This window comes from Rhizobium grahamii CCGE 502 (genome assembly GCF_000298315.2).
In the GTDB taxonomy this organism is placed as follows: Bacteria; Pseudomonadota; Alphaproteobacteria; order Rhizobiales; family Rhizobiaceae; genus Rhizobium; species Rhizobium grahamii.
The window spans coordinates 112,123-224,675 of the sequence record NZ_AEYE02000031.1; the positions used below are offsets into that span (position 1 = coordinate 112,123).

At 61.1% G+C, this 112,553-nt stretch carries 104 protein-coding genes and 1 tRNA gene (2 of these 105 only partly in view); 55 read left to right on the top strand and 50 right to left on the bottom strand.

What is annotated here, in order from left to right; all coding sequences use genetic code 11:
• Together RGCCGE502_RS25085 and RGCCGE502_RS25090 are read right to left on the bottom strand one after the other, a co-directional pair.
• Positions 1–524, bottom strand: partial view of a CHAD domain-containing protein gene (locus tag RGCCGE502_RS25085; RefSeq protein ID WP_016557010.1) — the 5' portion only. It extends 385 nt beyond the left edge of the window; 524 of the gene's 909 nt are visible here — the first part of the coding sequence; the start codon lies at positions 522–524; its stop codon lies beyond the left edge, outside the window.
• Positions 502–990 (bottom strand): CYTH domain-containing protein, encoded by a 489-nt coding sequence (locus RGCCGE502_RS25090; RefSeq protein ID WP_016557011.1) that lies wholly within the window; start codon positions 988–990, stop codon positions 502–504. Before RGCCGE502_RS25090 ends, RGCCGE502_RS25085 begins: the two co-directional genes overlap by 23 nt.
• A gap of 156 nt (positions 991–1,146) precedes the next feature.
• On the opposite strand from RGCCGE502_RS25090, the gene RGCCGE502_RS25095 reads away from it, so the two are divergent.
• From RGCCGE502_RS25095 to RGCCGE502_RS25110, 4 genes are all read left to right on the top strand, one after another.
• Entirely contained in the window at positions 1,147–1,785 is a 639-nt protein-coding gene (locus RGCCGE502_RS25095) for a 2-dehydro-3-deoxy-phosphogluconate aldolase (protein WP_016557012.1), read from the top strand.
• Between the two features lie 108 nt (positions 1,786–1,893).
• The gene (locus RGCCGE502_RS25100) at positions 1,894–2,604 is read left to right on the top strand and encodes a tellurite resistance TerB family protein (protein WP_016557013.1); all 711 of its coding nucleotides are present in this window, start codon (positions 1,894–1,896) and stop codon (positions 2,602–2,604) included.
• 70 nt (positions 2,605–2,674) lie between these two features.
• On the top strand, positions 2,675–3,367 hold the full coding sequence (locus RGCCGE502_RS25105) for a GNAT family N-acetyltransferase (protein ID WP_016557014.1): 693 nt from the start codon (positions 2,675–2,677) through the stop codon (positions 3,365–3,367).
• A complete protein-coding gene (locus RGCCGE502_RS25110; RefSeq protein ID WP_016557015.1) occupies positions 3,364–3,579 on the top strand; it encodes a hypothetical protein in 216 nt (71 codons plus the stop codon). The genes RGCCGE502_RS25105 and RGCCGE502_RS25110 overlap by 4 nt, the downstream gene beginning before the upstream one ends.
• Positions 3,580–3,595: 16 nt before the next feature.
• Here RGCCGE502_RS25110 and RGCCGE502_RS25115 read toward each other — a convergent pair whose 3' ends face one another.
• The 3 genes from RGCCGE502_RS25115 to RGCCGE502_RS25125 all read right to left on the bottom strand — a co-directional run bounded on the left by RGCCGE502_RS25115 (position 3,596) and on the right by RGCCGE502_RS25125 (position 6,291).
• A complete protein-coding gene (locus tag RGCCGE502_RS25115) occupies positions 3,596–4,615 on the bottom strand; it encodes a nickel/cobalt transporter (RefSeq protein WP_244441795.1) in 1,020 nt (339 codons plus the stop codon).
• Between the two features lie 53 nt (positions 4,616–4,668).
• Positions 4,669–5,310, bottom strand: coding sequence for a DUF1007 family protein (locus RGCCGE502_RS25120; protein ID WP_016557017.1), 642 nt, complete (start codon positions 5,308–5,310; stop codon positions 4,669–4,671).
• 87 nt (positions 5,311–5,397) lie between these two features.
• A complete protein-coding gene (locus tag RGCCGE502_RS25125; RefSeq protein ID WP_016557018.1) occupies positions 5,398–6,291 on the bottom strand; it encodes a LysR family transcriptional regulator in 894 nt (297 codons plus the stop codon).
• Positions 6,292–6,859: 568 nt separating this feature from the next.
• Between RGCCGE502_RS25125 and odc2 the strand changes: the two genes are divergently transcribed.
• The 4 genes from odc2 (at position 6,860) to RGCCGE502_RS25145 (ending at position 10,894) form a co-directional block, all read left to right on the top strand.
• On the top strand, positions 6,860–7,993 hold the full coding sequence (gene odc2 / locus RGCCGE502_RS25130; RefSeq protein ID WP_016557019.1) for an ornithine/lysine decarboxylase: 1,134 nt from the start codon (positions 6,860–6,862) through the stop codon (positions 7,991–7,993).
• Between the two features lie 88 nt (positions 7,994–8,081).
• Complete coding sequence (locus tag RGCCGE502_RS25135) at positions 8,082–8,672, top strand: GNAT family N-acetyltransferase (protein WP_016557020.1); 591 nt, start codon at positions 8,082–8,084, stop codon at positions 8,670–8,672.
• A gap of 917 nt (positions 8,673–9,589) precedes the next feature.
• The gene (locus tag RGCCGE502_RS38995) at positions 9,590–9,796 is read left to right on the top strand and encodes a DUF6719 family protein (protein ID WP_016557022.1); all 207 of its coding nucleotides are present in this window, start codon (positions 9,590–9,592) and stop codon (positions 9,794–9,796) included.
• 87 nt (positions 9,797–9,883) lie between these two features.
• Positions 9,884–10,894, top strand: a complete 1,011-nt coding sequence (locus RGCCGE502_RS25145) for a serine hydrolase domain-containing protein (RefSeq protein WP_016557023.1) — start codon at positions 9,884–9,886, stop codon at positions 10,892–10,894.
• A gap of 109 nt (positions 10,895–11,003) precedes the next feature.
• Here RGCCGE502_RS25145 and RGCCGE502_RS25150 read toward each other — a convergent pair whose 3' ends face one another.
• The 4 genes from RGCCGE502_RS25150 to RGCCGE502_RS25165 all read right to left on the bottom strand — a co-directional run bounded on the left by RGCCGE502_RS25150 (position 11,004) and on the right by RGCCGE502_RS25165 (position 14,525).
• On the bottom strand, positions 11,004–11,501 hold the full coding sequence (locus RGCCGE502_RS25150) for a GNAT family N-acetyltransferase (RefSeq protein ID WP_016557024.1): 498 nt from the start codon (positions 11,499–11,501) through the stop codon (positions 11,004–11,006).
• Positions 11,502–11,506: 5 nt separating this feature from the next.
• Positions 11,507–12,496, bottom strand: a complete 990-nt coding sequence (locus tag RGCCGE502_RS25155; protein WP_016557025.1) for a WD40 repeat domain-containing protein — start codon at positions 12,494–12,496, stop codon at positions 11,507–11,509.
• Positions 12,496–13,608, bottom strand: a complete 1,113-nt coding sequence (locus tag RGCCGE502_RS25160) for a CobW family GTP-binding protein (protein WP_016557026.1) — start codon at positions 13,606–13,608, stop codon at positions 12,496–12,498. The genes RGCCGE502_RS25155 and RGCCGE502_RS25160 overlap by 1 nt, the downstream gene beginning before the upstream one ends.
• A gap of 125 nt (positions 13,609–13,733) precedes the next feature.
• Positions 13,734–14,525, bottom strand: a complete 792-nt coding sequence (locus RGCCGE502_RS25165; RefSeq protein ID WP_016557027.1) for a creatininase family protein — start codon at positions 14,523–14,525, stop codon at positions 13,734–13,736.
• 173 nt (positions 14,526–14,698) lie between these two features.
• Between RGCCGE502_RS25165 and RGCCGE502_RS25170 the strand changes: the two genes are divergently transcribed.
• The 3 genes from RGCCGE502_RS25170 (at position 14,699) to RGCCGE502_RS25180 (ending at position 17,322) form a co-directional block, all read left to right on the top strand.
• Positions 14,699–15,211 carry a MarR family winged helix-turn-helix transcriptional regulator gene (locus RGCCGE502_RS25170; RefSeq protein ID WP_040675642.1) on the top strand — a complete coding sequence of 171 codons (513 nt, stop codon included), beginning with the start codon at positions 14,699–14,701 and terminating at the stop codon, positions 15,209–15,211.
• Positions 15,212–15,332: 121 nt separating this feature from the next.
• On the top strand, positions 15,333–16,355 hold the full coding sequence (locus RGCCGE502_RS25175; protein ID WP_016557029.1) for a LacI family DNA-binding transcriptional regulator: 1,023 nt from the start codon (positions 15,333–15,335) through the stop codon (positions 16,353–16,355).
• Positions 16,356–16,374: 19 nt separating this feature from the next.
• Positions 16,375–17,322, top strand: coding sequence for a 2-hydroxyacid dehydrogenase (locus tag RGCCGE502_RS25180; protein ID WP_016557030.1), 948 nt, complete (start codon positions 16,375–16,377; stop codon positions 17,320–17,322).
• Between the two features lie 25 nt (positions 17,323–17,347).
• Here RGCCGE502_RS25180 and RGCCGE502_RS25185 read toward each other — a convergent pair whose 3' ends face one another.
• Positions 17,348–17,719: a COG4315 family predicted lipoprotein gene (locus tag RGCCGE502_RS25185; RefSeq protein WP_016557031.1), complete on the bottom strand. Its 372-nt coding sequence runs from the start codon at positions 17,717–17,719 to the stop codon at positions 17,348–17,350.
• A gap of 243 nt (positions 17,720–17,962) precedes the next feature.
• Here RGCCGE502_RS25185 and RGCCGE502_RS25190 point away from each other — a divergent pair, with 243 nt between their 5' ends.
• Positions 17,963–18,865, top strand: coding sequence for an adenylate/guanylate cyclase domain-containing protein (locus RGCCGE502_RS25190; protein ID WP_016557032.1), 903 nt, complete (start codon positions 17,963–17,965; stop codon positions 18,863–18,865).
• A gap of 21 nt (positions 18,866–18,886) precedes the next feature.
• On the opposite strand, the gene RGCCGE502_RS25195 is transcribed toward RGCCGE502_RS25190, so the two are convergent.
• A complete protein-coding gene (locus RGCCGE502_RS25195) occupies positions 18,887–19,660 on the bottom strand; it encodes a gamma-glutamyl-gamma-aminobutyrate hydrolase family protein (protein ID WP_040675644.1) in 774 nt (257 codons plus the stop codon).
• 294 nt (positions 19,661–19,954) lie between these two features.
• Between RGCCGE502_RS25195 and RGCCGE502_RS25200 the strand changes: the two genes are divergently transcribed.
• Positions 19,955–21,064, top strand: a complete 1,110-nt coding sequence (locus RGCCGE502_RS25200; protein ID WP_016557034.1) for a TRAP transporter substrate-binding protein — start codon at positions 19,955–19,957, stop codon at positions 21,062–21,064.
• 60 nt (positions 21,065–21,124) lie between these two features.
• Here the strand turns inward: RGCCGE502_RS25200 and RGCCGE502_RS25205 are convergent, their stop codons facing one another.
• Together RGCCGE502_RS25205 and RGCCGE502_RS25210 are read right to left on the bottom strand one after the other, a co-directional pair.
• A complete protein-coding gene (locus RGCCGE502_RS25205) occupies positions 21,125–22,663 on the bottom strand; it encodes a TRAP transporter large permease (protein WP_016557035.1) in 1,539 nt (512 codons plus the stop codon).
• Positions 22,664–22,684: 21 nt separating this feature from the next.
• The gene (locus RGCCGE502_RS25210; protein WP_016557036.1) at positions 22,685–23,224 is read right to left on the bottom strand and encodes a TRAP transporter small permease subunit; all 540 of its coding nucleotides are present in this window, start codon (positions 23,222–23,224) and stop codon (positions 22,685–22,687) included.
• Positions 23,225–23,554: 330 nt separating this feature from the next.
• Between RGCCGE502_RS25210 and RGCCGE502_RS25215 the strand changes: the two genes are divergently transcribed.
• From RGCCGE502_RS25215 to RGCCGE502_RS25245, 7 genes are all read left to right on the top strand, one after another.
• A complete protein-coding gene (locus RGCCGE502_RS25215) occupies positions 23,555–25,858 on the top strand; it encodes a putative bifunctional diguanylate cyclase/phosphodiesterase (protein ID WP_016557037.1) in 2,304 nt (767 codons plus the stop codon).
• Between the two features lie 150 nt (positions 25,859–26,008).
• Entirely contained in the window at positions 26,009–26,761 is a 753-nt protein-coding gene (locus RGCCGE502_RS25220) for an N-acyl amino acid synthase FeeM domain-containing protein (protein WP_040675601.1), read from the top strand.
• A 183-nt stretch (positions 26,762–26,944) separates the two neighbouring features.
• The gene (locus tag RGCCGE502_RS25225; protein ID WP_016557039.1) at positions 26,945–27,169 is read left to right on the top strand and encodes an aa3-type cytochrome c oxidase subunit IV; all 225 of its coding nucleotides are present in this window, start codon (positions 26,945–26,947) and stop codon (positions 27,167–27,169) included.
• Positions 27,170–27,270: 101 nt separating this feature from the next.
• Positions 27,271–28,419, top strand: a complete 1,149-nt coding sequence (locus RGCCGE502_RS25230; RefSeq protein ID WP_016557040.1) for a Re/Si-specific NAD(P)(+) transhydrogenase subunit alpha — start codon at positions 27,271–27,273, stop codon at positions 28,417–28,419.
• Complete coding sequence (locus RGCCGE502_RS25235; RefSeq protein ID WP_016557041.1) at positions 28,419–28,817, top strand: proton-translocating transhydrogenase family protein; 399 nt, start codon at positions 28,419–28,421, stop codon at positions 28,815–28,817. Before RGCCGE502_RS25230 ends, RGCCGE502_RS25235 begins: the two co-directional genes overlap by 1 nt.
• A gap of 7 nt (positions 28,818–28,824) precedes the next feature.
• Positions 28,825–30,219, top strand: coding sequence for an NAD(P)(+) transhydrogenase (Re/Si-specific) subunit beta (locus RGCCGE502_RS25240; protein WP_016557042.1), 1,395 nt, complete (start codon positions 28,825–28,827; stop codon positions 30,217–30,219).
• Between the two features lie 81 nt (positions 30,220–30,300).
• Positions 30,301–30,924 (top strand): LysE family translocator, encoded by a 624-nt coding sequence (locus tag RGCCGE502_RS25245; protein ID WP_016557043.1) that lies wholly within the window; start codon positions 30,301–30,303, stop codon positions 30,922–30,924.
• Positions 30,925–30,975: 51 nt separating this feature from the next.
• On the opposite strand, the gene RGCCGE502_RS25250 is transcribed toward RGCCGE502_RS25245, so the two are convergent.
• The 5 genes from RGCCGE502_RS25250 to rpsU (RGCCGE502_RS25270) form a co-directional block, all read right to left on the bottom strand.
• Positions 30,976–31,458, bottom strand: a complete 483-nt coding sequence (locus tag RGCCGE502_RS25250; protein ID WP_016557044.1) for a DUF992 domain-containing protein — start codon at positions 31,456–31,458, stop codon at positions 30,976–30,978.
• Positions 31,459–31,515: 57 nt separating this feature from the next.
• The gene (locus RGCCGE502_RS25255; protein ID WP_016557045.1) at positions 31,516–33,174 is read right to left on the bottom strand and encodes a sensor histidine kinase; all 1,659 of its coding nucleotides are present in this window, start codon (positions 33,172–33,174) and stop codon (positions 31,516–31,518) included.
• 222 nt (positions 33,175–33,396) lie between these two features.
• Positions 33,397–34,461 (bottom strand): NAD(P)/FAD-dependent oxidoreductase, encoded by a 1,065-nt coding sequence (locus tag RGCCGE502_RS25260; protein ID WP_016557046.1) that lies wholly within the window; start codon positions 34,459–34,461, stop codon positions 33,397–33,399.
• Positions 34,462–34,486: 25 nt separating this feature from the next.
• Complete coding sequence (locus RGCCGE502_RS25265; RefSeq protein WP_016557047.1) at positions 34,487–35,350, bottom strand: tetratricopeptide repeat protein; 864 nt, start codon at positions 35,348–35,350, stop codon at positions 34,487–34,489.
• A gap of 135 nt (positions 35,351–35,485) precedes the next feature.
• Positions 35,486–35,698, bottom strand: coding sequence for a 30S ribosomal protein S21 (rpsU, locus tag RGCCGE502_RS25270; RefSeq protein WP_003585885.1), 213 nt, complete (start codon positions 35,696–35,698; stop codon positions 35,486–35,488).
• A 448-nt stretch (positions 35,699–36,146) separates the two neighbouring features.
• On the opposite strand from rpsU (RGCCGE502_RS25270), the gene RGCCGE502_RS25275 reads away from it, so the two are divergent.
• From RGCCGE502_RS25275 to RGCCGE502_RS25290, 3 genes are all read left to right on the top strand, one after another.
• Positions 36,147–36,356 carry a cold-shock protein gene (locus RGCCGE502_RS25275; protein ID WP_016557048.1) on the top strand — a complete coding sequence of 70 codons (210 nt, stop codon included), beginning with the start codon at positions 36,147–36,149 and terminating at the stop codon, positions 36,354–36,356.
• Positions 36,357–36,813: 457 nt separating this feature from the next.
• The gene (gene rpsU, locus RGCCGE502_RS25285) at positions 36,814–37,053 is read left to right on the top strand and encodes a 30S ribosomal protein S21 (RefSeq protein ID WP_007527643.1); all 240 of its coding nucleotides are present in this window, start codon (positions 36,814–36,816) and stop codon (positions 37,051–37,053) included.
• A gap of 34 nt (positions 37,054–37,087) precedes the next feature.
• Positions 37,088–37,306: a hypothetical protein gene (locus RGCCGE502_RS25290; RefSeq protein ID WP_016557050.1), complete on the top strand. Its 219-nt coding sequence runs from the start codon at positions 37,088–37,090 to the stop codon at positions 37,304–37,306.
• A gap of 92 nt (positions 37,307–37,398) precedes the next feature.
• Here the strand turns inward: RGCCGE502_RS25290 and RGCCGE502_RS25295 are convergent, their stop codons facing one another.
• The gene (locus tag RGCCGE502_RS25295; protein WP_016557051.1) at positions 37,399–38,832 is read right to left on the bottom strand and encodes a DUF1254 domain-containing protein; all 1,434 of its coding nucleotides are present in this window, start codon (positions 38,830–38,832) and stop codon (positions 37,399–37,401) included.
• Between the two features lie 422 nt (positions 38,833–39,254).
• Between RGCCGE502_RS25295 and RGCCGE502_RS25300 the strand changes: the two genes are divergently transcribed.
• The 5 genes from RGCCGE502_RS25300 to RGCCGE502_RS25320 all read left to right on the top strand — a co-directional run bounded on the left by RGCCGE502_RS25300 (position 39,255) and on the right by RGCCGE502_RS25320 (position 44,942).
• A complete protein-coding gene (locus RGCCGE502_RS25300) occupies positions 39,255–40,508 on the top strand; it encodes a sarcosine oxidase subunit beta family protein (RefSeq protein ID WP_016557052.1) in 1,254 nt (417 codons plus the stop codon).
• Between the two features lie 12 nt (positions 40,509–40,520).
• The gene (locus RGCCGE502_RS25305) at positions 40,521–40,862 is read left to right on the top strand and encodes a sarcosine oxidase subunit delta (RefSeq protein WP_016557053.1); all 342 of its coding nucleotides are present in this window, start codon (positions 40,521–40,523) and stop codon (positions 40,860–40,862) included.
• Complete coding sequence (locus tag RGCCGE502_RS25310; protein WP_016557054.1) at positions 40,859–43,852, top strand: sarcosine oxidase subunit alpha; 2,994 nt, start codon at positions 40,859–40,861, stop codon at positions 43,850–43,852. The genes RGCCGE502_RS25305 and RGCCGE502_RS25310 overlap by 4 nt, the downstream gene beginning before the upstream one ends.
• Positions 43,845–44,393, top strand: coding sequence for a sarcosine oxidase subunit gamma (locus RGCCGE502_RS25315; protein WP_016557055.1), 549 nt, complete (start codon positions 43,845–43,847; stop codon positions 44,391–44,393). The genes RGCCGE502_RS25310 and RGCCGE502_RS25315 overlap by 8 nt, the downstream gene beginning before the upstream one ends.
• A 153-nt stretch (positions 44,394–44,546) precedes the next feature.
• Positions 44,547–44,942 carry a VOC family protein gene (locus tag RGCCGE502_RS25320; protein ID WP_016557056.1) on the top strand — a complete coding sequence of 132 codons (396 nt, stop codon included), beginning with the start codon at positions 44,547–44,549 and terminating at the stop codon, positions 44,940–44,942.
• Between the two features lie 27 nt (positions 44,943–44,969).
• Here the strand turns inward: RGCCGE502_RS25320 and RGCCGE502_RS25325 are convergent, their stop codons facing one another.
• The 14 genes from RGCCGE502_RS25325 to RGCCGE502_RS25390 all read right to left on the bottom strand — a co-directional run bounded on the left by RGCCGE502_RS25325 (position 44,970) and on the right by RGCCGE502_RS25390 (position 68,917).
• Positions 44,970–45,455: a MaoC family dehydratase gene (locus tag RGCCGE502_RS25325; RefSeq protein WP_016557057.1), complete on the bottom strand. Its 486-nt coding sequence runs from the start codon at positions 45,453–45,455 to the stop codon at positions 44,970–44,972.
• A gap of 87 nt (positions 45,456–45,542) precedes the next feature.
• Entirely contained in the window at positions 45,543–47,510 is a 1,968-nt protein-coding gene (glgX, locus tag RGCCGE502_RS25330; protein WP_016557058.1) for a glycogen debranching protein GlgX, read from the bottom strand.
• Between the two features lie 10 nt (positions 47,511–47,520).
• Positions 47,521–49,152 (bottom strand): alpha-D-glucose phosphate-specific phosphoglucomutase, encoded by a 1,632-nt coding sequence (locus RGCCGE502_RS36810; RefSeq protein WP_016557059.1) that lies wholly within the window; start codon positions 49,150–49,152, stop codon positions 47,521–47,523.
• A 6-nt stretch (positions 49,153–49,158) separates the two neighbouring features.
• Positions 49,159–50,601, bottom strand: a complete 1,443-nt coding sequence (gene glgA, locus RGCCGE502_RS36815; protein WP_016557060.1) for a glycogen synthase GlgA — start codon at positions 50,599–50,601, stop codon at positions 49,159–49,161.
• Positions 50,602–50,604: 3 nt separating this feature from the next.
• Entirely contained in the window at positions 50,605–51,867 is a 1,263-nt protein-coding gene (gene glgC, locus RGCCGE502_RS25345) for a glucose-1-phosphate adenylyltransferase (protein ID WP_016557061.1), read from the bottom strand.
• A 20-nt stretch (positions 51,868–51,887) separates the two neighbouring features.
• Positions 51,888–54,095, bottom strand: coding sequence for a 1,4-alpha-glucan branching protein GlgB (gene glgB / locus RGCCGE502_RS25350; protein ID WP_016557062.1), 2,208 nt, complete (start codon positions 54,093–54,095; stop codon positions 51,888–51,890).
• Entirely contained in the window at positions 54,092–56,554 is a 2,463-nt protein-coding gene (locus RGCCGE502_RS25355) for a glycogen/starch/alpha-glucan phosphorylase (protein WP_016557063.1), read from the bottom strand. The genes glgB and RGCCGE502_RS25355 overlap by 4 nt, the downstream gene beginning before the upstream one ends.
• 276 nt (positions 56,555–56,830) lie before the next feature.
• Positions 56,831–58,018: a vWA domain-containing protein gene (locus RGCCGE502_RS25360; protein WP_019280701.1), complete on the bottom strand. Its 1,188-nt coding sequence runs from the start codon at positions 58,016–58,018 to the stop codon at positions 56,831–56,833.
• Between the two features lie 174 nt (positions 58,019–58,192).
• Entirely contained in the window at positions 58,193–59,080 is an 888-nt protein-coding gene (locus RGCCGE502_RS25365; protein WP_019280702.1) for a transglutaminase family protein, read from the bottom strand.
• The gene (locus RGCCGE502_RS25370; protein ID WP_016557066.1) at positions 59,077–61,494 is read right to left on the bottom strand and encodes a circularly permuted type 2 ATP-grasp protein; all 2,418 of its coding nucleotides are present in this window, start codon (positions 61,492–61,494) and stop codon (positions 59,077–59,079) included. The genes RGCCGE502_RS25365 and RGCCGE502_RS25370 overlap by 4 nt, the downstream gene beginning before the upstream one ends.
• A 13-nt stretch (positions 61,495–61,507) precedes the next feature.
• Positions 61,508–64,828, bottom strand: coding sequence for a transglutaminase family protein (locus tag RGCCGE502_RS25375; protein ID WP_016557067.1), 3,321 nt, complete (start codon positions 64,826–64,828; stop codon positions 61,508–61,510).
• Between the two features lie 110 nt (positions 64,829–64,938).
• Positions 64,939–66,321 (bottom strand): sensor histidine kinase, encoded by a 1,383-nt coding sequence (locus RGCCGE502_RS25380; protein ID WP_016557068.1) that lies wholly within the window; start codon positions 66,319–66,321, stop codon positions 64,939–64,941.
• Positions 66,318–66,995 (bottom strand): response regulator, encoded by a 678-nt coding sequence (locus tag RGCCGE502_RS25385; RefSeq protein WP_016557069.1) that lies wholly within the window; start codon positions 66,993–66,995, stop codon positions 66,318–66,320. The genes RGCCGE502_RS25380 and RGCCGE502_RS25385 overlap by 4 nt, the downstream gene beginning before the upstream one ends.
• A gap of 68 nt (positions 66,996–67,063) precedes the next feature.
• Positions 67,064–68,917: an adenylate/guanylate cyclase domain-containing protein gene (locus RGCCGE502_RS25390; RefSeq protein ID WP_016557070.1), complete on the bottom strand. Its 1,854-nt coding sequence runs from the start codon at positions 68,915–68,917 to the stop codon at positions 67,064–67,066.
• Positions 68,918–69,037: 120 nt separating this feature from the next.
• Here RGCCGE502_RS25390 and RGCCGE502_RS25395 point away from each other — a divergent pair, with 120 nt between their 5' ends.
• A complete protein-coding gene (locus tag RGCCGE502_RS25395) occupies positions 69,038–70,105 on the top strand; it encodes an ABC transporter substrate-binding protein (protein ID WP_051158727.1) in 1,068 nt (355 codons plus the stop codon).
• A 15-nt stretch (positions 70,106–70,120) separates the two neighbouring features.
• Here the strand turns inward: RGCCGE502_RS25395 and RGCCGE502_RS25400 are convergent, their stop codons facing one another.
• Positions 70,121–70,309 (bottom strand): hypothetical protein, encoded by a 189-nt coding sequence (locus tag RGCCGE502_RS25400; protein WP_016557072.1) that lies wholly within the window; start codon positions 70,307–70,309, stop codon positions 70,121–70,123.
• Positions 70,310–70,624: 315 nt separating this feature from the next.
• Between RGCCGE502_RS25400 and RGCCGE502_RS25405 the strand changes: the two genes are divergently transcribed.
• The 3 genes from RGCCGE502_RS25405 to RGCCGE502_RS25415 are packed head-to-tail and all read left to right on the top strand — an operon-like array spanning position 70,625 to position 73,586.
• Positions 70,625–71,569 carry a Bug family tripartite tricarboxylate transporter substrate binding protein gene (locus RGCCGE502_RS25405; protein WP_016557073.1) on the top strand — a complete coding sequence of 315 codons (945 nt, stop codon included), beginning with the start codon at positions 70,625–70,627 and terminating at the stop codon, positions 71,567–71,569.
• Positions 71,566–72,057 (top strand): tripartite tricarboxylate transporter TctB family protein, encoded by a 492-nt coding sequence (locus RGCCGE502_RS25410; RefSeq protein ID WP_016557074.1) that lies wholly within the window; start codon positions 71,566–71,568, stop codon positions 72,055–72,057. Before RGCCGE502_RS25405 ends, RGCCGE502_RS25410 begins: the two co-directional genes overlap by 4 nt.
• Before the next feature lie 11 nt (positions 72,058–72,068).
• A complete protein-coding gene (locus RGCCGE502_RS25415) occupies positions 72,069–73,586 on the top strand; it encodes a tripartite tricarboxylate transporter permease (protein WP_016557075.1) in 1,518 nt (505 codons plus the stop codon).
• A 111-nt stretch (positions 73,587–73,697) separates the two neighbouring features.
• On the opposite strand, the gene RGCCGE502_RS25420 is transcribed toward RGCCGE502_RS25415, so the two are convergent.
• The 3 genes from RGCCGE502_RS25420 to RGCCGE502_RS25430 all read right to left on the bottom strand — a co-directional run bounded on the left by RGCCGE502_RS25420 (position 73,698) and on the right by RGCCGE502_RS25430 (position 77,064).
• Entirely contained in the window at positions 73,698–74,858 is a 1,161-nt protein-coding gene (locus RGCCGE502_RS25420) for a DoxX family membrane protein (protein WP_016557076.1), read from the bottom strand.
• Positions 74,859–75,235: 377 nt separating this feature from the next.
• Positions 75,236–75,817: a dienelactone hydrolase family protein gene (locus tag RGCCGE502_RS25425; RefSeq protein ID WP_016557077.1), complete on the bottom strand. Its 582-nt coding sequence runs from the start codon at positions 75,815–75,817 to the stop codon at positions 75,236–75,238.
• A gap of 185 nt (positions 75,818–76,002) precedes the next feature.
• Complete coding sequence (locus RGCCGE502_RS25430) at positions 76,003–77,064, bottom strand: peroxiredoxin family protein (protein ID WP_016557078.1); 1,062 nt, start codon at positions 77,062–77,064, stop codon at positions 76,003–76,005.
• Positions 77,065–77,262: 198 nt separating this feature from the next.
• On the opposite strand from RGCCGE502_RS25430, the gene RGCCGE502_RS37525 reads away from it, so the two are divergent.
• A complete protein-coding gene (locus tag RGCCGE502_RS37525; RefSeq protein WP_016557079.1) occupies positions 77,263–77,430 on the top strand; it encodes a hypothetical protein in 168 nt (55 codons plus the stop codon).
• Positions 77,431–77,558: 128 nt separating this feature from the next.
• Here RGCCGE502_RS37525 and RGCCGE502_RS25435 read toward each other — a convergent pair whose 3' ends face one another.
• A complete protein-coding gene (locus RGCCGE502_RS25435; RefSeq protein ID WP_016557080.1) occupies positions 77,559–78,650 on the bottom strand; it encodes a DUF475 domain-containing protein in 1,092 nt (363 codons plus the stop codon).
• Between the two features lie 360 nt (positions 78,651–79,010).
• Between RGCCGE502_RS25435 and RGCCGE502_RS25440 the strand changes: the two genes are divergently transcribed.
• The 3 genes from RGCCGE502_RS25440 to RGCCGE502_RS25450 all read left to right on the top strand — a co-directional run bounded on the left by RGCCGE502_RS25440 (position 79,011) and on the right by RGCCGE502_RS25450 (position 80,342).
• The gene (locus RGCCGE502_RS25440) at positions 79,011–79,256 is read left to right on the top strand and encodes a hypothetical protein (RefSeq protein ID WP_016557081.1); all 246 of its coding nucleotides are present in this window, start codon (positions 79,011–79,013) and stop codon (positions 79,254–79,256) included.
• 54 nt (positions 79,257–79,310) lie between these two features.
• Complete coding sequence (locus RGCCGE502_RS25445; RefSeq protein WP_016557082.1) at positions 79,311–79,496, top strand: hypothetical protein; 186 nt, start codon at positions 79,311–79,313, stop codon at positions 79,494–79,496.
• Positions 79,497–79,640: 144 nt separating this feature from the next.
• A complete protein-coding gene (locus RGCCGE502_RS25450; RefSeq protein WP_016557083.1) occupies positions 79,641–80,342 on the top strand; it encodes a hypothetical protein in 702 nt (233 codons plus the stop codon).
• A 28-nt stretch (positions 80,343–80,370) separates the two neighbouring features.
• Here the strand turns inward: RGCCGE502_RS25450 and RGCCGE502_RS25455 are convergent, their stop codons facing one another.
• A complete protein-coding gene (locus RGCCGE502_RS25455) occupies positions 80,371–80,850 on the bottom strand; it encodes a hypothetical protein (protein ID WP_016557084.1) in 480 nt (159 codons plus the stop codon).
• Between the two features lie 211 nt (positions 80,851–81,061).
• On the opposite strand from RGCCGE502_RS25455, the gene RGCCGE502_RS25460 reads away from it, so the two are divergent.
• The 9 genes from RGCCGE502_RS25460 to RGCCGE502_RS25500 all read left to right on the top strand — a co-directional run bounded on the left by RGCCGE502_RS25460 (position 81,062) and on the right by RGCCGE502_RS25500 (position 87,889).
• Positions 81,062–81,283 (top strand): hypothetical protein, encoded by a 222-nt coding sequence (locus RGCCGE502_RS25460; protein WP_016557085.1) that lies wholly within the window; start codon positions 81,062–81,064, stop codon positions 81,281–81,283.
• 190 nt (positions 81,284–81,473) lie between these two features.
• Entirely contained in the window at positions 81,474–81,794 is a 321-nt protein-coding gene (locus RGCCGE502_RS25465) for a hypothetical protein (protein ID WP_016557086.1), read from the top strand.
• 182 nt (positions 81,795–81,976) lie between these two features.
• A complete protein-coding gene (locus RGCCGE502_RS25470; RefSeq protein WP_051158728.1) occupies positions 81,977–82,654 on the top strand; it encodes a c-type cytochrome in 678 nt (225 codons plus the stop codon).
• 59 nt (positions 82,655–82,713) lie between these two features.
• Positions 82,714–83,922 carry a c-type cytochrome gene (locus RGCCGE502_RS25475; RefSeq protein ID WP_141652417.1) on the top strand — a complete coding sequence of 403 codons (1,209 nt, stop codon included), beginning with the start codon at positions 82,714–82,716 and terminating at the stop codon, positions 83,920–83,922.
• 7 nt (positions 83,923–83,929) lie between these two features.
• Positions 83,930–84,097, top strand: coding sequence for a hypothetical protein (locus RGCCGE502_RS37530; protein ID WP_016557089.1), 168 nt, complete (start codon positions 83,930–83,932; stop codon positions 84,095–84,097).
• The gene (locus tag RGCCGE502_RS25485; protein WP_016557090.1) at positions 84,097–84,654 is read left to right on the top strand and encodes a cupredoxin domain-containing protein; all 558 of its coding nucleotides are present in this window, start codon (positions 84,097–84,099) and stop codon (positions 84,652–84,654) included. The genes RGCCGE502_RS37530 and RGCCGE502_RS25485 overlap by 1 nt, the downstream gene beginning before the upstream one ends.
• The gene (locus tag RGCCGE502_RS25490) at positions 84,644–86,266 is read left to right on the top strand and encodes a b(o/a)3-type cytochrome-c oxidase subunit 1 (RefSeq protein ID WP_016557091.1); all 1,623 of its coding nucleotides are present in this window, start codon (positions 84,644–84,646) and stop codon (positions 86,264–86,266) included. Before RGCCGE502_RS25485 ends, RGCCGE502_RS25490 begins: the two co-directional genes overlap by 11 nt.
• On the top strand, positions 86,266–87,078 hold the full coding sequence (locus RGCCGE502_RS25495; RefSeq protein WP_016557092.1) for a c-type cytochrome: 813 nt from the start codon (positions 86,266–86,268) through the stop codon (positions 87,076–87,078). The genes RGCCGE502_RS25490 and RGCCGE502_RS25495 overlap by 1 nt, the downstream gene beginning before the upstream one ends.
• A 511-nt stretch (positions 87,079–87,589) precedes the next feature.
• Positions 87,590–87,889 carry a hypothetical protein gene (locus tag RGCCGE502_RS25500; RefSeq protein ID WP_016557093.1) on the top strand — a complete coding sequence of 100 codons (300 nt, stop codon included), beginning with the start codon at positions 87,590–87,592 and terminating at the stop codon, positions 87,887–87,889.
• Positions 87,890–88,169: 280 nt separating this feature from the next.
• On the opposite strand, the gene RGCCGE502_RS25505 is transcribed toward RGCCGE502_RS25500, so the two are convergent.
• Positions 88,170–88,244 (bottom strand) — tRNA-Val (locus RGCCGE502_RS25505).
• An 83-nt stretch (positions 88,245–88,327) separates the two neighbouring features.
• Complete coding sequence (gene cpdR1 / locus RGCCGE502_RS25510) at positions 88,328–88,690, bottom strand: response regulator CpdR1 (RefSeq protein ID WP_007527565.1); 363 nt, start codon at positions 88,688–88,690, stop codon at positions 88,328–88,330.
• Between the two features lie 187 nt (positions 88,691–88,877).
• Between cpdR1 and RGCCGE502_RS25515 the strand changes: the two genes are divergently transcribed.
• Both RGCCGE502_RS25515 and hisN read left to right on the top strand, forming a co-directional pair.
• The gene (locus RGCCGE502_RS25515) at positions 88,878–89,759 is read left to right on the top strand and encodes an N-formylglutamate amidohydrolase (RefSeq protein ID WP_016557094.1); all 882 of its coding nucleotides are present in this window, start codon (positions 88,878–88,880) and stop codon (positions 89,757–89,759) included.
• A 244-nt stretch (positions 89,760–90,003) separates the two neighbouring features.
• Positions 90,004–90,777: a histidinol-phosphatase gene (hisN, locus tag RGCCGE502_RS25520; protein ID WP_016557095.1), complete on the top strand. Its 774-nt coding sequence runs from the start codon at positions 90,004–90,006 to the stop codon at positions 90,775–90,777.
• Between the two features lie 21 nt (positions 90,778–90,798).
• On the opposite strand, the gene RGCCGE502_RS25525 is transcribed toward hisN, so the two are convergent.
• A complete protein-coding gene (locus tag RGCCGE502_RS25525; RefSeq protein ID WP_016557096.1) occupies positions 90,799–91,773 on the bottom strand; it encodes an alpha/beta fold hydrolase in 975 nt (324 codons plus the stop codon).
• 256 nt (positions 91,774–92,029) lie between these two features.
• On the opposite strand from RGCCGE502_RS25525, the gene RGCCGE502_RS25530 reads away from it, so the two are divergent.
• Together RGCCGE502_RS25530 and RGCCGE502_RS25535 are read left to right on the top strand one after the other, a co-directional pair.
• Positions 92,030–92,905, top strand: a complete 876-nt coding sequence (locus tag RGCCGE502_RS25530; RefSeq protein WP_016557097.1) for a Hint domain-containing protein — start codon at positions 92,030–92,032, stop codon at positions 92,903–92,905.
• A 371-nt stretch (positions 92,906–93,276) separates the two neighbouring features.
• On the top strand, positions 93,277–93,744 hold the full coding sequence (locus RGCCGE502_RS25535) for an Hsp20 family protein (RefSeq protein ID WP_016557098.1): 468 nt from the start codon (positions 93,277–93,279) through the stop codon (positions 93,742–93,744).
• Positions 93,745–93,810: 66 nt separating this feature from the next.
• Here the strand turns inward: RGCCGE502_RS25535 and RGCCGE502_RS25540 are convergent, their stop codons facing one another.
• Entirely contained in the window at positions 93,811–94,815 is a 1,005-nt protein-coding gene (locus tag RGCCGE502_RS25540; protein ID WP_016557099.1) for a bile acid:sodium symporter family protein, read from the bottom strand.
• A 93-nt stretch (positions 94,816–94,908) separates the two neighbouring features.
• Here RGCCGE502_RS25540 and RGCCGE502_RS25545 point away from each other — a divergent pair, with 93 nt between their 5' ends.
• Positions 94,909–95,766 carry a LysR substrate-binding domain-containing protein gene (locus RGCCGE502_RS25545; RefSeq protein WP_016557100.1) on the top strand — a complete coding sequence of 286 codons (858 nt, stop codon included), beginning with the start codon at positions 94,909–94,911 and terminating at the stop codon, positions 95,764–95,766.
• A 78-nt stretch (positions 95,767–95,844) separates the two neighbouring features.
• Here the strand turns inward: RGCCGE502_RS25545 and RGCCGE502_RS25550 are convergent, their stop codons facing one another.
• On the bottom strand, positions 95,845–96,342 hold the full coding sequence (locus tag RGCCGE502_RS25550; protein ID WP_040675653.1) for a GNAT family N-acetyltransferase: 498 nt from the start codon (positions 96,340–96,342) through the stop codon (positions 95,845–95,847).
• Positions 96,343–96,602: 260 nt separating this feature from the next.
• Here RGCCGE502_RS25550 and RGCCGE502_RS38810 point away from each other — a divergent pair, with 260 nt between their 5' ends.
• Entirely contained in the window at positions 96,603–96,731 is a 129-nt protein-coding gene (locus RGCCGE502_RS38810) for a hypothetical protein (protein WP_019280707.1), read from the top strand.
• 10 nt (positions 96,732–96,741) lie between these two features.
• Here RGCCGE502_RS38810 and RGCCGE502_RS25555 read toward each other — a convergent pair whose 3' ends face one another.
• Entirely contained in the window at positions 96,742–97,791 is a 1,050-nt protein-coding gene (locus RGCCGE502_RS25555) for a threonine aldolase family protein (RefSeq protein WP_016557102.1), read from the bottom strand.
• Between the two features lie 544 nt (positions 97,792–98,335).
• On the opposite strand from RGCCGE502_RS25555, the gene gltB reads away from it, so the two are divergent.
• Complete coding sequence (gene gltB, locus RGCCGE502_RS25560; RefSeq protein ID WP_016557103.1) at positions 98,336–103,057, top strand: glutamate synthase large subunit; 4,722 nt, start codon at positions 98,336–98,338, stop codon at positions 103,055–103,057.
• 256 nt (positions 103,058–103,313) lie between these two features.
• Positions 103,314–104,768 carry a glutamate synthase subunit beta gene (locus tag RGCCGE502_RS25565; protein ID WP_016557105.1) on the top strand — a complete coding sequence of 485 codons (1,455 nt, stop codon included), beginning with the start codon at positions 103,314–103,316 and terminating at the stop codon, positions 104,766–104,768.
• A gap of 103 nt (positions 104,769–104,871) precedes the next feature.
• Here the strand turns inward: RGCCGE502_RS25565 and RGCCGE502_RS25570 are convergent, their stop codons facing one another.
• Together RGCCGE502_RS25570 and RGCCGE502_RS25575 are read right to left on the bottom strand one after the other, a co-directional pair.
• Complete coding sequence (locus tag RGCCGE502_RS25570) at positions 104,872–106,080, bottom strand: SGNH/GDSL hydrolase family protein (protein ID WP_016557106.1); 1,209 nt, start codon at positions 106,078–106,080, stop codon at positions 104,872–104,874.
• Positions 106,081–106,167: 87 nt separating this feature from the next.
• Positions 106,168–107,391 carry a lytic murein transglycosylase gene (locus tag RGCCGE502_RS25575; protein ID WP_016557107.1) on the bottom strand — a complete coding sequence of 408 codons (1,224 nt, stop codon included), beginning with the start codon at positions 107,389–107,391 and terminating at the stop codon, positions 106,168–106,170.
• A gap of 200 nt (positions 107,392–107,591) precedes the next feature.
• Between RGCCGE502_RS25575 and galU the strand changes: the two genes are divergently transcribed.
• Positions 107,592–108,479 carry a UTP--glucose-1-phosphate uridylyltransferase GalU gene (gene galU / locus RGCCGE502_RS25580; RefSeq protein ID WP_016557108.1) on the top strand — a complete coding sequence of 296 codons (888 nt, stop codon included), beginning with the start codon at positions 107,592–107,594 and terminating at the stop codon, positions 108,477–108,479.
• Between the two features lie 66 nt (positions 108,480–108,545).
• Here galU and RGCCGE502_RS25585 read toward each other — a convergent pair whose 3' ends face one another.
• A complete protein-coding gene (locus RGCCGE502_RS25585; RefSeq protein WP_016557109.1) occupies positions 108,546–110,069 on the bottom strand; it encodes an outer membrane beta-barrel protein in 1,524 nt (507 codons plus the stop codon).
• Positions 110,070–110,194: 125 nt separating this feature from the next.
• Here RGCCGE502_RS25585 and RGCCGE502_RS25590 point away from each other — a divergent pair, with 125 nt between their 5' ends.
• A complete protein-coding gene (locus RGCCGE502_RS25590; RefSeq protein WP_016557110.1) occupies positions 110,195–111,190 on the top strand; it encodes a KpsF/GutQ family sugar-phosphate isomerase in 996 nt (331 codons plus the stop codon).
• Here RGCCGE502_RS25590 and RGCCGE502_RS25595 read toward each other — a convergent pair whose 3' ends face one another.
• Together RGCCGE502_RS25595 and RGCCGE502_RS25600 are read right to left on the bottom strand one after the other, a co-directional pair.
• Positions 111,191–111,646, bottom strand: coding sequence for an NfeD family protein (locus tag RGCCGE502_RS25595; RefSeq protein ID WP_016557111.1), 456 nt, complete (start codon positions 111,644–111,646; stop codon positions 111,191–111,193). It abuts the gene before it with no gap.
• Between the two features lie 3 nt (positions 111,647–111,649).
• Positions 111,650–112,553, bottom strand: the 3' portion of a protein-coding gene (locus RGCCGE502_RS25600) for an SPFH domain-containing protein (RefSeq protein ID WP_016557112.1). 104 nt of this gene lie beyond the right edge of the window; 904 of the gene's 1,008 nt are visible here — the last part of the coding sequence; its start codon lies beyond the right edge, outside the window; its stop codon occupies positions 111,650–111,652.

Consider the following 112,553-nt stretch of genomic DNA (forward strand, 5'->3'; position numbering starts at 1 on the left):
GCTTTCGATGTTGTATCGCGCCAGCCCTTGGCAACAAGCCGTGCGTTCCTGCGCGGACCGCCGTTGAAGTGGACCGCTTCAACGGCCGCTATCGCGTCCCTCAGGATTCCCGGCGCCTCGGTGAGTTTCCCGTCGATGTCCGCTTCTGCTTCGGCCATGTGGTCGCGCCGGCTTTCCAGGGCCGCGACAATGCGGCCAAGCGCTTTCGCCTCTGCCGCATTGCGGGCGGTTGTTTTCAGGTAGCCGACGGTCTCGATCAGGGCAGTCGCGTCCCGGATAGCGGAAAGTAACATTGCGAGATCACGAAGCCGGGCGTTCTCACGCTCGCGAAACTCCGGCACTTCGCTGGCCACCAAGCGATAAAGGGAGCGCACGCGCTTCAGGTTTTTGCGAAAGGCATGGATCGCCTCGTGCTTGCCCTCCGGTCTTTCTTCAAGTGTACGGATCGCATGAGACATCTGGCCGGCGGCAGCCTTCCTGAACTCTGCCGTGAAACTGTGGTCAGGCCGTATGCGAAAGGGCATGCCGATCGTGCTCGTACTCAGTGGCAAGCGCTTGATTTGAATAACGGAAATCGCCTGTGACCTCGCGGCCGACCCATGAGGGAAGCGAAGGATTGTCACCCTCCGAGCGCATCTCCACTTCGGCGATCACCAAGCCACGGTGCTGCCCGGCGAACACGTCAACCTCCCAAACGAAACCGCCATGGGGAACACGATACCGGGTTTTCTCGATGATGATGCCGATTGCGTCGTCGAGCAGTTGCTCGGCGTCGGAGACGGGGATGTCGTATTCGAATTCGTCGCGAGTCAGCGTACTCCGGCCGATCTTGACGGTCAGTCGTGCCTTCACATTGTCGAGCACGCGCACGCGCACCGAGCGGTCGTCCATCGAGGCGATATAGCCCTGCTTGAAAACGGATTTTGTCTCAGCTCCAGCGCGCCAGGAATCGCCGTGCACCAGAAACTTCCGCTCGATTTCCTTCGCCATTTCCGGTGAACCTTGTGTGACGATTTTATTACGCTAGCCTAATTTTATCGCGATGGGTACCCATAGTATTCCAAAGATGTGTTTCGGCTCGACAAAGCTTACCCTTGAGGTTATTTCGGGTCCGGAATTCAATCGTTTCAAAAGGATCACGCGGCCATGGGCGAAAAGACAGAAAAGCTCCTTTCCATCCTGAAACTCCAGCCTGTTGTTCCGGTCCTGATTGTCGATGACGTCAAGTCCGCCGTTTCTCTGGCGCGCGCTCTTGTCGCAGGCGGTTTGAAGGCAATCGAGATCACCATGCGCACGCCCGCTGCGCTCGATGCCGTTCGTGCCGTTGCCGACGAGGTCGAAGGTGCCGAGGTCGGGGCTGGCACCATCCTCAATGCCGCTCACTGGGATGCTGCGGTTGCCGCCGGCTCCAAGTTCGTCGTCAGCCCGGGTGCAACACAGGAATTGCTCGACGCTGCGCGCAAGTCGTCGGTTCCGCTGCTGCCGGGTGCTGCGACGGCAAGTGAAGTTATGGCGCTGCGCGAGGAAGGCTATCAGGTTCTGAAGTTCTTCCCGGCAGAACAGGCTGGCGGCGCTGCTTATCTCAAGGCGCTGTCCTCGCCGCTATCAGGCACGGTCTTCTGCCCGACGGGCGGCATCTCGTTGAAGAATGCAAGGGATTACCTGTCGCTGCCGAACGTCATCTGCGTCGGCGGCTCCTGGGTTGCGCCGAAGGAACTGGTCGCCGCTGGCGATTGGGACAGCATCACCAAGCTCGCATCGGAAGCAGCTGCCCTGAAGGCCTGATTTCGCGGGAAACTCGCACGCGATGCAGGCGGAGGCTCCGCCTGCATTTGTATTTCCAGCGTCAATACCTATCTCCCCTCTGGCCTCTAGACAGGGAGATGATGAGGAATGTTCGACGCGAAAAAGCTTCTTGAGCAGTTCTTGGGTTCGCAGGTGCCGGGGGTCGGCGGCTCCGTCAAGGACCGTGCCGGCGACGCGATCCAGATGGCCAAGGACAATCCGTGGAAGGCAGGCGCGCTTGCGACCGTGCTCCTTGGAACCAAGACTGGCCGCAGCATCGCTGGCAATGCACTGACGATCGGTGGCCTGGCGGCAATCGCCGGCCTCGGCTATCAGGCCTACAAAAATTACCAGGCAGGGCAGGCGCCAGCAACACCCTCCGATGCGCCGCCGCCAAAGACAGCAGTGCTGCCGCCGCCCGCTGACTCCGGATTCGGGGCGGCTTCACCGGCTCAAAGCAACGAATTCGTCCTCGTTCTCATCCGCGCCATGATCGCAGCGGCAAAGGCTGATGGCCATATCGACGACGGCGAGCGCGCGCTCATTCTCGACAAGATCAAGGCTGCCGATGTCAGTGGCGAAGCCGCCGCCTTCATCGAACGGGAGCTGTCGCAGCCGACGGATATCGATGCGCTGGTTGCAGCCGCTGCGACCGAGGAGCAGCGGGTCGAACTCTATACCGCATCGCGCCTGACCATTGAGCCGGATTCACGCGCCGAGCGTGGCTATCTCGATCTGCTGGCCGGCCGCCTCGGCCTTCCCGATGCGCTTGTCGATCACATCGAGGCAACGGTGTCATCCGCCAAGATCAGCTTGTAAGGGTACCAATCGGCCAGTTGCCTTTCCCGGGCGGCTGGCCTAAGCCATGTCTCCTAATCTGGAGGAGCGCATGCGCGATCTATCGAATTTCAAGGGTTGCCCGGCACCCCAGCCGGTAACCCTCAAGGGCCGGTTCGTCACGGTCGAACCCTATGTTCGCGAGCAGCATCTGCAAGAGCTGTGGGATGGGCTGGGCGGCATGGCGATCAACCCCCTGCTGCGCTACTTCGCGCAGCCCGATTTCACCGGCGTCGAAGATTTCTCCAATTGGCTGCAGTCGGTCGCCAAATCGGGTTGGCTGACGCACATTTTCCGCGACAATGCCTCCGGCAAGATCGTCGGCATGGCGAACTACATGCGGGCCGATCCAGCCAATGGCGTGATCGAAGTGGGCGGTGTTGCGCACGGCGCTGATATGAAGCGCTCGCCGCTCTCCACGGAAGTCCACTATCTGATGGCCAAGCATGTCTTCGAGGAGCTTGGCTACCGGCGCTACGAGTGGAAATGCGACAATCTGAACGAGGCGAGCAAGACGACGGCTGCCCGCTACGGATTCACCTTCGAAGGCGTGTTCCGCCAGCACATGATTTCCAAGGGCCGCAACCGCGATACGGCGTGGTTTTCGATGATTGATTCCGAATGGCCCGCCCTGAACGCGGCATTCGAGGCATGGCTGTCTCCCAACAATTTTGACGCGGACGGCAAGCAGAAGCGCCGGCTGGAAGATCTTCGCGCTGAGATCAGCAAGGAAACAGCCGCATGACGGCTCCGAAATCGGAAGGCCGTTCGCAGGCAATTGCGGCGGCCATCATCCTCGTGGCCGCCGGCATCGTCCTCTATTTCATGCCGACTATCGTGCTCGCACTCGGCAGCTACTCGCCGTATCTTGCGGCCGGTGTCGGCGCCTGCCTGATCCTTGCCTTCTTCGTCGTGTTCTGGCTGAGAGCACGCTATCAGCGCCGGCGCGGCAAGTAGCGCTGCAGCCGTTCGACTAGCCTTGTAGCGAGGCGCCGAGCAGCAGCGCGCCCATGGCAATCACCAGCAGGGCGCCCAGAATTTCGATCGAATTCCCAACCCATACCGAAGCCGCCGAGCCGCGGCCGGCAAGCCGCATCGCCGTGCCCTTGGCGGTGACGGCAAGCGTCGCCAGGATCGCGACCGTTATCGCAGTGCCGAGCGACATGGCGATCACTGACAGCATGCCACCGAGATAGAGGCCATTCAGAAGCGAGAAGGTCATCACAAGCAATGCGCCGGAGCAGGGGCGCAGGCCGACCGCAATGATGGCTGACCAGGCTTCGCGGATATTGAACTTCTCTCCCCCGAGCAGCGATGGATCGGGCATGTGCGATTGCCCACAGGTCTCGCAGGCCATGCCCGCGATGAATTTGTGGCCGGCCCTAAGCGCGTCGGCTTCGCCGAAGGCGTAGCCCGAGCCTTGCGTCTGCGCTTCATTGTCCTTCCAGTCCAGCATCATGCTGACGGGACCGGAAGAGGTTGCCATGGCCTCGCGGTTCGATATGCCGGCGGTAAGCACCCGCAGTTTGCGAAAGAGCAGCCAGCAGCCGAAGAGGATGACCATGACGAAGCTGGCGATCTCCATCGCCTGCGTCGCTGCGGTCAGGGTTATGCCGGTGCCACGAAGCACCAGCCATGCGCCGCCGACCAACGCGATGGCGACCAGTCCCTGCAGGAAGGCCGAGACGAAGGAGATGGTTACGCCGCGCTTCAGCTCGATTTCGTTGGCGATCATGTAGGACGAAATGACAGCCTTGCCGTGTCCCGGACCGGCGGCATGGAAGACGCCGTACGCAAACGAGAGGCCGATCAGTGTCCAGAGATGCCAGGAATCCTCGCGCATGGCGCGCAGGGCGCTCGTGAGAGCACGATAGAAGGCCTGCTGCTGGGCGTTGATGTAGAGGAGGACGGGAGCGAGCGGGCCGCCTGTCGGCTGGAAGCTCGGCTCCGACGTGCCGATGCCGAGTGGCGACTGCGCATGGGCAACGGCCATGCCCGCGACGAGCACCAATGCGGCGCCAAGCGCAACCGGCCGAAGCTCGTGCCTCAGCATGTCAGATCGAGCCGCGTCGCGAAGAGCTTCGACATGTTCGTCCCCGTCGGGTCGTTGAAGAAGGCATCGGTCAAGGATTGCTTGTTTTCGGCGATCACTTGGTCAGCATCGGGGCGGACAACCTGGTGCTTGCAGCTCTTGAAGCTGTCTCCGACCAGGACGAGCTCATTGTCGCTCGGAAAGTCGATCGAGGTGTAGAGCGTCGGATCGTAGACGCCGAAAGTCAGCCGTCCCTTGAGCGGCATCCTTTCCGCCGGCTTGACCGCGAAGAACATCAGGAGCTGGCCCTGCTTGTAGTCCACATGGATCAGGTCGGGCTTCTCGACCTTGATATTCTTACCGTCCATCGTGAGGTTCATGTAGTAGTCGTAATCGACCAGCGAATCCCGTACCGTCTTGCCGACCTCGGCCAGCTCGTTCGGATCGAGCTTCAGGTCGGTGTTCTTGTCGAAATCCATGACGACCGATGACGAGAAGACCTCGTCGAAACGCCAGACGTTCCGCAGTTCGGCAATATTGCCGTCGTCGTTGGCGACGACCTCAAGCCTTGCCTCAACGAATACATGCGGATGCGCAAAGGCGGCGGCTGGCAGAAGCGACAGGAGCGACGCCATCAGGAATGTCGATTTCTTCATGCGTGCTCTTGTTGCGGGATCCCAAACTCTCCTGATTCCTCGCCAGAAAATGGGACGGAATTGGGACCGGCCCCGGCGGGCGGCGGATCAGGAGTGCTTCTTGAACCAATTGTGAAGATAGTCGACGAAGATGCGCACCTTGGCCGGCAGATACCGCCGATGCGGATAGACGGCATAGATTCCGCGATCTGTCGGAATGTAATCGTTGAAGAGCGTTACAAGTTCGCCATTCTCGATCGGCTTGCGGGCGATGAAATCGGGAATCAGCGCAACGCCAATGCCGGCAAGGGCTGCACGCAGCGTTGCATGCGGGCTGTTGACCTCCATCGGGCCGGTGACGGCAACCGCGAAAGAGGTGTTGTCCGGATTGTAGAAGCGGATGCTGCCCTGGCTACGCGAATTCGTGTCGATGATGAAGGGGACGTTCGAGAGGTCCGAGGGATGCGCGAGATCGGGATGACGTTCCACGAAATCGGCCGTCGCGCAGAGATGGACGCGGAAATCCGAGATCTTTCGGGCGATCATGCCGGAGTCCTCGAGCTTGGTCACGCGGATGGCGACGTCGAAGCCTTCCTCGATAAGATCGACGAATCGGTCGTCGGCGGCAATCTCCAGCGCGAGATCGGGATTTTCCCTGGCGAAATCGATCAGCGACTGGCCGACATCGGCATCGACGAAGGTTCGCGGCACGGAAACCTTCAGCCGGCCCTTCAGCTGCGCGTTGTTCTCGCGCACCAGATCGGCGAGATTGTCGATCTCCTTGAGGATGTCGGAAGCGGTGCGATAGTAAGTGTGGCCGGCTTCCGTCATGGAGAACTGGCGGGTCGTGCGATTGAGCAGCAGGGCGCCGAGTTCGTCTTCAAGTTCGCGGACATATTTGGACAGCAGCGCCTTGGACCGGCCAGTGCGCCGCGCCGCGGCCGAAAAGCCTTCCGCTTCAACGACATCGATGAAGGCGCGGATGCGAGTGAGCGTGTCCATGGTGGTCTCCCCAAAAAAGCGCCGAACCGCCATTCAAATCAGTCAGTTGCGGGTCGTTTCGCCACGTTGAACAAATTGCGGTGTATTGTTCAAATATTTTCTGCCGGGAGATGCGAAAAAACCGCTTGATTATGTCCGCGAATATTCCTATTTCGGGATCAGCCCAAAGTCGCACGTGCCCATGGGTGTCCGCCGAACCCTCGAATTGGTGAGGAAATTCGGTAAGGTACCTGGAATTAACCCCTCCAGTCGCTATTCCGGCCAACCGGAAAATGCGAGGACGCCTGAAGCAACGACGGTGCGGGCCTTTTTGTTCTCTCCCTGCTTTCCATCAGCGGGGGTTACTGAAGAGGCACACCTTCATTGCCGGAAGTGCGGTAGGGAATCCCCTCCAATCCATGGCAGACAAAGCCGGATCCATGTCGCTTACGCGGCGTTGATTCATCATTCGCGCATTCGAGCGCTTGCTAAGGTTCCGGGGTCTCCACCGGCTGGTTCCTAGGCGAGTGAGCGGCTGCCCTTTGTCCTCCGGTTTTTCCGGAGCTCTGGAATTGGAAAAGGGATTGATATGACCACTCAGCGCATCCGCGACTTTCTCGCAACCCGACGTCCCGACGGTCCCTGCCTCGTGGTCGACCTCGACGTCGTGCGCGACAATTTCTCCGCTTTCCGTCATGCAATGCCGGACAGCGCGATCTACTACGCCGTCAAGGCAAACCCGGCTCCTGAGGTCCTGAAGCTGCTCGCCGACATGGGCTCCAACTTCGATTGCGCGTCCGTCGCTGAAATCGAAATGGCGCTCAACGCCGGTGCGACCGCTGCCCGTATCTCCTACGGCAACACGATCAAGAAGGAACGCGACGTTGCCCGCGCGCATGCGCTCGGCGTCAGCCTCTTTGCGGTTGATAGCCACGAGGAAGTCGAGAAGATCTCGCGTGCCGCTCCCGGCGCCCGCGTGTTCTGCCGCGTTCTGACCGATGGCGAAGGCGCTGAATGGCCGCTCAGCCGCAAGTTCGGCTGCGTGCCACAGATGGCCGTCGATGTCCTCGTCTACGCGCATCAGCTCGGCCTCGAGTCCTACGGTGTGTCGTTCCACGTCGGTTCGCAGATGACCAAGGTCGATGCCTGGGATGCGGCTCTTGCCGATGCCAAGCGCGTCTTCGTCCAGCTGGCCAAGCAGGGCATCCACCTGCAGATGGTCAACATGGGCGGCGGCTTCCCGACCAAGTATCTGCGCGACGTTCCGTCGGCGGAAGCTTACGGTCGTGCGATCTACCAGAGCCTTCGTGACCACTTCGGCAACAACCTGCCGAAGACGATCATCGAGCCGGGCCGCGGCATGGTCGGCAACGCCGGCGTCATCAAGACGGAAGTCGTGCTGATCTCAAAGAAGTCCGACAACGACGCCGCTCGCTGGGTGTTCCTCGACATCGGCAAGTTCGGCGGTCTGGCCGAAACGATGGACGAAGCCATTCGTTACCCGATCCGCACCGAGCGCGACGGCGACGAAATGGAGCCCTGCGTGATTGCCGGCCCGACCTGCGATTCCGCAGACGTGCTTTACGAGAAGAATCTCTACCCGCTGCCGCTCACTCTCTCGATCGGCGACGAGATCCTGATCGAAGGCACCGGCGCCTATACCACCACCTACTCGGCGGTCGCGTTCAACGGCTTTGAGCCGCTGAAGGCCTATATCATCTGATTAAGCTCGCCCCGTAGCCAGCCGGGGCGGCACCTTCACAATGATCTGACGATACCGTTTGAAACGGTTTTGAGTTCGGGAGGCCACGATGGCCGCTGTTCTTGATTCTGTCCGCGCATATTTTGCGCCTTCTGTCTTCACCATCGACGCCGAAAACCCCGGCGATGTCGTGGCGCGCGAAAACCTGCTTGATCGCGCCATGGGCCCGAACCGCCGCAAGAAGTCGTCGGAAAAGATCCGACGCGGCCGTGTGCCCGCGGAAGGCTTGGCGCTGGTTGCGCGTGACCGCGACGGTCACGTCATCGGCACCGTTCGCCTCTGGAACGTCGAGGCCGGCGTAAACGCGGACGCGACCGCGATCAACGCGCTGCTGCTCGGACCGCTGGCGGTCGATTGCAGCTTCGAAGGCAAGGGCGTTGGTTCGGCGCTGATGCGCGCCGCCATCCTCGAAGCGAAGAACCGTGGGCACGGCGCGATCCTGCTCGTCGGCGATGCCCCTTACTACGAGCGTTTCGGCTTCTTTGCCGAGAAAGCTCAACATCTCGTCATGCCGGGTCCCTTCGAACGCGCGCGCTTTCTGGCGTTGGAGTTGGTCGAAGGCTGGCTTGACGGCGCGGCCGGCATGATCGTCCCCTCGGGACGGATGCTGACAAGCGCCCCGGTCCGCAGGGCGGCGTGATCGGCAGAGCCTCTCCCCTGATGGGGAGGGGCTTTTTGTTTCCTGTTTTTGGGAATTCGAGTTTAGAGACGCCGGAAGAACCGGCGAACGCTTAGCCTAAACTTTTACGACTGCTTGCCCCCTCAGGCTTCAAATCATTTCACGACGCTTGCGTCGATCATTTGAGTTCCGGCAGTCTGAACGACATTTTCAGGTATAGCGGCGATGAAGAACATCGTGAAAGCATAAACCGCGAATATAGTCGCTGCGGCAGTGGCCCTTAGAATCATTCATGCACTCCTATTCTCAGGAGTTCAATGTGGGCTCAAAAAGCGGCTTTCCCAAGAGTTTTCTGAACGCCAGATGAACAAAAAACTGTGAGAGCAAAAATTAATGATATTTTAGCAACACCTGAGTTTCACCCCGAAGGGGATGAAATTCCCGGTTTGTTCTGGCCAATGTGCAATAATGTCAATCATATAGATGAAAGTTTGGGCAGAAGTTTTCCTCGTTGACACCGGGCCGCTCTATGATCTCCTCGTCATCGGGCAGGGAGCCGGGTTCATGAACCGGTCCGCTTTCCGTTCATATTTCGGCGCTCGATGATGGTTGCCAGGGCTGGGTCGGATACCGTCAGGGTTGAAGATTCGCCGGTGAATTGGGATCGGGAGACGCTCCTGCCGATCCCGAGAAGCCGGAAGGCCGCCGCAATCGGGCAGGTGATCCAACCTGACATTCCACTCCATCACTCCAATCGCCTGCCCACCTCCCATCCAGCAAAACCGTCGCGAAGCACTCTCCGCGCGTCGCTTGGGTTGCCTGCGCGAGTGCCGGCTTACGCCTTTCGGCTTCGTTGTGCCGGCCTTCTTTCGGTAAGATAGTAAATTAGCAATGTTGAGCCTGAGGGTGTGCAAATGGGACGTTTAATATTGGTTCTGATGTCCACTTCGTTGCTCCTCGCCGCCGCCAGTTCCGCGCCGGCAAGCGCCGCGATCCGGACCGTCACATCGAAGCCGACCTTGGAGTCGTTGGCGCCGGGCCAATCGGTGCTTTATGACGACAAGAAATGTCCGAGCGGCATGATCGCCAAGTACAGAAAGGCGCCGAAACGGACCTCGATCAGCCGCACTTGCGTGCATCAGTGAACGCCCACCGATCATAAACTTTCACGTCCGCGTGAGCCGCATCGCGCGGGCGATGATTTTGCGGCGCGCCCGCGTTAGCTCAGCGGAATGATTACGCGCCTCGCTCTTGTTGTCGTTGTCCTGCTGTCGCCACTTGCTGCCTTCGCGCAGCAGGAATACGGCCGGACGGTGGCTCTCCTGGAGAGTTTATCGTCACGCGCAGATCTCAAGCCACTGAAGGCCGTGATCGTCGCCAGAGACGGGCGGACCGTGGCGGAGCAAGGATATCGCGGCCACACGACGACCGAGTCCGTCAACATCAAGTCCGCGTCGAAATCGATCATTTCAAGCCTCGTCGGCATTGCGATCGAGAAGAAGCTACTCGAGGGCCCTGATCAGCCGATCGCTCCCATCTTGAAAGCCGACCTGCCTGCCGATCCCGATCCGCGCCTCAACCAGATCACGATTGGCAATTTGCTCTCCATGCAGGCGGGGCTCGGGCGGCTCTCCGGTCCCAACTACGGCCGCTGGGTTGCCTCGCGCAACTGGGTGCGGTTCGCGCTTGCGCAGCCTTTCGACGACGAGCCCGGCGGCCGGATGCTTTACTCGACTGCCTCCACGCACCTCCTCTCAGCGATCCTGACGAAGATCAGCGGCAAGTCGACGCTGGCGCTCGCCCGCGAATGGCTGGCACCCGTCGATGGTTTTCGGATCGGGGCCTGGGAACGGGACCCGCAAGGGATCTATCTCGGGGGCAACCAGATGGCGATGACCGCGCGCTCGCTGCTGGCCTTCGGGGAACTCTACCGCAACGGCGGCAAGACGCCGAGCGGGACGCAGGTCGTTCCGGCGGACTGGATCACGCAGTCCTGGCAGCATCGCACCAATTCGCGCTTCTCTGGCGATGACTACGGCTATGGCTGGTTTTCGCGTCAGATCGGCGGGGAAGAGGTCCATTTCGCCTGGGGCTATGGCGGCCAGATGCTTTATGTCGTCCCTTCGCTCGGAATGACTGTTGTGATGACATCGGAGGAAACCGGCCCATCCGCGCGCACCGGCTATCGCGATGCCCTGCATGGTGTATTGGCCGAGATCATCGCCGCCAGCCGCCCGAGCTGATCAACGATCTAGGCAGACTCGTCTTCGACTCTCCAGCATTCGCGTCGCTCTGGGAGCAACTACGGCTTCAGCGCGAGAAACACCGGCGTAGGCTGGATGCGGCGAGGGACTAAGTGTCTGAAGGATTCCCTTCGTCGCTCAATGACGGCGGGCGGCGCCAGCGATACAGAACATCAGGCTCCCGCTCCTCGTTGCCAGCGCCGTCCGTCTCTTTCATGGCGACAAAACCGTGACGCTCGTAGAACCGTCGCGCGCTCGTGTTTCTTTGAAACGTCCAGAGCTCGATTTCGTCCATCTCCTCTTGAGCCCGACGAAGGAGCATCGTGCCGATGCCGTTGGCCTGGAAGTCGGGAAGGACGTAGAGCTGATCGATTTCATTTTCGCCATAAGCGATAATAGCGACCAGTCTTTGAGCTGAGACGGCCCCGAGTATCGTGCGGTTGGGAAGAAGCTGCGTGCGCCAGTAAGCCTCGTCTTCTTCCGGGGTATGAACATCCGGCAACCAGGGGAGCCGCCCCCAAAGCGCGAGACGACGCAGCATTGCGGCGTCTCGCATATGTTTGGCCTCAAGCCGGATAATGTCGGGCTGTTGCATCCCGCGGCGCATGGCGGCTAGGCCGCGATGTCCACGACGCCGCAATCGCCGGCTTCAGAGGCGAAGGCCAGCAGCTTGCCGTTCTTGCTCCAGCTCATCGAGGTGATCGCGCCCTTGCCAGGGCGGCGCAGCAGCGCTTCCTTGCTGTCGTTGAGACGTACGGCGAGGATCATCCCGTCGATGAAGCCGATCGCAAGGATGTCCTCCACCGGATGGAACTTGACCGACGTTGCCATGATGTTGGCGCGGGTGCCAAGTTCGAGCGGCGCCTTGCCCATCGGGCCATCCTTGCCCTGGAAGGGCCAGACGATGGCTGCCGGTGCGCCCGAGGAGGCGAGCCACTTGCCCTTCGCCGACCAGGACAGCGACTTCACCTTGGCGGGGTAGCCAGTCATGCGCATGTGGCGTGCGTCCGCGCCGACCTTGCTGTCGAGCTTCCAGCCGTGCAGCGCGTTTTCCTGCATCGTGGTGACGAGGAAGTTGCCGTCGGGCGAGAAGGTGACGCCGGTGTGGGCGCCTTTCCATTCGAGATCGGCGGGCTTGGCAGCGGTGCCGACCCAATGCAGCGAAACGCCGTTATAGCGCGCCGCCGCAATGCGCATGCCCTTCGGCGCGAAGGCCAGGCCTTCGACAGTGCGCTCTTCGGTAAATTCCTTGGTCGTACCATCGGCGAGGCGGACGAAGGCGCTCTTGCCGTAGGAGTAGGCGATGGCGCCCTGCGGGCCGGCGGCAAGCTGGGAAATCCACTTGCGCGGCGCATTGGCGAGTTCTGTGACGTTGGCGTCGGCCGTGATGCGCAGCACCTTGCCGTCTTCGCCGCCGGAAATCAGGCTATCGCTATAGGGGTCGCGGATGCAGCTCAGCATGCCGTGATGGGCTTCGGTCACCTTCTCGCCGCCGTCGAGGCGGTGAAAGGTGCCAGCGGCATTGGCGAAGAAAGGGGTGTCACCTAAAAATTCGACGGCCAGGATATGGCCGTCGAGATCAAACGGGGCAACTGTCGGCATCAGGCTGCCGCCTCGCACGCCTTGAAGGAGGCTTCGAGCTTTTCGCGGTCGAGTTCGCGGCCGATGAAGACGAGGCGGGTTTCGTGCTTCTCGCCATCCTTCCACGGACGCTGATGATCACCTTCGACGATCATGTGGACGCCCTGAATGACATAGCGCTCGGGGTCGTCCTTGAAGGCGATGATGCCCTTGAGCCGCAGGATGTTCGGGCCCTGTGTCTGGGTGATCTTCTGGACCCAGGGGAAGAAGCGTTCAGGGTTCATCTCGCCGCCGCGCAGCGAGACCGACTGGACCGTCACGTCATGGATCGGCGACATCGCGCCATGATGATGGTGGTCATGGTCATGATCATGATGGTGATGATGGTCATGATCGTGGTCGTGATCATGCGCATGGTGATGATGGTCGTGGTCGCAATCCGGGCCGCAGACGTGATCGTCGTGGTCATGATCGAGGAAATGCGGATCGTTCTCCAGCGCGCGCTCAAGGTTGAAGGCGCCCTGATCGAGAACGCGCGCCAGATCGACGCCCGAACGGCTTGTCTTGTAGACGCGGGCCGATGGGTTGATGGCGTGGACGACGTCCTCGATCTGCGCCAGTTCTTCCGGCGTCACGAGGTCCGTCTTGTTGATCAGTACGACATCGGCAAAGGCGATCTGGTCTTCGGCTTCGCGGCTGTCCTTCAGGCGTAGCGGCAGGTGCTTGGCGTCGACGAGGGCGACAACCGCATCGAGTTCCGTCTTGGCGCGAACGTCATCATCCATGAAGAAGGTCTGGGCGACCGGTACTGGGTCGGCAAGGCCGGTGGTTTCAACGATGATGCCGTCGAAACGGCCGGGGCGGCGCATCAGGCCTTCGACGACGCGGATCAGGTCGCCGCGCACGGTGCAACAGACGCAGCCGTTGTTCATTTCATAGATTTCTTCGTCGGATTCGACGATCAGGTCGTTGTCGATGCCGATCTCGCCGAACTCGTTGACGATGACCGCATATTTCTTGCCGTGGTTCTCCGACAGGATGCGGTTGAGCAAGGTCGTCTTGCCGGCGCCGAGGTAGCCGGTGAGGACGGTAACGGGGATTGGCTTCTGCTGGGTGGGGATCGCGTCGGTCATAAGAACCTCGAGAGATGGCACGCCCGGGGGCGGGGCTGAAAATTCGTCGGTCTCATATAAGGAGTTGCGCGCGGCAGTTCAAAGGGATTCGTATGTTATAAGATCACATCGCGACGGCAAGGGTTTCAATCGAGCTCCGCCGCGTCAAATGCATCGACATCCTCGAGCAGTTCGACCAGGCCTTTTACGGAATGCGCGATCAGCGCCTCGCCCTTCTCCGCTGTCGCAAGCGATGCGTTGCCCGCGACACCCGATGGGCTGAGATCCTGCATCTTCCACCCAAAAGCATGGGGGCCGTAGGCACGCAGATGCTTGAAGCGGGCGGCAAAATCGGACTGACGGGAGGGAAAATCGCGGGCCTTGCTCATGTCGACCTTGTCGGGATGAAGCGCCAGCATCACCGAGGTCTCGATATCGCCGCCGTGGATGTCGATCGCCTTCGCCTTGGGCGAGATGACACCGGCGGGAACGCCGAAGCGCGTCCAGCTGGTGGCGACGGCCAGCATATCGAACCGGACCCGGGCCTCGGTCGCGACGATCGTCATTAGCGGCGAGTTGCCGCCATGGGCGTTCAGCATCACGAACTTGCGAATACCCGTCTCCGCGAGCCTTTGAGCAATGCCCAGCCAGCGTTCGACGGCCTCGCCATATGTCAGCGTTTGTGTACCCTTCACGTCCATATGCTCGACCGAGTAGCCGACCTCTTCCGTGGGCAGAAACGTCGCCGGCAAGGCGGCGGGAAGTGCGGCTTTGAGCCGGGCAACGATGCCCCTCGCGATCAGGGTGTCGGTATCGAAAGGCAGATGCGGACCATGCTGTTCATGCGCGCCAAGCGGCAGAACGGCGATCCATTGACGGCGGTCTGCGGGCGTCAGGTTCGGATCGTTATCCGCGAAGTCGCGAGAAGGCTCCGTCATCCGGCTAAGACCTCTTGTTTATGACGAAATGATGCGCGATGTCATTGTGCAGCGTTCTCAATGCTTAGCGCATAACCCCTTAAATCGAAATCGATTTGGGGGAGGTGATCATGAAATGTTCCTGCTCCCCACACGGAAGGGGTGCGCAACGCAGCAAAGTCAAAGGGATGGCGATGGGGAAGAAGCACAAGGACGGAAAGAAGCAGAAGTCCAAGAAAAAGGACCAGACCGAATATACCGTCGTCGATCTTTCGCCGGCTTTGACGCAGGCAGCACGCTCGATGCGAACCGTCCTTTCACGCAATCTCCTCGAAAGCGGCCTTTATGCGGGTCAGGACGGCGTGATCCTTTCTCTGGCTGAAAGCGACGGGATGACGGCCGGCGGGCTGGCCCACAAGCTCGGCGTCAAGGCGCCGACCATGACGCGCACGATCGGACGCATGGAGGCGCAAGGCTTCCTCGAGCGCAAGCCGGACGCAGAAGATGCCCGCCTGACCAAGGTCTACCTCACCGAGCTTGGTCGCGGCAGCGTGCAGGCAATCGAAACGGCAGGGTCGGCCTGCGACCACATGGCGACCCAGGAGTTTTCCGAGAAGGAAATCCGCAATCTGGTCCGTCTTTTAAAGGCCATCGATGCCAATCTGCAGTCGGCCGCGATCCCGTTCGACGAGCCTGAGGAAATCTGACAAGTTTGTGAAATTACGAATTGCCTCGCTGCGTTTAATCTTTTAATTAAACATTTTAATAAGGCTCGGCCGCTCCATCGGCTGAGTGCACAGAAATCCGCGCGTTGCCTGGGGAGGACACGTGGCACAAAAGATCAAGCTTTCGACGATCGCCGAAACGCTCGGCATTTCAACAGCAACCGTATCTCTTGCCTTACGTGACAGCCCGCTCGTGGCTGGCGCCACCCGAGACAAAATCAAGGAACAGGCGCGGGCGCTCGGCTATATCTACAACCGCCGCGCCGCCAGCCTGCGCACGTCTCGTTCAGGCATCATCGGTGTCGTTGTGCATGACATCATGAATCCGTTCTACGGCGAAATCCTGAAGGCGATCGAAAGCGAACTCGATCGCAGCCGCCACACCTTCATTCTGTCGAACCACTACGACTCGGTCGAAAAGCAGCGCACCTTCATCGAGACGTTGCTGCAGCTCGGCGGCGACGGCGTCATCATGTCGCCGGCGATCGGTACGCCGCAGGAGGACATGCAGCTTGCCGAAGACAATGGCATGCCGGCGATCCTGGTTGCCCGTTCGCTGGACGGCTTGGACCTTCCGACGTACCGCGGCGACGACAGCTATGGCATTTCGCTCGCCACCAATCACCTGATCGGCCTGGGCCACAGCTCGATCGCGATGATCGGCGGCACCGACCAGACCTCGACGGGGCGCGATCGTTACCAGGGTTACGTCAACGCGCTGCGCAAGGCGGGCATAGACGTCGACCCGGGCTTGCGCATCCCCGGCCCGCGCTCGATGCAGGGCGGCTTCGAAGCGGCGGTGCACTTCCTGTCGCTGCCGCAGAAGCCGACGGCTGCCGTCTGCTGGAACGACCTCGTCGCGATCGGCCTGATGAACGGCATTGCCCGCGCTGGTCTCGTCCCGGGCAAGGATATCTCGGTCACCGGCTACGACGACCTGGAGGAAGCTTCGATCTCGATGCCGGCGCTGACGACGGTATGGAATGGCCAGGCAGAAGTTGGACGCCTTGCGGCTCGCGCGCTTCTTGATCGTCTCGCCGGCAGCCACGAGCCTGACGGGCTCCATCTCATCAAGCCGGAGATGCGCATCCGCCAGTCGACCAGTCCTCATCGCCCGCGCCCATAGCAAGCCAAAAGGAAATGCCATGTCCCGCATCGCTGTTCTCGTTCCAGGGAAGATACACGAGCGCGTCCTGATACGCCTGAAGGAGAGCTTCGATGTTATCGAAGGCAATCCGTCGGCGCTTGGCGCGGAGGCGGTCGGAAAGATTCGCGGTGTCGCCGTCTCCGGCACGTTCGATGCGGCTGCAATCGACAGTCTTCCGAGTGTGGAACTGATCTCCAGCTTCGGCGTCGGTTACGATGGCGTCGACGCCAAGCATGCTGCGAGTAAGGGCATCATCGTCACGAACACGCCCGACGTGCTGAACGACGAGGTCGCCGATACGGCGATCGGGCTCTTACTGAACACGATTCGCGAGTTTCCGCGTGCGGAGAACTGGCTGCGTGCCGGCAACTGGAAGCTGGGGCAAAACTATCCGCTGTCGCGTTTCTCCCTCAAGGGGCGGCATGTCGGAATCTACGGCCTTGGGCGGATCGGCCAGGAAATCGCCAAGCGCCTGGAGCCGTTCAAGGTCAAGATCAGCTATCACACGCGCACGCGCCACCCCGATGCGCCGTATGGCTATTATTCGTCGCTGAAAGATCTCGCCGAGGCCGTCGATACGCTGATCTCCATCGTCCCGAAGACACCACAGACCCATAAGACCATAAATGCGGAAATCCTGTCCGCACTCGGACCTGACGGCGTCTTCATCAACGTGGGGCGCGGCTGGACAGTGGACGAGGATGCACTTGCTCAGGCGCTGAAGTCCGGAACCATCGGTGCCGCCGGGCTCGATGTTTTCTACGACGAGCCGAACGTCCCTACTCGGCTGCTCGATCTGCCGAACGCCGTGCTTCTGCCGCACCTCGCTTCAGGCTCGGTGCCGACACGGAATGCCATGGCGGATCTGGTTGTCGACAACCTCGTTGAGTGGTTCGGGAAGGGCAAGCCGCTGACACCCGTGCCAGAGACTCCGGTGGAGGCGTAACTCGCCCGTCCGAATAGCGACTCAGCTATTTGGCAACATGCCAGACGCCACCCATGCCATCGCCCTTCATGTCGCCTTCCATCTTGTCGTCGACAAACATATAGAGCGGCTTGCCTTCATAGGCCCACATTTCCTTGCCGTCCGCGGCCTTGACCAGCGTCCAGTCGCCTTCCGCCTTGGCCTTGGCCGCGGCATGGAAGGCTGGCCATTTCTTCAGGCAGGCCTTATCGCAATTTGACTTGTCCTTTGCATCCTTGTCGAAGGTATAGAGGGTCATGCCCTTTTCGGTTGCCAGGATCTTGCCCATCTTGGTATCGACCATCTTGGCCGGTTCGGCGGCAAATGCCGAGAGGGCACTCGTGGCCAGAACGGCCATTGAGAGCAACAGCGTTTTCATAATTTCCTCCCACTCGGGAGCGCCGGCGGAATGCCGGTAGTGCCCGATCTAACTGATAGAAACGCTCCATCGGGACACCCTGTTCCGCGATCATGGGTCTGCGGCGGAATGTCGCGGTCAGCGGGGCGTGCACGAGAGGTTTTTCGGCAACGTTCGGTCGCGTCAATTTACATCAATCACAATCGCGCATATTCATTTCGCTTCTCGGACGGCCTTGCGTTGATTGGGTAAAGGCGAGACATCATGAACGAAATGCGGCGCAAGCTGACGACCATCTTCTCTGCGGATGTTCAGGATTACACGCGACTGATGGGTGCCGACGAAGAGGGCACGCTTGCCATGCTGAAGTGGTCGCGCGATGCGATGTCGCGACTGATCGGCGCGCATGGCGGCCGGGTGATAAATACCTGGGGCGACGGGCTGATTGCCGAATTTCCGAGCGTCGTCGAAGCAGTCCGCGCCGCAATCGACGTGCAAAACGAACTCGTCGGCATGAACGCAGCTCGGCCGGCGGACGGGCGGATGCTCTACCGGATCGGCATCAATCTCGGCGATGTCCTCGCTGAGGGCGACGATATCTACGGCGACGGCGTCAATATCGCCGCCAGGCTTCAGGCTTCCGCACCGGCCGGCGGCATCGTGATTTCCAATACCGTCTATGATCAGGTTCGCAACAAGGTCGCCGTCGGCTTCGATTTTCTAGGAGCGCTGACGGTAAAGAACGTCAGCGAGGCGGTGCCAAGCTATGCCGTTCGGATCGGAGTAGAACCATCTGCAGGACCAGCTCCGGCGGCCGGTCCGTCGCCGGCAGTCGCAGCGTCCGAGCCGGTCCGCTTGTCTGACCCCAGGGTGCGGAAGATGGCCGGCGTGTTCGCGGTTGTCGCCATCGCTCTGTTGGTAATCAACCTGCTGTCGTGGCAGGGCGTGTTCTGGGCGGCGTGGCCGCTGCTTGCCCTTGCCTTCGTGGTCGCCATGGGGTGGGTCCGCAGCCAGAACCGTTTTGACCGGCGCATAGCCGGATTCGCGGTTGTCGGCATCGGGATCGTCATGATCAATCTGTTGTCATGGCACGGCGTATTCTGGGCCATATGGCCGCTTCTGGGCCTAGCCGTGACTGCCGGATTGCGATGGGCGATGCGCCGCTAGAAGCGACCGATCGGTCGGCGATCAGGCAGGTGTCTTTTCCCTTAGTAGCTTGCTTGCCGCGTAGTCCCTGACGGCGTCGCCGAAGGCCGTGAAGATCTGGTTCGATGGCTTGTCAGTCTCGGCCCAGTATTCCGGATGCCATTGAACACCGACCGCAAAAGCCGGAGCATCGATCACGGAGACCGCTTCGATCGTCCCGTCTTCGGCCACCGCCTCCGTCTGCAGGCGCGGGGCCGTCTTGGCGATGGCCTGGCGATGCAACGAGTTCACCCTGATTTCGCCCGGACCGACGATGCCCGCGATGCAGGACCCTTCCTTGACGAAGACGCTCTGGCGGATCGCGTACTTGCCGTCACGGTCAACCTCGGCCGGCGTGCGGTGATCCCATATGCCTGGCTGGTCCTGGATTTCGCTGGCAAGCGTGCCGCCCAAGGCGACGTTGAGTTCCTGAATGCCGCGGCAGATCGCGAGCAGCGGAATGGCCCGGTCGATGGCACGACGGATTAGCGGCAGGGTGGTGGCGTCACGGGCGATATCGAAAGGCCCGTCGGCGTCGGTCGCGGTTGCGCCGTAGTAAGACGGGTGGACGTTGCTGGCCGAACCGGAGACAAGGACGCCGTCGACGCGGTCCAGAATCGCGTCCGTTCCGTAGCCTTCCTCGAAAGCTGGAATGATGAAGGCCATGACGCCGGCGGCATTGAGCGCCGCGCGCACATATTGATGCTGGACGGCATGCCACGTCGCACCGTCGAAGGTGCGGATATCGGCAGGAACGGCGACGATCGGCTTCGTCATTTTGACCCCGGTCATAAGATGCGGTTGCTATTGTGAGAGCCGAGAACGGCTTGGAAGTCAACGTCTCGGCGCAATCGCAGGCAGAATTACGGCATTGTCGGCCACCGGCTCCGGCGAAGCCTGCCTAACTCGCTGATTTTGATGGAAATGCTTCTCGCCGCTATATTGCCGTCGTGATGCCAAAGACTAATGGGACAGTGCTTGAAACACGGTCGCCACCGTGCTTAGTTCGCCTATCGCTGCGGGCAAAGATGAGGGTTCACCTCGCAGTACCATCTATACGGGAGGTTTTTGATGGATCGTCGTTCATTCATGAAGAAGGCAGGGACCGCCGGCGCCAGTGCGGTTGCTGCCGCGGGCGCACTCGCAGCGCCTGCGATTGCACAAGAGAACCCCAAGATTTCCTGGCGTATGACGTCGTCGTTCCCGAAGAGCCTGGATACGATCTATGGCGCGGCCGACGATATCTCCAAGCACCTTGCCGCGGCGACCGACGGCAACTTCACCATTCAGCCGTTCGCGGCTGGTGAAATCATTCCGGGCCTGCAGGCCGCTGACGCCGTCAGCGCCGGCACCGTCGAGGCAGCCCACACCTGCTCGTATTACTTCGTCGGCAAGGATCCAACCTATGCGATCGGAACGGCGATCCCGTTCGGTCTCAATGGTCGCCTGACCAATGCCTGGTTCTACGAAGGCAACGGCAACAAGCTGATGAACGAGTTCTTCGCTACGCAGGGCATCTACGGCCTGCCGGCGGGCAACACGGGCGCCCAGATGGGCGGTTGGTTCCGCAAGGAAATCAATACGCTCGACGACCTGAAGGGCGTCAAGATGCGTATCGCCGGTCTGGCCGGCCAGGTCATCAGCAAGGTCGGCGTCATTCCACAGCAGATCGCCGGCGGCGACATCTATCCGGCGCTCGAAAAGGGCACGATCGATGCCTCGGAGTTCGTCGGGCCCTATGACGATCTGAAGCTCGGCCTGCACAAGGTTGCGAAGTACTATTACTATCCGGGCTGGTGGGAAGGTGGACCGACCGTCCATGCCTTCTTCAATCTGGAAAAGTGGAACAGCCTGCCGAAGCACTATCAGGCGGCGCTCACGGATGCCTGCGCCTTTGCCAACACCAACATGATGGCAAAGTACGACATGAAGAACCCGCCGGCGCTGAAGCAGCTGGTATCGGAGGGCGCCACGCTGCGTCCGTTCAGTCAGGAAATCATGGAAGCCTGCTTCCAGGCGGCGCTCGGCATCTACGCCGAGATTTCGGCATCGAACCCGTATTTCAAGAAGATCTACGAGGACCAGACCGCGTTCAAGCGCGATGCCTATCTCTGGGCGCAGCTGTCGGAGTACACCTTCGACACGTTCATGATGATCCAGCAGCGTGCCGGCAAGATCTGACAGGCAGCTCAGTAAGGACAAGGAAAAAGCCCCGGATTTCGATCCGGGGCTTTTTTGTTATCAGTTGATCTTGGGCGGCTGACTGAGATCCGTTGCCGGCGGCGGCGCGGGGGCCGGTGCTGGCGGTTGGCCGGGCAAGCCGTTCATCGGCGGCAAGGTCAAGCCAGGCATTTGTGGCGAGCCACCCGGCGCTCCGAGCGGCGGCAGCCCCAGGCCGTTGTTGCCGAAGCCCGGCACCTCGATCTTGATCGAGTTCGGATCGACCTTCGGCCCCTTGTCCAGCCAGTAGGTCACCGACTGCGGCCAGAAGATCACGATCGCTACGAGGATCAGCTGCATGCAGACCCAGGGCAGGGCGCCCATGTAGATGTCTGAGGTCTTGACGTTGCGATCGGCAATGGAGCGCAGGTAGAAGAGCGCGAAGCCGAAGGGCGGGTGCATGAAGCTCGTCTGCATGTTGACGCAGATCAGCACGCCGAACCAGATCAGGTCGATGCCGAGAGCGGAGGCCACCGGCGCCAGCATCGGAATGACGATGAAGGCGATCTCGAAGAAATCGAGGAAGAAGGCCAGCACGAAGATGAAGATGTTGACGAAGATCAGGAAGCCGACCGGGCCTCCCGGGATGCCCGACAGCATGTGCTCGATCCAGCGCGAGCCGTCCATGCCCTGGAAAACGAGGCTGAAGACGGTCGAGCCGATCAGGATCATCACCACCATCGAGGTGATATGCATGGTCGAGCGCATCGCCTCCTGCATCAGCGGCCAGGTGAGGCGGCGATGCATGGCGGCAAGCACCATGGCGCCGACGACGCCGAGCGCGCCTGCTTCCGTCGGCGTCGCGAGCCCCATGAAAATCGTGCCGAGAACGAGAAAGATCAGCACGATCGACGGCACCATGCCGGAGAGCACCCTGAACAGCAGGGACCAGTTGAAGTCGCCGCGCACTTCCTTCGGCAGCGGCGGCATGGAGGCCGGCTTCAGGATCGACAGGACCAGAATATAGCCCATGAAAATCGCGACCTGGAGGATCGATGGGCCGATGGCGCCGAGATACATGTCGCCGACCGACTTGCCGAGCTGGTCGGCAAGGACGACCAGCACGAGGGACGGCGGGATGACCTGGGTGATGGTGCCGGAGGCGGCGATGACGCCGGTCGCGAGCCTTGGGCTGTAGCCGTAGCGCAGCATGATCGGCAGCGAGATGACGCCCATGGTGATGACGGAGGCTGCGACCGTGCCGGTGATGGCGCCAAGCACGGCGCCGACCAGGATTACCGCGTAGGCGAGGCCGCCCGGAATGCGGCCGAACAGTTTGCCGGTTCCCTCGAGCAGGTCCTCGGCAAGGCCGCAGCGTTCCAGAATGGCGCCCATGAATGTGAAGAACGGGATGGCGAGTAGTAGATCGTTGGAGACGATGCCGAAGAAGCGCAGCGGCAGAGCCTGCAAGAAGGCTTCGCTGAAATGCCCGGTGGCGATGCCGATTATGCCGAAGAACAGGCCGACGGCAGCCAGCGAAAAGGCGACCGGAAAGCCGTAGAGCATGAAAAGGACCATGCCCACGAACATGGCCGGCGGAATGATGCCGAAATCAAACAATGGTATTCCTCCCGGTCCGGCTTACTGCAGCGGCTTTTCGTATGTGGTGTCGATCTGCATGTAGCCGGTGAGGGCCGCGATCCGCTTGATTAACTCGGATATGCCCTGAAGGGTCAGCAGCCCGAAGCCGAGGAACAGAACGAGCTTGACCGGCCAGCGGATCAGGCCGCCGGCATTGGCGGAGATCTCATGCTGCAGATAAGAGGCCAGGAAGAAGGGCCAGCAGAGCCAGGTCAGGAAGATGCAGGCGGGGATCAGGAAGACAATGAGCCCGATGATGTCGATCCAGATCTTGGCCTTGTCGGAGACGGAGCCGTAGATAAGGTCCACGCGCACGTGTTCGTTCATGCGCAGCGTATGGGCTGCGCCTAGCACGACGATGAAGGCGAAGAGATACCATTGGATCTCGAGCCAGCCGTTGGAGCTGTAGTTGAAAGAGTAACGGATCAGCGCGTTGGCTGCGCTGATCAGACAGCAAAGCAGCACCATGTATTCGGACAATTTGCCCATGAATTGGCTGACCGCATCGATCAGCCGGCTGACGGTCAGCAAAGCCGGCATGCCATTCCCCCTGTTATGTCGCGCGGTTTTATGCGCCTTTTATCTTTCCACCGGTTTAGACCACGGTTTTTTAAATTGAAAGGTCAAAGGGGGTATGTTGGAATATAGTAGTATAAGCCTTTCGCAACCCGCTTGGCGTTAGTGCTGAAGCATCTAAACAACCTGAAGCTAGGCGGGAAACGGCGAAAACTTCCCCGCATGGCTGCATAAGTCCTTGCAATCGCTAAAAATCACGCCAGGGTTTTGGAAAATTCGACAAAATGTATGGATTACACGAAATCAATTTTTAAAGGGTTGGGGATAAGGTTTCGCCGCACAGGGAAAGTATGGATGAAGCCACATAACCCGAACAGGGTCCCTACCGACGTTTATCTGTCGTTTGTCAGTTCCCTCTTCGGGAATCGCATGACACTCGTCGCGGGTGTCGTCGTGCATGTGGTTGCCTTCCTCGCTGTTGCCCTGAAAACCAGTTCCCCATTCTACGTCGTTCTTTCGCTCGGTTTTCTTGCGGTTTTCGCCGGCCGCATGGTCACCTTCCGCATGTTCGACAAGGTCGACAAGCCGACGCTGTCGCGCGACGAGATCGAACATTGGGAAACGGTCTACGTTATCGGTGCCGCCTCGACGGCCGCCGTCCTTGGCATCGGCAGCGGTTACGCGATCTTCTTCCTGCAGGATCCGTTTGCCGAACTGGCCTGCATCGCCGTCACCATGGCGTCGATGGTCTCGGTGGTCGGCCGAAACTACGGATCGCAAAAGGCGATCGACCTGCAGACGCTGGCGTGCTGCCTGCCGATGATCATTTGCAGCCTGATGGCGCTCGACTTCTATCGTGCGATCCTGTCGGCCTTCCTCATTCCGTTCGGTCTGACGACGCGAGCAATGGCGAATGGCGTGCGCGAGTTCCTCTATGAGAACGTCATTGCGCGCCGCCAGATCTCGATGATCGCCGATCGCTTCGATACGGCGCTCAACAACATGCCGCACGGCCTGGTGATGGTTGATCCGGAAAACCGCATTCAGGTCATCAACCGCAAGGCCTGCGACCTCCTGAAGATCGGCGATCCGGACCGGCTGAAGGAGCGCGACCTCGGTGCGGTGCTGCGCTACGGCGCCCGCTACAGCTTTATGGATTCCACGCAGCCGGAGCTTATCCTGCGGCAGATGACGCACGTCGCCGAAGGCAAGCTGTCGCGCACGCTGATCCACTTTCCTGAAGACCTGTCGTTGGAGTTTTCCGCCAGCCGCCGTGCCGACGGTGGCGCCGTGTTGATTTTTGAAGACGTGTCGAGCCGCGTGAAGGCCGAGCAGAAGATCCTGCACATGGTTCGCTTCGATGCGCTGACCGGCCTGCCGAACCGCGAGTACTTCAGCCATCTCGTGCAAGACTACCTAGGCAAGCATCCGAAGAAGCGTGGCCCCGTCGGCTTCATGGTTCTGGATATCGACGAGTTCAAGCATGTCAACGACATGCGGGGCCACATCACTGGCGACCGCCTGCTCTGTGCCATCGCAGCCCGCATCGCCAAGCAGGCGGGCAAGGCCATTGTCGGTCGCCTGATGGGCGACCAGTTCATCCTATTCTTCCCGCACGCGAAGGACATGGCCGCGCTTGACGCCGAGATCCACCGTTTCCATGAGAGCATTCAGGGCAACTACGAGGCCGATGACGTCACCTTCCTCGTTTCGCTGAGCGCCGGCTTTGCGATTCTCGAGAGTGATGCCTTCGCAATGGAGGAGTGGAGCATCAAGGCGGATCTCGCGCTCTTCGAGAGCAAGTCGAAACAGCGCGGCGGCATTGCCGGCTTCGAACGCGAGATGGATGGCCGCTATATTGAGCAGCAGAAGCTCAAGGCGGATCTGCGCGAGGCGATCGGCAAGCACGGCCTCAGCATCGCCTACCAGCCGATGTTCAAGGCCGACGGAACACGCATCGAATGCGCCGAGGCGCTGGCGCGCTGGGTCCACCCCGAGAAGGGCGCGATCCCACCTGACGTCTTCATTCGTCTTGCAGAGGAGATGGGCATCATCTCGGAGATTACGCGCTTCATCCTCATGAAGGCGTGCGCCGACTGCATGAGCTGGCCGGATCATATCGCCGTTTCCGTCAACCTGTCGGCGCGCGATCTGCGCGACGCGGATATTCTTGCCGTCGTTTCCGAAGCGCTTGAGGCGTCGGGTCTCGAGCCTGCGCGATTGCATCTCGAAATTACCGAAAGCTGCCTGATCGATGAGCCGGCCGCCGTACGCGCGATCCTCGCCGAACTCAGGGCGCGCGGGATCACGATAGCGATCGACGACTTCGGCACCGGCTTCTCGAGCCTCAGCTATCTCGACACGCTGCCGCTTGACATCGTCAAGATCGACCGCTCGTTCCTGCGCAACATTGTCGAGGACGGCCGCCGCCTCAAGTTGCTGCGCGGCACCGTCAACCTAGCGCGCGAACTCGGCCTCAAGATCGTCACCGAGGGTGTCGAGACCACCGAGCAACTGGCCTTGCTCAACAAATATCGTGCCACCGATCTGGTGCAGGGTTACGTCTTCTCGCCGGCCGTTCCGGCGCAGAACATCGCCATCCTCTCCCAAAGCCTCAGTCGCCGCACGGCCCCACGTCGTCGCCCGAAAGTTGCATGATCCGAGCGGTCGTTTCGGCCGGCGGCTCTGTCGTTCAAAAGCGGACCATTAACCTTAACAATTCAAATATAACGCAAATCCTCGCAGCATTCTTGCCCTTCGCCCGGTTCCGTATGATTAATGCTTCGTTAACAGGCGGACCGGGTAACTATGGCAGACAGCCCTTTAAAGACGAGTGATTTCAGCAGTAAACTTCTTGAGATAATGGACCATGTCGAATACCGCCGCGTCGAAAGCGGCGAGGACATGGAAGAGGTGGAACGCCTGCGCTACAAGGCCTACAAGGCCCGTGAAGTGCTTCCGGTCGCCGCCAAAAGCATGATCGACGAAGCCGATTTCGATAGCCAGGCGTATGTTTTCGGACTGTACTATTATGAACAGCTCGTCAGCACGATTCGCATCCATCACGTGACGCCGGACCATCGTGTCTCACAATCGGGCGGTATCTTTCCGGCCGAAATGGATGCGTTTCTGGACGCGGGGCTGAGCCTGATCGATCCGGCGCGCTTTGCTGCCGACCCCGAACTCAGCACGGAAATGCCGTGGATCCCTTATCTGACGCTGCGTCCGAACATCGTCGCTGCAGCACATTTTCGCGCGGACCGTGTGATGCAGCATGTGCGCCCGGCGCATGCGGCCTTCTACAAGCGCGTCTTCTACGCCGACACCGTCGTCGCAAGCCGGATGACCGAGACCTATGGTTTCGACCTGACGCTGATGGCGACCAACGTCATCGAGGTCGGCCGGAAGCTGCTGACGCGCTATCCGTTCTTCATTTCGAGCGCCAGCGAACAGCGGATGATGTTCTCGCGTACGCCCAATCACACGCTGCCGCCGCTGACCATCATACCGACGGCGCGTTTCATGGCTGAGGGCGATCTCGGGACCGATCTTCCCCTGTGATCCCATCCGCTTGAATTTGGCTGAGAATGTCGCCCGCCTGCGGCATTCTCATGCATTGCGCTTTCTCGAAGCTTTGTGTAATCCCTCTGCAGGGACATTTCCTCGTGGGATCGAGGGAATCATGACAGTCGAACGGTCGTGCTGCTTGCGTGCTGACCGGGAAGTTTGAGGGAGACGATATTCATGGCCGAGCATCACACGGGACCTGCCGAGGTCGGCGCGCCGATGGACTACAACGAACACGAGCAGACTTACAACATGTTCCTTGCCGCGACGAAGTACGGCACGCTGTTTCTTGTGGCTCTCCTGCTTGGCATGACGGCTGGCTTCTTCACCGGTGCTGGCTTCCTCGGTGGCCTTGTTGTCCTGCTGATCGTCTTCATCGCTGGCCTCGTTCTGCTGCGCTAGACGCAGCGCGGGGAGGGGGCGCTTTTCCAAAGCTTTGACTGAATGCTCGGGCTGGGCAGGCGAAGCCTGCGGCAGACTGGCTGACCCGGAGGAGGGGGCGGTTGGGCAACGTTGTTTTTGTGGCGAAGGAAACCACGGGGGATGAGACGCGCGTCGCCGCGTCCGTCGAAACCGTAAAGAAGATGATCGGCCTTGGCCTCGACGTCGTCGTCGAGGCTGGCGCCGGTGCGAAGTCGAAAATTCCGGATGCGGAATTCGAGGCAGTCGGTGCACGGATCGGTTCGGTCGGTGCGGCAGCGACCGCCGATGTGGTGCTGAAGGTCCGGCGCCCGACCGACGAGGAGATCGCCGGTTACAAGAGCGGTTTGATCGTGATCGCGGTCATGGATCCCTACGGCAATGACGAGGCGATCGCAGCCATGGCCAAGGCCGGGCTTTCCAGCTTCGCCATGGAACTGATGCCGCGCATCACCCGCGCGCAGTCTATGGACGTTCTTTCCTCACAGGCTAACCTTGCAGGCTACCAGGCGGTGATCGAAGCGGCGGCGGTCTATGATCGTGCCATGCCGATGATGATGACGGCGGCCGGCACTGTTCCGGCGGCCAAGGTCTTCGTCATGGGCGCCGGTGTTGCCGGCCTGCAGGCGATTGCCACGGCGCGTCGTCTCGGCGCTGCGGTGTCCGCGACCGACGTTCGCCCGGCCGCCAAGGAGCAGGTTGCCTCGCTCGGTGCGAAGTTCATCGCCGTCGAGGACGAGGAATTCAAGGCGGCCGAGACCGCCGGCGGCTACGCCAAGGAAATGTCCAAGGAATACCAGGCGAAGCAGGCGGCACTCGTGGCCGATCACATCGCCAAGCAGGACATCGTCATCACCACAGCCCTGATTCCGGGGCGTCCGGCACCGAAGCTGGTCTCGCGTGAGATGCTGAAGTCGATGAAGCCAGGTGCGGTTGCCGTCGATCTCGCCGTCGAGCGCGGCGGCAACATCGAAGGCGTCAAGCCGGGCAAGGTCGCCGACGTCGATGGCGTGCGCGTCATCGGTTACGCAAACATGGCCGGTCGGATCGCGGCCAGCGCCTCGGCTCTCTACGCCAAGAACCTCGTCACCTTCCTCGAGACCATGGTCAACAAGGAAACAAAGACGATTGCCCTCAATCTCGAGGACGAATTGATCAAGGCGACGATGCTCACGCATGTGGGCAATGTCGTGCACCCGACATTCGGCGGCACGAAGAAGGGGGATAACTGATGGCCAGTGAAGCAATGGACAAGGCGCTGGAGCAATTGAACCAGGCCGTGAATGCCGTGACGTCGGCTGCTGCCCACGCGCCGGAGGCCGCAAGTGCCGCCACAGGCGGCGCGATCGACCCCTTCGTGTTCCAGTTCGCGATCTTCGTACTGGCGATCTTCGTCGGCTATTACGTCGTCTGGTCGGTGACGCCGGCGCTGCACACGCCGCTGATGGCGGTCACCAACGCGATCTCCTCGGTCATCGTTGTCGGTGCGCTCCTGGCGGTCGGCATTTCGACGAGCGGGCTTGCAACCGGCTTCGGCTTCGTCGCGCTCGTTCTCGTCTCGGTGAACATCTTTGGCGGCTTCCTTGTCACCCAGCGCATGCTGGCGATGTACAAGAAGAAGGATAAGTGAGGACCGCATGAGCAGTATCGCAGCCTTCCTTTATCTTGTCTCCGGCGTTCTCTTCATCCTGGCATTGCGCGGGCTTTCCCATCCGGCCAGCAGCCGCAAGGGCAATCTCTACGGCATGGCCGGCATGGCGATCGCCATCCTCACCACGCTGACGCTGGCGACGCCATCCTTCGGTGGCTTCGTGCTGATCGTCCTCGGTCTCGCGATCGGCGGCGGCGCAGGCGCCTATATTGCCCGGGTCATTCCGATGACGTCGATGCCGCAGCTGGTTGCCGGGTTTCACTCGCTGGTAGGCTTCGCGGCCGTTCTGGTCGCGGCTTCGGCGCTCTACACGCCGTCGTCCTTCGGCATTGGCAACATCGGTGAGATCCACACCGAGGCGAGGATCGAAATGGCGCTCGGGGTCGCCATCGGCGCCTTGACCTTCACCGGCTCGATCATCGCCTTCCTGAAGCTTGATGGGCGCATGTCCGGCAAGCCGATCATGCTGCCCTTCCGGCACGTCATCAACATCGCGCTGCTGGTGCTGATCGTCCTCTTCATCGTCGGCCTCGCCGCGACGGAAAGCCATTTCGATTTCTGGGCGGTCGTCGTTCTGTCGCTGGCGCTCGGCGTTCTGCTGATCGTGCCGATCGGCGGCGCCGACATGCCTGTCGTCGTCTCGATGCTGAACTCCTATTCGGGCTGGGCCGCCGCCGGCATCGGCTTCACGCTCGGCAACCTGGCGCTGATCATAACCGGGGCGCTGGTCGGCTCGTCGGGTGCGATCCTGTCCTACATCATGTGCAAGGGCATGAACCGTTCGTTCATCTCGGTCATCCTCGGCGGCTTCGGCGGCGAGACAGTGAGTGGTAGCACTGACAATTCAGACAAGACGGTCAAGCTCGGCTCGGCCGAGGATGCCGCCTATCTGATGGCCAATGCCTCCAAGGTGATCATCGTTCCCGGCTACGGCATGGCGGTGGCGCAGGCGCAGCACGCGCTTCGCGAAATGACCGACAATCTGAAAAAGAACGGCGTCGAGGTGAAGTACGCGATCCATCCGGTCGCGGGCCGCATGCCGGGCCATATGAACGTGCTGCTGGCGGAAGCGAATGTGCCTTATGACGAAGTCTTCGAGCTCGAGGACATCAACTCGGAATTTGCGCAGGCTGACGTTGCCTATGTCATCGGTGCCAACGACGTGACCAATCCGGCTGCTCGCGACGACAAGACCTCGCCGATCTACGGCATGCCGATCCTCGATGTCGACAAGGCCAAGACATGCCTTTTCGTCAAGCGCTCGCTCGGCTCCGGTTACGCCGGCATCGACAACACGCTGTTCTACAAGGACGGCACGATGATGCTGCTCGGCGATGCCAAGAAGGTCACCGAGGAAATCAACAAGGCGATCGGCCACTGAGGCATCGCCAGCGTGCTTGATCTCGATTAAACTAGAAGGGCGCAGGCTTGGTCTGCGCCCTTTGTTTTGCACGGTGATGTCATGTCCCTCGAAACGCTGCTCCTCTACGTTCCCGCCTGTTTTGCGCTGAACATGGCATTTGGTCCGAACAACCTGCTCTCGGTGACGATCGGCGCCCGGGCTGGAATGGGTATGGCGATTGCGGCCTCGACCGGCCGCATCGTTGCCTTCGCCATCATGATCGCGATCACAGCCTTCGGTCTCGGCGCCCTCTTGATGGCATCAGGAGTGGCTTTCTCGATCGTGAAGTGGCTGGGTGTCGCTTATCTGCTCTGGATTGGCTTCAAGCTGTTCCGCGCCAAGGTGGATGTGTCGGAACTGGCGGCTGCCCATCACCCTTCAACGTTCAGGGCCTATCTGCGGCAAGAATTTCTCGTCGCGTCGAGCAATCCCAAAGCGATCCTGATCTTTACGGCGTTCCTGCCGCAGTTCGTCGAACCCAGTGCCTACTGGCAGAGTTTCTTCACGCTTGGGGCAATCTTCCTGGTCTTGGAGGTTGTGGCGATCGCCATCTATGCCTTCGTCGGTTCCCGACTTCGTGGCGTCATGCGCAACGCCTGGGCGGTTCGGTTGGTCGATCGCATCAGCGGTACGATGATGATGCTGTTCGGGGGCGCTCTTGCCCTGACACACCGCTCCGCCTGACAAGGAGGAGAGAGACCGACCGGCCTCTCTCCCTTTCGGCGCGACCTGAAATCAGGTGGCAGCCGGCGCCAGCGTCAGTTTCTCCACGCCGAGCGCGAGGTTAAGACCCTCCTGGGCCTGCACGTTCAACGGCTGCAGCATGAAGGATTGGTTGGTGCCGCCGGCGATGACCTTGGCACCAGCACCGGCGCCGAAACTCGCATCGGCGCCTACGCCGAAGTATTCACCGGCCAGCGCGAAATCGGGAATATTGGTTCCAGTCTTGGCCAGAACCTGCCAGATCATCACGGTTTTGCCCGTCTGGCCGACATCCAGCCCGAATTTCTGGATCGTCCCGGCATAGACGACCTTCGGTCCGCCTTCCGCCGGCGTGTAGGTGCAGAGGAGGTTCTTCTGCGACGTGACGATCATTCCCTGGCCGCCCTGCGATCCGCAGACAAGCCGGCCGAGTGTCACATAGTTTGCTGCACTTGCCGGGTTGGCGATGGCGGCTACTGCGGCAGCCGCCGCGGCAATCATCGTTTCCCTGAACATGGTTTTCTCCTTTCGAGTAGCCTGTCGGAAACGAACGTTTGCATGGTTTGTTCCGCGCTAGGCGCGCTCGAAGGAGCGGCGTGGCGCCGTCAACGTCCAATAGAAGCCCTCAGGCCGGAACTCAATCTCGACCGTTCCGGAAAAGGCTGCGGCAGCGTGGTTCTTGATGATCGTCGTACCGAAACCCGAACCCTCGGGCGCGCGGGTGTGCGGGCCGTCGCGTTCTTCCCACGTAAAGAGAATGAGGGGCTCCTTGCGCGTTTCGTCCTGGGCGTCCCGCCAGCTCAGCCGAACGCGGCCATGGGGGACGGAAAGGGCCCCGTACTTTACCGAATTGGTCGCCAGTTCATGCAGCACGAGGCCGAAATTCTGGACGACATCGGGCTTCAGGGTGAAGTCCTTGCCTAAAACCTCGGCCTGTTCGGTTGCCTGGGGAAAGCTCTTAAAGTGGATGTCGATCACCCGCCGCAGCGATGCACCCGCCCATTGCTCGCTGGTGAGAAGGTCGATCGAGCGCGACAGGCCCTCAAGGCGGTCGGCAACCGCAGCCTGGTACGCCTCAACGCTGTCGGCGCGCTTCGCGACCTGGCGCATCATCGCCTGAACCAGCGTCAGCAGGTTCTTGGTGCGGTGCACGAGTTCGTTCATCACGAAGTGCAGGCGGTCCTCGGTCTGGCTCCGGTCGAAAGAGGCATTGGAGAGCGCGACCGCGACCTGGTTGGCCTCGATCACGCTGGTTTCGATCGGCGCCACGATGTGGCCTTCGCCCATGCGATTGGCCATCTCAGCGATGGAGCGGATCGTCGTGCGGACCTGGCGCGCCACCACATAGGCGGCCAGAATCGCGACGAGCATCAGTGCCAGGCCTCCGATGATCAGAAAACGCCACGTCGTCAGTATCGACGCCTGCGCCGTGGCGACTGGCCCCCATATCACGGCCTTCCAGGACCAACCGGGAATCTGCGCGTAGCCCAGCATCGCCCTCGGCAGGACCTGCTTGTTCTCATAGACGCCGCTGGAACTGACGAGTGAGGGAAGAATGCTCGGATTGAAAGGCTGGCCGAAGCCGATATTCGTAGCGCCGGCGGATGCCACGACATGGCCACTCTGATCGATGACAGCCGCCGACCAATCGTTCGGCAGGCCTTCCGTGGTGACCAGTTTCGCAAGGTCCCTGGCATTTTGCGTGATGATCAACGCCCTGACCCTGCCGGCCTGCATCGGCATCGTGACGTTGTAGACGAATTCGCCGCTCGTTCGTCCCATGAACACATCCGAGGCCTCGATCCGCCCCGATTTGATGGCTGCTTCGATCGAGGGGAGATTGCCCGCCTTGCCGAGCGGCTCGCCGTAGTCCCGACGCGTGTTCAAGAGCTGCTGCCCGTTCTCATCGACGGCGAGGACGTAGAGGTTATCCGCCCGCAAAGATGTTTCGGTGCGGGCGTGGAACGACGCGAAGTCGTTGCTCTCCAATTCCGGTGAGTTCGAAAGCAACCTTAAGGTTGTGGCCATGTCTTGAAGCTGGCGATCGATGGAGCGGGCGAGGGCAGTGGCATCCTGGGCAGTCTCACGCCTCAGAATTGACCGTTGGTTGTCTTCCAGCTGCGCGAGTAAAAGTGCCACAAGGGCGAAAATCGGCAGGGCCGTGGCAACGGCCATCGCAATCAGGTAGGTCCCGATCGATGCTTTCGGAAAGAATCGGAAGCGGCCCTTCATGAGCCGACACTTCGCACACTTGCGCAGCCGGAAACGCCGGTGCGCGCGCCACTTACAGGCATGAAAGCAAAAAACTGGACCACCGCAATTGCCTTCAATGCGCCCCCGGACCCTCCTGATAGCCTGCTATCGAAATCGCTGCATGTTAGGGACAGGTGCTGCCGCTTGCAACACACTAAAACATGTCGTCCGGCAATTCGCAAATTTTTGTTCGACCGCGTCTCAGCCGAATCTCTTGAGACGGAAGGGGGCGAGTGATGGCTCGATGTCGCCGGTAAGAATCTCGTCAGACGCGAGTAGTCCGACGAGGGGTGCTAGCGTCACGCCGGAATGCATCACGGCAAGGTAGAGGCCGTCCTGGCCGCAATCACCGATGATCGGGAAGCCGTCCTTTGGTGTCGGACGGTACCCGACAGTGAAAAACTCCATGCTCAGCCGCTCGCCCTCTTTTAGGCTTTGCTTCAGCGTCGCAAAGAGTGCAGTAGCAGTGGCATGCTGGTCGGCGCCGGGATCGGTGCCGCCAAAATCGGATCCTGCGATGATGCGGCCGTCGGCCGTCTGGCGCATATGGAGCTCGGTTGCCATCACGAGGCCATTCAGCCGCCGCTCGAAGGGACGTGAGTGAACGATCAGGCCGGGCGGCGCCTCCAAGGGAAGCTTGACCCCGACAGAGGCGGCCAGGGGTATGCTGCCAGCGCCGGCCGCCAGCACGACGTGATCGGCGTCGACGATGCCTGCTGAGGACACCACGCCGGTAATCCGTTCTCCGCTGCGGATAAATCCTTCCACGGCGGCGCTGACGAACCTCGCGCCTCTGGCCTCCGCGTCGGCGAGGAGCAGGCGCGCCGCCCCGACCGGCTCGACGGCCCCTTCCTCCGCGACCTGGAGCGCAGTAGAGGGCACCTGTTTCAGGTACGGTTCGCGCGCTGCGATTGCTTTGAAGTCCAGCCGTTCGATGCCGTAACCCCACGAAGAGTGCTCGACAGCAAAGGCTTCAAGTTGGTCAACCGGCAGATCCCAGCAAATGCCGCCACACCAGGACAACGGCAGTCCGGGCAGGTCGCGCGCCAAACGCTTCCATTCAGCCATCGAGCGCCGGCGAAAATGAAAATAGAACTCGGGGTTGCCCCAGCTGGCATTGATCCAGGCAAAGGAATTGGACGTTGCAACGCCGCCGATATCCTCGGCAATGACGGTGACGGCGGCGCCGTCACGCGTCAGGTGCCAGGCGATGGAGGCGCCGACAATGCCGGAGCCGACGACGACCACATGCTGCTTGGCTGCCATCGTCGTTCTCCTGCTTTGCTATGCCTTAGCCGGTGGTCGCTGCGCCTACGCGGGCAAGACCGTCCTTGGCCGGCTGGTACTTCGGATCGAGGCCGATCGCATGGCGGTAGGAGCGGGCGGCCTTGTCCTTTTCGCCGCGGCGCTCGTAGACCAGCGCCTGGTTGGCCCAGGATTCGGCAATGTTGCCGTTGAGTTCGATCGCGTGATTGAAGTCGGCAAACGCGTTGTCGTCGTCGTTCAAGGCGATATAGGATATGCCGCGGCCGTTATAGGGTTCCGGCGCGTTCGGCGAGAGCGAGATCGCCTTCGAGAAGTCGTCGATCGCCTTGTCCTGCTGATTGCGCTTCTGATAGATCAGCCCGCGATTGTGATAGGCGCGGCCGTCCGTCGTGCCGTTCTGGATCGCCTTGTTGAAATCGTTGAAGGCGGCATCGTCCTGACCGGCGGAGCGGTAGACATTGCCGCGGCCGATCAGAGCCACGTCGTAGTTCGGGTTGATCTGCAGCGCGGAATTGTAATCCTGGATCGCCTGCTGCTGCTGGCCCATGTTGCGGTAGACCAAGGCGCGGTTGGCGTAGGCTTGGTAGAAGCGCGGGTTCAGCTGCAGCGCCGTATTGAAGTCGTTCAGTGCCGCGCGGAAATCGCCGCCACGGCCGTAGGCCGAACCGCGGACGTTGTAGCCTTCCGGATCCTTCGGATTGGCGTTGATGACAGAGGTCAGCGAGGCGATGTTTTCCTGCGAACCCTGTGCCTTGTCGATGCGGATGACAGCATCGGTCGTGTTGCTTGTCGTGCAGCCAGCAAGGCCTAGCGCGGTGACGATTGCGAAAACCGGCAGAACAGCGATTTTCGGCGAACGCAGAGAGCGGGTCTTGGTGATGTCAGCCATGCGGGCTCGTTTTCCCCCAGTGCAGCCGGTCCGTTTCAAGGACGGGCAAGCTTCAGCAGCAAATAAAAAAGCGGTGGCGAACAGATCGCCCCCGCCAACATGCATCTGAAAACGTCGAAATAACGACAGCTACGCTTAGCGTGCGACGAGACCTTCGCGCTGTGCCCGCTTGCGAGCCAGCTTGCGAACACGACGAACAGCTTCGGCCTTTTCGCGAGCGCGCTTCTGCGACGGCTTTTCGTAGTAGTCGCGCATCTTCATTTCGCGGAAAATACCTTCGCGCTGCATCTTTTTCTTGAGAGCGCGGAGAGCCTGATCGACATTGTTATCGCGGACAAGTACCTGCACGAGAATCACGTTCCTTTGGTTTGGTTGATGCCGGCGACGGCAAGACGCCAGAGGCAAAAAAATATACGGTTCGCGCGGCCGGAGCCTTGCGATTGAGGATGCGGATAGCAGAATGGCGGGGGGAAGTCCATATGGTCTCACAAGTCTTGCCGCAAAAAACCGCGCGCGGCGCCGCAAAAACCACTTTTTTTGAGCGCCGAAGACGGCGACATCAGCATAGCTGGGGCGTCGCCGATGGGTGGTGCACCGCGGCCTTGTGCACGGGTCGGGATCAAAAGCCCGGTTCCTTGCCTTGTTTATTCCGTAGTTTGCCTTATATGTAAGCCATCGACTGTTGGTTGTGACCTTTGTCAAAGAGCGCGAAGCTCCGTCAGATTTCCTCTCAAAATCGATCTTAAGCCTTGTGAATAAACGCATGGGCAGTAACGACTATTGAAAGGAGATCGTTATGAATTCAGGTACCGTTAAGTGGTTCAACAGCACCAAGGGTTTCGGCTTCATTCAGCCGGACGATGGGAGCACGGACGTTTTCGTTCATATCTCCGCGGTTGAACGTGCTGGTCTAGGAAACCTGTCCGACGGCCAAAAGATCACCTATGATCTCGTTCGAGACAAGAAGTCCGGCAAGAATTCTGCCGACAACCTGCGCTCAGCTTAATTCTCATTCGGCCTGGCTGACCACGGATGTACTGGCAGCCGAGAGCCTGATGGCGAAGGTCGGGATCAAACCCGGCCTTTTATGCTTTTGATGATCAAGACAGTTCGGTGAAACCAAATGGCATCCATGCCAAGATATGCTATCGGCGACAGCATCGTTTTAAAGGGCGGTTTTGTTCGTACCGAACAGGCGAGCAGGACCTGCAGGATCGCGGCGATTCTTCCGTCTGACGGCAGTCGCGCACAATATCGAGTTCGCTTTGAAGGCGAAAACTTTGATCGGCGGATCCTTGAGAGCGATATCGACATGAGTCAGTCGGCATCCCCTACGCCGAGAGACGACGCCATTGCTGATATCCAGGGCGGATCCTGGCTGAAAACGTCAAGCCTCAGGGTAAGGAAGTAGTTCTCCACTCTGACCAATCGGCAAATGAGTTTGCCGCACGAAAGGAAAGAATTTGCAGGTTCTCGTTCGAGACAACAATGTCGACCAGGCGCTCCGTGTCCTGAAGAAGAAGATGCAGCGCGAAGGTCTCTTCCGCGAGTTCAAGGCGCGCAGCGCTTACGAAAAGCCCTCCGAGAAGCGTGTTCGCGAGAAGGCCGAAGCCGTTCGCCGTCAGCGCAAGCTGGCGCGCAAGAAGCTTCAGCGTGAAGGTCTTCTTCCGGCTCCGAAGAAGGCAGTGCGCCCGGCCCGCTGACCTGCCGTCTGGCAGGTGTAGACAGAGGAAGCAGATGACTTCAAAAGACGAACTCTTCAATCCGGCCAAGCTCTCTCCGCGCGACAAGGCAGCTGCCACCGATACGACCGCGAAAGCGATCATCACGGCCGAAGCTGCGGCGCGCGAAAAGAAAACGGAGCGACTGAAGGCCTTGCGCCTGCAGCAGGAGGCCGAAGCGCCGCCGGCCGCCGCCCCGGCCAAGAAGCGTCGGACAGTGCCAAAGTCGGCTTGATCCCCAGGCAGCCTCGCGCTCTTGAGCGCGAGGGCTCTCATTGGTCGAGCCGACCTAGGTTCGGAGCGCGAGATGCCGTAGGTGCGGATGCACTACTGTGCGGTAACCTGTTGGAGCGCAGGCACCATTTCTATCGGAGGCGGATTCCACTTCCCTGTGAGCGCTTCGCTTGCCGGTCCGTAGAGGCGCATGGTCAGGTTGAATGACCCGGCGGGTGCCGGTAGCCAGTTCGCTTCCTTGTCCTCGCCTGGGCTCTTGTTCTGGAAATAGAGATCAAGCGACCCGTCAGCGTTGTAGACGAACGGCATCCAGCTGCTGACGGCAAAGCGGTTGAGGCTGTTGCCGACCTGGAATCCCTCCGGATCGTAAAGCGTGATCGACCAGAACGCCTTGACTGGCGGCAGGTTCGCCTTGTCGAAATGAATCTTGTAGCTGTTCATTCCGTTTAGCGGGTTTCCCTTTTCGTCGCCGAGATTGAGCGGATAGATTGCGTCCTCCGGCAGGTTCGCCCCGAGGCCGAGCTGCGCGACGATCGCCCGCTTCAGATAGTAATTGCCGTAGACGCCCATCGTGTCGGTGTTCATCGACCAGTTGTTGGCCACGCGCGCAAGCGTCGGGATTTTCCACTCCATCAGCTTCTGTGCTTCGGCCGGGACATCCTTCAAGGCGGCGGCGATTTCAGGGCTGACCTTGCTCTTGTCGAAACTCTTGCCGGGTTCCATTCCGATCCGCTTCATCCGGCTTATGATCGGCTGGTCGGTGGCGTGCGGCGGATTGACCTTCAGCAGCTCCGCCGCATAGGCAAAGAAGTCCTCCGCCGCCATCCCGTCCACCGTCTTCTTTGGCGGGGTTTTCATGTCAATGTCAGGATTGATCGTGACCTTGGCGGGTTCGGCCGTCTTGCCCCATTGCGACAGCGGTGTGACCGTGTAGCCGGCCTGGATCTTGTGAACGGCGTCGTAATCGGGCGGCCCATCCGTTTTCGTGCGTCCGATGACCCAGACATAGGGTGTCGGCGCGTCGATCCTTTGGGTTCCGGCGGGCAGGTCCTTGCCCGTCCAGCCCGGGGGCACAACCGCAAAATCGGCCTTCGCGGTTCCCGTCGTGCGCCAGCCCGGCGAGGCGAACACATCGGACCACATGTCCAGCATCGGCAGCAGATAGTAGCGCCCGTTCGTGTCGGGAGCTGAAACGATCATCGGTTCCTTGGTCATATCAAGCCAGGCGACCGAGTAGAGCGTGTCGAAATTCGGCCGAACGACATCCCTGAATTCCGCTGTCGGAAACTCCGGAACGTTGGTGAACGTGTTGGCCGGACCTCGACCCATCGTCTTGCCGGCTTCGACGTTCGTGGCTTGTGCGCGGGTTAGATCCATGGTGACCAGCGGATAGAGATAGAGATAGGCATCGACGCCGATCGCTGATGCTTCCTCTTTTGTCAGGGTGTCCTCTGCGGCGACCTGGTCGCTCAGGCACGCGCCGGATAAAAGCAGGCCAATTGTAAGGGTGATGAAATGCGATCGCATGACTAATCCTCCCAGAGACCGGACAGCGGGCATCGTGCCGTGTCGGCCGGTTTCATTTATGCCAGATCGGACACTAACCCATGCGGCGCCGACGTCTGGCCTATGAATGTTGTCACTGCTGCCGACTCGAAACCCTCAACGCGCAAAAGGAGCGCGTGGCAGCGCGTGAACTATGCGCCTAAAAATTGTAAGTGCAAACAGTCTAAAATAACGGGTATGACAGGGAGAAGACATTGCTGGCGTGTGCAGCATCCCGGCTGGCGTTTGCTTTGACGCGGCAAGACTGCGTGACCCCATTCATTCTTGTCGAGTGTCAAAACAAAAGCCGGTCCGCGTCGCAAAAGAAACGTTGTGCCGCTTTTTGATTTGCGATTTGTATGGCCGACGAGAAGGGAACTTTCCCTTGAAGGAGATGAAGGCGGATGCGCAGATACTCGGTTTTTGCGGTGGCAAGGGAGGCCCTGAGAGGCCACAAGGGCTGGGACAAGCAATGGACTTCGCCGGAGCCGCGCGCCGAATACGACGTCATCATCATCGGTGGCGGCGGACATGGCCTGGGCGCGGCCTATTATCTGGCCAAGGAGCACGGCATCACCAATGTCGCGGTGCTCGAAAAGGGCTGGCTCGGCGGCGGCAATACCGGCCGTAACACGACCATCATCCGCTCGAACTATCTCTATGAAGAAAGCATGCACATCTACGAGCATTCGATGAAGCTCTGGGAGAACCTCTCGCAGGATCTCAACTACAATGTCATGTACTCTCCGCGCGGCGTGATGATGCTGTCGCACAATGTGCACGATCAGCAGTCCTTCAAGCGCCATATCCATGCCAACCGTCTCTATGGCATCGACAATGAATGGCTGACGCCGGAGCAGGCCAAGGCTTATTGTCCGCCGCTCGATATCTCCGCCAGCGCCCGCTATCCGATCAACGGTGCCGCACTCCAGCGTCGCGGCGGCACGGCGCGCCACGATGCGGTTGCCTGGGGCTATGCGCGTGCGGCGTCCGATCGCGGCGTCCACATCATCCAGAACTGCGAAGTGACCGGCATTCGCCGCGGCCCTGACGGTCGCGTCACCGGTGTCGAGACATCGCGCGGTTTCATCGGCGCCAAGAAGGTCGGCGTTTCGGCTGCCGGCCACACCACCACGGTCATGAAGATGGCCGATGTGCGCGTGCCGCTGCAATCGAGCCCGCTGCAGGCGCTGGTCTCCGAACCGCTGAAGCCGATCTTCCCCTGCGTGGTCATGTCCAACACGGTGCATGCCTATATCTCGCAGTCCGACAAGGGCGAGCTCGTCATCGGCGCCGGCACCGACCAGTACAATTCCTACAGCCAGACCGGCGGCCTGCAGATCATCACGCATACGCTCGATGCCATCTGCGAGCTCTTCCCGATGTTCCGCCGCGTCAAGATGATGCGCCAGTGGGGCGGTATCGTCGACAACACGCCGGATCGCTCGGCCATCCAGTCGAAGACGCCGGTTCCGGGGCTCTACGTCAACTGCGGCTGGGGCACCGGCGGCTTCAAGGCGACGCCGGGCTCGGCCAATCTCTTCGCGCACCTCATTGCCCGCGACGAGGCGCACAAGTTCAATGCCGGCCTGACGCTGGACCGCTTCCGCACCGGCCGTCTGATCGACGAAGCCGCCGCCGCAGCCGTCGCGCACTGACACGAGGACATCATGCTTCTTATCTATTGCCCATACTGTCAGGAAGAGCGCTCCGAGCTCGAGTTTCGCGGCGCCGGCGATGCGCATATCGCCCGCCCGACCAATATCGCCGAGATCTCCGACGAACAGTTCGAGGAGTTCTTCTTCCTGCGCGACAACCCGAAGGGGCTGATCTTCGAACGCTGGCGCCACCAGCACGGATGCGGCCGCTTCTTCAACGCGGCGCGCGACACGATCAGCGACAAGTTCATCATGACGTACAAGGCCGGCGAGCCGAAGCCCGATATCGGTGCTGCGGCCGCGCCCCATGCTCCCGTCGAGACCTATGAGCAGCTCGAAGGAGAAGCGAAATGAGCGGCACGAACCGTATCGCAGGCAAGGGTCGCCTGACGCCGGCCAGAACCGCGCGCTTCACCTTCGACGGCAAGAGCTACACGGCGCTCGAGGGCGATACCGTCGCCTCGGCGCTGATCGCGAACAACATCCATCTCGTCGGTCGCTCGTTCAAGTATCACCGCCCGCGCGGCATTCTCTCTGCCGGTGCGGAAGAGCCGAACGCGCTGATCGACGTGTCGCGTGACGCCGCCCGCAAGCAGCCGAACGTGCGCGCCACGGTGCAGGAAGTGTTCGACGGCATGATCGTCGAATCGCAGAACCGTTTCCCCTCGCTCTCCTTCGATATCGGCGGCATCAACAACCTGATGTCCCCCTTCTTCGCCGCCGGCTTCTACTACAAGACCTTCATGTGGCCGAAGGCGGCATGGAAGCATGTCTACGAGCCGATGATCCGCCGTGCGGCCGGTCTCGGCGTCGCGCCCAAGGAAGCCGATCCGGACCACTATGCCAGCCGTTATGCGCATTGTGACGTGCTTGTCGTCGGTGCCGGCGTTGCCGGTCTTTCGGCAGCGCTCGCGGCAGCGCAGTCAGGGGCCAAGGTCATCCTCTGCGACGAGCAGGCCGATGTCGGCGGCGCGTTGCGTTTTGACAGCGGCGCCAAGATCGACGGCCTCGATGGTTATGAATGGGCACAGAAGACGGTTGCCAGCCTGAAGGCGATGAGCAACGTGCAGGTTCTGACCCGCACCACCGCTTTCGGCTATTACAATCATAACTTCATTGGTCTCGCCGAGCGCGTGACCGATCATGTCGCAAACCCGAGCCGCAATCTGCCGCGCGAGCGTCTGTGGCAGCTGCGCGCCAAGCGCGTCATCCTCGCCAACGGTGCCATCGAGCGCCACATGGTTTTCCCGAACAACGACCGTCCGGGCATCATGCTGGCATCGGCCGCGCGCATGTATCTCAATCAGTACGGTGTTGCCGTCGGCCAGAAGGTCGGCGTCTATACAGCGCACGACTCGGCCTACGAGGCGGCCTTCGACCTGAAGCGATCAGGTGTCGAGATTGCGGCGATCGTCGATTGCAGGCAGACGCCAGGCGCGGCCGTGCTCGCGGAAGCCCGTTCGCTCGGCATCGATGTTCTCGCCGGCCAGTCGGTCGTCAACACCTCGGGCAAGCTGCGCATCAATTCGATGACCGTTGCCCGCAACGGCGGCGGCTCGCCGCGCAAGATCGCGGTCGATGCGCTGCTGGTTTCGGCCGGCTGGACGCCTTCGGTGCACCTGTTCTCGCAATCGCGCGGCAAGGTCGCTTTCGAGCCGGAAACACAGCGCTTCCTGCCCGGCACCTATGCGCAGGATTGCCTCTCCGTCGGCGCTTGCAATGGCACCGACGACCTGCAGCAGACGATCGAGGAATCGCTTGCTGCCGGCGAACTGATGGCGCAGGCGGCGGGCAAGAAGGCGGGAGGCAAGATCAGCATCTCGTCCGAGCAGGCGCATCAGTGGACGGGTGGCATGATCGGTGCGGCGGAAGGGGCGGGGCCTGAGACCAGCGCCAAGGCCTTCATCGATTTTCAGCACGACGTCTGCGCCAAGGATATCCGCCTTGCGGTGCGCGAAGGGATGCACTCGATCGAGCACATCAAGCGCTTCACCACCAACGGCATGGCCTCCGACCAGGGCAAGCTCTCCAACATGCACGGCCTGGCGATTGCCGCCGAGATGCTGGGCAAGGAGATCCCGCAGGTCGGTCTCACCACCTTCCGCGCGCCCTACACGCCGGTGACCTACGGGACGCTGATCGCGCATTCTCGTGGCGAGCTGTTCGACCCGACGCGCAAGACGCCGCTGCACCAGTGGGAAGAAGCCCAGGGTGCCGTATTCGAGGATGTCGGCAACTGGAAGCGTGCGTGGTTCTACCCGCGCGCCGGCGAAACCATGCACCAGGCGGTCGCCCGCGAGTGCAGGACGGCGCGCGATGTGGCCGGTGTGTTCGATGCCTCGACACTCGGCAAGATCGAGGTCGTTGGCCCCGACGCCGCCGCGTTCATGAACCTGATGTACACCAACGCCTGGGACACGCTGAAGCCGGGCAAGTGCCGCTACGGCATCATGACCCGCGACGACGGCTTCGTTTACGACGACGGTGTCGTCGGGCGTCTGGCCGACGATCGCTTCCACGTGACGACGACGACGGGCGGCGCGCCGCGCGTGTTGAACCACATGGAAGACTACCTGCAGACCGAATTCCCGCATCTGAAGGTGTGGCTGACGTCTGTGACCGAGCAGTGGGCGGTTATCGCCGTGCAGGGTCCGAAGGCGCGCGAGATCATCGCGCCGCTGGTCGAGGGCGTCGATATCTCCAACGAAGCCTTCCCGCATATGAGCGTTGCCGAGTGCACGGTCATGGGGGTTCCGGCCCGTCTCTTCCGCGTGTCGTTCACCGGCGAAACCGGCTTCGAAATCAACGTGCCGGCCGATTACGGCCAGTCGGTTCTCGAAGCCGTCTGGGCCAATGCCGAGCCGCTCGGCGCCTGCGTCTACGGCACGGAGACGATGCACGTTCTTCGCGCCGAGAAGGGCTACATCATCGTCGGCCAGGACACGGATGGTACCGTGACGCCTGACGATGCCGGCCTCAACTGGGCGGTCTCGAAGAAGAAGACGGATTTCGTCGGCATTCGTGGCCTGAAGCGCCCGGATCTGGTCAAGGAAGGCCGCAAGCAGCTGGTCGGCCTCGTCACCAAGGATCCGAAGATCGTGCTCGAGGAGGGCGCGCAGATCGTCGCCAACCCGAACGAGCCGAAGCCGATGACGATGCTCGGCCACGTCACCTCGTCCTACTGGTCGGAAAACCTCGGGAAGTCGATTGCCTTCGCGCTGGTCGCCGGCGGTCGCAAACGGATGGGCGAAACGCTCTACGTGCCGATGCCCGACAAGACGATCGCCGTCGAGGTGACTGATATGGTGTTCTTTGACAAGGAAGGAGGCCGCATCAATGGCTGATACGGCAGTTCGCAAGTCGGTGCTCTCAGGTCGTCATGGTGGCTCGGCTACAGTACGGTTGACGGCGGCACCTGCCGCCACCCGCATCGCGCTCCGCGCACCCGCGGAGTCGCTGAAGGCTCTTTCATCCGCGCTCGGTGTCACGGTTCCGGCCTCCCCGAAGACGTCAGGCCGCAAGGGTGGCCGTGCAGCCCTCTGGCTCGGGCCGGACGAATGGCTTGTCATCGACGAGGCCGGTGCAGACCTGATGGCGCCGCTCGCTAAGTCGGCCGTGCTGCATTCGGCAACCGACGTCTCGCACCGCAACGTCGCGATCGTCGTCTCCGGTCCCGGGGCGGAAGCGACAATTTCCGCGGGCTGCCCGCAGGATCTGTCGCTCGAGGCCTTCCCGGTCGGCGCCTGCTCGCGCACGCTGTTCGGGAAAGCCGAGATCGTGCTTTTCCGCACCGAGGACGATACTTTCCGCGTCGAGTGCTGGCGTTCGTTCGCGGATTTCGTTTTTGGCCTGCTGGCCGAGGGCGCCGAAGACGCGGGGCACTGAAGTGCAACCAAGATGCAATTACTGATCGGGGGACGGTGCTCTTGTGCCGTCCCGCGATCAGCTTCACATTGCAGGATTGCCGACATTTGTGCCATCATCCGCTGGGCGTGGTCCTGATCTGAGCGCCATCGCAACGAATGCGGGGTGTCTTCGATGAAGCTGCATCACGTTTCCATTGTCGTCACGGATATCGACCGTTCGGTCGCCTTCTATCGCGATGTCTTCGGTCTCGAACAAATTGAGCGGCCAGCGTTCAGTACCGTTGGAGCTTGGTTCGCCTGTGGGGCGCTGCAGGTCCACCTCATCGTCCATCCGACCGGGAGCTTTCGGCGCGCAGCTACGATAGACACGGCGGACGGACATTTCGCGTTCCGCACCGATGACTTCGAGGGATGCATTCGTGGGCTGATCGCCAAGGGCTTTCGCGAGGATGCGCCCGAGGGCGATCCCTGGCGGTTACGCCTCAGACGCGAAGGACCGGCGGGCTTTCCGCAAGCCTATCTGCTCGATCCCGATCGCAACATCGTCGAGATCAACGGTGCGCCATAGCGACACCGCGGAAGTCGGTTCGTAGGGCTAGGCGTCCTCAGGCCGATCCTTTGGGTCGAACTGGATGATGGTGATCCAGCGTGCGGTCAATGCCGGCTTCTTCTCGTTCTCGATCTCGATCGAGACTTCATAGGTCGTCATCAACATGCCGGCGCCGCGGAAACGGGCTTCGGCAAGGACAAAGTGGCCGCGGATGCGTGCCCCTGATTTGACCGGCGAGAGGAAGCGGACATTCTCGAAGCCGTAGTTGATGCCCATCGTCTGTTCGCGGACCTTCGGCAACCCGTTGTAGTTCATGGCCGAGAGCAGCGACAGGGTGAGGAAGCCGTGGGCAATCGTGCCGCCGAACGGGCTCGCGGCGGCGCGCTCCGGATCGACGTGGATATACTGATGGTCGTTGGTCGCATGCGCGAACGCATCGATCATTGTCTGATCGACGACGATCCAGTCCGAGAGGCCGGTTTCAGTGCCGACCAGCCCACGGACGTCCGCGAGCGAAATTTCCTTGACCATTGATTCCTCATGAGAAAGCGGCTGCGCAAGCCTTACAATGGGATTGTGACGATTGCGACAAGGAATTGCAGGGTTGAACCCGGCTGATCAACTTTCGAGATAGAAGGCCACCGAACGGCGCGGCACGATGGCCGATGCCACCGATTTCTTGGCAGCATCGGGGGCCAGATGCCGCCAAGAGGCGGAGCCAGGGAGCGTAAAGACTTCCTCGCCGCCCGAGCGATTGAAGAGCACCGCCAAGCGCGTGGCCTTGCCGCCTTGCTCGTCTCGGGTTGCAAGTACCATGCCGAGCGTCGAAAAATTCGGGGTCTCCCACTCTTGGACGGTCATCGGCCGGCCTGAAGGCGATATCCATTCGACATCGCCGTTGCCGTTGAGGAGGCCCGTTTGAGAGAAGACGGAGAAGCGCTTGCGCAGGCCGGAGATGAAGGCGGTGTGGGCGACGAGTTCGTCGTCGAGCGCTGGCCAATCCATCCAGGTGATTTCGTTGTCCTGGCAGTAGGCATTGTTGTTGCCGCGCTGAGTGCGGCCGCCTTCGTCGCCCGCCGTCAGCATGATGCTGCCGCGGCTGGCAAAGAGCGTCGAGAGCAGCGCCTTCAGGTCGTCGCGTCGCCGGCGGATGATATCAGGATAGCGACTTTCGCCCTCGACGCCGTTATTCCAGGAGTGGTTTTCATTGTGGCCGTCGCGGTTTTCCTCGCCGTTCGCCTCGTTGTGCTTGCCGCTGTAGGAAACGAGATCGTTGAGCGTGAAGCCGTCATGGGCCGCGAGGAAGTTTACACTGCGCGTCGCCTGTCCGCCGTTGCGGCCGAAGATGTCGGAGGATCCTGCAAGTGCAGTCGCCAATGGGCCGGTCTTCCAGTCATCGCCGCGCCAGTAACACCTGATATCGTCGCGGACACGGTCGTTCCACTCGAGGAATGGCGCCGGGAAATTGCCGAGCTGATAGCCACCGGGGCCGATGTCCCAAGGCTCGGCGATCATCACCCGGTCTTTGAGCACTTCGTCGGCGAGCATCGCCGTCAGCGTTTCCCCGTTGCCCTCGAAGCCGCTTGCGGTGCGGCCTAGGACGGGGGCGAGGTCGAAGCGGAAGCCGTCTATCCCGGCGCCGAGCACGAAATTCCGCAGGCTGTCGATGATCAACTGCCTGACATAGGGGTGATCGCAGGCGACGGTGTTGCCGGTGCCGGTATCGTTGACCAGATCGCCGGGGCGCTGTGGCAAATGGCGATAGAAGGAGAGATTGTCGAGGCCACGCAGCGACAGCGTCGTGCCGAAGCGATCGCTCTCGCCGGTATGATTGAAGACGAGGTCGAGAATGACCGCAATGCCTTCTCCGTGGAGTTTCGCAACGGCGTCGCGAAGTTCCGCCATGCCGCCCGGCACGAGCCGCGGATCGAGTGCCATGAAGGCGACGGGGTTGTAGCCCCAGCTGTTTCTCAGGCTGAGCCGCGGTAAGTGGCGCTCATCGATCCAGGCGGTGATCGGCATGAGCTCGACGGCATTGACGCCGATGCGCTTCAGATGCGCGATCACCGAGGGATGCGTCAAGGCGGCGACCGTGCCGCGCTGGGCTTCGGGTACATCCGGATGCAGCTTGGTAAAGGAGCGAACAGCGACCTCGTAGACGAAGCCGCCCGGCTTGAAGAGCGGCTTTATTTGCTTCACCGGCACGTCGCGGGTGACAATAGCCTTCGGCACCAGATGCTGCGTGTCGGCACCGAAGCTACCGAGCAGCGGATCGTGGCTAAACGGGCGATCGAGTTCCTTGGCGTAGGGATCGACGAGAAGCTTCGACGGATCGAACCAGAGGCCGCTATCGGGGGCGTAGACACCGTCGGCACGATAGCCGTAGCGTGCGCCTTCCTTCAGTCCGTCGACGAAGAGGCGATGCACGTGGTCATCGCCTCGCTGCATCGGCAAGCGGGCCAATTCCTTGTCGTCATCGCCGAACAGACACAGTTCGATCCGTCCGGCGTTGTGCGACCAGACGGCGAAATCAACGCCGGTCTCGAAGATGGTTGCCCCGCCTTGCCCGGATTTATTCGCCGCCATGCCGCTCCGGTCAGGTAATCACGGAGGGAGCATCGCGGCCCGTGCGGCTGCGGATATCCGCGATGGTTTCGGCGGCAGCGATAATGTCGGCGAGCGCATGTTGCGTCTCGATGTTGTGACGGGTGGAATCCGCCTCGAACCGCTCGAGATAAACGCGCAGAGTGGCGCCCGATGTTCCGGTTCCGGAAAGCCGGAAGACGACTCGCGAGCCCCCTTCGAACAGGATGCGAATGCCCTGATGCTCGCTGACCGACTTGTCGACCGGGTCGTGATAGGCGAAGTCGTCCGCCTTCTCGACCTTCAGCGGACCGAAGCTCTGGCCGGGCAGCGAAGCGAGCTGGCTGCGCAGGTTTGTCACCAGGCCATTTGCTGCCTCGGTGTCCACGCCCTCGTAATCGTGACGCGAATAGTAGTTCCGGCCGTAGGTCTGCCAGTGCTGCGTGACGATCTCCTGCACGCTTTCACCACGCACCGCGAGAATATTCAGCCACAACAGAACCGCCCAAAGGCCATCCTTCTCGCGCACGTGGTTGGAGCCGGTGCCGGCGCTTTCCTCGCCGCAGATCGTCGCCATGCCGGCGTCGAGCAGGTTGCCGAAGAACTTCCAGCCGGTCGGGGTCTCGTACATGCCGATGCCGCGCTTTTCGGCGACGCGGTCGGCCGCTCCCGATGTCGGCATGGATCGGGCGATGCCGGCGAGGCCGCCGGAGTAGCCGGGGGCAAGGTTGGCGTTGGCGGCGAGAATCGCAAGGCTGTCGGAGGGCGTGACGAAGATGCCGCGGCCGATGATGAGATTGCGATCACCGTCGCCATCGGACGCCGCGCCGAAATCAGGCGCGTCGTCGCCCATCATCTCGTCGTAGAGTTCCTTGGCATGAACCGGGTTCGGATCCGGGTGGTGGCCGCCGAAATCGGGCAGCGGCATGAAATTGCGGACCGAGCCGGACGGCGCGCCGAGGCGATTTTCGAAGATCTCCTTGGCATAGGGGCCGGTGACGGCGCTCATCGCATCGAAGGCGATGCGGAAGCCGAGGCTGATAAGGTTGCGGATCGCCGGGAAGTCGAACAGCTCTTCCATCAGTGCCGTGTAGTCTTCCACCGAATCGAGCACCGAGAGAATCGTGCCGCCAGGCAGTTCGTCCTTGCCGATGCGGTCGAGGTTGACGTCCGCGAAATCAGCGATCTTGTAGGTGTCGATCACCTTTGTGCGCGCATAGATCGCGTCGGTGATCTTCTCCGGTGCCGGGCCGCCATTGCTGATGTTGTACTTGATGCCGAAGTCTTCGGTCGGGCCGCCGGGATTGTGGCTGGCCGAAAGGATGATGCCGCCGAAGGCCTTGTATTTGCGGATGATGTGCGAGGCCGCCGGGGTCGACAGGATACCGCCCTTGCCGACGATCACCTTGCCGAAGCCATTGGCTGCGGCCATCTTGATCGCCTTCTGGATGACTTCGCGGTTGTAGTAGCGTCCGTCGCCACCGATGACGAGGCACTTGCCCTGAAACCCTTCCAGCGAATCGAAGATCGACTGGATGAAGTTCTCGGCATAGTTCGGTTGCTGGAATACCGGAACCTTCTTTCGGAGGCCGGACGTGCCCGGCTTCTGATCCTGGTAGGGCGTAGTGGATACGGATTTTATCATTTTCTCTCACTTGCCTTTGGGGGCGAGGCTTGAATAGAGGGCAGCGTAGCGCTCGGCGCTCTTTTCCCACGAGACATCCGATTTCATGCCCTGCTTTTGCAATTGGGTCCAGACTTTTTGATCGGCGTAAAGATGTAACGCACGGCGAATGGCCTGCAACAGGCCCGATGCCGTCACAGGCGAGAATTGTATCCCGGTTGCCACTTTCGCCGCAAGAGCGGCATGATTGGCGTCGATGACGGTGTCGTTCAAGCCACCGGTGCGTGCGACGATCGGCACGCAGCCGTAGCGCAGCCCGTAGAGCTGCGTCAGGCCGCAGGGTTCGAAACGCGAAGGGATGATGATGGCGTCGCAACCGGCCTGCATGAGGTGCGACATCGGCTCGTTATAACCGATGGAGACGCCGATTCGACCCGGATGGCGGGCCGCGGCGGCAAGCAGCGAACCTTCGATTGCCGCATCTCCGGAACCGAGTATCGCAAGCTTTCCGCCCATGTCGACAATCTCATCCGCGGTAGCGGCGATGACGTCCATGCCCTTCTGCCAGGTGAGGCGGCTGATGATGCAGAAAATCGGTGCGTTGTCGTTGTGCAGCCCGAAGAACTCGGCAATCGAGGTACGGTTTTCGACGCGGCTCTTCAGTGTCGTGCCATTGTAGTGGGTGTGGACAACGGGATCGGTCGACGGGTTCCAGACGTCGGTATCGATGCCGTTGACGATGCCGTGCAAGGAATCAATTCGGCTTGCGATGACGCCCTGGAGGCCCATGCCGAACTCCGGGGTCAGGATCTCGCCGGCGTAGGAGGGACTAACGGTCGTGATGGCGTGGGCGGTTTGCAGGCCGCCCTTCAGGAAGCCGAGATTGCCGTAATATTCGATGCTTTCGGTTGCGAAGGCGTGCGGCGGCAGGCGAAGACCCGGAAAGATGTCCGCGCCGAACTGTCCCTGGAACGCGATATTGTGGATCGTCAGAACACTCGGCAATTCCGGCGTCGGGTTGTAGCGCATGTAAACCGAGGTCATCGCCGACTGCCAATCGTGCGTGTGAACGAGATCGGGTCGCCAATCCGGCATCAAACCCGCGGCAATCTCGGCGCCTGCCAGCGACAGCGCCGCAAAACGACGCCAGTTGTCGGGATAGTCCCGACCGGTCGCATCGAGATAGGGGCCTCCCGTGCGGTCGTAATAAGCGGGCGCATTGAGCACGAGGATATCGATCCCCTCATGCTCCACTTCGAGGACTGTCGCGGGCTCGCCGAGCAGATCATCGAACTGAAGCCGGACGATGGGATTGCGGATCGCCTTCATCACAGCCGGATAGCCGGGCATGAGGGTCTTGGTTTCGACGCCGAAACGCTTGAGGGCGATCGGCAGGGCGCCCGCCACGTCGGCGAGGCCCCCTGTCTTGATGAGCGGGAAGACTTCGGACGAAACCGAAAGAACTTTCATGTCTCACATACCCAGCTTGTCGATCATCGGCTGCGTAATCAGGCAAATGCCACCCTCGCTACGGCGGAAACGCTTGGCGTCGAGGACCGGATCCTCACCGACGATCAGACCTTCCGGAATGATGACGCCGTGATCGATCACGACGTTGCTGAGTTGCGCGTGCCGTCCGATTTTGACGCTCGGCAGCACGACCGCGCCGTCCAGCTTGGAATATGAGTTGGCGCGCACACCGGTGAAAAGCAGACTTCTGTGAAGGGTCGCGCCGGAGATGATGCAGTCGCCGGCGACGACCGATGACGTCGCCGAGCCACGGCGGCTTTCGTCGTCGTGGACGAACTTGGCCGGCGGTGAGATCTCGGCGTAGGTCCAGATCGGCCAGGACTTGTCGTAAATGTCCAGTTCCGGAACCACTGCGGTCAGGTCGATGTTGGCCTGCCAGTAGGCGTCGATCGTGCCGACGTCGCGCCAGTAGGGCTCGTGCTCAAAATCGGAGCGCACGCAGGACTGCGCGAAGCGATGGGCGACGGCCTTACCGTTCTTGACGATGTGGGGGATGATGTCCTTGCCGAAGTCCTTGCTGGAGTTCGGGTCGGCTGCGTCGCGGCGCAGTGCATCGATCAGGAACTTGGTGTGGAAAACGTAGATGCCCATCGAGGCAAGGGCGAAATCCGGATTGCCGGGGATGCCGGGCGGATCCGCGGGCTTTTCGACGAAGTCGATGATCCGGTCGGTCGTATCGACATGCATGACGCCGAAGCCGACGGCTTCCATGCGCGGCACCTCCAGGCAGCCGATAGTCACATCGGCACCGGAATCCACATGCTGTTGCAGCATGTATTCATAGTCCATCTTGTAGACATGGTCGCCGGCGAGGATGACCATGTATTCGACGCCGTAATCCTCGATGATGTCGATGTTCTGGTAGACGGCATCGGCCGTGCCTTCATACCATTGCGTCTCGGAGACACGCTGGGAGGCCGGCAGAATGTCGAAGCTTTCGTTTCTCTCGGGGCGGAAGAAGTTCCAGCCGCGCTGCATGTGTCGGATCAGCGAGTGCGCCTTGTACTGGGTGGCGACGCCAATGCGTCGGATACCCGAGTTCAAGGCGTTGGACAGCGCGAAGTCGATGATGCGGGTCTTGCCGCCGAAATAGACCGCCGGCTTGGCGCGGCGATCGGTGAGTTCCTTCAGGCGGCTGCCCCTGCCGCCAGCGAGAACATAGGCCATTGCGTCGCGGGCAAGTGGCTGAACGCGTTTTTCTACCATTTTTATCCTCCCACCAGTCGTCAGTTCTCAGGTTCAAGCATGATCGTCGCCAAGGGCGGCAAGGTGACCGACGCGGCAATGCTGCCGCCGGCGTTGACGGCCTGAACGCGACCGCCATTGCCCTTGCCGCTGCCGCCGTAAATGTCGGCATCGGTATTCAGGATTTCGCGCCACCGTCCCTCGATCGGCAGGCGCACCGTATAGTTTTCGCGATAAACCGGCGTCAGATTGCAGATGACGGCAACCGGCTTCTCCCCCGGTGCCTTGCGCAGCCAGGCAAAGACCGAATTTTCATGATCGTCGGCGATCAGCCACTCGAAGCCGTCGCCCTCGCAATCGCGGGCGTGCAGTGCCGGCTTGCTGCGGTAGCTGAAGTTCAGGTCGCGCACCAGCCGCCGCATGCCTTCGTGCATGCGGTATTGCAGCAGGTTCCAATCGAGTGACGTCGCTTCGTTCCATTCGCTCCACTGCGCGAATTCCTGACCCATGAAGAGCAGCTTCTTGCCCGGATAGCCCCACATGAAGGCGTAGTAGGCCCGCAGATTGGCGAACTTCTGCCAGTCGTCGCCGGGCATCTTGGCGATCAGCGAGCCTTTTCCGTGTACCACCTCGTCGTGTGAGAGCGGCAGCACGAAGTTTTCGGAATAGGCATAAAGCAGGCCGAAGGTCAGCTCGTTGTGGTGATGCTTGCGATGGATCGGCTCGCGGCTCATGTAGCTCAGCGTGTCGTGCATGAAGCCCATGTTCCACTTGAAGCCGAAGCCGAGGCCGCCTTCGTGTACCGGCTGCGAGACCTTCGGCCAGGAGGTCGATTCCTCGGCGATGGTCATGACACCAGGATGTTCGGCGTAGATGCGGGTATTCATGTTCTGCAGGAAGCGCACCGCCTCCAGATTTTCGTTGCCGCCGTACTCGTTCGGTATCCATTCGCCGTGCTTGCGGGAATAATCGAGGTAGAGCATCGAGGCCACGGCATCGACGCGCAGCCCGTCGAGATGGAACTTTTCCGCCCAGTAGAGCGCATTGTTGACGAGGTAGGAGACGACCTCGGTGCGGCCGAAATTGTAGATCGCCGTGTTCCAGTCGGGATGAAAGCCCTTGCGCGGGTCTTCGTGCTCATAGAGCGCCGTGCCGTCGAACCAGCCGAGGCCGTGTTCGTCGGTCGGGAAGTGGGCCGGTACCCAATCGAGGATGATGCCGATACCGACCTTGTGGCAGCCGTTAACGAAGCGGGCGAAACCCTCGGGCTCGCCGAAGCGGGCGGTCGGTGCATAGAGCCCGGTCGTCTGGTATCCCCAGGATGGATCATAGGGATGTTCAGTGATTGGCAGAAACTCGATGTGGGTGAAGCCCATGTCGACGCAATAGGGGATCAGGCGAGAGGCAAGTTCGTCCCAAGAGAGGAAGGAACCGTCGTCGCGCCGCTGCCAGGAGCCCGCATGCACCTCGTAGATCGAGATCGGCTGACGGCGCTTGTCGGTCGTCCCCCAGTGCTTCAGGTGCGCCTCGTCGTCCCATTCCTGCAGCAGTTCAGGGGCTGCGACCGAGGCGGTCTTCGGGCGCAACTCGCTGCGTCGTGCGAACGGATCGGCCTTTAGCGGCAGGAGGACGCCGTCCTGGCCGCGGATTTCGAACTTGTAGGCAACGCCGGTCGGGACATCGGGCGCAAAGATCTCCCAGATGCCGGCGCCGGAGCGGAACCGCATGACGTGACGGCGGCCGTCCCAGCCGTTGAAATCGCCGACCACTGAGACGCGCTGGGCGTTCGGCGCCCAGACGGCGAAATGAATACCCTGTGCGCCTTCGTGGTTGATCCAGTGTGCGCCCATCTTGTCGAAGAGCCGAAGGTGGGAGCCCTGGCGCGCGTAGTAGTCATCCATCGGCCCGAGAACCGGCCCGAAGCTGTAGGGGTCGGTGACCGCCCATTCGGCATCGCCGCGCCGTGCCCGGTAGCGCACCGGCCGCTGCTTCGTCACCGAGACCGCACCGGCAAAAAAGCCGTCAGGATGTTGTAGCTTCAGTTCGCCGATGACGCTGCCGTCGAGCGTCATCGCCGTCACCTCTTCGGCGCCCGGAATGAAGCAGCGGGCCACATAGACGTCGCCTGATTTGTGGACGCCCAGAACCGCGAATGGATTGGAATGCGACCCTGCGAGGATTGCCGCTATCTCGTCTGCCGAAATCTCCCAGGGAAGTCTGACTTCAGGGGTGGCTTTCGGCGTTTTCATCCGGCTCTCCAGATTTCCTTGGCGTATTGACGGATCGTGCGGTCGGACGAGAACCAGCCCATACGGGCCGTGTTGCAGATCGCCTTCGAACTCCAGGTGGACGGATCGGTCCAGAGTTGGTCGACTTCGCGCTGGGCTTGGGCGTAAGCATCGAAATCGGCGGCCACCATGAACCAGTCATGGGCATAGATGCCTTCGATCAACGCGGAGTACCGGTTTCGATCGTCATGCGAGAACACGCCGGAGCTGATGGCTTGGAGCGCCTGCGATAGCTCGCGCGACGCCTCGATGATGGCGCGGGGATTGTGGCCATCGGCACGGGCGGCGGCGACCTCGTCGGCACGCAGGCCGAAGATGATGATGTTGTCCTCGCCGACGTGATCGCGCATTTCGACGTTGGCGCCATCGAGCGTTCCGATCGTCAGAGCGCCGTTGAGGCCAAACTTCATGTTGCCGGTACCGGAGGCTTCCATGCCGGCGGTCGAGATCTGCTCGGAAAGGTCGGCGGCGGGCACCATCACCTCGGCGAGCGAGACGTTGTAGTTCGGGACGAAGACCACTTTCAGCAGGCCGCGGACGGCCGGGTCATTGTTGATCGTGCGGGCCACGTCATTGATCAGTTTGATGATCAGCTTGGCGTTGTGGTAGCTCGGCGCCGCCTTGCCGGCGAAAAGCTTGACGCGCGGAACCCAGTCCAGCTCGGGGTGCGAGCGGATCTGGTCGTAAAGCGCGACGGCCTCGATGATGTTCAGGAGCTGGCGCTTGTATTCGTGGATGCGCTTGATCTGGATATCGAACATCGCCGACGGGTCGAGCTTGATGCCCATGCGGCTGGCGACGAGATTGGACAATGCCACCTTGTTGGCGCGCTTCACGGCCGCAAACTTCTCCTGGAAGCTTGCATCGTTTGCGAACTTGTCGAGTGGCTTCAGCTTCTCGGCGTCGTCGAGGAAGTCGTCGCCGATCGTTTCGCGGATCAGCGAGGTCAGGCCGGGATTGCACTGCTGCAACCAGCGGCGCGGCGTGATGCCGTTCGTCTTGTTGTTGATGCGGTCGGGATAGAGCTTGTGCAGATCGGCAAACACCGTGACCTTCATCAGATCGGTGTGGAGAGCCGAAACGCCGTTGATCGAATGGGCGCCGACGAAGGCGAGATTGCCCATGCGGACGCGGCGCTCGCCACTTTCCTCGATCAGGGAAATCGAGCGGATTTCCGTCTCCGAGAATGTCTTGGTCTTGCGCGCTTCGACGAGGACCTTCGCGTTGATCGCGTAGATGATCTGCATGTGGCGCGGCAGCAGGCGCTCGAAGAGCGGGATTGGCCAGCTTTCCAAGGCTTCTGGTAGGAGCGTGTGGTTGGTGTATCCAATCGTGCCACGGGTGATATCCCAGGCCTGGTCGAAGTCGAGGCCGTGAACATCGCACAGCAGGCGCATCAGTTCGGCGACCGAGACGGCGGGATGCGTATCGTTCAGGTGGATCGCCACCTTGTCCGGCAGCGAGGTGAAATCATCGTACTGCTGCAGGTGACGGCGCAAAATGTCCTGCAGCGAGGCGGAGGAGAAGAAGAACTCCTGGCGCAGACGCAACTCCTGGCCGGCGGGTGTCGCATCAGCCGGGTAGAGAACGCGCGTCAGGCTTTCGGCCTTGTTGCTTTCGCGCAGCGCGCCGATGTGGTCACCGGCGTTGAAGGCATCGAGCAAGATCGGGTCGATCGGCTGGGCCGACCAGAGGCGCAGCGTGTTGACGCGCTTGCCGCGCCAGCCGACGACAGGGGTGTCAAAGGCGGCGGCGATGACGCGCTCGGCCGGTTTCCAGACATAGCGCGGCTCGCCCTCGGGGTTGTTGACGACATCGACCGTACCGCCGAAGCCGATTTCGTAAGCGCTTTCCCGGCGCTCGAACTCCCAAGGGTTGCCGTGCGCCAACCAGCTTTCCGGCAACTCTACCTGCCAGCCGTCGGCAAGCTGCTGGCGGAAGAGGCCGTGCACATAACGGATGCCGTAGCCATAGGCCGGTACATCGACGGTCGCCATGCTTTCCATGAAACAGGCGGCGAGACGGCCAAGGCCGCCATTGCCGAGCGCAGCATCCGGCTCGAGGCCGGCAATGACGGAAACATCGACACCGAGCGAGGTCAGTGCATCGCGAACCTGCTCCATCAGGCCGAGGTTCGAGACCGCATCGCGCATCAGGCGGCCGATGAGGAATTCGAGGGACAGGTAGTAAACGCGCTTGTCGCCGGTCGAATAGACCTTGCGGGTCGATTCCATCCACTTGTCGATGATGCGGTCGCGGATGACGAGAATGGTGGCGGTCAGCCAGTCATGCGGCTTGGCGACCTTCGCGTCCTTGCCGATGCGGTAGGTCAGGCGTTCAATGATTTCTTCGGCGAGAATTTCCGGTTTGGAACTGCGGGGCGCGGGGGAGGGGATCGTCGGCTTCGAAACGGTATTCATCGTTAGTCCTCGCCAATTTCGGTTCGGTTTCAGTACGTTATGCCAATTTCAATCGGTTTACCGCGCACTAAAGACGCAGTTTATGCATCGTTACTACGCAGTTGCAACAAAGGAATTACCCAAACGAAAAAATTGGCCAAGCGCGCCGCCCGGCAGCGGAAAGAACTTGATTTCAATCGGTTTTCCGATTTTCATGCGCGCGATTTCGCAGGCAAACGAAAAGCCGCTCCGGTTTGTTCCGGAGCGGCTTTTCGTTTGAGGGTGATAGCTTGCCGTCTATTGGGTGACCAGCACCTTGTCCGAGGCAGCTTCCGAGCCGATCGCCGTGAACGCTCCCAGCAGGTCGGTCATGCTTTCCGCCTGGAAGTAGTAGCCGGCACCGCTCGCGCAACTGAGGAGGAGGTTCTTTCCGGCGGTGGGCGCCATGAAGGCCACCGAGTAGATTTTGATGCCCTTTTGCTTCGCGTCGGTGCAGTATTCCAAGGTTTTGGTATCGGACGACGAAGCGTTGTTTTCACCGTCAGTCATTAATACAATATATTTTGTAAGCTTTTCGTTTCCGGCTTGCTGTTGAATCTGCGTTTCTGACGTGGAGCCGGTGGTTGTCAGCCCGTCAAGCGCCGCTTTCATAGGCGCAGCCGATTCCGTGCCGCCACCCGCCGACAAGACGTTAATTACGCTGCTTCTCGTTTGAGAGGTGCCCCAGGCAAACTTGCTTGATACTTGAATTTTGCTGCTCCAGCCAATTGCGTTCGTGCGCGCATACTTGGAGGTGGGATCGGCTTTATCCAACTGATCCAGAAGCAAATTCGCAGCCGTCTTCAAGGCATCAATCTTCTTGACGTAACACGGACTGTAACTGCCGGTCTTGGTGCCGCTGGTATTGTAGTGGTCGCACTTGTTGTTGTTCAGCTTGGTCGTCGTGTCAGCCAACATCGAACCTGACTCGTCGAGGGCAAGGGTCATAGACAAAGCGCTCTTTACTTCGCTCGTGCCGCTGCTCGTTGAACTGGAGGTCGCGATGTTGACCGTCTTCTTGCCAAGCACATTCATTAGCGGAGTCAAACTCATCGCATATGCAGCATCGACCTTGACCTTATAGCTTTTGCTGGTGGCCGTTGTGGTCGTCGTGACAGAAGCCGTTGTTGAGTTTTTCAGGGAGGCCGCGTCGGTACTACTCATATAGTTCGCCATCTGACCGACGACGAAATCTTTCGCCAAAGCTTCGGCCGCGGCGCCATCAGCGACCGTACCTTTTGCAAGCGCCGTGGCCGCTGCAAGCGCGGCCGCATCGGAAGCCTCCTGAAGCTGGCGCTGCTGCAGGACCATGTTGGAAAAGTCGATTGCGACGCCGGCGGTCCCGATCAGAACCGGGACGACGATGGCGGTCACCATTCCGAAGTTGCCACTGCGATCTTTCTGTAGCCGAGACAGGCTCGACTTCAGTCCTTGAAAGGTGCTCATCATGTTCACCTGAGTTAGTGCCCCAATAATGCCTCATTCATGCCTGGCAATTCTTGAGTTCACCTTTATCAAGTCGTTAGGATTTTAACGGAATGTCGCTTTCTTGCGCGCCGCTTGGGTGAAATGCGCTTTCTGAGCGATCTTTCGAGTCAATGTGTGCGCTTATGGCGTGTGTCAACTCAGCGGAACGACATCCACCGCCTGCACGGCGCGCTGCCCACCGTAGCTCTTCAGCACGCCAATGACCGGGGCCACGTCCGAATAGTCGCGGCCATAGGCAACGACGATGTGGTCGGTGCCGGCCGGGATGTTGTTGGTCGGGTCGAGTTCGACCCAGCCGATCGTTTCGCCGCACCAGACCCTGACCCAGGCATGCATGGCGTCGGCGCCCTCCAGCCGTTCCTTGCCGGGCGGCGGGATGGTGCGCAGGAAGCCGGAGACATAGCCTGCCGGAATGCCGAGGCTGCGCAGCGCAAGGATCATTACGTGCACGAAGTCCTGGCAGACGCCGCTTTTCAACTGGAAGGCTTCGAGCGGAGTGGTGTCTACCGTCGTCGCCTCGGCATCGTAGGTGAAGTCGCGATAGATCTGCGTGCAGAGCGCGGTGGCGATCTGCAGCACGGTCAATGACGACTCGGCACGGACCTTCGCATAGTCCGAGATGGCGCGGGTTTCCAACAGGCGCGGGCTGTTGCCGAGGAAGTGGTGCGGCGCGTCGGGTTTCAACGACCAGACCCCTGCGATCTCATCCGGAAGCTCCGCAAGCAGGGGAGAAAAATCAGCCGTGATCGAATGGCTCTCCACCTGCACACGGGCCTGCATGCGAATGTCGAGCTTTTCGTGTGGCGCCCTCACTAGGAAGGAGGTTGCCGGATGCTCGAAAAAATCGGTGAAATGCGCTTGCTCGTCGGGTGTCGGTAAGACCTTGATCGAACCGGCGATCAGCCGCTGGCGGTTTGGCAGCGATAGCGGCATCAGCCGCATGATGTGACGCGCGCCAGAAGCCGGCGTGTCGTAGATGTAACCCATGTGCAGCGAGAGATCGTAGAGCACCAGGGTCACCCGAGATATGTGTGGGCAAGAAGGTCGGACAGCTGTTCCAGCTCGCGCTCTAAGCGACGATAGACATCGACGCTCATCGTCTCCGGCGTCATCACGGCAAGGCCGGAGTGCAGCCGCATCGCCTCGCGATAGAAGGGTGACATCTGGCCGTTGACGAGGGCGTTCGGCAGTTGCTCCACTTCGCGGTGGATCTCGTTCATCTGGAAGAGGATCGAGCGCGGATTGAGCGGATCGAGCGCCAAGAGATCGGTGACCGTCAGGCGCGCGGTGTTGACGTTGTAGCGGCGGCGATGGGTCATGACGCTGTCGCCGATCTCGAGCAGCATGTCGAGCGCGCCGTCGGGGGCGTCCGGGCCCGACATGTGGCCGAGCAGGCGCGTCATGTGCAGGCCACGTTCGATATGGCGACCAAGCGAGAGAAAGCGCCAGCCGGTGAAGCGATACATGTTTTCGTGCACAAGGCCCGCGAAACCGGCGAGCTTACGCAAGAGCACGGTCATGGCATGGCTGGCGTCGTCGCCGGGCAGGATGGTCTCGTGGAAGCGCCGCGCGGTCTTGGCCAGATCGGTCAGCGCCAGCCAGCCGTCCGGCGAGAAGCGGTCGCGGATGTTGCTGGCGGAATAGACGGCGCTGTCGATGTTGCGCAGGAGATTTTCTGGGACGGCATCTTCCGTATCGATGTCGACGGCTGCAAGATAGGCCGACACGTCGGCCAGCAGCGGCTGGCTCGGATCGGCAGCTTCGGCGAAGCGGGCGTGCCAGGCGCGCAGGATGCGCAGAGCCCCTTCCGCACGCTCGATGTAGCGTCCGAGCCAGAACAGGTTGTCGGCCGCGCGGCTCGGCAGGCTGCCCGGCATGTTGCGGGTGAAGCTGCCCTCGGCCGGTAACAGTGTATGGCGTTCCACCGGCTTGTCGCTGACGATCCAGACGTCGGCGGCCGCACCACCCGATTGCATGGCGATCGCTGATACATCGTCGCTGCCACCGATGCGGGCAAAGCCGCCGGGCATGATCTGCCAGCCATTGGCGGTGCGGGCGGCAAAGACGCGCAGCGACATCGGTCGCGGCGTCAGTTTGCCGCCGATCCAGGCCGGCGTCGTCGAGAGTGTCACGACCTCCTGGCCGACGAGCTTTGCGCCGTCGGAGTTCAGCCAGTCGCCGATCGAATCCTTGGCGGTGGCGCGCAGGCTGGAGCCAAGCACGGATTCGCCGCTGTCGTCGAAAAAGGGGGCGCGTGAATAGGCCGGGCCGATGACCATTTTCTCGATGTTCTCGGCCACATGCTCGCGCTCGCCCTTCTGGCCGCACCACCAGGTCGCGATCGAGGGGAGCTTCAGTTCCTCGCCGAAGAGCCGGCGACAGATCGTCGGCATGAAGGCGAGAAGCGCGCGAGTTTCGATGATGCCGCTGCCAAGCGCGTTGACGATCGTCACGCTTTCGGCGCGTAGCGCCTCGACAAGACCGGGCGTGCCGATATGCGAGTTCTGGTTCAGTTCGAGCGGGTCGGCATAGGCCGAGTCCAGACGGCGCCAGAGCACAGTGATCGGCTTCAGACCCGAGACGGTGCGCACCATTACCTTGCCGTTGACGACGGTCAGGTCCTCGCCTTCCAGCAGCATGAAGCCGAGATAGCGGGCGATGTAGGCGTGTTCGTAGTAGGTTTCGTTGGCGGGGCCGGGGGTCAGGACGGCGATGCGGTCGTCGCCGCTGTGCTTCATGCCCTGCAGCGCGTCGCGGAAGGCGCCGAAGAAGGAGGCCAGTCGATGAACCGGCGTCTCCGCATAGATGTCGGAGAATGCGCGGGTCGTTGCAACGCGGTTCTCAAGCGCAAAACCGGCGCCCGACGGCGCCTGGGTGCGGTCGGCGAGCACCCACCAGTTGCCGTCAGGGCCGCGGCCGATCTCGAAGGCGCAGAAATGCAGGTAGTGTCCGCCGGCCGGGGTAACGCCGACGAGCGGACGCTGGTACTCAGGATTGGCCGCGATCAGCGCCGGCGGCAGGACGCCATCGGCGACCAGCCGGTTTTCACCGTAGATGTCGGCAACGATCGCCTCGAGCAGATCGGCGCGCTGCACCAGACCAGCCGACACCGCTTCCCATTCCCTGGCATCGATCAGCACAGGCACATGCGACAGCGGCCAGGAGCGCTCGGCGCTGCCGGTGCTGCCATAGGCGCGATAGAACACGCCGGCATCGCGCAGATAGCGATCGGCGCGCGCGAAGCGCTCGGTCAGATCCTTCTCGGGCATGCCGCTCAAATGCGCGAAGAAGCGCTGCCAGACGGGCCGGATGGCGCCGTCGCTATCGACCATTTCGTCGGCAACGCCAGGCAGCGGGGCATAGTCGAGCACCGCATCGTTTCCGGTGCGGATCGCTGGCTCTTCCCTCAGTTCTGCCGTCGGTTTTTTGCCCATGTCGCCCTAAAGTCTAGATGCCCGCCGGTCGCCTCAGATCCAGCGTCAGCGGGAACTCCGGCGAGGCGTTTTCGACCGGCGGAATATAGCCGCCCGCTGTATGCCCCCACGGCTCGAATCGCGCCAGACGCCTTGCTTCGGCTTCGTTACCATTGACCGGGAAGGTGTCATAGTTACGCCCGCCCGGATGGGCAACATGATAGATGCAGCCGCCGATCGAACGCTTGGACCATGTATCATAAATGTCGAAGGTGAGCGGCGTGTTGACGGGCAGAAGCGGGTGCAATCCCGACGCCGGCTGCCATGCCTTGAAGCGAACGCCGGCGACCGAGACGCCTGATGTGCCCGTCGGCGTCAGCGGCACGGTGCGGTCGTTGCAGGTGACGGTGTAGCGGGCCGCATTGCTGGTCTCGAGCCTGACCTGCAGACGCTCGACGGAGCTGTCGACATAGCGCACGGTGCCGCCGATCGCGCCTTCCTCGCCCATGACGTTCCAGGGCTCCAGCGCCTGGCGCAGCTCCAGCTTCGAGCCCTCGTATTCGACCTCGCCGCAGAAGGGGAAGCGGAATTCGAGCTGCGCCTTGAACCATTCCGGGCTGAGATCGAAGCCGTTCTGTTTGAGATCGGCGAGCACGTCCCGAAAATCCTGCCAGACGAAGTGCGGCAGCATGAAGCGGTCGTGCAGCGTGGTGCCCCAGCGCACGAAGCGGCCATCGGCGGGGTTCTGCCAGAAGCGGGCGATGAGGGCGCGGACCAGAAGCTGCTGGGCGAGCGACATGCGCGCGTTCGGCGGCATCTCGAAGCCGCGGAACTCGACAAGGCCGAGGCGGCCGGTCGGGCCGTCGGGCGAAAACAGCTTGTCGATGCAGATCTCGGCGCGGTGGGTGTTGCCGGTGACGTCGATCAGCTGGTTGCGGAACAGGCGGTCGGTGATCCACGGCAAGGGTGTGGGTCCGCGGCCGGGCGCGGGGATCTGGGCGAGCGCGGTTTCCAGCTCGTAGAGGCTGTCGTGGCGGGCCTCGTCGATGCGCGGGGCCTGGCTGGTCGGGCCGATGAACATGCCCGAGAACATGTAGGAGAGCGAGGGGTGGCGCTGCCAGTGCAGCACCAGGCTCTTCAACAGGTCAGGACGGCGCAGGAACGGGCTGTCGCCGGGATTGGCGCCGCCGACCACCACATGATTGCCGCCGCCGGTGCCAGTGTGGCGGCCGTCGATCATGAACTTGTCGGCGCCGAGGCGCGACTGGCGGGCCTCCTCATAGACGGTGCTGGTGATCGCCACGCAGTCCTGCCAATTGGAGGCCGGGTGGATGTTGACCTCGATGACGCCGGGGTCGGGGGCGACGCGGATGACGTTGATGCGCTCGTCCTGCGGCGGCGAGTAGCCTTCGATATGGACGGGCAGGCCGAGCTCGGCGGCGGCATTTTCGGCCGCCGCGATCAGCTCGAGATAATCCTCGATGCGCTCGACCGGCGGCATGAAGACGCAAAGGCGGCCGTCGCGCGGCTCGACCGAGATCGCGGTGCGCACGGCGCCGCCGATCTCGCCCAGCGTCTGCTCGACGCGGCTCTGGCCGGCCTCTTCGCTATGGCGCGAGGCCTCCGGCATGGCGCGGCCCGAGGGCACGAAGACATCGGGCAGCGGCGCGCGGGGGATGGAGGGGTCGGCGGGGTGGATGTAGGGGAAGCGCGCCGGTGGCACGTAGGGCAGCGTGCCGAGCGGCAGGCGATAGCCGACAGGGCTGTCGCCGGGCACGAGGAAGATCTTGCCGCGACGGGTCTTCCATTTCTCGCTGACCCAGCGCCTGCCCGATGCGCGCGCGTTCCAGGCCTGCACCGGCAGGATGTAGCCGGTCGGTACCGTCAGGCCGCGCTCGAAGACGCGGGCGATGCGGCTGCGCTCTTCCGGATCCTTCAGCTTGGAATTGGAGGGATCGACGTTTTCAGGCAGGCTGCCTTCCTTGATGATCCATTCGGCTGGATCCTCGTAGGCGGGCAGCACCATCCCGGTCTCGATCGCCAGCTCTCTTGCGATGGTATTCAAAAGGTTGGCGGCGTCATCTGCCTTTACGCCGGTGTCCTTGCCCTCGCCGGCGATGAGGTCCGGGTTATGCCAGATCGACTTGCCGTCCTTGCGCCAGTAGAGCGAGAAGGTCCAGCGCGGCAGGCTTTCGCCCGGATACCACTTGCCCTGGCCGTAGTGCAGGAAGCCGCCGGGCGCGAAGCGCTCGCGCAGCTTGCGGATCAGGACATCTGCCTTCTCGCGCTTCGTCGGGCCGACGGCGGCAGTGTTCCACTCCTCGGATTCGAAGTCGTCGATGGAAACGAAGGTCGGCTCGCCGCCCATGGTGAGGCGAACATCCCCCGCCTGCAGGATGCTATCGACCTTGGCACCAAGCGCGTTGAGCTCCTCCCAGCTGTCGTCGGAAAAGGGCTTGGTGATGCGCGGATGTTCGGCTACGCGCGTGACCTTCATGTCAAAATCGAATTCGGTGTTGGCGTGGCCATAGAGCGCGCCTGATATCGGGGCGGCGTTGCTATAGTGCGGGGTTGCGGCAAGCGGGATGTGGCTTTCGCCGGTCAAGAGGCCCGAGGTCGGGTCGAGGCCGATCCAGCCGGCGCCGGGGATATAGACTTCCGCCCAGGCGTGCAGGTCGGTGAAATCGACCTCGGTGCCGGAGGGGCCGTCGAGCGCCTTCAGATCCGGTGTCAGCTGGATGAGATAGCCGGAGACGAAGCGGGCGGCGAAGCCGAGATTGCGGAGGATCTCGACCAAGAGCCAGCTACTATCGCGGCAGGAGCCGAGCGCCAGCTTCAGCGTCTCCTCCGGCGACTGCACGCCGGGCTCCATGCGGATGACATATTCGACGTCGTTCTTCAGCCGGGCATTGAGGCCGACGATGAAATCGGTGGTGCGCATCGGCGTGCGGTCGATGCCGGCGAGATAGGCTGCCAGCGCCGGCTCCACCGGCTGCGGCTGCATGTAGATCTTCAGGTCGTCCCTGATCTCCTCCGGATAGGAGAAGGGCCACATCTCGGCGCTCTCCTCGATGAAGAAATCGAAGGGGTTGTAGACCGTCATGTCGGCGACGAGATCGACCTCGATCTTGAACTCGGTCACCGGGTCGGGGAAGACGTAGCGGGCCAGATAATTGCCGTAGGGGTCCTGCTGCAGGTTCACGAAATGGTTCGCCGGCGAGACCTTCAGCGAATGGCTGATCACCCGCGTCTTGGAATGCGACGCGGGCTTGAGGCGGATGATCTGGGGCCCGAGGCGGACCGGCTTGTCGTATTTGTAATGCGTCAGGTGATAGATGCTGGCCTTGATCGACATATTTCGCCTTGTCCGGCGCCGCATCGTTGTGCGGCATTTGCTGTTCCCAAAAGCAGTGTGTGCAATGCAGCGAAAGAATGCAAGGCGGAACGCCCAAGCCGGCTAAGGCTTTACGCTGCCTTTGCAAACGTCACCGAGGCCTTGAGGCCTCTGCCGCCGCAGCCGGGCTCGAGCGCCAGCGCTGCATTGAAGAGGCCGGCGATCTCCTCGACGATCGGCAGCCCAAGCCCGGCGCCCGGTGCGCCGGAGTTGCTGCCGCGCGAGAAGCGCTGCCGGACGGCCGCGAGCTTCTCTATGGGAATGCCGGGGCCGTTGTCCTCGACTTCCAGGCGCACGGCATCGTCGGTCTCGGATATCCGGACGGTCACCTCGGCACCCGTGCCGGCATAGGCGATGGCATTTCCCGCGAGGTTGCGCAGCAGTTCGCCGATCAGCAGTGGCTCGGCGCGGACGAGAGCAGGGCGGTCGCCTTCGAAGCCGAGGTCGATACCTGCCTCGGCGGCCGTCGGGATCAATTCGCCGGTTATCTCCTGGGCAATGGCCGTCAGGTCGATCGCAGAGGCGGTCAGCGCTTCCTTTGCCGTTGCCGCATCGATCTTCGCCATCAGCAGCAACTGAGCAAGAATACGCTCGGCGTGGGCGACGGCCTGGTCGCCCTTCAAGGCCGAGCCCTGCGCTTCCGCCAAGGTGCCTGATCGGGCCGAGAGGGCGAGCTGGGTGCGGATAATCGCGAGCGGCGTGCGCAGCTGGTGACTGGCGTTGCCGGTGAAGTTCCTGAGTGCATCGAGCGCCGATTGCAGGCGCACCATGAAGCCGTTGACGGTATCGACCAGGGGCTGGACCTCGCTCGGCACGGACTGCTCGATCGGATGCAGGTCGTCGGGGCTGCGCTCGCCGATCGCGTCGCGCAGCTTGTAGAGCGGGCGAAGCGCAACGGTGACGGAGATCCAGACGATCACAGCTGCACCTGCGATCATGAAGGAGAGGCGAAGCGCCGAGCGGAAGAGGATGGCGCGGGCCAGCTGGCGGCGGGCAATCGTCGTCTCCGCAACGGTCACTGCGAAGGGGACGGAGCGGATGCCCGTCGAGGCGGAGCGCTTCAGCGTCGCCACCCGGATCGGCTCGCCGCGAAAAGTGTCATCGGCAAAGGCGGCGGTGTCGCCCACAGTTTTGGCAAGCACCGGGAGAGCCTGGTAACCGGTGATGAATTTTCCGGGTGGCCCGTCGACGCGGTAGAAGACCCGGTCCTGCGCCGCCGAGGTCAGCATCTCCAGCGCCACATAGGGGATATCGACCTCGAGCGTGCCATCTTCCGCCACGACCACGCGTTCGGCGATGGCGAGCGCCGAGCCTGCCAGCACGCGGTCCGAGACGATATTTGAGGTCTGCACGGCCTCTCGGTAGGTGTCGACAAGGGCGACCATGCCGATGATGGCGGTCGAGATCAGCAGCCAGAACAGCAGTCTTCGTCGGAGCGAATAGGCCGTCGTCATGAGGCCTCGGGCAGTTTGTCGAGATAGTAACCGATGCCGCGCGCCGTCTTCACCGTCAGGCCGTATGGCGACAGTCGCTTCCTGAGGCGGCTGACATATTGCTCGATGGCGTTCGCGGAAATGTCGTCGTCGAAGGCGGTCAGCGACTGGATGATCGCTTCCTTGGCGACCACCTTGCCGGCACGCATGAAGAGAATTTCGAGCAGGCCCAGCTCGCGGGCGGGAATGTCAAGCGGCGTCGAACCGGAGAAAAAGGCGCGTGAATTGAGATCGAGCGAAAGACCGCCGAAACTGACCGTTGCTGAATGGAGCCCGGCCTGGCGGCGCAGGAGGACGCGGACGCGGGCTTCGAACTCGGAGATATCGAAGGGCTTGATGAGGTAGTCGTCGGCGCCGAGATCAAGGCCCTTGACGCGCTCTTCCGGTGTGCCGCGCGCCGTCAGGATCAGGACTGCCGACTGGTTCTGCCGGGCGCGCATGGCACGCAGCACCTCAAGGCCGTCCATCTCTGGCAGGTTCAGGTCGAGCACGACGAGATCGAAATTCTCGGCTGCCGTCACGGCATTGGCGGAGGCGCCGTCATGCACGACATCGACGGCGTGGCCGGTGCCGCGCAGAATGGCCGAAAGCCCGTCGGCCAGCGCGATATTGTCCTCCACCAGTAGAATGCGCACGAATGTTCCCTTTGTTTTTGAAAAGGATACAGGGTGGCCGAGAGGCTGTCACCGCCCGCGCGCCGCATTTATCTCTGCGCGGCGATGTCCGCGAGCAGCTCCTGAAACCGCGGATCGGACCTGATATTGTCGAGGTCGGAATCGTTGGCGAACCATTCGAGCTGGTAGAACGAGCTGCTCGGTCGCAGCTGCTCCAGGAGGTCGATCGCCCGCTCGGTATCTCCGAGGATGGCGTAGACGCAGGCGGCATTGTAGCGCGTGATCGCGTCGCTCGGGTCGAGCGCGAGGGCGCGTTCCGTCCATGACAGGGCTTGCTGGCGGTCGCCGAGATGGGCGTATGCCAGCCCCGCACGGCCAACCGGCGATGAGCTGTCGGGGCTTTGCTCGGCCGCCCGGTTGCAGCGCCGGACGGTCTCTTCGGCCCATCGTCGCTCCGTGTCCGGCTGGCCGAGGGAGCGGTAGGCTGCTGTCAACAGAATTGGGGACACGTAGTCGTTTTCGTAAAGTGCTGCCGCGCGCTCGAAATAGACGGTGGCTTGCTCGAAGGCGCCCCGCCGGAAGAGGCTGTGGGCGAAGTAGAAGTTCGATTCGAAGAGGTCGGGATCGAGGGCGAGGGCGCTTTCGAAGTAGCCCAGCGCTTCCGCGTCCTGTCCGTCATGGTGGAACGCCATCGCACGGGCGGCATGGGCCTCGGCGAGATTGGGGTCGAGCGCCAGCGCCTTGGCGCTCATCGCCAGGATGTCGTTGATCGGCAGCTGTGCGGCGTACCAGATATGCAGGGCGGAATCGCAATCGGCGATGCCAGCATAGGCGCGGGCGTAAGACGGGTCGAGTTCCACCGCCTTTGCGAACATGCGTCTCGCCAGGTTGAGATAGGGCAAGGTCATCGTCCGCGCGAACCTGCGGCCGCGCAGGTAGTAGGTATAGGCCTCGGCACTGGTCGTCGGGTCGCTTTCGATGGCTCGCCTTTCCTCAGGGTGGAGCTTGATCTTCAGCTGGTGGACAATGGCGTGGGCGATCTCATCCTGGATCGCGAAAATGTCGTTCAGATCCCGGTCGTAGCGATCGGCCCATAGATGGTTCTCGTTTCCGGCATCAATCATCTGAGCGCTGATCCTGACGCGCGCACCCACCTTGCGAACGCTGCCCTGCAGCACATAGCGCACCGACAATTCCCGTGCGATCTGGCCGATTTTCACCTGCTGGCCCTTGTAGGTGAAGGTCGTATTGCGCGGTGTGACTTCGAGGTCGGAGATTTTCGAGAGATCAGTGATGATGTCCTCGGTCAGGCCATCCGAGAAATATTCCTGGTCGGGATCGTCGCTCATGTTGGTGAACGGCAAGACAAGGATCGATTGTCTGTTCGATCGGCCGACGCTGGTCGCTGGCGCCGGGCGCTCGGTTGGCTGGTCGAACAGCACGGCATAGACGCGCACCGCCTGACGGATATTCTTCAGTGTCTGATGGCCCATGTCCTCGAAGCGCAGATCGAGCTTCGAACCGATCTGATCGTTCACCGAGGCGGATACGGCGATGCCGCCCGGCGCAGCAATGCCTTCGAGCCGCGCGGCGATGTTCACGCCGTCGCCGAAAATGTCGCCATCCTCGACGATGACATCACCGAGATTGATGCCGATCCGAAGCTGGATCCGCTGCTCCTGCTCCACCCCGATATTGCGCTGCTGCATTCCGCGCTGAATGTCGACGGCGCATGCCACGGCGTTGACGACGCTGGAGAATTCCGCCAGCAGACCATCGCCGATCAATTTGACCAGCCGACCTCCATGCCCGGCGAGAGCAGGTTCGATCAGTTCCCTACGGTGACGGTTGACCGCGGCAAGCGTCCCGGTCTCGTCGATGCCCATCAGCCTGCTGTAGCCAACCACATCGGCGGCAAGAATGGCGGTCAAACGTCGTTCCAAGGTGCTCTCCGGTCGAACCCACAGAATTCTAGCGTGTTTTGAGCCACCGGACGAGGATCGATCGGCTACGCAATTGGCGGGTGCCTTGTGTCGCCCTTCGCGGTCATGCATCTTAGGGGTATGAGGAGACTGTTCTTACTTGCGTGCCTGTTGCTTTGTCCGGGCTTGGCGCTGGCCGACGAGGTGTTCTATTCGGCGCGGTCCGGCAATGCTGCGGCTCCGACGCTGGTCGTCTATTCCTCGCTCGACGAGCCGCTTGCGCAGCCGATGATCCGCGGATTTCAAGAGGCCAATCCGGATGTCGCGGTCAAGTATGAGGACATGCTGACCGGGGAAATCTACGACCGCATCGTGCGCGAGACGGATGCCGGCAAACGCACCGCCGATTTCGCCTTCTCCTCGGCGATGGACCTGCAGGTGAAGCTTTCCAACGACGGCTATGCGCAGGTGAGCAACCTGCCGATGAGCGCGCGCTGGCCGAAATGGGCAAACTGGCGCAACACCGCCTATGCGCTGACCTTCGAGCCGGCGGTATTCGTCTATCACAAGCCGAGCTTCGCGACGGAGCCGCCGCCGAGTTCGCGCGCCGAGTTCGTTGATTACCTCAAGCGCAAGGGCGATGCGATCCATGGGCGGATCGGCACCTATGATATCGAGCGTTCCGGTGTCGGCTTTCTGTTCATGGCCCGCGACCAGGAGCAGTTCGGAGATATCTGGTCGGTCATCGGCGCTATGGGGGCCGCGGGCGTCAAGCTGTATTCGACGAGTTCGGCCATTCTGGAGCGCGTGTCGGATGGTCGCTTCGTTCTCGGCTACAATATTCTTGGTTCCTACGCCGCCGATTGGGCCAAGCGTCATCCGGATGTCGGGATCGTGCTGCCGAAGGATTATACCGTCGTGATGTCGCGCATCGGCCTCGTGCCGCAGGCGGCGGGCGAGCCGGAACTCGGACGGCGCTACCTCTCCTTCTTCATGTCGAAGGAGGGGCAGACTATCATGGCGCGCGAGCTGCAGATTCCGGCCGTCAGCCCGGAAGTCGCCGGCGAGAATACGGCCAATACCATGCAGGAACTTCTTGGTGCGCAACTCCGTCCGGTGCCCGTCAGCCCTGGGCTGATGGTGTATCTGGATCAGGTCAAGCGTGCGCGACTGATCGCGCACTGGAACGAAGTGCTGCGCACACAATAGGAGCTGCGCATTGAGTTAGCGGAAAGAGCAGGGCCGCTGAGCGTTGGCCAGCAATTCCTGCTTCGTCGCGAAGGATCCGAAGAGCGCGAGGAGACGTTTTTCCTCCTCCTTATCCAGCCGGTGTCGGCGTGCGAAATCGTGCACACTCCACACCTGGCGTAAGCCCTCATTTTCGATGTGACTGGTATCGACGTGAGAACTCATGGGGCAATCCTCCTCAGCGCCCTTAACGCTGGAATGGCACTCGGGTTCCATCGGTTCTGAAGTTTTATCTTTTTCGCGTCCGGCAAAGATTGCGGCAAAAAAGTGTCTTTGCAGGGTGGATACCTGAGCAATGTCAGCTAAATGACAGCTTGTTGTGGTCCGCTTTGCAGAACTTCAGCTCCGTGGAGGCGGAGAGATGAAGTTTCGGGAGGAACTTGCCAGCGTATCGGACCTCGGAGTCCGTCTGCGGTGTCCTTCCTGATTCTATCGAGAACAATGCGCGGTTTCTCAGCCGTGCCCACGGAGGACACACTTGTGAAGCATACTCTTCTTGCAACTATTTTCGCGGCTGCGATCGCGCTGCCGGCTTATGCGGCTGACTACACCATCATGGCGCCGGCCGCTCCCGGCGGCGGTTGGGACCAGACGGCCCGCTCGCTGCAAACGGTCATGCAGAAGGAAGGCATTTCTGGCAATGTTCAGGTTCAGAACGTTCCGGGCGCCGGCGGCACCATTGGTCTGGCGCAGTTCACCGGCCAGAATAACGGCAATGCAAACGCGCTGATCGTCGGCGGCTACGTCATGGTCGGAGCGATCCTGACCAATCAGTCGCCGGTGACGCTCAAGGACGTTACGCCGATCGCCCGCCTGACGGGTGAGTATGAAGCGATCGTCGTTCCGGCTGCGTCTGACATCAAGACCATGGCCGATCTCGTTGCCAAGCTGAAGCAGGATCCGGGCTCGGTTTCCTGGGGCGGCGGTTCGGCGGGCGGTACCGACCATATCGCGGTCGGCCTGATCGCCAAGGCCGCCGGCGTTGATCCGACGAAGATCAACTATGTCGCCTTCTCCGGCGGCGGCGAAGCGCTTGCCGCGATTCTCGGCGGCCAGGTCACGGCTGGCATTTCCGGCTACGGCGAATTCGAATCGCAGGTAAAGGCCGGACAGTTGCGGCTTCTGGCCGTGTCCGGCGAGCAGCGTCTAGACGGCGTCGACGCTCCGACCCTGAAGGAATCCGGCCTCGACGTGGCGGTGCAGAACTGGCGCATGGTTGCCGCTGCTCCCGGCCTTTCGGCTGAGCAGACGGCGGCGATTACGGCCGATTTCGACAAGCTTTCGAAGTCCGCCAGCTGGCAGGAGATCCTGAAGACCAAGGGTTGGGCTGATACCTACCTTGCTGGCGACGCCTTCAAGGCGCAGCTCGACAAGGATGTTTCGGCCACCGAAGGCATCCTCAAAGAGATCGGACTCGTTCAATGAGCAGGGGTAACGAACCCTTGGCAACGAAGCGCCGCCCCGATTGGGCGGCGCTGATTATTGCCATCTGTCTTTTCGCGGTCGCTGCCGTCATGCTCTGGGATGCCTTCCATATGAAGGCGATCGCGCAATATGCCCGCATCGGCCCGGCAACGGCGCCCAAGGTCGTGGCCTTCGGGCTGATCGGCCTCGGCATCTGGACGATCTTCGAAGCCTGGCGCGGCGAATTTCCGGAGCGCGAACATCAGGAAATCGCACCCGTCGTATGGGTCGTCGCTGGCCTCGCCGCGCAGATGCTGCTTCTGAAGACAGCAGGCTTTTCGATCGCGACCGGCATTCTATTTGCGTTCACCGCCGCCGGCTTCGGCCGTCGCAAGCTCTGGCTTTCGATCCCCGCCGGCATTGCCTTCAGCTTCGTCGTCTGGGTGATCTTCGCGAAGCTCCTGCAGCTCACCCTGCCTGCCGGGCCGTTCGAACACATCTTCTTCTAGGATTGGATGCGATGAGCACCTTCGAATTCCTCTTCCAGGGCATCCTGGTCGCCATGCAGCCGATGAACCTGCTTTATGCGCTGGTCGGCGTGACGCTCGGCACTGCGGTCGGCGTGCTGCCGGGGATTGGCCCGGCCCTGACCGTCGCCCTTCTTCTTCCGGTTACCTACAAGCTCGATCCGGCCGGCTCGCTGATCATGTTTGCCGGCATCTACTACGGCGGCATGTATGGCGGATCGACGACCTCGATCCTTCTCAATACGCCCGGCGAAAGCGCCTCGATCGTGACGGCTTTGGAGGGCAACAAGATGGCCCGGGCGGGTCGCGGCGGACCGGCGCTCGCGACCGCGGCGATCGGTTCTTTCGTCGCCGGCCTGATCGCAACACTCGGCCTGGCCTTTATCGCCCCCTATATCGTCAAACTCGCTCTGGTCTTCGGGCCGCGCGAATATTTTGCCCTCATGGTCCTCGCCTTCGTCACCGTCTCCTCGGCCTTCGGGGATTCGGCACTGCGCGGTCTGACCTCGCTCTTCATCGGCTTTGCCCTTGCGATGGTCGGCATCGACCAGCAGACCGGGCAGGCGCGCCTTTCGTTCGGCATTCCCGATCTGCTCGACGGCGTCGAGGTGACGACGCTTGCGGTCGCGATGTTTGCGATCGGTGAAACCCTCTACATCGCTGCTCAAGGCAATCGCGGCGAGGAGAAGGTCGAGGCGGTCAAAGGCTCGCTGTGGATGACAGCGCAAGATTGGGGTCGCTCGTGGAAGGCGTGGCTGCGCGGCACGCTGATCGGCTTCCCAATCGGCGCGATGCCGGCAGGCGGTGCCGAGATCGGGACGTTTCTGTCCTATGCCACGGAAAAGCGTTTGGCGAAGAACCCCGAGGAGTTTGGCCACGGTGCGATCGAAGGTGTTGCTGGTCCGGAGGCCGCCAACAATGCGTCGGCCGCCGGTACGCTGGTGCCGCTGTTGACGCTCGGCCTGCCGACGACGGCGACGGCGGCGATCATGCTTGCCGGCTTCCAGCAGTATGGCCTGCAGCCCGGTCCGCTGTTGTTTGCGAACAACCCGCAGATCGTCTGGGGCCTGATCGCCAGCCTGCTGATCGCCAATGCGATGCTCTTGGTGCTCAACCTGCCGCTGATCGGTCTCTGGGTGCGGCTGCTGACGATCCCGAAGCCGTGGCTCTATGCCGGCATCCTGTTGTTTGCGACGCTCGGCACGATTGGCGCCAACCCGTCGGTCTTCGAACTCGGCATGCTGCTCGGCTTCGGCGTCCTCGGCTACATCATGCGGCTCTTCGGCTATCCAATCGCGCCTGCGGTCGTCGGCCTGATCCTTGGCCCGCTGGCTGAACAGCAATTGCGTCGTGCGCTTGCGATCAGCCAGGGAGACGTGACGACGCTGGTGATGTCGCCGATCGCGGCCGGCCTGCTGATCGTCGCTGCGGCGGCTTTCATCATTCCGCTGATCCTGCGCTTGCGTGGACGCGGCGAGGTTCTGTCGCAGCTTGCGGCAAACGAGGACTAGAAGAAAAAGACTGCCCGAACCTCTCTCTCTACTGCGGCCGGCGATGGGAAACTTTCGCCGGTCTTTTCACCTGGTAAGGGGGATGCCGGAGCGTGCCGACCCGCTTTTGGCCTAGTGACCATAGAGCGCCATGTGCAGGCTCCAATAGGTCGGTGCCAAGATTGCCAGGGCCGCTACAAAGCCGGCGGGAACACCGACAATCGCCCTTTTGAATGCCGGTGCGACCTGCGTATCGCGCGTCGGGTCGACGGTCGCGATCACCAGCATCATGATGATCAGGCTGTGCCCTACCAGGTCCAGCCTTCCGAACGGCACAACCGCCGCACTGAAGATGATCAGCAAAGCGATCGCCGAAGAGCGCCGGATAAGCGGTGTCCACAGCAAGCCAAGACCAAGGGTGAATTCGACGACACCGGCCATTGGCAGAAATACTTCGGTCGGCATCCCGAAGGTCAGGAACGGCCTTTGCTGCGCCAGCGGCTGGAACCATTCCGGATAGGCGAATTTCTCAAAGCTTGAGCGCATTAGTGTAATGGCGATCGCCCAGCGTAGAACGTTGAAGCGCTGTTTGTGCCACCAGGACCCGTTGAGCGAAAACAATACGAGATAGCCGGCAACGCCCAACCCGAGCACGACATAATCGAGAAGATGAAAAATCTGATACTGGTGAAGCGCGGCAATCCAGAGCCCGAGTACACCGATCGCAGAAACCCACATTGTTCGGCGAGAAAAGAGACCGGCTGCAATGACCAGCTGGCTCCATGAAACCCACTCCGAAGGCGTTGGCAGATCAGGGGTGAGGTAGACGCCACCAATGACGAAGATGGCGACAAAAAATCCTCCGGTTATGGCGCGAACAAAGTCGTCGGCCCGATTCCACAGCGGTTCCGACACGCTGTCCATCAGGATCAGAATTCTGGTGCCGATGACGGTCCGTTCAAGAGCCGCAGTCAGTGCGAAAAGTGGGACTGCGATGCCGACGGCAAGCCAGAACCAGGGGCTTGAAAGCGTTTCTGAAATTGGCCGGGCGGGTGTCGCTATGTCAAATGATGTGAACCATTTGACATGCGCTTCGGCGGGCGTTGACCACACCATCAACGTCGCTATCGCGAGAATGCAGAGTGTTGCCTCGAGGAGGAGCGGGGTGAAATAGGCTCCTATGCTCGCCACCTGAGGGGATGGCGGACCTTCGTCCCGGCGCGTACTTTCCGGGCTTCCGGTCCGTGCTGTGCTGAATATCGTGTCCTGAACGTTGAACTTGAACGTAGCCATTTCTGCTCTCCGGATTTGGACGCAGCAAACCGCTCGGAAGGCGGTGGCCCTCCGCTCAGCAACGAGGTTTTTTTGAAACGTTGCCCGTATTTCAGCATCGCTCGCGCGATCCTTGTAGAGAACAAGGTCCCGCGGTCTTTGCGACCAAGGAGTGAGCGGTCTGGCACCTTGGTCGCGGCAAACCTGAGACCAAGGTCGACCCTCAGGGGGAAGGCAGCTACGTCGACCGGGCCAATCTCTTATCTCGCTGGGGCTTCGCTAATTGAGCGCATTTGTAAAAAATGTCACTTATTTAATTGGTTGAAGAAAAACACGCTCATAGCTGCTGAACGGCGGATTTTTCCCATACCGTGCGTTTGCCTCGGCAGCCGCGTGCTTTACAGGCGCTCCAGGAACGAAAGCACCCGCTGCGTCAGCAATGCGGTGGCGTCGGCATCGTAGGAGGGCAGCGAACTGTCGGCAAAGTAATGCTGGTCGCCGGGGTATAGAAAGAGCGAGGCATCCTTGACTGTTGCGACGATCTGGCGGGCCGCATCGATATCGCCTTCGCCGGCAAAGATCGGGTCGGCGTCCATCCCGTGAATCTGAACTGGGACGCCCTCCGGCCATGGTCCGAAGGACCACTCGCCACTGATGGGCAGGCAGGAATAGAAGAGCAACGCTCCCCGCGCCCCGGATCGCGTCTGTGCGAGCTTCTGTGCCGGCAGCACGCCGAAGGAAAAGCCGGCATAGACCAGCCGGGAGGGCAGTTCCTCCGCCAGGCGGACGCCGCGCTCGCGCATTTCCTCGAACCCGATGTCGTTGATGTAGGAAAGCCCTTCGTCGATGCTTTGGAAGGTCTGTCCGTCGAACAAGTCCGGCGCATGAACAATATGCCCGACGTGCCGCAATTGCTCAGCGAAGGCGTGCACGCCAGCGGTCAATCCCTGTGCGTGATGAAATAGCAAGACCTCAGCCATCAGACGCCTCCTGACACATAAGCTATGGCAGGCATTCGATAAATCCACGAGCGCAGGTACCGAATGACCCGCCGCCTCGTCAAGACGGACGGCTTGCACTCCCCTTTGTTGTCGTTCGGCGGATTTCGCCGCGGGTCACGCCGTAGCGTTGGTGCCATCTTCGATGTTGGTGCTGTTTTCCTCTCTCACTTTGGCGGCAGCCTCATCATAGAGGAAGGGCAGGAACGCATAGCGGCGGCCACGGGTGACCTTCGATACGGCATGCAGGAGCGAGCAGGAAAAGACGACCGCGCCGCCCGGAGGGGCCTTGTAGGTTCGGTTGCCATATTCGGGAAAACTGACCTCGCCGCCGTCGAAACATTGTTGAGATTGACCGAAACCGCAAAGCGCCGATGCGCGGTGCCTTTCGTGGTGTTGTCACGATGCGGCCTGAAGTGAGCCTCTTCATCGGCATCGTAGCAGGAGACGATGTATCGCTCCATTCGCGTGGCTTCGAATTGATGGACCTTCTTGATTTCGGGAATGACGCGCCGGATGAACCGTCCGCGCAATTCGGCCATCAGCGCATCGTCCTCAATCGTGTGATCTCTGCGGCGCTTGTGATTGTGGTCCGAGACGAGTACGGTTTTTCCGTTGATCTCGCGCATGAAGCCGGACTCTTGGCCGCCATGCCGTTCGTAGAGGCTGATCAGCTCGTGGCAGAGGTCGGCCTCAAAGACATCGGGCAGTACGATGACCGGGGCCTGCATTTCCAGACCGCTCGACCGCTCCACCGGCGGCAGTGCTTCGAGATAGGCGATCAATTCGTCTATGCCGGTTGCTTCCTTGCCGGGCACGAAGGTCGCGCGCACTCGCATCGTCGGATCCAGAACCACGCACACCTGACGGTAGCTCACGCCGACGCCGCCTTGCTGCGCGTCGGCGCTGACTGCGCCGTAGAGCTTGCTGACGCTCAAATCGAAGTCGAGAAAGAACTTGATGCCGGGCTTCTGATCGGCAATGCGCTGATGAGTTTCGTCCTTCGGATCGACGGTTACGCCGAAGAAAGCAACCTTGCTTCCGTTGAAGGTCGCCGGTCTCGAGCGGATCTTTTCCAGCGCTTGGGCAACGTTGGGACTCGCCGTGGAGCCGAAGAAGTAAAGGACCATGTATCGCCCGGCGGCGACGTCGAAGACATAACGCGGGTTGGAAAGTGTACGCTGAGTAAAGCGCGGCGCCGGGTCTCCGGTCGCTAAGTGCAATGTCATAGATTAGCTCCCCTTATTGTTGTGGATGCTAGAGTAACAAACCCCGTCTGGCTAGATTCGTGCTCACTGCTGGCGCATGTCGCGAATCGACCACGATCGCTTGTTCTTGCATGGCAGGGCTGAATTTCCGTTGCTTGTCGGCCAGCCGGTGCCTCGCCATATGTGAGCAGTCAATCATAAAGAAAAGCGAGAAAGAAAATGTCCTTCCGTAAGTCCATTCGCGATGGTTTCCTTGGCCGCGCCTTTGCGATGATCGGTGCTGCAAATGCTGTAAGCGCCTCGGTCGAAGCTGGCCGCCGTCCGAAAGCACGCGATCTGCGCGAGCTCGGCATCGATCCCAGCATGTTCGGCAGAATCAACCACTAACTGAGCCGCCCGCTTCGGCGGGGTTTGGCAATCTGCCATCGCCAGATACGAAGCAGCCCGCAACCGAATGGTCGCGGGCTTTATTTTTTTGGTAATGAAGCCGCATCGATCGACGCGGCTTGCAAGGATTAGGCGTGCAGTTCCTTGTGCGCCGCGGCGCGTTCTTCCGCCTGCTCCTTCTTGTTGTAGCGGATCGACGACCAGAGCGAGATGCCGATCAGGGCCGCGCCACCAAGGCCGGTGATGACCTCGGGGATATGAAACATCGTCTGCACGTACATGATCACCGAGAGGATCAGGATCGCATAGAACGCGCCGTGCTCGAGATAGCGATATTCGGCAAGTGTTCCCTTTTCGACGAGCATGATCGTCATCGAACGCACGTACATGGCGCCGATGCCGAGGCCGATCGCGATGACGAAGAGGTTCTGGGTCAACGCGAAGGCGCCGATGACGCCGTCGAAGGAGAAGCTGGCATCCAGCACTTCGAGATAGATGAAGGCACCGAGACCACCCTTGGCGGCAGCGCTCATCGTCTGTTGCGAGGCATCGAGCAGGCCGCCGATCACCTCGACCGCCAGGAAGGTCAGAAGTCCATAGATGGCGCAATGTACGAAGGTCGTGGCTTCCTCCTCACCAAGGAACGACGAGAATACCAGGACCAGCGCCAGAACGAAGGCAATCTCGATACCCTTGATCGTGGCCGAGCGGGCCATCAGCTTTTCAAGTCCAGCGATCCAGTGGACATCCTTCTCATGGTTGAAGAAGTAGTTGAGGCCAACCATCATCAGGAAGGTGCCACCGAAGGCTGCGATCGGCAGGTGCGCGTCGTTCATGATGCGGGCGTATTCCGCCGGCTCCCGCGCCGCGAGCACCAGGGCTTCCCATGGGCCGATCTGTGCTGCGATCGCGACGATCGCCAAAGGGAAGACGATACGCATGCCGAAGACGGCAATGACGATGCCCCAGGTGAGGAAGCGATGCTGCCAGACCGGCGTCATCTCCTTGAGCTTGTTGGCATTGACGATGGCATTGTCGAAGGAGAGTGAAATCTCCAACACGGCGAGCACCGTGCAGATGAAGAAGACGGTCGCCATGCCGCCGATGGTGCCGGTCGTCTGCCAGCCAAGGGCCGCCCCGAGGATAAGGCCGAGGCCGGTGACAATGAAGGCCCAGGTGAAATAGCTGAGCGCCGATTTTTGCGGTGAACCGTTGGTCATGGCTGCACCTCGCAGCCAAGAACGATGTCCAACAAAGAATGCTTGCGTGAAAAACGCGGCATACCACAAAGGGCATGCGCGTGAGGCATGGTGAGCTTTTTCATCGATGAAAAATCCGCCGGCTTAAGCTGCAGGCGGTACCGACATCACGAGAGCGCCGTAAAAACTCTCGCCAGAGGGGCCCGGCACCAGGTTGACCCATCGGCCGATGTCCGAGGCCGCGGGATAAGGCGAAGGTAGTGATCTTGCCACGCCAGTCAAGGTCGACACCATGGGCTTTGTTCTTTTCTTTGGAACCATCCGACGGCGCGGTCGTTAGTCCTTGGTTCCCCAGTGTCACGCGCAATAACAAGGAGGCCGATGATGCATCCCTCGACCCATACCCCCGACAAGCGCACGGAAAAATCCGACCGAATGAAGCGGGCGCGCCCGAACCGCATGCAGAAGGCGCAGGTCTTGCCGCCGCATCACGTCGACCTGACATTGCCACACGGCGTTTTCGATGACGTCCACGTTCCCGCCCACGTCACCGGCGGCGACCTTTCGAAGGGCGGGCCAAAGCCCGCCACGGATGGCGATTCCACGATCGCCAAGCCCATCCGCTGAGGTCTCGGTGTTCTTAACTTCGACGCTTCCACTCGCGACAACCGGTGAGAAAAGATGAAAACGACTTTGGTGCCGCACGACATTTACATGAAGCATGAAATCGAATGGCAGGCGCTTCGCGCAGCCGCAGATATTCAGATCGATCTGGAAAGAATCGAGATCACGAATTCGCTGGGTTCGCGTTGGGAACCGGCAACACGCTTGAAGCCGGACACGGCATCTGCCGTGGCGCGGCTTTAAAGAGCCGTGGCGACCGTGCGGCCGTGTCGTCGCAGCGCCCTGGAGCATCAGTATCATCACATCAGTGCTGGAAATGAAGCGGCTGCCAACCTTTCGGAAAGGATTGCCCGGCGATAATCCCGTGCGCTCACGGGAATCGGATAGATGGCAAAGACTGCGACACGCCGCCGCAAATCACCGGCACGATCAAAGGGAAGGGGAGGAGGCGGCAGCGCGCTCCCCTGGGCCGTCATCGGGGCGATCGCCGTGGGCGGCATTGCGACCTATGACAATTGGAAGAGCGTGAAGCCGATGCTGGCCGCGCATGCGCCAGCCTCGATTGTCTCCCGACCGGTCTCGAACGCGCGAAGCGAGCCTGCGAGCGATCCCAGCCCACGGCAGACGGCTTCGATCACCACGGCGGCGCGTATGGTGCCGCCGGCTGCCGTTCCCATTCCCGCGAAGGCACCTGTCGTGCCTGAAAAGGCGATCCCGGTCTCCATCTCGCCGGCGCAGGCACAGACCGGCCGCGCGGCCTTCGGCTATTGCGGGCAGGGCGAGCACATCAACTGCGTCGCCGATGGAAGCACGTTCTGGTACAAGGGCGAGAAGGTCGCGATCGCCGACGTCGTCAGCCCCGGCATCGAGACAGCCCGTTGCGACAACGAGAAGCGGCTGGGCTTCGCCGCCAAGCTGCGCCTCCTCAACATTCTGAACTCCGGATCCTTCTCGATGAATCCCGCTGGACAGCCAGGCAAAGCAGGCGCGCCCCATGTCGTTTCGCGCGACGGCCGATCGATCGGTGTGCAGATGATCAATGAGGGGCTGGCCCGCAAACCCGGTGCGAGCAACGGCTGGTGCGCCTGAGCGCAGCCAGCAAATCGCGATAGGCAGCCTATTTCTGCTTCGGCGCCTTGCCGTTGGTGCGGAAGTTGCCGGTAAAGGCGGTGTCCTTGCTTTCGGCGGTGCATTCGATCGCGACCGGCTTGCCGCCGTACGGGTTGCCCATCGTGCAGGTTCCGGCGACCTTTACCTGACCTGTCATCTTCTGGCCGACGCCCGTCACCACGAGGTTGAGCGGCATGCGGGCGTTGCCGTTGGAGGCTGGCTTGATGGCAGTACCATCGCCCTGGAAGCCGAGCATCTTGCCGCCTGAAGTGAAGATGAAGGTGACCTGGCCGTTTACCAGCGTAACACTTGCGAGTTCGCCTTCGCAGCCCTTCGTCGCATCGACCTTGCCGACGACGAGCTTGGCGCACTTGCCGGCAAGCGTCAGCGCGCCGGGGGCGCCGGGGAAATTCTGCGGCGCCGCGCCCGCCGTCGTGGTCAGTGTTGCGGCGAGCAGCGAAGCAGCGGCCAAAGTTGCCAGTCTCATGTGTTTACCTCGTAATGCATGTCTCAGCAGGGCTGTTGTATCGGCAGCGACTTGCCACTCTTCTGTGTTCGAAATTGGTCGACAGGCACGACTCTCGATCTCGGTAGCCTGGGCATGCGGTGAAATGACGCTTGGTCAAAGCCAGCATGCGCGATAGCTACCGGTTGGACCGGCAGCAAGACTGCCGGTCTAGCTAAGATGGAGGAATGCGATGATCAGGAAGATTGCTCTGAGTGTTGCCATCCTTGCCTTTGGCGTCGCTCCGGCGCTGGCCGCAAGTAGCCACTACTATGTCGAGCACGCTGCAAACAGCAACAAATGCAGCGTCGTGTCGAAACGTCCTGACGGCAAGAACGCGATGGCGGTCGGAAGTGCGTACAAGACGAAGGCGCTTGCCGAGGCGGCCATGAAGGCCGCATCCGCCTGCATGTAGTGCGGCTCGCATTGCGTATGAAATCGAACGAAGCGCCCGCGCATTGGCGGGCGCTCTGCTTTCTGCGATTGCTCCGCATCGCCGGCGAGCCTCGAACCATGTCGCGGCTTCGGGGATTCCGTTAGCCAATTTATCGGCTCGCCAAAAACGAGTATAGTTATCCCGCCATGCTCATTCTCGGAGGGGTGAAATGGGCGCCGCATCCCGTACTGTCATCAATGCTGCGATACTAACCACCGCGTTCTGGATGCCGTCGACAGCCTTTTCGGCCGCGGCGCTGAACGTCGATGCGCGCTCTTACACCTGTAACCAGATCTCGCAGATCATCCGCCAGAACAAGAAGGTGTTCGTCCGGTCCGGTTTCGGCGGCAGCAGCTTCCGTTATCCACCCGCGAAATGCGGTTTGGGCTATGCGCGCACCACTACCAGCTTCCGGGATGCGGCGGGCAAGCAGTGCGTCCTAGATTACGCCTGCACCTACGACAGCGGATCGTTCTACAACAACCCTTAGCGCGCCGACGGAGCAGGCCAGTACGCCCGCGTTGGGGCGTGTTTTGCGCCGGCGATTGGCTCTTGCAGCTTTAGCGGAAGGGAATATTGTTACGGCTCAAGCCTGAAAATTTCATGTGATGCTGCTACGGAGGGTATGCGGTGTTCGTGAAGGCGCTTCTTTTAACGTGCTGTCTCAGCTTCCTGGGTCTTGACGTAGGACTTGCCCAGGAAGGCAAGAGCTATCCTGCCGATATGGCGGATCGGGTGCAGGCCTGCACCCCGTGCCATGGGCAGGAAGGCAGGGGGACGAACGACCCGTACTTTCCACGTTTGGCCGGGAAGCCCGCCGGATACCTCTACAACCAGTTGGAAGCGTTCAAGAGCGGCAGGCGGAAATACCCGCCGATGAACTACCTGTTGGCCTTTCTGACTGACGACTATCTCCGACAAATCGCCGACTACTTCGCCGATCAACACCCCGCGCTGCCCGGGCCCCCTGCCACCGACGCGAGCAAAAGTGTCCTCGAACATGGGCAAGCGCTGGTCACCCAAGGGGATCTGGATAGGGCCATTCCAGCCTGCGTCAGCTGTCACGGCGGGCCGCTAACAGGTCAGTCTCCGGGAATTCCCGGTCTTCTCGGCCTGCGCGCGAGCTATATCAGTGCCCAGTTGGGTGGCTGGCGCTACGGCACCAGAACCGCGAACGCGCCCGACTGTATGCAGCTCGTGGCCGGCAGGCTTACCGAGGACGATGTCAGAGCGGTTGCCGCCTATCTCGCGGGGCAGCCTCTTCCGACGGACCCGGTGCCAGCACCTGCCGGTTCGTTCGCCTTGCCCTTTGCTTGTGGCAGCCAGCCAGATGGGGGACACAAGCCATGAGCGGGCAAAATCGATGCTGGCAACTGTTCCTCACCACGATTTCAGCGCTTGTTGTTGGAATGCTAGTTCCCGCCGGCGCACAGAACTCGGAAACCCAGCAACCCCCTGAGGCTATCGTCAAGAAAGGTGAGTATCTCGCGCGGGCAGGGGATTGCGTCGCCTGTCATACCGCACCGGAGGGCAAGCTGTTTGCCGGCGGCCGCGCCATGCCAACCCCGTTCGGTACGCTCTACACCTCCAACATTACTCCGGATCCGGAAACCGGAATCGGCAAATGGACGGCAGACGACTTCTACAAGACCATGCACTACGGCCGCTTCCCGGATGGAGGACTGCTCTACCCGGCGATGCCGTTCGGGTCCTACACGAAAGTGACGCGCGAAGACAGCGACGCCATCTTTGCCTATTTGAAGACCGTCCCCGCTGTGCGCCAGCCGGACCATCCACACGAGTTGCAGTTCCCTTACAACAACCGATCGCTGATCCTCGGCTGGAGAACGCTGTTCTTCACGGAAGGGGAGTTCCAGCCGGACCCGAAGCAGTCGGATGAATGGAACCGTGGAGCCTATCTGGTCGAAGGGCTAGGACACTGCGGAATGTGTCACACACCGATCAACGCCTTGGGCGGTAGCTCGGAATCCAAAGCCTTTCAGGGTGGACTGATACCCATGCAGGACTGGTACGCCCCCTCTCTGACTTCCAACAAGGAGGCGGGTTTGGGCGATTGGTCCATCGAGGAAATCTCCGACCTACTGCAGAAGGGCGTTTCGGCACGTGGTGCGGTTTACGGCCCTATGGCCGAGGTGGTCTACAACAGCCTTCAATACATGACCGACGAAGATACGCGCGCGATGGCCGTTTATCTGAAGAGCATAGCGCAAGACGAACCGAAACCACCGCGCGCCTCCGTCGGATCGCAGGAAGCAAGCCTGCTTCGAAGCCTGGGGAAGACCGTCTACGACAAGCAGTGCGCCAGCTGCCACGGCGCGGAAGGCGAGGGCAGGCCGCCGCATTATCCGCCGCTCGCCGGAAACCAGTCGATCCAGATGGAATCCTCCGTAAACGCTGTGCGGATGGTGTTGAACGGTGGGTATCCACCCGCGACCTACAAGAATCCGATGCCGCATGGAATGCCGCCTTTTGCCGTGAGCCTTTCGGACGACGAAGTCGCCGCGGTCGTTTCCTACATCCGGACCGCTTGGGGCAACCGGGGCACGCCCGTCAATGCGGCAGAGGCAAACAAGCTTCGATCGGCTCCACTTCAGTGAGGACGCGATGATCAATTCGGAAGAACCAAACGCTGGTCCAGATGATGCCACGGTCGAGCGCATCGTGTCGGAGGGACCGAGCGGTGCCATTGCACTTGCGGGTATCGCGACCGCTATCGTGGTGCTGATCTGGGTGCTCTTCTATCTGCTTGTTTTCATACCGAGGAGCGGCTGATGACCAACGGTCACAATCCCTCCGCCGGCGTCGCCGAACGGGTTGAACGTAAATGGGCATCGGTGTCGGTCCTCATCGTCGTCTTTTTGGCCGGGATGGCCGCATTTGCGGGCATCCATCAGGCGACGATGCCGCAGGCAACCGTTGAGACAATTGATCCCACCAGTATCCACCTGGCCGGAGAATTTATCGAATCCAACCTCGGGAGCGCCGTCGAGGGCGATGGCACGGTGACGGTGCGAGCGATCGGGCAGCAGTATTCTTTCTCGCCGCCCTGCATTCTCGTTCCCGCAGAAACGCCGATTACCTTCCGCGCGACAAGCGCCGATGTCGTCCATGGCTTCCTTGTCCAAGGCACCAACATCAACACGATGCTGGTGCCGGGCTACGTGTCGGTGCAGAGGGCGACGTTTGACGCGCCCGGCGAGCATCTGATGCCTTGCCAGGAATTCTGCAGCGTTGGCCATGAGGGTATGTGGGGCAAGGTCCAGGTTGTCACGAAAGAGCAGTTCCTTTCGCAGATGGGGGACAAGAGGAGGCTTTCCTGTGCTCCATAACCGGAAATTGATCCTTGCACATTTCTGGCTGGCATTCGCGGTGTTCGCGCTCGCGCTGTTGCTCGGCGCATGGCAGATGTATATCCGCAGCCCGCTTTCCCCGTGGATCAGCAATCCGGAATGGTACTACCGGTCGTTGACTGCGCATGGCACTGTCATGGGTTATGTCTTTCCGACGCTCGTCGCCATGGGCTTCGGATACGCGATCAGTGAAGCCGCGCTCCAGCAGCAGCTCGTCGGAGGGCGGTGGGCTTGGGCAGGTTTTTGGCTGATCGCCGTCGGTGCTGTCGTCGCGATGATCCCGGTGGCACTCGGTCAGGCTTCGGTCCTCTATACCTTCTATCCGCCACTCATCGGCAACCCGTTTTATTATATCGGCGTGGTGATGGTCGTGGTGGGTTCCTGGTTCTGGGTTGCGCTGATGTCCATCAACCTCAGTATTTGGAAGCGGGCAAATCCAGCAAAGCCGGTGCCGTTGGCCATGTTTGCAAATGTCGCGGGGTCGTATCTCTGGGCCTGGACCGCCGTCGGCGCGGCGCTCGAACTTCTGCTGCAGATCATTCCTGTCGCGCTCGGCCTCAGATCCACGATAGACGCAGGGCTCGCACGTGTCTTCTTCTCGTGGACGCTGCATGCGATCGTCTATTTCTGGCTGATGCCCACCTACATCGCGTACTACACGATCGTGCCGCGCTCCATTGGCGGACGCATCTACAGCGATACGATGGCGAGGGTCTCCTTCATTCTCTTTCTCATCGTGGCGATGCCGATCGGCATCCATCACGCGTTCGAGGATCCACAGGTCGGCGCCGGCTTCAAGTTCATCCATTCGGCGTTCACGGCGCTTGTCGCGCTTCCGACGCTTCTCACGGTCTTTACGATTTGCGCATCCATCGAGATCGCCGCAAGGCTGCGAGGAGGGAAGGGGGCGTTCGGCTGGATCAAGGCGCTGCCGTGGCGAAACCCTATCATGCTCGCGATGGCCTTTTCGTTCATCATGCTCGGGTTCGGCGGAGCAGGTGGTCTCATCAACATGAGCTACCAGCTCAACACCTCGATACACAATACGCAGTGGATCACCGGGCATTTTCACCTCATTTTCGGCGGCGCGATCGTGATCATGTATTTTGCGATCGCTTATGATTTCTGGCCCCACCTCACGGGCCGGCCTCTCGCGAGCCTGCACCTTGTTCGCCTGCAGCTTTGGCTTTGGTTCATCGGAATGATCGTCACGACCTTCCCTTGGCACTGGGTCGGAATCCTCGGCATGCCCCGCAGAATGTCGTACTTCGACTACTCCGACCCGGCGCTAGCGATCGACGCCATTTCTGTTGTGCTGTCGGCATTCGGTGGCTTCATCCTCGTGGCGTCGGGTATCCTGTTCATCGCCGTCCTGGTGAGGTCGCAGCTGGGGGCACCTGGCAAGGTTGAGGAATACCGCTTCGCCGTCGCTGTCCATCCGCCGGTCAGGGTGCTTGCCGCCCTGAACAGCCATGGGATCTGGATTGCATTAATGGTCGGACTGACCGTTACGAATTACGGCTATCCGATCCTTCAACTCGCCGTTCGCAACGATACATCGGTTCCGGCAGTCTACGTTGGAGAACGCTGATGGGAGATAGCCGCAAGGTCACGACGTCGCGGGACCGCTGGACAACCACCAGTGTTGCCATAACGGCCGCAATCTTCCTTGTGTCCGCAGTCCTTGGCTTTGTGTTGCTGCCCCGATGGGAGGCCGGGGCCCAGGTCGCAGGTATTTGGGACTCGATTTGCCGCGCTGCAGGCCTGCCGCGGCAACAGGATCCGGGCGAGGTTGTAACCGCAGACTATAAGACATCATTGGTAAAACTTGCGACCGCGGTGTCTCACAAGCGCGACGAGGAGGCGATCGGTCGAGGCGCAACCCTGGCGCAACAATGTGCCATCTGTCATGGGCCGACGGGTGTCAGCCGCGCCGACTCGCCCAATCTCGCCGGGCAGTACGCAAGCGTAGTCTATAAACAACTCCGCGACTTCAAGGATGGCGTGCGCGTCAACGCCGTAATGACTCCTTTCGCCCTGAAATTGTCGGAACAGGACATGCAGGATCTGGCCGCCTACTACGCCTACCTGCCGAGACTACCAGGGTTCCATCCACCGGAAAGCATGGAGGTGCCGAGAATCGTTGAAAGCGGCGCTCCGCTGCGTGGCATTGCTCCGTGCGGATCATGCCACGGCAATATCGAGAACAAACTTGGCAGCCCATGGCTGGAGGGGCAGTCCGATCTGTATCTCAAAACGCAGCTTGAGGCGTTCGTGTCTGGATCCAGGCAGAACGACATCAGCAAGCAGATGCGCAACGTCGCTCGTGCTATGAGCGCGGAAGAGATCGAGCAGGCAGCCAAATACTACGCCAACAAGCCACCGCCCTATCTGACCCAATAGGCTTGCCAAGCATCTCCAACGGTTTACCGCATTCCATCGGATGGACTTCGGTCAATCAGTCACCGAGATTGACGGGTGGAACAAAGAACGCCAGGCGCACCGCTCCGTAACGAGAAGGGACGGTTTCATTTCAGCAGCAAGTGCCGTTACCCGACCCTACAGGTCTCGAACCTTGCCCGCATTGCTATTTGCAAGATTGGTGATCTCGGATTTATCCTTGGAGAGATCAAACAACTCGACGCTTGGAGGCAACGATGCCTTCCACACCAGTTTCCAATCGCCGTCACGCACTGCACCGGCCCTCGCTGGTCGTCGGCCATAGGTCCATGCCGTCGAGTGGTTGCGTATGGTCGAGCTTGGCCCCGGCGAGAGCAGCAAGAGTAGGGTACATGGCGACGACGAAGGCTGGATCGGGCAAGCAAACGAAAGTCGTTGGGTTGTGCAAAGTTTGGGTTGACCGCTTTCGACGGCGAGGAGACACTTCGACAACGGCAAGGCGGGAGGGAAAACGATGGACGAGCCAGACCGGTGGCGCCACATGGCAAGCGCGCCGAAAGACGGCAGTCGGATCCTCGTCACGGTCCGCCCATCCGAACAGGGGCCGGCGGAAGTTGACCTCGTCTACTGGTCGAATGGCGATCAGTTCGGTGCTGACGGCTGGCGTGCCTCCGATTCCTCCCCTGGTCGCGTCGTTGAATATGCCGAGCCGGAGTTGAAGTGCTGGATGCCGATGCCATCGGTGAGCCGAGCCTCCACGCCTACGCCATGGGAAGGCGACGACGACCAGGAACTCGACGGGTCGGGGATATAACGACCCCGTTCCGCCGTTTGACGTACACCGCGCAAGCCAACTCATCGAAGCTGTGATTGGTTGACGAGGCAAACGTCGTCGACGGCGCCGCTACGGATTCTTCGCGGAATGGGGAGTTGTTAAGCAAGATCGTGGGGAAGATACCCTTGGGATAAAGCATGGGATGCTTAGATCGCGCTCCAAGGTGAGGCTGATCAGTTCACGCCTCTTCCCAGTGCTTTGCTTGCTAGCTGCTTACTAAAAAGGCCTAGCGATTTCTCGCTAAGCCTTTGAATTCGAATGGTGGGCGTGACAGGGATTGAACCTGTGACCCCTACGATGTCAACGTAGTGCTCTCCCGCTGAGCTACACGCCCATCCGATGGCGGCGCATAGACCACAAACCGTTTTTGTCGTCAATAGACTTTTTTCGGTTTTGTGACGCGCGCTGCCGGAAGCCTTAGGCGGCAAGCATTTTGTTCACTTCCTCGACGAGGTCGCGGAGGTGGAAAGGCTTGGAAAGGACCTTCGCATCCTTCGGTGCCTTCGAATCAGGGTTCAATGCCACGGCCGCGAATCCGGTGATGAACATCACCTTCAGGTCCGGATCGAGTTCGGTCGCGCGGCGCGCCAGTTCGATTCCGTCCATCTCAGGCATGACGATATCGGTCAGGAGCAGCGAGAAGGGTTCTTCGCGAAGCCTGTCATAGGCGCTGGCGCCGTTGTCGTATGAGAGGACCTTGTAGCCTGCCTTTTCAAGCGCCTTCACAAGGAAGCGGCGCATGTCGTTGTCGTCTTCTGCAAGAAGTATCTTCTGAGTCATTATCCAGACCGCTAATCCGTAATTTATGCGTGGGGCTCCAGCCAATTACACTAGAATTCGGCCAGTAAACAACCAGTGAAGAGGCTGTCTGGGCCGTCATCCCCATGAGATAGTATGGACTTGCCGTGCGGCAACTGGCAACATAAGCGGAGAAGCGATCTGCAGGCATGGTAAAGAGGGAAAAAGGGTGCACGAAATCCCCGAATACGCACTTTTCGAGGTCCGGGAGCCCTTGTCGCACACCATTCCATTCGTCTACAACTCGCCGCATAGCGGCCGCATCTATCCTCCGGAATTCATCGCTCAGTCGCGGCTCGAAGGCGTTTCCATACGCCGCTCCGAGGATCATTACGTCGACGAGTTGTTCGCGGATGCAAGCGCCCTCGGTGCGCCGCTTCTGCTTGCCAATTTTCCGCGCGCCTATCTCGACGTGAACCGCGAGCCCTACGAGCTCGATCCGCGCATGTTCGACGGGCTCCTGCCGCCCTATGCGAACATCAATTCGTTGCGGGTTGCGGGTGGGCTCGGCACTATTCCGCGCATCGTTGCCGAGAACATGGAAATCTATACTCGCCGGCTGTCGGTGCAGGAGGGGCTGGACCGCATTGAGGCCGTCTACAAGCCTTACCATGCGGCGCTGCGGCGGCTGATCGCCCGCACGCATGTTCAGTTCGGCTTCGGTGTGCTGATCGATTGCCACTCGATGCCGGGCAATGTCCGTGTTGCCGGCAGCAATGCGCGGCCGGACTTCATCATCGGCGATCGCTACGGCACCAGCGCCTCGGCGGACCTGTCGCGTGCCGCTGTCGCGATATTCGAAGAAATGGGCTTCACCGCGATCCGCAACAAGCCTTATGCCGGCGGCTTCATCACCGAACATTACGGTCGCCCGTCGCGTGGGCTGCATGCGCTGCAGATCGAAGTGAACCGGTCGATCTATGTCGACGAAATCACGCTGGAGAAGCATGCCGATTTTGCCCTGGTTGCGGGCGCGATCACTGCCTTCATGCGGCAGATGGCGGTCTACGTGGCGCAGTTCGCGACCGACTCCGCGCTCGCTGCCGAGTAAGCCTCCCAGATTGCCAAAAAAAGACCGCCTCGCGGCGGTCCAAGTCTAGGGAGGAAACACCCAAGGAGGGCATTTACAGTCAGAAGACTGTGAGCAAACGCTACTATTGCGGTGCACAATTGTCAATCAAAATTTTGCGGTGCAAAATTATTGTGCAGCCGGCTAAAGGCTGCCGCTCTCGTTTGCAACTGGCTGCAATTCCGCTATGAAAAGCGCCATTCGCGCGCCACAGATGGATTTCGCCATGTTGCCTGACCGTTCGTTCTTCAATCGTCTCGCCGAAGTCGCCAAGGCCGAAACGCTGCCGCGTTTCCGTTCTGGCCTCGACGTCACCAACAAGCTGTCGAGCGGCTTCGATCCGGTCACCGAGGGCGACAGGGCGGCGGAAGTCGCCATTCGCGCGCTGATCGAGGAGCACTTTCCCGATCACGGCATTCTCGGCGAGGAGCACGGCAATGTCGGTCTCGACCGTGAGTATGTCTGGGTTATCGATCCGATCGATGGCACGCGCGCCTTCATATCAGGCGTGCCTGTCTGGGGGACGCTGATCGGACTGCAGAGAAACGGTCGTGCGGTCATGGGCATGATCGAGCAGCCGTTTACCGGCGAGCGCTACTTCGCTGATGCGAATGGTTCCATCTACAGCGGTCCAGAGGGCGAGCGCCGGCTGCAGGTTCGCGATTGCGGCACTTTGGGGAACGCCATCCTTTTCACCACCTCGCCGCATCTCTTCGCAGGCGCAGAGATGGAGAAATATCGGGAGATCGAGAGCCAGGTGAGGCTCTTCCGGTACGGTACGGATTGCTATGCCTATGCGCTGCTTGCCGCGGGTCACGTCGATCTGGTGATTGAAAACAGCCTGAAGCCTTACGATGTCGGCGGCATCATTCCGGTCATCGAAAACGCCGGCGGGATCATCACGACCTGGGACGGCGGGCGCCCGGAAAATGGCGGCTCGATTATCGCTGCCGGCAGCCGCGCCGTCTACGAGCAGGCAATGGCGATCCTCAATAAGTAGCAGGCAAGCCCAAGCTCACATTTAAGTGCCAAATCCCTCGACTTCCTCGACGGCTTCCGCATCGCTGCCGGGAATGAAAGCGTGGAAAGCCGCAAGGGCGGCCTGGCGGTAGACATCGCGCTCCTGCAGCACCTCATGCCGCGCGCCGTTGATCGGCACGAACTGCGCAGCGCGAAAATAGCGCGAGATGCGCTCCTGCGCGATGTAGGGGACGATGGTGTCGCGCGTCGGCGCGATGACCACCGTCGGAATGGTGATCGAGAACAGATGGCTCGGAGACGTGACGCGGTCGATCGTGCGGAAGGAGTCGTGTAGCCAGCGTGCCGTCGGCGGTCCCAGCGTCAGTTCCGGATGCGCCGTGGCAACGGCGACGTTGCGTTCGAACCGCGCCTCGTCGGAGGTCAGCGGATTGTCGCGGAACGGCAGTTCCTTGAGCTTGCGTGCAAGCGGAAAGTTGCCGAGCCCGAGCGAACAGGCAAACCCGGAAAGGGCGCGGATGGTACCTTCCGATGCTGCTTGGCCCGAGAGGCCGATGAAAGGTGCGGTCAGCACCATCCGTTCGATGCGCGTCGAGAGGTAGGGCGCGGCGGATAGCGCGATCAGCGCTCCGGTGGAATGCGCCAGGATGAAGAACGGCAGACGAGTATCCGGCAGCACGATCTTCTCGAGGAAGGTGTCGAGGTCATGCTCGTAATCGACGAAGCGGCGGACATGGCCGTAGGGACGGTTCTTCAGCACCCGGTCGGAGCCGCCCTGACCGCGCAGGTCGAAGGTTGCGACCCAAAGACCCTGGGCCGTCAGGTCGCGGATGGTCTCGAAATACTTCTCGATAAATTCGTTGCGGCCGTGGAGAAGGACGACGGTGCCTTTTGCCACCGGCGCATCGCTGCGGAAGACCGCATAGCGCAGCCGAAGGCCGTCATGGGTTTCGAAGTAGCCTTCGGTGCGGTTTTCGGGTGCCGGGTTTTCGGGGGTCGAAAAAAGGACCTGCTCCATGGTCGATCGATCGTGTCCTTCGCGGATTTGCTTATCGAGTAAAGCGGATAGGCGATTGTCCTGTCAAATCAAAGAAAAAAACCTGCGTACCAAACCTATTCCAGGTTGAATAAGTCAATTTGGCCGCAACTTCTCTCGCAGCCCGTATGCCTTGCCTACTCCCTTTTCGGTAGGGCTTAGCGCTATTCTGAGAAGTTCAATCCAATACAACTTATTGTAACGTAGGTCGGTATTACTCTTTTCAAAGGACGCCAGCATGTCATCCACGGAAGATCCGAAGCTGCCACGCAATACCGCGCGCAGACATTTTCTAGGTGTTGCCGCTGCCGCCGGTGCGCGGCTCGCCGGTGTTGCGGCTTTGGCGACGGCAGCTTCCAAGTCTCCCGCGAACGCAATGGGGCGGCGCTGGGGGCGGGGTCACTCCGGTGGAGGCGGGAACGGTTCCGGTGGACACGGAGGTTCCGGCGGTGGTGGTGGTGGCGGCGGCGGAGCACAGTGCTTCCTGCGTGGAACGGCGATCCTCACCGATTGCGGCGAAAAGCCTGTCGAGAATTTGCGCGTCGGCGATAACGTTGCCCTTCCGGACGGGAGCGCCCGTCCGGTCAAATGGGTCGGCCGCCAGGTCTTCAAGAAGAGCGGTGCGCGCTGGCATGAAGGCGTCGTGCCGATCCGCGTTTCCCGCCACGCGCTGGATAGCCGCACACCACATTCCGATCTCTACCTGTCGCCAGGCCACGCGCTGTTTCTGAATGGTGTGCTGATCCGCGTGAGGGATCTCGTCAACGGCACGACAATCGCGCCGGTCGTTCCGGCCGATGACACGTCGATTGAGTACTATGCCGTCCTGCTTAGTACCCACGAAGTCATTCTCGCAGAAGGCGCCGTGGCCGAGACTTTCCATCCGTCGGAGAGTAATCACGAGAACTTCTCCAATTTTGCGGAGTACAAGCGCCTCTATGCCGAGGAACGCACCGTGATGACATCCTACGCGACGGTGCTGGGCGAGGAAGGTGGTTGGAAGCATCTGAAGGCGCTTCTTCTGCTTGGCGCTTCGCCTCTAGTGCCGATGCGCGATCCATTCGGGGACGCCTGCGAGGCGATTAATACGCGAGCCAAAGAACTGTCGATCTGAAGGGCTGCAAGCTTCCTCGTCTTCGAGTTAGACCACAAAAAAAAGACCGGCATGCGAAACTTGAAGGTTCCGCGATGCCGGCCGGAGATCGGGCTGAAGACGAAGGGACGATACACTCCAGCCATCGGGCCAGTGTCACCCGATGGCATTATTCGTATTCTTCTCGTCATGAACGGCTTCCGAACTGCATGTTCATACGCGGTTCACGCAAGGTAAGTTCGCGTCTCGAACAAAGGGCCTTGAACTCCACAAAAGGCATCCCCATCTCATTTCTGCAGGCGCCAAACGGGCCCGCCGAACCGTCCCGGAGCTGCCGAACAAGGGGTTTCAGGGGCAATTATCGCAACACGTCGCTTCCTCAGGAGGACATCATGCGTCACGTAGACTTCTCTCCCCTTTATCGTTCGACCGTCGGTTTCGACCGACTCTTCACCATGCTCGACAGTCTCGGTCAGCCTGACCAGGGCCAGACCTATCCGCCCTACAACATCGAGCGTACCGGCGAAAACACCTACCGCATCACCATGGCCGTTGCCGGTTTCGATGAGACCGAAATCTCCATCGAGTCGCAGGCCCACGCTCTGACCGTCAAGGGCGAGAAGAGCGAAGAAAAGGCTGAGGGTAGCGAGTTCCTCTATCGCGGCATTGCCAAGCGCGCCTTCGAGCGCCGCTTCCAGCTTGCCGACCACGTCGAGGTCACTGCCGCTTCGCTGAAGAACGGTCTGCTCCACATCGACCTGCTTCGCAGCATTCCGGAAGCCATGAAGCCGCGCAAGATCGCGATTGCGGCTGAGCCGGTGAGCGCGCCGAAGGCCATCGAGGCGCAGGTCGCCAACTAATCGGTCCTCCCAAGACCAATCGTGCAGGCGGCGCTCGTCCGAGCGCCGCTTTTTTATTGGCCAAAGTCAGGCGGGGCTTGCTGCTTCTTCGGCTTCTTCTTCGGTGATCCGGTGCGCGGCCTTTGCCGCATATTTCTGGGCGATCACGGCGCAGACCATCAGCTGTATCTGGTGGAACAGCATCAGCGGCAGCACGATCGCGCCGATCGATTGACCGGCGAAGATCACGCTCGCCATCGGCGCGCCGCTGGCGAGGCTCTTTTTCGAGCCGCAGAAGGTGATGGTGATCTCGTCGGCCTTGTTGAAGCCGAGTAGGCGGCTACCGTACATGGTGAAGCAGAGCACGAAGGCGAGCAGGGCGGTGTCGGCGACGATGACCGCGGCGATGTCGCCGATCGAGAAGGTGTGCCACAATCCCTCGACGACGGCGGTGCTGAAGGCGAGATAGACGACCATCAGGATCGAGCCCCGGTCGACAGGCATCAACAGCTTCTTCTTTGCGCGGATCCAGCCGCCAATCCAAGGCTCCAGCACCTGGCCGACGACGAAGGGCAGCAGTAGCTGCAAGAGGATCTGCTGCAGCGCATCCCAGGAGAAGCCGCCATGGCCGCCGACGGAAAACAGCAGGCCGACCAGCAGCGGCGTCAGGAACATGCCAAAGATGTTCGATGCCGAGGCCGAGCAGATCGCCGCCGGCACGTTGCCGCCCGCCATCGAGGTGAAGGCGATCGAGGATTGTACCGTCGAGGGCAGGACGCTCAAATACAGGAGCCCGAGATAGAGCGGTTTTGGCAGGATCCAGTCCGGCACGAAACCGAGACCGAGGCCAAGGATCGGGAAGAGGCCGAACGTCGTCAGCAGGATGACGAGGTGGAGGCGCCAGTGCAGGAGACCGGCGATCACCACATCCCGGGAGAGGCGGGCGCCGTGCAGGAAGAAGAGGAGGGCGATGGCCAGGTTCGTCGCGATCCCGAAGTAGCCGGCGAACGCCCCTCTCGCCGGTAACAGCGAGGCAAGGACGACCGTGCAAACCAATAGGGTTGTGAAGCTATCGGGCAGAAAGCGGCGCATGACGAATACTCTTTGTGAGCAGTGGATCATCTGCCTTTCTTCCATTATGATACAGGATGCAACGAATAACAGTTATCGTGTTTCTGGATTAACATGCTGGATCTTACGCAACTGCGCAGTTTTGTTGCCGTCGAACACATGGGAAGCTTCACGCTTGCCGCGGAGCGGCTTGGCCTCGGACAGTCGACGGTCAGCCAGCATATCCAGCGGCTCGAAAGCGCCGTGGGCCGGCGTCTGCTGGCGCGTGACACCCATAAGGTCCTGTTGACCACCGACGGCGAGGCGCTGCTTAGCCATGCCCGGGCGATGCTGGCGATCGAGGCACAGGTCCACTCACAATTCAGAGGGCAGAAGCTGCGCGGCAATCTTCGGCTCGGTGTGTCGGAAGATTTCGTGACCAGCCAGCTTCCGGCTGTGCTCGAGGATTTCGTGCGTTCGCACCCCTCAGTCGACCTGGAGTTGACGGTGGCGCTCTCCGGTACGCTCTACGAGATGCAGGACAATGGCGAGATCGACCTGGTGTTGGCGAAGCGCCGGCTGGGCGACGCCCGCGGGCGTCTGGTCTACCGCGAGCCGCTCGTCTGGTTGGCGCGCGATCCGGAGCACGTCTTGGGCGCCGGGCCGCTGCCATTGATCGCCTTCCCGCCGCCGAGCGTGACGCGCAGCATTGCGCTCGAGGCGCTGGGCCGCACCCAAACCGCTTGGCGCATCGTCTGCACCTGCGGCAGCCTGAGCGGCCTGACTGCGGCGGCGCGGGCGGGCATGGGGGTGCTGGTACAGCCGCGAAGCATGGCGCCGTCCGGGTTGAAGGAAATCGGCAAAGGCAGGCTGCCCGTGCTTGAGGATGTAGAGTTCGTGCTGGTGCCGCGCAAAGGAGCGGACCAGGCACTGGTGTCAGCGCTATCGGACGATATTCTCGGCAAGGTGCGTAGTCTTCGCACCAACGCATGACAGAAAGAAGCCGGTTGGCTGCCGAACAAACCGTTGGAAGCCGGTTTCATGACCTGTCTAGCGAGATCAGCGTCCCCGTCACGTGGCGTTGAAACCGTCGTGGTAGCTGACTTTACCTGCGGGCGTGGGGCCGTCGAACACTAAGCGCATGAAATATTCGGGAGGAGCTGCCTCAAAGATCAGGTTGGCGTCATTCTGAAAGCCGAAGCGGGTGTAGTAGCCGGGATCGCCGAGAACGACGCAACCCTTCGCGCCGATATCTGTGAGCCGCGCCAGGCCGTCGCGAATGAGCTTTCCGCCAATGCCCTGGCTCTGGCGGTCGGGCATCACCGAAACCGGCCCAAGTCCATACCAGCCCATGTGTTCACCATCGATCGTAACGGGCGAGAAGGCGACATGTCCGATGACGGCAGCGTCTTCGACAGCGACGAGCGAGATTGTCAAGGCGTTCGCTTTGCGGAGTGCGTCAACGATCTCGGCTTCGGTTTGACTGCTGTACTCCATCTGCGCGAAGGCCGCTTTGGTCAGCTGGCGGATCGCCACGATGTCGCTAGGCTGTTCAGGACGGATTTTCATCAGTATTTCTCGCTTTCCGGTATCAGGGCGCAGTCCGAGATAGCGCGGTTTTGGGATGGCAGCCAGTGGGCCGATAATCAGCACCGCACACGCCAGGGCGCTCTCAGGGGCGCAAGTTTCGATCGTACTCCCGCATAAAAGTTAATGGGCCGCTTACCATTTTAAGGCGCTCTCAACCCTGTAGCTTAGTCATCTGGTCAGGTTCGGCGCCTAGTCTCCCATCTCCAATGGTCGATCTTCGGGGCAAGGAGAACGGACCGATGACGTATGGCGTACTCTTCGTATCCGGGCTGGTTGCCTGTGTGATGCTGATTGTCGTGGCGGGACACGACGCGAAAACGACGGATGGCGGCAAGCCGCAATCCGCCGTGACGGGCCATCAGAATTGAGTCCGGGAATTCAGCCTGCAAGGCAGCGAAGGAAGTCGTCGACGTCCGCCTCTTCAGTCGCGAAGCTGGTGACGAGCCGGACCAAGGTTTGATCCGGGCCGACAAGCTCGGGTGTCGCCGGCGGGACCGGCCATGCATAGAACTTGGCGCCTTTTTCCTCTGCCCGTTTCGCAGCGCTTTTCGGAATGATGGCGAAGACTTCGTTGGCCGAGGTTGGCCAGGCAAGCCGTGACCCGTTGCTTTCCGTGATGCCGGCGCGCAGGCGATCGGACATGCCGTTTGCATGGCGAGCGAGATCGAGCCAGAGATCGTTCTCGAAATAGGCGTCGAACTGGGCCGCGATGAAGCGCGACTTCGAGAAGAGCTGGGCGGCGCGCTTGCGGATGAACGGCATCTCCCTCGCTTTCTCCGGATTGAAGAAGACGATCGCTTCCGCGCACCAGCAGCCATTCTTCGTGGCGCCGAAGGAGAGCATGTCTATGCCACGCTTCCACGTCATCTCCGCCGGGCTGACGCCGAGGGAGACGAGCGCATTGGCAAAGCGTGCGCCGTCCATATGGAGAGGCAGCTTGTCCTTCCGGGCGATCTCGGCGATCTCATCGATTTCGGCGAGGGAATAGACGGTGCCGGCCTCGGTTGCCTGTGTGATGGTAATGGCCGTTGCCCGGCCGTGTTGCACGGCCGTCTGTGGGAAGGCTGTGATCTTCTCCTTGAGCTTTTCCGGGTCGATCTTTCCCTCGGCACCTGGAACGCCAAGCAGACGGGCGCCGCTGAAGAAGTCGGGGGCGCCGCATTCGTCGGCAATCACATGCGCCTCGGAATGACAGAAGGTGATGCCGCCTGGCCGTTGAACGCTCGCGAGCGAAAGCGAGTTCGCTGCCGTGCCGGTGCCAACGAAAAGAACTGCGATGTCGCGTTCGAAAACTTCCGCAAAACGGCGCTCGACACGCCGGTCGAGATCACTTGCGCCATAGGCTGCGGCAAAACCGTCGGACTCCCTGAGCAGACGTTCGGCGATGGATCGATGGGCGCCTGCCCAGTTGTCGGATGCAAAATACATGGATGGGGACCGCTTGGGATGTGGTGGTAGATCAGGTTCGGGCGGCGACATTACGCCAACATCTCGGCTGGTCAAAGGGCCGGCGCGGAATCCATCACAAAAATTGACTTCAGCAATCAATAAACAAAATAATGCGAGACGGCGTAATTTTCTGTCGCCAGAAACGATTCTGTGGGCAATATTCGGTCGCGATGCGCCGATTTTTTGATTTTACCGTCTTGCGTGGACCATATGTTTCTGGCATAGATCGAGTCAATTAGGACAGGGTTGCTGTCCTATTTGGCCGCGATGGCCGAGGAGATGCCAAAAAACCTTACACTTGTGGGGTTTCACGCTATAGTTCTCCAAAATACGGGCGGATGCCCGTGTGCGGAGGCGGAATGGCAGGCGCAGGAGCGCAACGGCTGCTTTCCCTGGAGAGCCTGCCGCCGGCGACCGGATCTTCGATTAATGCAACAGCGCTGTCACGCGCCGAACCTAGGATCAGGGACGGTGCGGGGCAAAGAGCCGCCGCAGTCCCCGCGGGCTCTGACAGGAGGGAAAGATGACGAAGACGCCATCCACGGGTTTTGACCAGTTCGCAGCAGCAACGACGCGCGCGACGGCCAATGCGCGTAAATTCGCCTCCGGTCTGCCGGCCAAACAGGGCCTCTACGATCCGCGCAACGAGCATGACGCCTGCGGCGTCGGCTTTGTCGCCCACATGAAGGGTCAGAAGTCGCATCAGATCGTCAAGGACGGTCTCTTCATTCTCGAGAACCTGACGCACCGCGGTGCCGTCGGCGCCGATCCGCTGATGGGCGACGGCGCCGGTATTCTCGTGCAGATCCCGGATCGCTTCTTCCGCGAGGAAATGGCCAAGCAGGGCATTACCCTGCCAAAGGCGGGTGAGTATGGCGTCGGTCATATCTTCATGCCGCGCGACGAGAAGCAGATCGAGCATTTCAAGAAGGTGATGCACGACGTCATCGCCGAGGAAGGCCAGGTCCTGCTCGGCTTCCGCGATGTGCCTGTCGACAACTCGTCGCTCTCCAAGGCGCCGGATATCGCGGCGACCGAACCGCATCACTGTCAGATCTTCATTGGCGCCGGCGACAGCGCTGCGACCACCGATGAATTCGAACGCCGGCTGTTCACGCTGCGCAAGGTGATTTCCAACCGCATCTACGACGAGTTCGACGGTGAGGAGAGCCACTTCTACCCGGTATCGCTGTCGTCGGCGACGATCGTGTACAAGGGCATGTTCCTGGCCTATCAGGTTGGTGCCTACTACAAGGACCTGTCGGACCCCCGTTTCGAAAGCGCGGTCGCGCTCGTGCATCAGCGCTTCTCGACCAACACCTTCCCGTCCTGGAAGCTGGCGCATCCTTATCGCATGGTCGCCCACAACGGCGAAATCAACACGCTGCGCTCCAACGTCAACTGGATGGCGGCGCGTCAGGCGTCGGTTTCCTCGCCGCTCTTCGGCGACGACATCTCCAAGCTCTGGCCGATCTCCTATGAAGGGCAGTCGGACACGGCCTGCTTCGACAACGCGCTCGAGTTCCTCGTGCGCGGCGGCTACTCCATGGCGCATGCCGTGATGATGCTGATCCCGGAAGCCTGGGCCGGCAACCAGTCGATGTCGAAGGAGCGCAAGGCGTTCTACGAATACCACGCCGCCCTGATGGAGCCGTGGGACGGCCCGGCGGCTGTTGCCTTCACCGACGGCAAGCAGATCGGTGCGACGCTCGACCGTAACGGCCTGCGTCCTGCCCGCTATCTCGTCACCAAGGATGACCGCGTCATCCTCGCATCGGAGGCCGGCACGCTGCCGGTGCCGGAAGAGGATATCGTCAAGAAGTGGCGCCTGCAGCCGGGCAAGATGCTCTTGATCGACATGGAAAAGGGCAAGATCATCTCCGACGAGGAGCTGAAGACTGAGCTTGCGACCAAGCATCCCTATGGACAGTGGCTCGATCGCACGCAGTTGATCCTGGAAGAGCTGAAGCCGGTGGAGCCGCGTGCGCTGCGCCGCGACGTGTCGCTGCTCAACCGCCAGCAGGCTTTCGGTTACACGACCGAAGACACCAAGATCCTGATGTCGCCGATGGCGACGACGGGTCAGGAAGCTGTCGGCTCGATGGGGACAGACACGCCGATCTCGGCGATGTCGGAAAAGTCGAAGCTGCTCTACACCTATTTCAAGCAGAACTTCGCGCAGGTCACCAACCCGCCGATCGACCCGATCCGCGAAGAGCTCGTCATGAGCCTCGTTTCGTTCATTGGGCCGCGTCCGAACCTTCTCGACCACACCGGCATGGCGAACGCTAAGCGCCTGGAAGTGCGTCAGCCGATCCTGACCAATGGCGATCTCGAAAAGATCCGCTCGATCGGTCACACGGAAGACCGCTTCGACACCAAGACGCTCGACTTCACCTATGACGTCGAGCGTGGCGCCGAAGGTATGCCGGAGATGCTCGATCGTCTCTGCGAGCGCGCGGAAGCGGCGGTCAAGGGCGGCTACAACATCATCGTACTGTCAGACCGCCAGATCGGACCGGATCGCATCGCGATCCCGGCGCTGCTCGCGACCGCTGCCGTGCACCATCACCTGATCCGCAAGGGCCTGCGCACCTCCGTCGGTCTCGTCGTCGAGACCGGCGAGCCGCGCGAAGTGCACCACTTCTGCCTGCTCGCGGGCTATGGCGCCGAAGCGATCAACCCTTACCTTGCCTTCGACACGCTGCTCGACATGCATGCCAAGGGCGAGTTCCCGAAGGAAGTGGACGCCTCTGAAGTCGTCTACCGCTACATCAAGGCGGTTGGTAAGGGCATCCTCAAGGTCATGTCGAAGATGGGCATCTCGACCTATCAGTCCTATTGCGGCGGCCAGATCTTCGATGCGATCGGCCTGCAGCAGGAGCTGGTCGACAAGTACTTCTTCGGTACCGCGACGATGATCGAGGGCGTGGATCTCAAGGCGATCGCCGAAGAGACCGTTGCCCGCCACACGTCGGCCTTCGGTAAGGATCCGCTGCTCGCGACCACGCTCGATATCGGTGGCGAATATGCCTACCGCATGCGCGGCGAAAGCCATGCCTGGACGCCGGATGCGGTGGCGACGCTGCAGCACGCCGTTCGCGGCAACTCCGAGGATCGCTACCGCGAGTTCGCCGAGATGGTGAACGATTCAGCGCTGCGCATGAACACCATTCGCGGTCTGTTCAAGATCAAGAGCGCCGAGCAGATCGGGCGCAAGCCGGTCGCGCTCGATGAGGTTGAGCCTGCGGTCGAGATCGTCAAGCGTTTCTCGACGGGCGCCATGTCCTTCGGCTCGATCAGCCGCGAGGCGCATACGACGCTGGCGATCGCGATGAACAAGATCGGCGGCAAGTCGAACACTGGCGAGGGCGGCGAAGAGAGCGACCGCTACTTCCCGCTGCCGGATGGTTCGGCGAACCCGGAACGCTCGGCGATCAAGCAGATCGCTTCGGGACGCTTCGGTGTGACGACCGAGTATCTCGTCAACGCCGACATGCTGCAGATCAAGGTCGCGCAGGGCGCCAAGCCCGGCGAAGGCGGCCAGCTGCCCGGCCACAAGGTCGATGCGACGGTCGCCAAGACCCGTCACTCGACGCCGGGTGTCGGCCTGATCTCGCCGCCGCCGCACCATGACATCTACTCGATCGAAGATCTGGCGCAGCTGATCTACGACCTGAAGAACGTCAACCCGACGTCCGATGTCTCGGTCAAGCTCGTCTCGGAAGTCGGCGTCGGCACGGTTGCCGCAGGTGTCGCCAAGGCGCGCGCCGACCACATCACGGTCTCCGGCTTCGACGGCGGCACCGGCGCATCGCCGCTGACCTCGCTGAAGCATGCGGGCTCTCCGTGGGAAATCGGCCTCGCCGAAACGCAGCAGACGCTGGTGCTGAACGGCCTTCGTTCGCGCATCGCGCTGCAGGTCGATGGTGGCCTGAAGACCGGCCGCGACGTCATCATCGGTGCGCTTCTTGGTGCGGACGAATTCGGCTTTGCGACGGCTCCTGTCATCGCCGCCGGCTGCATCATGATGCGCAAGTGCCACCTGAACACCTGTCCTGTTGGCGTTGCCACCCAGGATCCGGTCCTGCGCAAGCGCTTCAAGGGTACGCCGGAGCACGTCATCAACTACTTCTTCTTCGTCGCCAACGAAGTGCGCGAGATCCTGGCATCGCTTGGCTTCACCAAGTTCGATGAGATCATCGGGGCTTCCGAGCTGCTCGAGAAGGACGAGATGCTGGCGCACTGGAAGTCCAAGGGGCTCGACTTCAGCCGCATCTTCCACAAGGTCGAGGCGCCAAAGGAAGCCACCTATTGGACGATGCGCCAGAAGCACCCGATCGACGACATTCTCGATCGCAAGCTGATCGCGGAAGCCGAGCCGGCACTTGCTTCGAAGACGCCTGTGTCCTTCGAAGTCGATATCAAGAACGTCGACCGTTCGGCGGGCGCGATGCTGTCGGGTGAAGTCGCCAAGCGCTATAACCACCGTGGCCTGAAGGAAGACACGATCAACGTGACGCTCAAGGGCACGGCCGGCCAGTCGTTCGGCGCCTTCCTGGCACGCGGCATCACCTTCAACCTGATCGGCGACGGCAACGACTATGTCGGCAAGGGCCTTTCGGGCGGCAAGATCATCGTGCGTCCGCCGGAGAACTCGAAGATCGTGGCGGAAGAGTCGATCATCGTCGGCAACACCGTTCTTTACGGCGCGACCGAAGGCGAGTGCTACTTCCGGGGTGTCGCGGGGGAACGCTTCGCGGTCCGCAACTCGGGTGCGATTGCCATTGTCGAGGGCGTGGGCGACCACGGCTGCGAATACATGACGGGTGGTGTCGTTGTCGTTCTCGGCCAAACGGGTCGTAACTTCGCGGCCGGTATGTCCGGTGGCGTGGCCTACGTGCTTGATGAGGCCGGCGATTTCGCCAAGCGCTGCAACATGGCGATGGTCGAGCTCGAGCCGGTCCCTGAGGAAGACGACATGCTCGAGAAGCTGCATCATCACGGCGGCGACCTCATGCACAAGGGACGCGTCGACGTCTCCGGTGACATGACGCGCCACGACGAGGAGCGTCTCTACCAGTTGATCTCCAACCATCTGCACTACACGGGCTCCACCCGCGCCATGCAGATCCTGGACAACTGGGTCGACTACCGTCCGAAGTTCCGCAAGGTCATGCCGGTCGAGTACCGCCGTGCCCTGGAAGAGATGGAACGCGCCCGCATGGGAATTGCGGCGGAGTAATGCTCTTGAATCGCTAGGTCTACAGCTGCTCAGACGAGGGGCACAGAGATACCGGAAAGGACGCTGATGAAGAATCGATGGTCACTATTCCACCTCTTTATATCTCTGTGCCTCGCCGTCGCAGTTTTCGCCGGGACTTCATATCTCAGCGGTGACCTGAAAACGGAATTTATAGCCCTGGGTGCGGTCATGGGACTCGCCTACTGGTACTGGGGACCTCTGGGTCTTGGGCTTTGAGATGATGAGGGACGAAAATATGGGTAAGGTCACAGGGTTTCTGGAAATCGACCGGCAGGTAGCAAAGTATCAGCCTGCCTCGGATCGCATCCGGCATTTCCGCGAATTCACGATCCCGATGTCGGACCAGGAAGTGCAGAAACAGGCCGCGCGCTGCATGGACTGTGGCATCCCGTATTGCCACGGCCCAACCGGTTGTCCGGTGCATAACCAGATTCCTGATTGGAACGACCTCGTCTACAACAACAACTGGGAAGCGGCGATCCAGAACCTGCATTCCACGAACAACTTCCCGGAGTTCACCGGCCGCGTCTGCCCGGCGCCTTGCGAGGAAGCCTGCACGCTGAACCTCGAAGATACGCCGGTTGCGATCAAGACCGTCGAGCAGGCGATTGCCGACAAGGCCTATGAACTCGGCTTCATCCGGCCGCAGCCGGCCACGGTTCACACCGGCAAGAAGGTCGCGATCATTGGTTCCGGCCCGGCCGGCATGGCGGCTGCCCAGCAACTCGGTCGTGCGGGTCACGAGGTTCATGTCTACGAGCGCGAAAGCAAGGCGGGCGGCCTGCTGCGCTACGGTATCCCTGACTTCAAGATGGAAAAGAACTTCATCGATCGCCGCGTCGAGCAGATGAAGGGCGAAGGCGTCACCTTCCACTGTGGCGTCAATGTCGGCGTCGACGTGAAGGTCGAGCAGCTGCTCGCCGACCACGACGCGGTGCTCTATTGCGGTGGTTCGGAAACGCCGCGCGAAGCTGGCATTCCGGGCATCGAGTTTTCCGGTGTCCACGATGCGATGCCGTACCTCGTACAGCAGAACAAGCGCGTCGGTCGGGAAAATATCGACAGCGTCGGCTGGGCGTCCGATCCGATCCTGGCAGGCGCCAAGCATGTCGTCGTCGTCGGCGGCGGTGATACCGCGTCGGACTGCGTCGGCACGGCGTTCCGTCAGGGTGCAGTGAAGGTCACGCAGCTCGACATCCGCCCGCAGCCGCCGGAGAAGGAAGACAAGCTCGCTGTCTGGCCGTTCTGGGCAACCAAGATGCGCACCTCCTCGTCACAGGCCGAAGGCGCCATCCGCGAGTTCCAGGTCGCAACGCTTGAGTTCGTCGGCGAAGATGGCGTTCTGACCGGCGTCAAGTGCTGCGAAGTCGATGAGCGCCGCAAGCCGATCGCTGGCACGGAGTTCATCATCAAGGCCGATCTCGCCTTCATCGCGATCGGTTTCAGCGGCCCGTTCAAGGACAGCGTCCTGAAGGAACTGGACGGCAAGCTGACGCTCAACACCGACCGTCGCGGCTCGACCAACGTCGTTGCCAACGATAAGGACTACAAGACCTCGGTCGACAAGTTCTGGACGGCGGGCGACGTGCGCCGCGGCCAGTCGCTGGTGGTCTGGGCGATTCGCGAGGGCCGCCAGGCAGCCCGCGCCATCGACGAAGCCCTGATGGGCTCGACGGTTCTGCCGCGGTAAACGACATAGTTGATGGTTGGATTTAGGGCCGCTTTGAGCGGCCCTTTTTCGTCGCATCCGGACCCGGATTCAGCCGGCGCTTCCGCTGCATGAGGCGGCCGGACTATTTAATGGTGACCTGAGCCGTGGGCTTCATTGGCGCCATGCGGTAGTCATCAACGCGGCCGGCGGGAGGAGCCGCCATCTCGCCGTCCTGAACCAGCAGATCGCGTGGTGACTTGGTGGCGCTGACCGGGAAGGCCCTGCCGCCAAGAAGTTCCGCGCCGCCGTCGAGGTTGGGGTCAGAGAGGCTGATCGGTTCGGTGCGGCCGGGCATCGCCACGGCGTCGATCGCCGGTGTGTTGCCGGTGTCGAGGCGAACGAGGTCCGGGCTTGCCTGTACGCCGAGTATGCGGCGCACGGGCTTTTCGACATAGAAAGCAAGCTTGCGCCGGCCGGCTTCGGTGAGGTTGATGCCATCCGACGTGCGCAGTCGCACCTGCTGGCCGTTGATGTCAGAGCCGGTGACGATAAACTCGCCGCCTTCGCTGACGAAACCGTCCCAGATATCGACAAACTCACCGCCGACGCCCTCCATCTGTTTGCGGAACAGCTGGTTCAACTGCACGGCATCCGCGGTCATCGCAGGCGAATCGAAGGCCGGCAGGCCGACCCAGAGCAATGGGATCTTGCGGCTGGTGACCTGCTGGCCAAAGGCTACAACGCGGCGCTGATATTCGGCATACCAACCATCGGTCCTGAACTTCTCCTTGCCGATATCGGTCACCATCTGCTGACGGTCATTCGCGCCGAGCATGACGATGACCATGGCGGGCTTTGCCTCGTCCATGAACTTTGTCAGCTGCTGCGGCCAGTCATAATAGTCGTCTCGGACCAGACCAGAGGCGACGTTGCTGTGTGTCTCGACGACGACGCCCGGAGAATCCCTGAAAGCGGCGTCCATGCCGACACCGAGACCGCCAGCGAGAAAATCGCCGACGACGAGAATCTTCTGGGCGTTGGCAAGCTTCTCGACGACCTTTTCCTCAACGACGGCGGGAGCGGCGGGACGGGGAGCAGCCGCCGCTTTCGGCGCCACGGCCTTTTTCCTCGGCGCAGGCTGTCGCTGTGGCGCGTTCTGAGACGGCGCCTGCTGCGGCGGATACTCCTGGATGTAGCGGCGGCCGAAGAAGAAATCGAGGATGGAGCGGCGATAGTAATAGCGCTCCTGGGCATCGGCGATATGCACCGGGAGGGCGCTGAAGAAAACCACCAGCGTCGCAGTGCCGATCGCACCCCAGCGGAGCGTTACCCGGTTTACTCGTTTACGCATAATCAGCAGCCTCGCATCTGCCGGTATTCTGGCATGGAGCGGGAACTCGCGTCCACACCCCAAAATGCATGTTGCCGACTATTCCGTCTATTTGCGAAGCGCGTTGAGCAGCGGCAGCGATGGCTCGCCATCCTGCTGCATTCCGATTCGTGCCTGAACCGCCGCAATTGCCGCCTTGGAACCGCTGCCGAAGTTCCCGTCGACCTCGCCGTCGTAATAGCCAAGCGTTTTCAGGCGCGTCTGCAATTCGAACTTCTGCTTCATATCAAGCGTACCGTCCGGTCGTGGCCAGGGCTGCTTCATGCCGCCGTAGCCGGCGATCTCATCAGCCAGCAGTCCGACCGCGATAGCGTAGCTGTCCGAGGCGTTATAGTTCTTGATGGTGAAGAAGTTGGCTGTCATCAGGAAGCCCGGGCCGTTTGGTCCGGCAGGCATTTTTAGCACGGCGTTGCTGCCGCCGTCACGGAAGCTCTTGCCGTTCGGGCGGGTCAGGCCAAGGGAGGCCCACTGCGCCAGCGTGTGGGTCTTGCCGGCCTGCTTGCGCGCAGCGGCAGGCACGACGACCTCATATCCCCAGGTCTTGCCCGCATCCCAGCCGTTCTTCATCAGCAGGTTGGCGGACGTCGCCAGGGCATCCGGCACGGAGTTCCAGATATCGCGGTGACCGTTGCCGTCCGCATCGACCGCGTATAGCAGGTAGCTCGTCGGAATGAACTGTGTGTGGCCCATCGCACCCGCCCAGGAACCGGTCATGCCATCCGGCGAGATATCGCCGTTCTGCAGAATCTTCAGCGCTGCGATCAGCTGCTTCTTGGCGAATTTCGCCCGCCGTTCGTCGGCGTAGGCAAGTGTCGCCAGCGCCCGCGGCACATAGTGCAGGCGGTCATCCTTGTCGAGAACCGCACCGTAGTTGGATTCCATCGACCAAATTGCGAGGAGAATCGTCTTGTCGACGCCGAACTGGCGCTGAATTGAATTCAATGTCGAGGCGTATTTGACCGCCATCTGGCGGCCGATCTGCACCGTGTACGGATTTACACGGGAATCGACATAGTCCCAGATTTTCGTCGTGAATTCAGGCTGATAGGCCGCCTTTTCAAGGACCGTCGGGTCCGGATCGCTGACGCCTGCGAAGGCTTTGCGATAGGTTGCCTTGCTGATGCCATTTTGAGCGGCAGTTTGATAGAAGTCCGCGATCCACTTCTGGAACCGCTGATCGGCTTTCGCGTTGAGCGGAGCCAGACTGGCGGACGCGGTCACGATGAGTGCGAGAGCAAGACCACGAAGGGAGTTTCTGTGATTTTGAGTCATCGGCGGTCATCCGTCCTTTCGTTTCAGGCACAGCAGAGCGCGAGGTTCCGCTCAGGCCTGAGACTACCTGAACGAAGTCAACAAATTCTTTACCATGACCTAGGAACGCAGTCACCATTTGCAAAACCGTAGCAAATCTCATCTAGTTCAATCAAAATTGCCTTTTATTTCAAGCGATGAAATCATCGCAGGAGGATTGTGTGGCAGAGCATAAAAAAGTTCGCAAAGCTGTATTTCCGGTTGCGGGTCTCGGGACTCGCTTTCTCCCGGCCACGAAAGCCGTGCCGAAGGAAATGCTGACTGTCGTCGACAAACCGATTATTCAGTATGTGGTCGACGAAGCACTGGAAGCGGGCATCGAGCATTTCGTTTTCGTCACCGGCCGTAACAAGCACATCATCGAAGATTACTTCGATATCCATTTCGAACTCGAGCAGACCCTGCGCGAGCGCAGCAAGCAGGCGGAAATGACGCTGCTTGCCGGCCAGCTTCCCAAGGCTGGTACGGTCAGCTTCACCCGCCAGCAGGAGCCGCTTGGTCTCGGCCATGCCGTCTGGTGCGCCCGCGAGATCGTCGGCAATGAGCCGTTCGCGCTGCTGTTGCCCGACATGATCATGAAGAGCGAAGGCAAGGGCTGCATGAAGGGCATGATCGATCTCTATGCCCAGAGCGGCGGCAACATCATCGCCGTCGAGGAATGCGCCCCCGATCAGGCTCACAAGTACGGTATCGTCGGTGTCGGCGACGCGGTCGGCGAGGGCTTCCGCATCACCAGCATGGTCGAGAAGCCGGCCAAGGGCACCGCTCCGTCGAACTACTTCATCAACGGTCGCTACATCCTGCAGCCTGAGGTGTTCAAGATCCTAGAAACCCAGGAACGCGGCGCCGGCAACGAAATCCAGCTCACCGACGGCATGCTGAAGTTGCTCAAGGATCAGACCTTCGCGGGCTATCACTTCCGCGGCACGACTTACGACTGCGGCGCCAAGGACGGCTTCATCCTCGCCAACGTGGCCTTCGCGCTGGAACGTGCGGATATTCGCCCGACGGTCGAAAGCGGCTTCAAGGAACTGCTGAAGGGCCTCTGAAGCAGGGCCGCCGACTGAACGAACTGGATCCGCCTCCAAGCCTCCCACTTGGAGGCGGATTTCGTTTCAGCGCTTGAGTTTAAGGCCGACTCCGGCCCGCCACTGCTCGGAGTCGCTGCTCGTCTTGCGTGACGTCAGCTCGTAGCCGATGGTGCTGGTCAGATCGAGATATCGGTTGATGTTCCAGGTCAGGCCGGCACTCGTGGTGTAGACGGTTTCATCACTGGTCGGGCTGTCCGAAGGATAGTCGCGATAGGTAATGCCGCCAAGCACGGTGCCCGTCAGATTGTCTCGTAGCTGATGCGTGATGCCCGTCGTCAAGGCATGGGATACGTAGCCGGATTCTCCTGATGTCGTCGACGGGTTGATGCTGGTCAGCAGGCCGATGTTAACGTCGGTACCCCTCAGCGGCGACCACAGCAGTTGAGCGTCCACGACGGCTGTATCGATGTCCGAGAGGCGGTCGTCGTCGAAGGTCGCAGTCTCGTAGCCGACCCCAACCTCGCCGCGAAGTTTTTCGCCCATGTCGAGCTCGACACCGACCTTGGCGCCATAGCTGTCCCCCGAACGGCGGAAGCCGGCGGAGTCAACACTCTGGTCATAGACCGTCTTGCCGACATTGGCCTCGACAAACGGGATCAAGGCCGGGGACAGCTCATAGCCGATACGGCCGCGGATCGTGCCGCTGGTCTCGTTGCGGTCGCTCAGGGAAACCGTGGTGCCGTCCGCCAAGGTGGCGTCGGAGTAAATCGTGCGGACCAGATCGATGCCGGTGCTGCCACGCAGGATGCCGAAGTCGCGCTCGATCGATGCGCCGGTGCTGAATTCCTGGACATCCGATTGCTGGTCCGCATTCTGGATGGCATTCGGATCATCAGTGTCTTCGCGGTAGAAATGGTAGCCGCCGATGATATGCGCGGTCGTATCCTCGGGAAGATCGAGCCGCAAGTCGCCATCGATCCTGAAATCCGGCTGTTCCTCGCCTTCGCCGCTGACGTTCTTTTGCCAGGCGCCGTCGGTGGTCACCGAAAGCTGGTGCAACGCCCAGTCTGACGTCAGCGTCGCGTGCATGTCTGTTTCGAGGAACGCACGCGTCTGCTTGGTGCCGGCGTCTTTCTGTGTCTCGGCGTTGATGCTCTGGGTAACGGTCGGACGCAGAACGAAGGTGCCGATATGGATGCCGGGCGTTTCCTCGGTTGCCGGGTTGGGTTCCGGTTTGCGGCTTGGCAGCCGCTCGTCGAGCGGCGCCTCGCGCGTGTTCAGGCGTATCATGTCCTCGTCGAGAATTGCGCCGGTGGTTTCATCGCTCGGCTTCTGATCGCCAGCAGCAATGGGGGCGGCGTTTGCGCCTGATGTCGGACTCTCGGCTGCCGTCGGGATGGCGGTCGGTCCTTCAGGGATATCGCTTTCATCTTCCGCCGCCGCAGTAACCGGTGCATTGGACGAGCGTATCGCGCTGTTGGAGACCGGCGTCGACTGGGCAAATGCGGATTGGGACGCGAAGATGGCGCCAACAGTCAGAGCTATGGATATGGCAAAGCCCGCCGCGCGGAGCGGCGTGAGACTGCTCGTATCCTTCCAATGGCCCATATCTATCCTGGCATGCTTCGAAGCGTTACCCGAACGTAAAGGCTTGTGGTTAACCATTCGTTGCGCCGGTATGCCCTGCGGATCAGCCAATGGACTCAGCCGGTGAAAACCGCTAACGCAGTGCCATGACCAAAAGAGCGATAAATGTCATCGAAAACGGTGTCCTGGAGTCCGCCAGACGGACGATCGATACCGAGAGGCGGGCGCTTGAAGCATTGGAGCGCGCATTTGACGACGCCCTTGCAGACTCCTTCATGCGCGCAGTCGAGACGATCACCGGGATCGCCGGTCGCGTCATCGTTACCGGCGTCGGCAAAAGCGGCCACATCGGCGTGAAGATCGCGGCGACGCTGGCGTCAACAGGCACGCCCGCGTTCTTCGTTCACGCTGCAGAGGCCAATCACGGCGATCTCGGCATGATCGGCACGACTGATGTCGTGCTTGCCCTCTCCAAGGGCGGAGAGAGCGCTGAGCTTCGCAGCATCATCGCCTATACGCGCCGGTTTTCGATTCCGCTGATTGCCGTCACTTGCTCTGAGAAATCGTCGCTCGCCGCCGCCTCGGACATCATTCTTTTGATGCCGAACGAAGAGGAAGCCTGCCCGCATGGTCTTGCGCCGACGACGTCGACGCTGATGCAGCTTGCCATGGGTGATGCGCTTGCCATTGCATTGCTCGAGGCACGGGGCTTCACGGCGCGCGATTTCCATGTGTTCCATCCGGGCGGAAAACTCGGCGCGAGCCTCAGCCATGTCGCTGATATCATGCACACGGGCGATCGTGTCCCGCTGGTGGCGAAGGGAACGCCGGTGCCGGTGGCGATCTCGACGTTGTCTCGCAAGCATTTCGGCTGCGTAGGCATTCTCGACGAAAACGAGCGCCTTTGCGGCATCATCACGGAAGGCGATCTGGCGCGTAATCTGACGCGCAACCTCTCCGAACTGGTGGTCGATGACATCATGACGCGGACGCCGAAGACAGTGAAGGCGACCGTGCTGGCGACGGCTGCTCTTGCAATGCTGAACCAGCACAGCATCGGTGCCCTGATCGTCGTCGATGATGACAATCGCCCGATCGGGCTCGTGCACTTCCACGATCTGCTGCGGATCGGCGTGGCCTGATCAGGCCGGCTCCACGGTCAGATCGCGGCCGCTGCTTGCCACGACCTTTACCCTGGTGCCGATCGGCAGATCGGGGCCGTTGACGCGCCAGACTGTATCGTCAAGGCGAATACGTCCGCGCCCCTCGAGAATTGGCTCTGCCAAGGTCGCCGTGCGCCCGACGAGGCTTTCTGCCCGCTGATTGAGGAAAGGCTGGTCGGTCTCGCCATGCTGGAGGGTCAGCTTGCGACCAATGACGGTTGCTGCGACGGCAAGGGCCGCAAACAGGATGGCCTGCACCTGCCAGAACCAGAAGCTGTTATCCCAGAACAGCAGCGACAGTATGCCGACGATCAAAGCGGCAAGGCCGATCCAGACAAGGAAGAAGCCCGGCGCGACCAGTTCTGCGGCCAACAGGATCAGGCCGGCGATCCACCAACTCCAGGGTCCGAGCTCCGCGACAAGGGCGGCGATCATGGCTCAACGCTCCGTTGGCGGGTTGAAAGGGTTGACGGCCGGAGCAGTACGCGGCGTTGACTGCGCGCGCGGCGCAGGCGGCGGGGTCGGGTTATCGCCGAAGACCTCCTTGGCAATCGCGCCGATACCGCCAAGCGATCCGATGAGGGAAGAAGCCTCCATCGGCATCAGCACCACCTTGGAATTGCCAGCGGTGCCGATCGAGGCCAGCGCTTCGGTGTATTTCTGAGCTACGAAGTAGTTGATTGCCTGAACGTTGCCCGACGCAATCGCTTCGGACACCATCTTCGTTGCCTTGGCTTCAGCCTCGGCCAGACGTTCTCGCGCCTCGGCGTTGCGGAAGGCTGCTTCGCGCTGGCCCTCGGCCTGCAAAATAGCGGACTGCTTGGCGCCTTCGGCCCGCAGGATCTGGGAGTTGCGGGAGCCTTCCGCTTCGAGAACCTGAGCACGTTTCTCGCGTTCGGCCTTCATCTGCCGCGCCATCGCGTCGACGAGGTCGCGCGGCGGCTGGATGTCCTTGATCTCGACGCGCGTCACCTTGATGCCCCAAGGCTGCACCGCATCGTCGACGACGCGCAACAGCCGGTCGTTGATTGCGTCACGGTTCGACAGCAACTCATCGAGATCCATGGAACCCATGACCGTGCGGATGTTGGTCATCGTCAGGTTCAGAATGGCATTCTCGAGGTGCGCGACCTGATAGGCCGCCTCGGCAGCGTTGAGGACCTGGAAGAAGGCGACAGCGTCGGTTGAGATGGAGGCGTTGTCCTTGGTGATGACCTCCTGCGTCGGCACATTGAGAACCTGCTCCATGACGTTCATGCGGGCGCCCACGCGCTCGATGAATGGGGTGATCAGATTGAGGCCCGGCTCGAGGGTTCGGGTGTAACGACCGAAGCGCTCGATC

Excerpts from the sequence above, each read along its gene's own strand:
- RGCCGE502_RS25260 (WP_016557046.1), bottom strand. The coding sequence starts at position 34,461 with ATGGCAGCCAAGCAGCATGTGGTCGTCGTCGGCTCCGGCATTGTCGGC.
- RGCCGE502_RS25250 (WP_016557044.1), bottom strand. The coding sequence starts at position 31,458 with ATGTTCAGGGAAACGATGATTGCCGCGGCGGCTGCCGCAGTAGCCGCC.
- RGCCGE502_RS25540 (WP_016557099.1), bottom strand. The coding sequence starts at position 94,815 with ATGCGCCGCTTTCTGCCCGATAGCTTCACAACCCTATTGGTTTGCACG.
- RGCCGE502_RS25145 (WP_016557023.1), top strand. The coding sequence starts at position 9,884 with ATGATTACGCGCCTCGCTCTTGTTGTCGTTGTCCTGCTGTCGCCACTT.
- RGCCGE502_RS25450 (WP_016557083.1), top strand. The coding sequence starts at position 79,641 with ATGGCAAAGACTGCGACACGCCGCCGCAAATCACCGGCACGATCAAAG.
- RGCCGE502_RS25440 (WP_016557081.1), top strand. The coding sequence starts at position 79,011 with ATGATGCATCCCTCGACCCATACCCCCGACAAGCGCACGGAAAAATCC.
- RGCCGE502_RS25570 (WP_016557106.1), bottom strand. The coding sequence starts at position 106,080 with ATGCGTAAACGAGTAAACCGGGTAACGCTCCGCTGGGGTGCGATCGGC.
- RGCCGE502_RS25235 (WP_016557041.1), top strand. The coding sequence starts at position 28,419 with ATGGCCAGTGAAGCAATGGACAAGGCGCTGGAGCAATTGAACCAGGCC.
- RGCCGE502_RS25220 (WP_040675601.1), top strand. The coding sequence starts at position 26,009 with ATGGCAGACAGCCCTTTAAAGACGAGTGATTTCAGCAGTAAACTTCTT.
- RGCCGE502_RS25400 (WP_016557072.1), bottom strand. The coding sequence starts at position 70,309 with ATGAGTTCTCACGTCGATACCAGTCACATCGAAAATGAGGGCTTACGC.
- glgC (WP_016557061.1), bottom strand. The coding sequence starts at position 51,867 with ATGGTAGAAAAACGCGTTCAGCCACTTGCCCGCGACGCAATGGCCTAT.
- RGCCGE502_RS25160 (WP_016557026.1), bottom strand. The coding sequence starts at position 13,608 with ATGACCGACGCGATCCCCACCCAGCAGAAGCCAATCCCCGTTACCGTC.
- RGCCGE502_RS25225 (WP_016557039.1), top strand. The coding sequence starts at position 26,945 with ATGGCCGAGCATCACACGGGACCTGCCGAGGTCGGCGCGCCGATGGAC.
- RGCCGE502_RS25355 (WP_016557063.1), bottom strand. The coding sequence starts at position 56,554 with ATGAATACCGTTTCGAAGCCGACGATCCCCTCCCCCGCGCCCCGCAGT.
- RGCCGE502_RS25370 (WP_016557066.1), bottom strand. The coding sequence starts at position 61,494 with ATGGGCAAAAAACCGACGGCAGAACTGAGGGAAGAGCCAGCGATCCGC.
- RGCCGE502_RS25565 (WP_016557105.1), top strand. The coding sequence starts at position 103,314 with ATGGGTAAGGTCACAGGGTTTCTGGAAATCGACCGGCAGGTAGCAAAG.
- RGCCGE502_RS25210 (WP_016557036.1), bottom strand. The coding sequence starts at position 23,224 with ATGCCGGCTTTGCTGACCGTCAGCCGGCTGATCGATGCGGTCAGCCAA.
- RGCCGE502_RS25195 (WP_040675644.1), bottom strand. The coding sequence starts at position 19,660 with ATGACGAAGCCGATCGTCGCCGTTCCTGCCGATATCCGCACCTTCGAC.
- RGCCGE502_RS25395 (WP_051158727.1), top strand. The coding sequence starts at position 69,038 with ATGAGGAGACTGTTCTTACTTGCGTGCCTGTTGCTTTGTCCGGGCTTG.
- RGCCGE502_RS25200 (WP_016557034.1), top strand. The coding sequence starts at position 19,955 with ATGGATCGTCGTTCATTCATGAAGAAGGCAGGGACCGCCGGCGCCAGT.
- RGCCGE502_RS25090 (WP_016557011.1), bottom strand. The coding sequence starts at position 990 with ATGGCGAAGGAAATCGAGCGGAAGTTTCTGGTGCACGGCGATTCCTGG.
- RGCCGE502_RS37530 (WP_016557089.1), top strand. The coding sequence starts at position 83,930 with ATGATCAATTCGGAAGAACCAAACGCTGGTCCAGATGATGCCACGGTC.
- RGCCGE502_RS25495 (WP_016557092.1), top strand. The coding sequence starts at position 86,266 with ATGGGAGATAGCCGCAAGGTCACGACGTCGCGGGACCGCTGGACAACC.
- RGCCGE502_RS25575 (WP_016557107.1), bottom strand. The coding sequence starts at position 107,391 with ATGACTCAAAATCACAGAAACTCCCTTCGTGGTCTTGCTCTCGCACTC.
- RGCCGE502_RS25125 (WP_016557018.1), bottom strand. The coding sequence starts at position 6,291 with ATGGACACGCTCACTCGCATCCGCGCCTTCATCGATGTCGTTGAAGCG.
- RGCCGE502_RS25585 (WP_016557109.1), bottom strand. The coding sequence starts at position 110,069 with ATGGGCCATTGGAAGGATACGAGCAGTCTCACGCCGCTCCGCGCGGCG.
- RGCCGE502_RS25245 (WP_016557043.1), top strand. The coding sequence starts at position 30,301 with ATGTCCCTCGAAACGCTGCTCCTCTACGTTCCCGCCTGTTTTGCGCTG.
- RGCCGE502_RS25115 (WP_244441795.1), bottom strand. The coding sequence starts at position 4,615 with ATGGCCGTTGCCCATGCGCAGTCGCCACTCGGCATCGGCACGTCGGAG.
- RGCCGE502_RS25265 (WP_016557047.1), bottom strand. The coding sequence starts at position 35,350 with ATGGCTGACATCACCAAGACCCGCTCTCTGCGTTCGCCGAAAATCGCT.
- RGCCGE502_RS25435 (WP_016557080.1), bottom strand. The coding sequence starts at position 78,650 with ATGACCAACGGTTCACCGCAAAAATCGGCGCTCAGCTATTTCACCTGG.
- RGCCGE502_RS25415 (WP_016557075.1), top strand. The coding sequence starts at position 72,069 with ATGAGCACCTTCGAATTCCTCTTCCAGGGCATCCTGGTCGCCATGCAG.
- RGCCGE502_RS37525 (WP_016557079.1), top strand. The coding sequence starts at position 77,263 with ATGTCCTTCCGTAAGTCCATTCGCGATGGTTTCCTTGGCCGCGCCTTT.
- RGCCGE502_RS25475 (WP_141652417.1), top strand. The coding sequence starts at position 82,714 with ATGCTAGTTCCCGCCGGCGCACAGAACTCGGAAACCCAGCAACCCCCT.
- RGCCGE502_RS25180 (WP_016557030.1), top strand. The coding sequence starts at position 16,375 with ATGTCCCGCATCGCTGTTCTCGTTCCAGGGAAGATACACGAGCGCGTC.
- RGCCGE502_RS25550 (WP_040675653.1), bottom strand. The coding sequence starts at position 96,342 with ATGAAAATCCGTCCTGAACAGCCTAGCGACATCGTGGCGATCCGCCAG.
- RGCCGE502_RS25100 (WP_016557013.1), top strand. The coding sequence starts at position 1,894 with ATGTTCGACGCGAAAAAGCTTCTTGAGCAGTTCTTGGGTTCGCAGGTG.
- RGCCGE502_RS25095 (WP_016557012.1), top strand. The coding sequence starts at position 1,147 with ATGGGCGAAAAGACAGAAAAGCTCCTTTCCATCCTGAAACTCCAGCCT.
- RGCCGE502_RS25555 (WP_016557102.1), bottom strand. The coding sequence starts at position 97,791 with ATGTATTTTGCATCCGACAACTGGGCAGGCGCCCATCGATCCATCGCC.
- RGCCGE502_RS25185 (WP_016557031.1), bottom strand. The coding sequence starts at position 17,719 with ATGAAAACGCTGTTGCTCTCAATGGCCGTTCTGGCCACGAGTGCCCTC.
- RGCCGE502_RS25320 (WP_016557056.1), top strand. The coding sequence starts at position 44,547 with ATGAAGCTGCATCACGTTTCCATTGTCGTCACGGATATCGACCGTTCG.
- RGCCGE502_RS25410 (WP_016557074.1), top strand. The coding sequence starts at position 71,566 with ATGAGCAGGGGTAACGAACCCTTGGCAACGAAGCGCCGCCCCGATTGG.
- hisN (WP_016557095.1), top strand. The coding sequence starts at position 90,004 with ATGTTGCCTGACCGTTCGTTCTTCAATCGTCTCGCCGAAGTCGCCAAG.
- RGCCGE502_RS25295 (WP_016557051.1), bottom strand. The coding sequence starts at position 38,832 with ATGCGATCGCATTTCATCACCCTTACAATTGGCCTGCTTTTATCCGGC.
- RGCCGE502_RS25325 (WP_016557057.1), bottom strand. The coding sequence starts at position 45,455 with ATGGTCAAGGAAATTTCGCTCGCGGACGTCCGTGGGCTGGTCGGCACT.
- RGCCGE502_RS25105 (WP_016557014.1), top strand. The coding sequence starts at position 2,675 with ATGCGCGATCTATCGAATTTCAAGGGTTGCCCGGCACCCCAGCCGGTA.
- RGCCGE502_RS38995 (WP_016557022.1), top strand. The coding sequence starts at position 9,590 with ATGTCCACTTCGTTGCTCCTCGCCGCCGCCAGTTCCGCGCCGGCAAGC.
- odc2 (WP_016557019.1), top strand. The coding sequence starts at position 6,860 with ATGACCACTCAGCGCATCCGCGACTTTCTCGCAACCCGACGTCCCGAC.
- RGCCGE502_RS25120 (WP_016557017.1), bottom strand. The coding sequence starts at position 5,310 with ATGAAGAAATCGACATTCCTGATGGCGTCGCTCCTGTCGCTTCTGCCA.
- RGCCGE502_RS25465 (WP_016557086.1), top strand. The coding sequence starts at position 81,474 with ATGGGCGCCGCATCCCGTACTGTCATCAATGCTGCGATACTAACCACC.
- RGCCGE502_RS25315 (WP_016557055.1), top strand. The coding sequence starts at position 43,845 with ATGGCTGATACGGCAGTTCGCAAGTCGGTGCTCTCAGGTCGTCATGGT.
- RGCCGE502_RS25460 (WP_016557085.1), top strand. The coding sequence starts at position 81,062 with ATGATCAGGAAGATTGCTCTGAGTGTTGCCATCCTTGCCTTTGGCGTC.
- RGCCGE502_RS25300 (WP_016557052.1), top strand. The coding sequence starts at position 39,255 with ATGCGCAGATACTCGGTTTTTGCGGTGGCAAGGGAGGCCCTGAGAGGC.
- glgB (WP_016557062.1), bottom strand. The coding sequence starts at position 54,095 with ATGAAAACGCCGAAAGCCACCCCTGAAGTCAGACTTCCCTGGGAGATT.
- RGCCGE502_RS25530 (WP_016557097.1), top strand. The coding sequence starts at position 92,030 with ATGTCATCCACGGAAGATCCGAAGCTGCCACGCAATACCGCGCGCAGA.
- RGCCGE502_RS25545 (WP_016557100.1), top strand. The coding sequence starts at position 94,909 with ATGCTGGATCTTACGCAACTGCGCAGTTTTGTTGCCGTCGAACACATG.
- gltB (WP_016557103.1), top strand. The coding sequence starts at position 98,336 with ATGACGAAGACGCCATCCACGGGTTTTGACCAGTTCGCAGCAGCAACG.
- RGCCGE502_RS36810 (WP_016557059.1), bottom strand. The coding sequence starts at position 49,152 with ATGATAAAATCCGTATCCACTACGCCCTACCAGGATCAGAAGCCGGGC.
- RGCCGE502_RS25500 (WP_016557093.1), top strand. The coding sequence starts at position 87,590 with ATGGACGAGCCAGACCGGTGGCGCCACATGGCAAGCGCGCCGAAAGAC.
- RGCCGE502_RS25170 (WP_040675642.1), top strand. The coding sequence starts at position 14,699 with ATGGGGAAGAAGCACAAGGACGGAAAGAAGCAGAAGTCCAAGAAAAAG.
- RGCCGE502_RS25485 (WP_016557090.1), top strand. The coding sequence starts at position 84,097 with ATGACCAACGGTCACAATCCCTCCGCCGGCGTCGCCGAACGGGTTGAA.
- RGCCGE502_RS25305 (WP_016557053.1), top strand. The coding sequence starts at position 40,521 with ATGCTTCTTATCTATTGCCCATACTGTCAGGAAGAGCGCTCCGAGCTC.
- RGCCGE502_RS25380 (WP_016557068.1), bottom strand. The coding sequence starts at position 66,321 with ATGACGACGGCCTATTCGCTCCGACGAAGACTGCTGTTCTGGCTGCTG.
- RGCCGE502_RS25590 (WP_016557110.1), top strand. The coding sequence starts at position 110,195 with ATGACCAAAAGAGCGATAAATGTCATCGAAAACGGTGTCCTGGAGTCC.
- RGCCGE502_RS25240 (WP_016557042.1), top strand. The coding sequence starts at position 28,825 with ATGAGCAGTATCGCAGCCTTCCTTTATCTTGTCTCCGGCGTTCTCTTC.
- RGCCGE502_RS25275 (WP_016557048.1), top strand. The coding sequence starts at position 36,147 with ATGAATTCAGGTACCGTTAAGTGGTTCAACAGCACCAAGGGTTTCGGC.
- RGCCGE502_RS25110 (WP_016557015.1), top strand. The coding sequence starts at position 3,364 with ATGACGGCTCCGAAATCGGAAGGCCGTTCGCAGGCAATTGCGGCGGCC.
- RGCCGE502_RS25155 (WP_016557025.1), bottom strand. The coding sequence starts at position 12,496 with ATGCCGACAGTTGCCCCGTTTGATCTCGACGGCCATATCCTGGCCGTC.
- RGCCGE502_RS25310 (WP_016557054.1), top strand. The coding sequence starts at position 40,859 with ATGAGCGGCACGAACCGTATCGCAGGCAAGGGTCGCCTGACGCCGGCC.
- RGCCGE502_RS25215 (WP_016557037.1), top strand. The coding sequence starts at position 23,555 with ATGAAGCCACATAACCCGAACAGGGTCCCTACCGACGTTTATCTGTCG.
- RGCCGE502_RS25425 (WP_016557077.1), bottom strand. The coding sequence starts at position 75,817 with ATGGCTGAGGTCTTGCTATTTCATCACGCACAGGGATTGACCGCTGGC.
- RGCCGE502_RS25190 (WP_016557032.1), top strand. The coding sequence starts at position 17,963 with ATGAACGAAATGCGGCGCAAGCTGACGACCATCTTCTCTGCGGATGTT.
- cpdR1 (WP_007527565.1), bottom strand. The coding sequence starts at position 88,690 with ATGACTCAGAAGATACTTCTTGCAGAAGACGACAACGACATGCGCCGC.
- RGCCGE502_RS25255 (WP_016557045.1), bottom strand. The coding sequence starts at position 33,174 with ATGAAGGGCCGCTTCCGATTCTTTCCGAAAGCATCGATCGGGACCTAC.
- RGCCGE502_RS25375 (WP_016557067.1), bottom strand. The coding sequence starts at position 64,828 with ATGTCGATCAAGGCCAGCATCTATCACCTGACGCATTACAAATACGAC.
- RGCCGE502_RS25535 (WP_016557098.1), top strand. The coding sequence starts at position 93,277 with ATGCGTCACGTAGACTTCTCTCCCCTTTATCGTTCGACCGTCGGTTTC.
- glgX (WP_016557058.1), bottom strand. The coding sequence starts at position 47,510 with ATGGCGGCGAATAAATCCGGGCAAGGCGGGGCAACCATCTTCGAGACC.
- RGCCGE502_RS25420 (WP_016557076.1), bottom strand. The coding sequence starts at position 74,858 with ATGGCTACGTTCAAGTTCAACGTTCAGGACACGATATTCAGCACAGCA.
- RGCCGE502_RS25455 (WP_016557084.1), bottom strand. The coding sequence starts at position 80,850 with ATGAGACTGGCAACTTTGGCCGCTGCTTCGCTGCTCGCCGCAACACTG.
- RGCCGE502_RS25135 (WP_016557020.1), top strand. The coding sequence starts at position 8,082 with ATGGCCGCTGTTCTTGATTCTGTCCGCGCATATTTTGCGCCTTCTGTC.
- RGCCGE502_RS25525 (WP_016557096.1), bottom strand. The coding sequence starts at position 91,773 with ATGGAGCAGGTCCTTTTTTCGACCCCCGAAAACCCGGCACCCGAAAAC.
- RGCCGE502_RS25595 (WP_016557111.1), bottom strand. The coding sequence starts at position 111,646 with ATGATCGCCGCCCTTGTCGCGGAGCTCGGACCCTGGAGTTGGTGGATC.
- RGCCGE502_RS38810 (WP_019280707.1), top strand. The coding sequence starts at position 96,603 with ATGACGTATGGCGTACTCTTCGTATCCGGGCTGGTTGCCTGTGTGATG.
- RGCCGE502_RS25360 (WP_019280701.1), bottom strand. The coding sequence starts at position 58,018 with ATGAGCACCTTTCAAGGACTGAAGTCGAGCCTGTCTCGGCTACAGAAA.
- RGCCGE502_RS25165 (WP_016557027.1), bottom strand. The coding sequence starts at position 14,525 with ATGACGGAGCCTTCTCGCGACTTCGCGGATAACGATCCGAACCTGACG.
- RGCCGE502_RS25430 (WP_016557078.1), bottom strand. The coding sequence starts at position 77,064 with ATGACATTGCACTTAGCGACCGGAGACCCGGCGCCGCGCTTTACTCAG.
- RGCCGE502_RS25290 (WP_016557050.1), top strand. The coding sequence starts at position 37,088 with ATGACTTCAAAAGACGAACTCTTCAATCCGGCCAAGCTCTCTCCGCGC.
- glgA (WP_016557060.1), bottom strand. The coding sequence starts at position 50,601 with ATGAAAGTTCTTTCGGTTTCGTCCGAAGTCTTCCCGCTCATCAAGACA.
- RGCCGE502_RS25150 (WP_016557024.1), bottom strand. The coding sequence starts at position 11,501 with ATGCGCCGCGGGATGCAACAGCCCGACATTATCCGGCTTGAGGCCAAA.
- RGCCGE502_RS25445 (WP_016557082.1), top strand. The coding sequence starts at position 79,311 with ATGAAAACGACTTTGGTGCCGCACGACATTTACATGAAGCATGAAATC.